The 115,343-nt window shown below is 50.5% G+C and carries 107 protein-coding genes, 1 tRNA gene and 1 other annotated feature (1 of these 109 cut by a window edge); of the genes, 79 read left to right on the top strand and 29 right to left on the bottom strand.

What is annotated here, in order from left to right; genetic code table 11:
- Positions 1 to 58 precede the first annotated feature (58 nt).
- A complete protein-coding gene (locus WFK81_RS01065) occupies positions 59 to 1,156 on the top strand; it encodes a glycosyltransferase family 4 protein (RefSeq protein ID WP_336784614.1) in 1,098 nt (365 codons plus the stop codon).
- A gap of 82 nt (positions 1,157 to 1,238) precedes the next feature.
- Here WFK81_RS01065 and WFK81_RS01060 read toward each other — a convergent pair whose 3' ends face one another.
- On the bottom strand, positions 1,239 to 2,549 hold the full coding sequence (locus tag WFK81_RS01060; protein ID WP_336784613.1) for an amidohydrolase family protein: 1,311 nt from the start codon (positions 2,547 to 2,549) through the stop codon (positions 1,239 to 1,241).
- A gap of 167 nt (positions 2,550 to 2,716) precedes the next feature.
- Here WFK81_RS01060 and WFK81_RS01055 point away from each other — a divergent pair, with 167 nt between their 5' ends.
- Complete coding sequence (locus tag WFK81_RS01055; RefSeq protein WP_336784612.1) at positions 2,717 to 3,145, top strand: MarR family winged helix-turn-helix transcriptional regulator; 429 nt, start codon at positions 2,717 to 2,719, stop codon at positions 3,143 to 3,145.
- A 135-nt stretch (positions 3,146 to 3,280) separates the two neighbouring features.
- Positions 3,281 to 3,565 carry a hypothetical protein gene (locus WFK81_RS01050; RefSeq protein WP_336784611.1) on the top strand — a complete coding sequence of 95 codons (285 nt, stop codon included), beginning with the start codon at positions 3,281 to 3,283 and terminating at the stop codon, positions 3,563 to 3,565.
- Positions 3,566 to 3,654: 89 nt separating this feature from the next.
- Here the strand turns inward: WFK81_RS01050 and map are convergent, their stop codons facing one another.
- On the bottom strand, positions 3,655 to 4,401 hold the full coding sequence (gene map / locus WFK81_RS01045) for a type I methionyl aminopeptidase (protein WP_336784610.1): 747 nt from the start codon (positions 4,399 to 4,401) through the stop codon (positions 3,655 to 3,657).
- 7 nt (positions 4,402 to 4,408) lie between these two features.
- The gene (locus WFK81_RS01040; RefSeq protein WP_336784609.1) at positions 4,409 to 4,990 is read right to left on the bottom strand and encodes a TetR/AcrR family transcriptional regulator; all 582 of its coding nucleotides are present in this window, start codon (positions 4,988 to 4,990) and stop codon (positions 4,409 to 4,411) included.
- A gap of 192 nt (positions 4,991 to 5,182) precedes the next feature.
- On the opposite strand from WFK81_RS01040, the gene WFK81_RS01035 reads away from it, so the two are divergent.
- From WFK81_RS01035 to WFK81_RS01025, 3 genes are all read left to right on the top strand, one after another.
- Positions 5,183 to 5,650: a nucleoside deaminase gene (locus WFK81_RS01035; protein ID WP_336784608.1), complete on the top strand. Its 468-nt coding sequence runs from the start codon at positions 5,183 to 5,185 to the stop codon at positions 5,648 to 5,650.
- Positions 5,651 to 5,737: 87 nt separating this feature from the next.
- Entirely contained in the window at positions 5,738 to 5,914 is a 177-nt protein-coding gene (locus tag WFK81_RS01030; RefSeq protein ID WP_336784607.1) for a hypothetical protein, read from the top strand.
- Positions 5,915 to 6,118: 204 nt separating this feature from the next.
- Positions 6,119 to 7,036: a YusW family protein gene (locus WFK81_RS01025; protein ID WP_336784606.1), complete on the top strand. Its 918-nt coding sequence runs from the start codon at positions 6,119 to 6,121 to the stop codon at positions 7,034 to 7,036.
- A 47-nt stretch (positions 7,037 to 7,083) separates the two neighbouring features.
- Here the strand turns inward: WFK81_RS01025 and WFK81_RS01020 are convergent, their stop codons facing one another.
- Positions 7,084 to 7,956 carry an alkaline phosphatase family protein gene (locus WFK81_RS01020; RefSeq protein ID WP_336784605.1) on the bottom strand — a complete coding sequence of 291 codons (873 nt, stop codon included), beginning with the start codon at positions 7,954 to 7,956 and terminating at the stop codon, positions 7,084 to 7,086.
- Positions 7,957 to 8,213: 257 nt separating this feature from the next.
- Between WFK81_RS01020 and WFK81_RS01015 the strand changes: the two genes are divergently transcribed.
- The 6 genes from WFK81_RS01015 (at position 8,214) to WFK81_RS00990 (ending at position 14,727) form a co-directional block, all read left to right on the top strand.
- Positions 8,214 to 9,416, top strand: a complete 1,203-nt coding sequence (locus WFK81_RS01015; protein ID WP_336784604.1) for a COG4705 family protein — start codon at positions 8,214 to 8,216, stop codon at positions 9,414 to 9,416.
- Between the two features lie 161 nt (positions 9,417 to 9,577).
- The gene (locus WFK81_RS01010; RefSeq protein ID WP_336784603.1) at positions 9,578 to 10,747 is read left to right on the top strand and encodes an MGDG synthase family glycosyltransferase; all 1,170 of its coding nucleotides are present in this window, start codon (positions 9,578 to 9,580) and stop codon (positions 10,745 to 10,747) included.
- A complete protein-coding gene (locus WFK81_RS01005; protein WP_336784602.1) occupies positions 10,740 to 11,918 on the top strand; it encodes an MFS transporter in 1,179 nt (392 codons plus the stop codon). Before WFK81_RS01010 ends, WFK81_RS01005 begins: the two co-directional genes overlap by 8 nt.
- A 37-nt stretch (positions 11,919 to 11,955) precedes the next feature.
- Positions 11,956 to 13,416 (top strand): sensor histidine kinase, encoded by a 1,461-nt coding sequence (locus tag WFK81_RS01000; protein ID WP_336784601.1) that lies wholly within the window; start codon positions 11,956 to 11,958, stop codon positions 13,414 to 13,416.
- Positions 13,417 to 13,452: 36 nt separating this feature from the next.
- Positions 13,453 to 14,304, top strand: a complete 852-nt coding sequence (locus WFK81_RS00995; RefSeq protein ID WP_336784600.1) for a COG4705 family protein — start codon at positions 13,453 to 13,455, stop codon at positions 14,302 to 14,304.
- 120 nt (positions 14,305 to 14,424) lie between these two features.
- Positions 14,425 to 14,727: a hypothetical protein gene (locus tag WFK81_RS00990; RefSeq protein WP_336784599.1), complete on the top strand. Its 303-nt coding sequence runs from the start codon at positions 14,425 to 14,427 to the stop codon at positions 14,725 to 14,727.
- Between the two features lie 21 nt (positions 14,728 to 14,748).
- Here the strand turns inward: WFK81_RS00990 and WFK81_RS00985 are convergent, their stop codons facing one another.
- Entirely contained in the window at positions 14,749 to 15,180 is a 432-nt protein-coding gene (locus WFK81_RS00985; RefSeq protein WP_442956022.1) for a DUF2306 domain-containing protein, read from the bottom strand.
- Positions 15,140 to 15,430 (bottom strand): hypothetical protein, encoded by a 291-nt coding sequence (locus WFK81_RS00980; protein ID WP_442956021.1) that lies wholly within the window; start codon positions 15,428 to 15,430, stop codon positions 15,140 to 15,142. The genes WFK81_RS00985 and WFK81_RS00980 overlap by 41 nt, the downstream gene beginning before the upstream one ends.
- A 132-nt stretch (positions 15,431 to 15,562) precedes the next feature.
- Here WFK81_RS00980 and WFK81_RS00975 point away from each other — a divergent pair, with 132 nt between their 5' ends.
- Both WFK81_RS00975 and WFK81_RS00970 read left to right on the top strand, forming a co-directional pair.
- On the top strand, positions 15,563 to 16,150 hold the full coding sequence (locus tag WFK81_RS00975) for a DUF1349 domain-containing protein (RefSeq protein ID WP_336784597.1): 588 nt from the start codon (positions 15,563 to 15,565) through the stop codon (positions 16,148 to 16,150).
- Between the two features lie 208 nt (positions 16,151 to 16,358).
- Positions 16,359 to 17,234, top strand: a complete 876-nt coding sequence (locus WFK81_RS00970) for a cation diffusion facilitator family transporter (RefSeq protein WP_336784596.1) — start codon at positions 16,359 to 16,361, stop codon at positions 17,232 to 17,234.
- A gap of 92 nt (positions 17,235 to 17,326) precedes the next feature.
- Here the strand turns inward: WFK81_RS00970 and WFK81_RS00965 are convergent, their stop codons facing one another.
- From WFK81_RS00965 to WFK81_RS00955, 3 genes are read right to left on the bottom strand one after another with little or no spacing between them, the layout of a single operon-like run.
- Positions 17,327 to 18,451, bottom strand: a complete 1,125-nt coding sequence (locus WFK81_RS00965; protein WP_336784595.1) for a Ger(x)C family spore germination protein — start codon at positions 18,449 to 18,451, stop codon at positions 17,327 to 17,329.
- Positions 18,448 to 19,551, bottom strand: a complete 1,104-nt coding sequence (locus tag WFK81_RS00960) for a GerAB/ArcD/ProY family transporter (protein ID WP_336784594.1) — start codon at positions 19,549 to 19,551, stop codon at positions 18,448 to 18,450. Before WFK81_RS00960 ends, WFK81_RS00965 begins: the two co-directional genes overlap by 4 nt.
- Positions 19,552 to 19,568: 17 nt before the next feature.
- Positions 19,569 to 21,095, bottom strand: a complete 1,527-nt coding sequence (locus WFK81_RS00955) for a spore germination protein (protein WP_336784593.1) — start codon at positions 21,093 to 21,095, stop codon at positions 19,569 to 19,571.
- Between the two features lie 184 nt (positions 21,096 to 21,279).
- Between WFK81_RS00955 and WFK81_RS00950 the strand changes: the two genes are divergently transcribed.
- The 4 genes from WFK81_RS00950 (at position 21,280) to WFK81_RS00935 (ending at position 24,858) form a co-directional block, all read left to right on the top strand.
- The gene (locus tag WFK81_RS00950; RefSeq protein ID WP_336784592.1) at positions 21,280 to 21,822 is read left to right on the top strand and encodes an RNA polymerase sigma factor; all 543 of its coding nucleotides are present in this window, start codon (positions 21,280 to 21,282) and stop codon (positions 21,820 to 21,822) included.
- Complete coding sequence (locus tag WFK81_RS00945) at positions 21,809 to 23,128, top strand: DUF4179 domain-containing protein (protein WP_336784591.1); 1,320 nt, start codon at positions 21,809 to 21,811, stop codon at positions 23,126 to 23,128. Before WFK81_RS00950 ends, WFK81_RS00945 begins: the two co-directional genes overlap by 14 nt.
- A gap of 29 nt (positions 23,129 to 23,157) precedes the next feature.
- Positions 23,158 to 23,877, top strand: a complete 720-nt coding sequence (locus WFK81_RS00940; RefSeq protein ID WP_336784590.1) for a YwaF family protein — start codon at positions 23,158 to 23,160, stop codon at positions 23,875 to 23,877.
- Positions 23,878 to 23,997: 120 nt separating this feature from the next.
- On the top strand, positions 23,998 to 24,858 hold the full coding sequence (locus WFK81_RS00935) for a PhzF family phenazine biosynthesis protein (protein ID WP_336784589.1): 861 nt from the start codon (positions 23,998 to 24,000) through the stop codon (positions 24,856 to 24,858).
- Between the two features lie 55 nt (positions 24,859 to 24,913).
- Here the strand turns inward: WFK81_RS00935 and WFK81_RS00930 are convergent, their stop codons facing one another.
- Positions 24,914 to 25,474 carry a GbsR/MarR family transcriptional regulator gene (locus WFK81_RS00930; protein WP_336784588.1) on the bottom strand — a complete coding sequence of 187 codons (561 nt, stop codon included), beginning with the start codon at positions 25,472 to 25,474 and terminating at the stop codon, positions 24,914 to 24,916.
- Positions 25,475 to 25,726: 252 nt separating this feature from the next.
- Between WFK81_RS00930 and WFK81_RS00925 the strand changes: the two genes are divergently transcribed.
- The 7 genes from WFK81_RS00925 to WFK81_RS00895 all read left to right on the top strand — a co-directional run bounded on the left by WFK81_RS00925 (position 25,727) and on the right by WFK81_RS00895 (position 33,374).
- Positions 25,727 to 26,926, top strand: a complete 1,200-nt coding sequence (locus WFK81_RS00925) for a quaternary amine ABC transporter ATP-binding protein (RefSeq protein WP_336784587.1) — start codon at positions 25,727 to 25,729, stop codon at positions 26,924 to 26,926.
- Complete coding sequence (locus tag WFK81_RS00920; protein ID WP_336784586.1) at positions 26,923 to 27,759, top strand: ABC transporter permease; 837 nt, start codon at positions 26,923 to 26,925, stop codon at positions 27,757 to 27,759. The genes WFK81_RS00925 and WFK81_RS00920 overlap by 4 nt, the downstream gene beginning before the upstream one ends.
- A gap of 9 nt (positions 27,760 to 27,768) precedes the next feature.
- Positions 27,769 to 28,644 (top strand): glycine betaine ABC transporter substrate-binding protein, encoded by an 876-nt coding sequence (locus tag WFK81_RS00915; RefSeq protein WP_336784585.1) that lies wholly within the window; start codon positions 27,769 to 27,771, stop codon positions 28,642 to 28,644.
- 72 nt (positions 28,645 to 28,716) lie between these two features.
- Entirely contained in the window at positions 28,717 to 29,385 is a 669-nt protein-coding gene (locus WFK81_RS00910) for an HAD hydrolase-like protein (protein ID WP_336784584.1), read from the top strand.
- 201 nt (positions 29,386 to 29,586) lie between these two features.
- On the top strand, positions 29,587 to 31,053 hold the full coding sequence (locus tag WFK81_RS00905) for a sensor histidine kinase (RefSeq protein ID WP_336784583.1): 1,467 nt from the start codon (positions 29,587 to 29,589) through the stop codon (positions 31,051 to 31,053).
- A gap of 20 nt (positions 31,054 to 31,073) precedes the next feature.
- Positions 31,074 to 31,766: a response regulator transcription factor gene (locus WFK81_RS00900; protein ID WP_336784582.1), complete on the top strand. Its 693-nt coding sequence runs from the start codon at positions 31,074 to 31,076 to the stop codon at positions 31,764 to 31,766.
- Between the two features lie 129 nt (positions 31,767 to 31,895).
- Positions 31,896 to 33,374 carry an S-layer homology domain-containing protein gene (locus WFK81_RS00895; protein WP_336784581.1) on the top strand — a complete coding sequence of 493 codons (1,479 nt, stop codon included), beginning with the start codon at positions 31,896 to 31,898 and terminating at the stop codon, positions 33,372 to 33,374.
- A 40-nt stretch (positions 33,375 to 33,414) separates the two neighbouring features.
- Here WFK81_RS00895 and WFK81_RS00890 read toward each other — a convergent pair whose 3' ends face one another.
- The 5 genes from WFK81_RS00890 to WFK81_RS00870 are packed head-to-tail and all read right to left on the bottom strand — an operon-like array spanning position 33,415 to position 39,061.
- The gene (locus WFK81_RS00890) at positions 33,415 to 33,894 is read right to left on the bottom strand and encodes a GNAT family N-acetyltransferase (RefSeq protein WP_336784580.1); all 480 of its coding nucleotides are present in this window, start codon (positions 33,892 to 33,894) and stop codon (positions 33,415 to 33,417) included.
- The gene (locus WFK81_RS00885) at positions 33,895 to 35,058 is read right to left on the bottom strand and encodes a YheC/YheD family endospore coat-associated protein (protein ID WP_336784579.1); all 1,164 of its coding nucleotides are present in this window, start codon (positions 35,056 to 35,058) and stop codon (positions 33,895 to 33,897) included.
- A complete protein-coding gene (locus WFK81_RS00880; RefSeq protein WP_336784578.1) occupies positions 35,058 to 36,434 on the bottom strand; it encodes a YheC/YheD family endospore coat-associated protein in 1,377 nt (458 codons plus the stop codon). The genes WFK81_RS00885 and WFK81_RS00880 overlap by 1 nt, the downstream gene beginning before the upstream one ends.
- Positions 36,431 to 37,672: a YheC/YheD family endospore coat-associated protein gene (locus WFK81_RS00875; RefSeq protein ID WP_336784577.1), complete on the bottom strand. Its 1,242-nt coding sequence runs from the start codon at positions 37,670 to 37,672 to the stop codon at positions 36,431 to 36,433. The genes WFK81_RS00880 and WFK81_RS00875 overlap by 4 nt, the downstream gene beginning before the upstream one ends.
- 12 nt (positions 37,673 to 37,684) lie before the next feature.
- The gene (locus WFK81_RS00870; protein ID WP_336784576.1) at positions 37,685 to 39,061 is read right to left on the bottom strand and encodes a YheC/YheD family endospore coat-associated protein; all 1,377 of its coding nucleotides are present in this window, start codon (positions 39,059 to 39,061) and stop codon (positions 37,685 to 37,687) included.
- Positions 39,062 to 39,265: 204 nt separating this feature from the next.
- On the opposite strand from WFK81_RS00870, the gene WFK81_RS00865 reads away from it, so the two are divergent.
- Positions 39,266 to 39,556 carry a hypothetical protein gene (locus WFK81_RS00865; protein ID WP_336784575.1) on the top strand — a complete coding sequence of 97 codons (291 nt, stop codon included), beginning with the start codon at positions 39,266 to 39,268 and terminating at the stop codon, positions 39,554 to 39,556.
- Positions 39,557 to 39,709: 153 nt separating this feature from the next.
- Here WFK81_RS00865 and WFK81_RS00860 read toward each other — a convergent pair whose 3' ends face one another.
- Complete coding sequence (locus tag WFK81_RS00860; protein WP_336784574.1) at positions 39,710 to 40,057, bottom strand: helix-turn-helix domain-containing protein; 348 nt, start codon at positions 40,055 to 40,057, stop codon at positions 39,710 to 39,712.
- A 174-nt stretch (positions 40,058 to 40,231) separates the two neighbouring features.
- On the opposite strand from WFK81_RS00860, the gene WFK81_RS00855 reads away from it, so the two are divergent.
- Positions 40,232 to 40,726: a hypothetical protein gene (locus WFK81_RS00855; protein ID WP_336784573.1), complete on the top strand. Its 495-nt coding sequence runs from the start codon at positions 40,232 to 40,234 to the stop codon at positions 40,724 to 40,726.
- A 19-nt stretch (positions 40,727 to 40,745) separates the two neighbouring features.
- Positions 40,746 to 42,083 carry a DRTGG domain-containing protein gene (locus tag WFK81_RS00850; RefSeq protein ID WP_336784572.1) on the top strand — a complete coding sequence of 446 codons (1,338 nt, stop codon included), beginning with the start codon at positions 40,746 to 40,748 and terminating at the stop codon, positions 42,081 to 42,083.
- 22 nt (positions 42,084 to 42,105) lie between these two features.
- On the opposite strand, the gene WFK81_RS00845 is transcribed toward WFK81_RS00850, so the two are convergent.
- From WFK81_RS00845 to WFK81_RS00825, 5 genes are all read right to left on the bottom strand, one after another.
- Complete coding sequence (locus WFK81_RS00845; RefSeq protein ID WP_336784571.1) at positions 42,106 to 42,255, bottom strand: hypothetical protein; 150 nt, start codon at positions 42,253 to 42,255, stop codon at positions 42,106 to 42,108.
- 328 nt (positions 42,256 to 42,583) lie between these two features.
- Positions 42,584 to 43,696, bottom strand: coding sequence for a ribosome small subunit-dependent GTPase A (gene rsgA, locus WFK81_RS00840; protein WP_336784570.1), 1,113 nt, complete (start codon positions 43,694 to 43,696; stop codon positions 42,584 to 42,586).
- Positions 43,697 to 44,489: 793 nt separating this feature from the next.
- On the bottom strand, positions 44,490 to 44,786 hold the full coding sequence (locus WFK81_RS00835) for a YtpI family protein (protein WP_132307414.1): 297 nt from the start codon (positions 44,784 to 44,786) through the stop codon (positions 44,490 to 44,492).
- 76 nt (positions 44,787 to 44,862) lie between these two features.
- Positions 44,863 to 45,378 carry a hypothetical protein gene (locus WFK81_RS00830; RefSeq protein ID WP_336784569.1) on the bottom strand — a complete coding sequence of 172 codons (516 nt, stop codon included), beginning with the start codon at positions 45,376 to 45,378 and terminating at the stop codon, positions 44,863 to 44,865.
- A gap of 3 nt (positions 45,379 to 45,381) precedes the next feature.
- Entirely contained in the window at positions 45,382 to 45,708 is a 327-nt protein-coding gene (locus tag WFK81_RS00825) for a YtrH family sporulation protein (RefSeq protein WP_336784568.1), read from the bottom strand.
- A 124-nt stretch (positions 45,709 to 45,832) separates the two neighbouring features.
- Here WFK81_RS00825 and WFK81_RS00820 point away from each other — a divergent pair, with 124 nt between their 5' ends.
- The 8 genes from WFK81_RS00820 (at position 45,833) to WFK81_RS00785 (ending at position 57,003) form a co-directional block, all read left to right on the top strand.
- Positions 45,833 to 49,495, top strand: a complete 3,663-nt coding sequence (locus tag WFK81_RS00820) for a DNA polymerase III subunit alpha (RefSeq protein WP_336784567.1) — start codon at positions 45,833 to 45,835, stop codon at positions 49,493 to 49,495.
- Between the two features lie 127 nt (positions 49,496 to 49,622).
- The gene (locus WFK81_RS00815) at positions 49,623 to 50,117 is read left to right on the top strand and encodes a phosphatidylglycerophosphatase A family protein (RefSeq protein WP_336784566.1); all 495 of its coding nucleotides are present in this window, start codon (positions 49,623 to 49,625) and stop codon (positions 50,115 to 50,117) included.
- A gap of 96 nt (positions 50,118 to 50,213) precedes the next feature.
- Positions 50,214 to 50,402: a hypothetical protein gene (locus WFK81_RS00810; RefSeq protein WP_015846041.1), complete on the top strand. Its 189-nt coding sequence runs from the start codon at positions 50,214 to 50,216 to the stop codon at positions 50,400 to 50,402.
- Positions 50,403 to 50,438: 36 nt separating this feature from the next.
- Positions 50,439 to 51,311 carry an acetyl-CoA carboxylase, carboxyltransferase subunit beta gene (gene accD, locus WFK81_RS00805; protein ID WP_336784565.1) on the top strand — a complete coding sequence of 291 codons (873 nt, stop codon included), beginning with the start codon at positions 50,439 to 50,441 and terminating at the stop codon, positions 51,309 to 51,311.
- Entirely contained in the window at positions 51,301 to 52,338 is a 1,038-nt protein-coding gene (locus tag WFK81_RS00800; RefSeq protein WP_336784564.1) for an acetyl-CoA carboxylase carboxyltransferase subunit alpha, read from the top strand. The genes accD and WFK81_RS00800 overlap by 11 nt, the downstream gene beginning before the upstream one ends.
- Before the next feature lie 91 nt (positions 52,339 to 52,429).
- Positions 52,430 to 54,184, top strand: coding sequence for a pyruvate kinase (pyk, locus tag WFK81_RS00795; protein ID WP_336784563.1), 1,755 nt, complete (start codon positions 52,430 to 52,432; stop codon positions 54,182 to 54,184).
- 162 nt (positions 54,185 to 54,346) lie between these two features.
- A complete protein-coding gene (locus WFK81_RS00790; RefSeq protein WP_336784562.1) occupies positions 54,347 to 54,814 on the top strand; it encodes an acyl-CoA thioesterase in 468 nt (155 codons plus the stop codon).
- Between the two features lie 125 nt (positions 54,815 to 54,939).
- Entirely contained in the window at positions 54,940 to 57,003 is a 2,064-nt protein-coding gene (locus tag WFK81_RS00785) for an RNA degradosome polyphosphate kinase (RefSeq protein ID WP_336784561.1), read from the top strand.
- On the opposite strand, the gene WFK81_RS00780 is transcribed toward WFK81_RS00785, so the two are convergent.
- Positions 56,994 to 58,523, bottom strand: coding sequence for a Ppx/GppA phosphatase family protein (locus WFK81_RS00780; RefSeq protein WP_336784560.1), 1,530 nt, complete (start codon positions 58,521 to 58,523; stop codon positions 56,994 to 56,996). The genes WFK81_RS00785 and WFK81_RS00780 overlap by 10 nt on opposite strands.
- Before the next feature lie 275 nt (positions 58,524 to 58,798).
- Here WFK81_RS00780 and citZ point away from each other — a divergent pair, with 275 nt between their 5' ends.
- From citZ to WFK81_RS00745, 7 genes are all read left to right on the top strand, one after another.
- Entirely contained in the window at positions 58,799 to 59,911 is a 1,113-nt protein-coding gene (gene citZ / locus WFK81_RS00775; protein WP_336784559.1) for a citrate synthase, read from the top strand.
- A gap of 42 nt (positions 59,912 to 59,953) precedes the next feature.
- Entirely contained in the window at positions 59,954 to 61,249 is a 1,296-nt protein-coding gene (gene icd / locus WFK81_RS00770) for an NADP-dependent isocitrate dehydrogenase (protein WP_127495444.1), read from the top strand.
- A 135-nt stretch (positions 61,250 to 61,384) separates the two neighbouring features.
- Positions 61,385 to 62,326 (top strand): malate dehydrogenase, encoded by a 942-nt coding sequence (gene mdh, locus WFK81_RS00765; protein WP_201007590.1) that lies wholly within the window; start codon positions 61,385 to 61,387, stop codon positions 62,324 to 62,326.
- Between the two features lie 93 nt (positions 62,327 to 62,419).
- Entirely contained in the window at positions 62,420 to 64,588 is a 2,169-nt protein-coding gene (recQ, locus tag WFK81_RS00760) for a DNA helicase RecQ (RefSeq protein ID WP_336784558.1), read from the top strand.
- 112 nt (positions 64,589 to 64,700) lie between these two features.
- A complete protein-coding gene (locus WFK81_RS00755) occupies positions 64,701 to 65,129 on the top strand; it encodes a hypothetical protein (RefSeq protein ID WP_336784557.1) in 429 nt (142 codons plus the stop codon).
- 216 nt (positions 65,130 to 65,345) lie between these two features.
- Positions 65,346 to 66,302 (top strand): sugar kinase, encoded by a 957-nt coding sequence (locus WFK81_RS00750; protein ID WP_336784556.1) that lies wholly within the window; start codon positions 65,346 to 65,348, stop codon positions 66,300 to 66,302.
- Positions 66,303 to 66,304: 2 nt separating this feature from the next.
- Positions 66,305 to 67,102 (top strand): DeoR/GlpR family DNA-binding transcription regulator, encoded by a 798-nt coding sequence (locus tag WFK81_RS00745; protein ID WP_336784555.1) that lies wholly within the window; start codon positions 66,305 to 66,307, stop codon positions 67,100 to 67,102.
- Between the two features lie 46 nt (positions 67,103 to 67,148).
- On the opposite strand, the gene nagA is transcribed toward WFK81_RS00745, so the two are convergent.
- Complete coding sequence (gene nagA, locus WFK81_RS00740; protein ID WP_336784554.1) at positions 67,149 to 68,330, bottom strand: N-acetylglucosamine-6-phosphate deacetylase; 1,182 nt, start codon at positions 68,328 to 68,330, stop codon at positions 67,149 to 67,151.
- Complete coding sequence (gene nagB / locus WFK81_RS00735) at positions 68,330 to 69,055, bottom strand: glucosamine-6-phosphate deaminase (RefSeq protein ID WP_336784553.1); 726 nt, start codon at positions 69,053 to 69,055, stop codon at positions 68,330 to 68,332. The genes nagA and nagB overlap by 1 nt, the downstream gene beginning before the upstream one ends.
- A 261-nt stretch (positions 69,056 to 69,316) precedes the next feature.
- Between nagB and fni the strand changes: the two genes are divergently transcribed.
- Together fni and WFK81_RS00725 are read left to right on the top strand one after the other, a co-directional pair.
- Positions 69,317 to 70,387 carry a type 2 isopentenyl-diphosphate Delta-isomerase gene (fni, locus tag WFK81_RS00730; protein ID WP_336784552.1) on the top strand — a complete coding sequence of 357 codons (1,071 nt, stop codon included), beginning with the start codon at positions 69,317 to 69,319 and terminating at the stop codon, positions 70,385 to 70,387.
- 87 nt (positions 70,388 to 70,474) lie between these two features.
- Positions 70,475 to 71,461: an MBL fold metallo-hydrolase gene (locus tag WFK81_RS00725; RefSeq protein ID WP_336784551.1), complete on the top strand. Its 987-nt coding sequence runs from the start codon at positions 70,475 to 70,477 to the stop codon at positions 71,459 to 71,461.
- A 254-nt stretch (positions 71,462 to 71,715) separates the two neighbouring features.
- Here the strand turns inward: WFK81_RS00725 and WFK81_RS00720 are convergent, their stop codons facing one another.
- Positions 71,716 to 72,255 carry a phosphatidylglycerophosphatase A family protein gene (locus WFK81_RS00720; protein WP_336784550.1) on the bottom strand — a complete coding sequence of 180 codons (540 nt, stop codon included), beginning with the start codon at positions 72,253 to 72,255 and terminating at the stop codon, positions 71,716 to 71,718.
- Between the two features lie 132 nt (positions 72,256 to 72,387).
- Here WFK81_RS00720 and WFK81_RS00715 point away from each other — a divergent pair, with 132 nt between their 5' ends.
- The 3 genes from WFK81_RS00715 to rdgB all read left to right on the top strand — a co-directional run bounded on the left by WFK81_RS00715 (position 72,388) and on the right by rdgB (position 74,982).
- Positions 72,388 to 73,452 carry a GerMN domain-containing protein gene (locus WFK81_RS00715; protein WP_336784549.1) on the top strand — a complete coding sequence of 355 codons (1,065 nt, stop codon included), beginning with the start codon at positions 72,388 to 72,390 and terminating at the stop codon, positions 73,450 to 73,452.
- A 158-nt stretch (positions 73,453 to 73,610) separates the two neighbouring features.
- Positions 73,611 to 74,348 (top strand): ribonuclease PH, encoded by a 738-nt coding sequence (gene rph, locus WFK81_RS00710; RefSeq protein ID WP_336784548.1) that lies wholly within the window; start codon positions 73,611 to 73,613, stop codon positions 74,346 to 74,348.
- A gap of 4 nt (positions 74,349 to 74,352) precedes the next feature.
- Positions 74,353 to 74,982 carry an RdgB/HAM1 family non-canonical purine NTP pyrophosphatase gene (rdgB, locus tag WFK81_RS00705; protein WP_336784547.1) on the top strand — a complete coding sequence of 210 codons (630 nt, stop codon included), beginning with the start codon at positions 74,353 to 74,355 and terminating at the stop codon, positions 74,980 to 74,982.
- A gap of 203 nt (positions 74,983 to 75,185) precedes the next feature.
- On the opposite strand, the gene asnB is transcribed toward rdgB, so the two are convergent.
- Complete coding sequence (asnB, locus tag WFK81_RS00700) at positions 75,186 to 77,030, bottom strand: asparagine synthase (glutamine-hydrolyzing) (protein ID WP_336784546.1); 1,845 nt, start codon at positions 77,028 to 77,030, stop codon at positions 75,186 to 75,188.
- A gap of 132 nt (positions 77,031 to 77,162) precedes the next feature.
- On the opposite strand from asnB, the gene WFK81_RS00695 reads away from it, so the two are divergent.
- Both WFK81_RS00695 and WFK81_RS00690 read left to right on the top strand, forming a co-directional pair.
- Positions 77,163 to 77,504 (top strand): hypothetical protein, encoded by a 342-nt coding sequence (locus WFK81_RS00695; protein ID WP_336784545.1) that lies wholly within the window; start codon positions 77,163 to 77,165, stop codon positions 77,502 to 77,504.
- 165 nt (positions 77,505 to 77,669) lie between these two features.
- Positions 77,670 to 78,275, top strand: coding sequence for an AAA family ATPase (locus tag WFK81_RS00690; RefSeq protein WP_336784544.1), 606 nt, complete (start codon positions 77,670 to 77,672; stop codon positions 78,273 to 78,275).
- A gap of 57 nt (positions 78,276 to 78,332) precedes the next feature.
- Here WFK81_RS00690 and WFK81_RS00685 read toward each other — a convergent pair whose 3' ends face one another.
- Complete coding sequence (locus tag WFK81_RS00685; RefSeq protein ID WP_442956020.1) at positions 78,333 to 79,007, bottom strand: NAD(P)H-dependent oxidoreductase; 675 nt, start codon at positions 79,005 to 79,007, stop codon at positions 78,333 to 78,335.
- Positions 79,008 to 79,219: 212 nt separating this feature from the next.
- On the opposite strand from WFK81_RS00685, the gene WFK81_RS00680 reads away from it, so the two are divergent.
- Complete coding sequence (locus tag WFK81_RS00680) at positions 79,220 to 79,621, top strand: winged helix-turn-helix transcriptional regulator (RefSeq protein ID WP_336784543.1); 402 nt, start codon at positions 79,220 to 79,222, stop codon at positions 79,619 to 79,621.
- Between the two features lie 113 nt (positions 79,622 to 79,734).
- On the opposite strand, the gene WFK81_RS00675 is transcribed toward WFK81_RS00680, so the two are convergent.
- Positions 79,735 to 79,811 (bottom strand) — tRNA-Arg (locus tag WFK81_RS00675).
- Positions 79,812 to 80,077: 266 nt separating this feature from the next.
- On the opposite strand from WFK81_RS00675, the gene WFK81_RS00670 reads away from it, so the two are divergent.
- From WFK81_RS00670 to WFK81_RS00580, 19 genes are all read left to right on the top strand, one after another.
- Positions 80,078 to 80,965 carry a hypothetical protein gene (locus WFK81_RS00670; protein WP_336784542.1) on the top strand — a complete coding sequence of 296 codons (888 nt, stop codon included), beginning with the start codon at positions 80,078 to 80,080 and terminating at the stop codon, positions 80,963 to 80,965.
- Positions 80,966 to 81,053: 88 nt separating this feature from the next.
- A complete protein-coding gene (gene tig / locus WFK81_RS00665) occupies positions 81,054 to 82,358 on the top strand; it encodes a trigger factor (protein ID WP_336784541.1) in 1,305 nt (434 codons plus the stop codon).
- 220 nt (positions 82,359 to 82,578) lie between these two features.
- On the top strand, positions 82,579 to 83,166 hold the full coding sequence (gene clpP, locus WFK81_RS00660) for an ATP-dependent Clp endopeptidase proteolytic subunit ClpP (RefSeq protein WP_127494642.1): 588 nt from the start codon (positions 82,579 to 82,581) through the stop codon (positions 83,164 to 83,166).
- A 26-nt stretch (positions 83,167 to 83,192) separates the two neighbouring features.
- Positions 83,193 to 84,449, top strand: coding sequence for an ATP-dependent protease ATP-binding subunit ClpX (gene clpX / locus WFK81_RS00655; RefSeq protein WP_015846009.1), 1,257 nt, complete (start codon positions 83,193 to 83,195; stop codon positions 84,447 to 84,449).
- Positions 84,450 to 84,538: 89 nt separating this feature from the next.
- A complete protein-coding gene (gene ispG, locus WFK81_RS00650) occupies positions 84,539 to 85,648 on the top strand; it encodes a flavodoxin-dependent (E)-4-hydroxy-3-methylbut-2-enyl-diphosphate synthase (RefSeq protein WP_336784540.1) in 1,110 nt (369 codons plus the stop codon).
- Positions 85,649 to 85,819: 171 nt separating this feature from the next.
- Positions 85,820 to 87,523: an ATP-dependent protease LonB gene (gene lonB / locus WFK81_RS00645; protein ID WP_336784539.1), complete on the top strand. Its 1,704-nt coding sequence runs from the start codon at positions 85,820 to 85,822 to the stop codon at positions 87,521 to 87,523.
- A 36-nt stretch (positions 87,524 to 87,559) separates the two neighbouring features.
- Positions 87,560 to 90,067, top strand: a complete 2,508-nt coding sequence (lon, locus tag WFK81_RS00640; RefSeq protein ID WP_336784538.1) for an endopeptidase La — start codon at positions 87,560 to 87,562, stop codon at positions 90,065 to 90,067.
- Positions 90,067 to 90,672: a ribosome biogenesis GTP-binding protein YihA/YsxC gene (gene yihA, locus WFK81_RS00635; RefSeq protein WP_336784537.1), complete on the top strand. Its 606-nt coding sequence runs from the start codon at positions 90,067 to 90,069 to the stop codon at positions 90,670 to 90,672. The genes lon and yihA overlap by 1 nt, the downstream gene beginning before the upstream one ends.
- A 180-nt stretch (positions 90,673 to 90,852) precedes the next feature.
- Positions 90,853 to 91,443: a non-ribosomal peptide synthetase module gene (locus WFK81_RS00630; protein ID WP_336784536.1), complete on the top strand. Its 591-nt coding sequence runs from the start codon at positions 90,853 to 90,855 to the stop codon at positions 91,441 to 91,443.
- Positions 91,444 to 91,798: 355 nt separating this feature from the next.
- Positions 91,799 to 92,197, top strand: coding sequence for an adenosylmethionine decarboxylase (speD, locus tag WFK81_RS00625; RefSeq protein WP_015846002.1), 399 nt, complete (start codon positions 91,799 to 91,801; stop codon positions 92,195 to 92,197).
- Between the two features lie 195 nt (positions 92,198 to 92,392).
- The gene (gene hemA / locus WFK81_RS00620; RefSeq protein WP_336784535.1) at positions 92,393 to 93,763 is read left to right on the top strand and encodes a glutamyl-tRNA reductase; all 1,371 of its coding nucleotides are present in this window, start codon (positions 92,393 to 92,395) and stop codon (positions 93,761 to 93,763) included.
- A gap of 46 nt (positions 93,764 to 93,809) precedes the next feature.
- A complete protein-coding gene (locus tag WFK81_RS00615; RefSeq protein ID WP_336784534.1) occupies positions 93,810 to 94,625 on the top strand; it encodes a cytochrome C assembly family protein in 816 nt (271 codons plus the stop codon).
- 15 nt (positions 94,626 to 94,640) lie between these two features.
- Positions 94,641 to 95,279 (top strand): precorrin-2 dehydrogenase/sirohydrochlorin ferrochelatase family protein, encoded by a 639-nt coding sequence (locus WFK81_RS00610; protein WP_336784533.1) that lies wholly within the window; start codon positions 94,641 to 94,643, stop codon positions 95,277 to 95,279.
- A gap of 19 nt (positions 95,280 to 95,298) precedes the next feature.
- The gene (gene hemC / locus WFK81_RS00605) at positions 95,299 to 96,270 is read left to right on the top strand and encodes a hydroxymethylbilane synthase (RefSeq protein WP_336784532.1); all 972 of its coding nucleotides are present in this window, start codon (positions 95,299 to 95,301) and stop codon (positions 96,268 to 96,270) included.
- Positions 96,271 to 96,274: 4 nt separating this feature from the next.
- Entirely contained in the window at positions 96,275 to 97,828 is a 1,554-nt protein-coding gene (cobA, locus tag WFK81_RS00600) for a uroporphyrinogen-III C-methyltransferase (protein ID WP_336784531.1), read from the top strand.
- A 66-nt stretch (positions 97,829 to 97,894) separates the two neighbouring features.
- Positions 97,895 to 98,890, top strand: coding sequence for a porphobilinogen synthase (gene hemB, locus WFK81_RS00595; RefSeq protein ID WP_336784530.1), 996 nt, complete (start codon positions 97,895 to 97,897; stop codon positions 98,888 to 98,890).
- A gap of 6 nt (positions 98,891 to 98,896) precedes the next feature.
- A complete protein-coding gene (gene hemL, locus WFK81_RS00590; protein ID WP_336784529.1) occupies positions 98,897 to 100,198 on the top strand; it encodes a glutamate-1-semialdehyde 2,1-aminomutase in 1,302 nt (433 codons plus the stop codon).
- Between the two features lie 28 nt (positions 100,199 to 100,226).
- On the top strand, positions 100,227 to 101,225 hold the full coding sequence (locus tag WFK81_RS00585; RefSeq protein ID WP_336784528.1) for an RluA family pseudouridine synthase: 999 nt from the start codon (positions 100,227 to 100,229) through the stop codon (positions 101,223 to 101,225).
- A gap of 107 nt (positions 101,226 to 101,332) precedes the next feature.
- Positions 101,333 to 102,724, top strand: a complete 1,392-nt coding sequence (locus tag WFK81_RS00580; protein WP_336784527.1) for a LysM peptidoglycan-binding domain-containing protein — start codon at positions 101,333 to 101,335, stop codon at positions 102,722 to 102,724.
- 50 nt (positions 102,725 to 102,774) lie between these two features.
- Here the strand turns inward: WFK81_RS00580 and WFK81_RS00575 are convergent, their stop codons facing one another.
- Positions 102,775 to 103,374 (bottom strand): TetR/AcrR family transcriptional regulator, encoded by a 600-nt coding sequence (locus WFK81_RS00575; protein WP_336784526.1) that lies wholly within the window; start codon positions 103,372 to 103,374, stop codon positions 102,775 to 102,777.
- 233 nt (positions 103,375 to 103,607) lie between these two features.
- Here WFK81_RS00575 and WFK81_RS00570 point away from each other — a divergent pair, with 233 nt between their 5' ends.
- From WFK81_RS00570 to WFK81_RS00530, 9 genes are all read left to right on the top strand, one after another.
- Positions 103,608 to 105,110 (top strand): MDR family MFS transporter, encoded by a 1,503-nt coding sequence (locus WFK81_RS00570; protein ID WP_336784525.1) that lies wholly within the window; start codon positions 103,608 to 103,610, stop codon positions 105,108 to 105,110.
- Positions 105,111 to 105,182: 72 nt separating this feature from the next.
- Positions 105,183 to 105,417 (top strand) — a binding site (T-box leader).
- Between the two features lie 91 nt (positions 105,418 to 105,508).
- Entirely contained in the window at positions 105,509 to 108,160 is a 2,652-nt protein-coding gene (locus tag WFK81_RS00565) for a valine--tRNA ligase (protein ID WP_336784524.1), read from the top strand.
- 27 nt (positions 108,161 to 108,187) lie between these two features.
- Positions 108,188 to 109,564: a bifunctional folylpolyglutamate synthase/dihydrofolate synthase gene (locus WFK81_RS00560; RefSeq protein ID WP_336784523.1), complete on the top strand. Its 1,377-nt coding sequence runs from the start codon at positions 108,188 to 108,190 to the stop codon at positions 109,562 to 109,564.
- A gap of 7 nt (positions 109,565 to 109,571) precedes the next feature.
- Positions 109,572 to 110,960 (top strand): UDP-N-acetylmuramate--L-alanine ligase, encoded by a 1,389-nt coding sequence (murC, locus tag WFK81_RS00555; RefSeq protein ID WP_336784522.1) that lies wholly within the window; start codon positions 109,572 to 109,574, stop codon positions 110,958 to 110,960.
- A 152-nt stretch (positions 110,961 to 111,112) separates the two neighbouring features.
- Positions 111,113 to 112,597, top strand: a complete 1,485-nt coding sequence (locus WFK81_RS00550) for an SPOR domain-containing protein (protein WP_336784521.1) — start codon at positions 111,113 to 111,115, stop codon at positions 112,595 to 112,597.
- 61 nt (positions 112,598 to 112,658) lie between these two features.
- Positions 112,659 to 112,901 (top strand): DUF4321 domain-containing protein, encoded by a 243-nt coding sequence (locus WFK81_RS00545; RefSeq protein ID WP_336784520.1) that lies wholly within the window; start codon positions 112,659 to 112,661, stop codon positions 112,899 to 112,901.
- Between the two features lie 40 nt (positions 112,902 to 112,941).
- A complete protein-coding gene (locus WFK81_RS00540) occupies positions 112,942 to 113,568 on the top strand; it encodes a Maf family protein (protein WP_336784519.1) in 627 nt (208 codons plus the stop codon).
- 87 nt (positions 113,569 to 113,655) lie between these two features.
- The gene (radC, locus tag WFK81_RS00535) at positions 113,656 to 114,342 is read left to right on the top strand and encodes a RadC family protein (RefSeq protein ID WP_336784518.1); all 687 of its coding nucleotides are present in this window, start codon (positions 113,656 to 113,658) and stop codon (positions 114,340 to 114,342) included.
- A gap of 41 nt (positions 114,343 to 114,383) precedes the next feature.
- A protein-coding gene (locus tag WFK81_RS00530; RefSeq protein ID WP_127494594.1) for a rod shape-determining protein crosses the window boundary here: on the top strand, positions 114,384 to 115,343 show its 5' portion. Its footprint extends 69 nt past the window's final position; 960 of the gene's 1,029 nt are visible here — the first part of the coding sequence; its start codon is at positions 114,384 to 114,386; its stop codon lies off the right edge, out of view.

The raw sequence follows: 115,343 nt of genomic DNA, 5'->3' as shown, positions 1-115,343 counted from the left end.
TCAACCATCGCCATGTGTAAACATACAATACGGTAGTCATGCTCGATGGAGGGTAAATATGAAGCTGTTGATTATTGCGCCCGAACAAATTCCTGTGCCACCGCCAGTGGGCGGGTCGGTTGAACATTGTATATATCAAATTGCCAAGAGGTTTAGTTCGAATCACCAGATCACGATTGTAAGTCTAAAAAGGAAGCAAATGGCGCGTAAATCGGTAATGGGGAATGTAACGATTCTACGAGTGGACGGAGGTTCGAAACAAACTTACCTTCGAAATGCGCTTGAACGCGTGAAAGGTAATCGTTATGACCTCATCCAAATTGATAATCGGCCAAGTTTTGTTAACAGGGTGAAGAGGGAATTCCCCGATACGCCGATTTCAGTATTTTTGCATTCGATGACGTTTGTTTCTCCCCCGATGACGACAAGCAAGAAGGCGGAAGCAGATTTAAAAAGAGCGAACTTAATTGTAGGAAATAGTAAATCCTTAAAACAGATGTTAAGCAGAGCTTTCCCCGCCTGTAACAACAAAATAAAATATGTTCATCTTGGAGTAGACCTTAATCATTACTTTCCGAATTCTAAAGGTGAGCCGAAATCGTTTCACGTCCTATTTGCAGGAAGACTGATCCCGCGCAAAGGTATTCCGGTCCTTATGAAAGCTGTGAAGATCGCTCGTAAATCAGTACCGATACGCTTAGCGATTGCAGGCGGGACGGGTAAAGCCTCCTATAAAGCTTATTTAAAGCGGAAAGCAAATTCACTTGGCATTCCGGTTTCATTCAAAGGTTATCTTTCGCGCGGACAAATGCCCGGCTTTTACCGGACGGGGAGCTGCTTTGTTTGTCCCTCTCAAAAGCATGAGGCGTTTGGTTTGGTTAATATTGAGGCAATGGCTTCCGGCTTGCCTGTTATAGCCTCGCGTAATGGCGGGATACCTGAAATTGTAAAAGACGGACGAAACGGTCTGCTTGTCAATAACTATCGTAATCCGGAGGCATTTGCAAAACAGATTGTTAAATTAGCATCGCAGCCGATTTTCAGGCGCAAGCTTGCCACTCAAGCCAGACGGGATGCCATGCATCATTTCAGTTGGGGACAAACGGCTAAGAAACTGTCATCGATATATGAGTCATACCTAAGCAAGAAGTTATAACAGGTATCACTTACAAGTCAGGTAAGGCAATATCATATGCCATCTAAGAGGGACTGTAGTCTGCAGTCCCTCTTTCTTGGTTCTAACCTAGTTGCTGCGAACCATTGAACCACACGGATTTGATCGACAAGGTATCCGAAATAGTAGCGGTCGGATCACCGTTTATGAGAATAAGATCAGCGCGCGCCCCTTCGGTAATCCGGCCCCGATCATGAAGACCAAAGCAACGGGCAGGTTTGGCAGTTGCCGATTGAAGAGCTTCGATCGGAGTGAACCCTGCCTTCACCAGCAGCTGCATTTCGTGGTGGACACTGGCCCCATGAGCAAGGCCGCCGAGGTTCGGAACCGGAACAGGCGCGACATCCGTCCCTACAAGAATATCAACTCCGGCGCGGTGAAGATCCATCACATTCTGAAAGCTGTTTTCCATATTGCCTTGTGGGAACGTATTGAAGCTTGAGTTCAAAATATCGATCCAATCCGAGCTTAATTTGGAATGAACCCGCGGATCATTCGCCAATTCCGATGCCGGATTTCCGATAATCGATGAATTCAACACCAAGCACGGTATAACAAAAGCTCCTGAATCCGCTATGGATTGAACTAATTCGGGCGTGTACTCGGGTCTATCGATAAACAAGTGGCCCAAACCGTCGACACCAAAATCGATGGCTGCTTTCGATGAAAGAGCCGTCAGGACGTGGGCGATGACCAACTTATCGAGCTTGTGGGCTTCCGTCACGGCTGTCTTAAGAATCTCATCGCTCAGAACAGGTAAGCCAGGCGCACCCATGACCGTACCTTCTTCAATCATGATCTTAATATAGTCGGCACCATTCTCCACTTGGGTATGCACATGTTTGATCGCTTCTTCAACCGTCGTCACTTGAGGTATTTCTTCGTGATCGTGAGCGTATGCGGCCAACATGGCTTCCCTGTCTTCCTCCGATAACTTCTCTAGTTCCTTTAATACAAATTCCGGTATTTCGTCGTCATCCGGCAGTAATTCATCCGGGTGTCCGCCAGGAGCGGTAATCGCTGTGCCGGCAGAACGGACGTCCGCGATGTCATCCGTATTTTTCAACTGAATTTCGCGGCCTCTTTTCGTAAAATCGCCGTTCATTTCGAGTTCTGTCGTAACGCCGAATTTTAAGGCATCCCGTAATCCGCCGATTGAAGTATGGACATGTGAATCGATCAGACCAGGTATTAGTGTCGCATTTTCTCCATCGATAATCGTTGCATCGGCTGGAATGTCTCCGCCCACTGAAATAATGGATTCCCCTTTAATGACGACATGTCTGGGGGCAATTATTTGATTTCCGTCAAAGATTCGAACATTTGTAATCGCCGTAATTTGTTCTAACGCAGCATGTTGATTTGCTTTCTCCATTTTATGATTCCTCCTAAAGTGTTTGCCATTCAACATTTCGGAGTATAACTGTTAGGAATCTAACTGTCAATAAACTAATATTTATTTGACAAGCCTATAGGATCACTGTATATTTTAACTACTTACAATTAGATCTCTAACAATTTCGAAAGGGACGATGGACGATCATGCATTCCCGCAAAGATACGCCTTTTATGGATTTGTTTCAGATTATCGGTCTTAAGCTAAAGAAAAGAGCGGACGAGAGTATAAAAGAGCTCGGATTAAGTTCCCAACAAGGAAAAGTAATCGATTATATATATGAGAACCAAGATAATCAAATTATTCAAAAGGATCTTGCAGATCGGTTTCATTTACGCGGGGCAAGCATTACGAGCATGCTTCAAGGACTGGAGCAAAAAGGGTTCATCGAGCGCAAAATCCCGGCCAATAATGAACGGCAAAAAAATATATATGTATTGCCGAAAGCAGTTGAATTGATTGAAGGCTTTAATGAATCATTCCAAAAGGTGGAGGATGAAATCGTTCAAGCCCTTAATGACGAGGAGAAGCAAATCTTAAAGAAATTGCTGATCAGAATTAATGAACGCATATAACCGGTACAAATCTCTCGCCATTTAAACCTTGGAAACATTAAAGGCTATGGCCTTCCGGGTCATGTGTACAGGTCGTATTCCCCTTCTGTGAATATAATAAGCTGTAATCCAAAACTGGAAGGGGATAATTATATAGTGAACCGCAACTATTACATGGGCAATGTAGGTAGTATGAATGAAGCTAGCTTTTGTCCCGATTGTCCAACGCAGACCATCTATGATCCTCCAATTACCGTATACGAGGACTACTACCATCCACAGCTTGTGAATGTCATCCAAAATATTGAAACGATAAAGCAACATCATTGTTGTCCTGTCTATCAGCATTATTACACGCATACGGAGAAAAACGTTATGGTTTCGGGCGTAAAGAGCGGGAAGCAAGTTAAAGCATCCTCCAAGAAACGTTCGAAAAAATAGAATCCAAAAAAAAATGAGCAGACCGCCTGGGCGGCACTGCTCATTTTTTTTCATTGAACGAAAGAGGTGAACGGGATAAACGTTTACCTTTATTGCGCGGTCAAAATTTGCGGACCTTCAGCCGTAATGGCAATCGTATGCTCGTATTGGGCGGCGAGCTTATTGTCCATCGTCCGTGCGGTCCAGCCATCCGGATCGATTGTCAAATAGTAGGTGCCTTCGGTGATCATCGGCTCAATCGTGAACACCATGCCTTCCTTGATACGGAGGCCTTTTCCAGGCTTGCCGACATGCATATAAGTCGGCTCCTCGTGCAGGTCCCGGCCTATGCCGTGGGCGAGCAGGTCGCGCACGACGCCGAAACCGTGTGATTCTGCATGCCGCTGAATCGCGCTCGTCACGTCGCCGAGCCGATTGCCGGGCAGCGCCTGCTCGATGCCCAGATCAAGACATTCCTTCGTGACGCGCATCAACTTCTCCGCCGTCTGGGAGATCTGCCCGACTGCGTAACTCCAGGCCGAGTCGCCGAGCCAGCCATCGAGCTCAGCAACCGTGTCGATTGTTACGATATCCCCTTCCTCAAGCGGCTTATTGCTAGGGAAGCCATGCGCGATCACATCGTTGGCGGATGCACAGGTCGCATATGGATAGCCCTTATAGCCTTTCTGGTATGGCTTTGCGCCGTGCTTCAACATAATCTCTTCGAATAAACGGTCAATCTCGTTAGTGGTAATCCCCGGTTTGATAAGCGGGGCGATTGTACGATGGCATTCAGCCACAACTTGGCATGCCTTGCGGATAGCCTCGATTTCATGCTTGTTTTTTAAAATGACCATGTTAGGATCAGGACTCCTTCGTAATAGCTTGCACAGCGAGTTTGGCGATTCGATCGACGTCCAGGTCGGAATTGCCCGCATAGTAGTGCATCCCGCAGCAACCGACCAGAACGGCAAGCATATGGTCAACGCTGTCGTCTTTGCACTGGGCGATCGATTGGAGCGGAACGTACAGCCGTTCCATAAATTTTATTTTGGCGTGTTGTCGATCCCTTTCAGGCAAGCCCGCATAATGTTCCGCCGCCATTTTGTAGACGAGATATGCGCGGGCGTCCGACTGCCATAGCCGGAGCAGCGCTTTACAATACTCCAACAACCGACCGTTATCCGAGAGGTCGCCGATGTTTATCCCATTTGCGATTACTTGCTCGCATCGCTCGAAGCCGCTTCCTAACACGTCTTCAATCAATAAATGCCGGTTCGGGTAATAATGGTATACGGTGCCGTAACCAAGCCCTGCCTCGCGGGCTACGTCGCGAATATCAAAGGTGCCGCCCGTGCGAAAATAAGAGCGCGCGGCGACGTCCAGGATCTGTTCCCTGCGCTGTATGCGTATGAGCTCATTTTGTTCTTTGGTACGAGGGCACATCGCATGTTAACCTCCTTATATAGACCTGCAAATTTGTCGATATAAAAATTGTAACGCATGAGGCGGAGAAATGCAAAAGATTATACCGGAGCCTGACTCGCAAATAATTAAAGACCAAAACTTTAAATGTTGTATAATCATGAAATCAATGTAATAACGATCATGGAAACTAGAAAGAGGGGAAAAAGAACAATGAGTCAAGACGAACTTTTCATGAAAGAAGCAATTAGACTATCTCAGCTTGCTGTTCAGCATGGCAACGAACCGTTTGGTGCCGTGCTCGTGAAAGATGGTGAAATTGTATTTAGTAACGAGAACCAGATTTATTCCGCAACTGATCCAACGTTCCATGCGGAATCGGGTTTGCTGCGGAGATTCTGCGCAGAAACACATATTACTGATTTACAAGAATACACGTTATATTCAAGCTGCGAACCTTGTTTTATGTGCTCCGGCGCGATGGTTTGGACTAAGCTTGGGAGACTCGTTTATGCTGCAAGCGACATTGATCTATGTAAGCTATTAGGCGAGCAGGGAAGTCATGCTTCTCGAATTGTATTTGAGAACTCGCACTATCAACCTAAAGTGACGGAAGGCATATTGCGGGAAGAAAGCCTAAAGATATTGTCCAACTATTTCCCTCATAACAAAAAAGGCTAATTCCTTTTGTCATCTACGCATAAAGAATTAAATTATCGGAATAATAAAGCCGGCAGGTACAAAGATGTCTAAACAAAGGAGTATGAAATGGAGAATAAAGATAAAGAGGCAGTGCATTCCGAGGGTCAAAACGGAATAAACGGGTTTGAATCTACGATCGTTCTGGACGGTGAAGCAACTGCAAAAACTCCGGAAGAGCCAAGTCTAGCGGAACGGGCAAAAAAGGTAATGGAGAACATAGGAACCGAGATAAACGGTATATGAACTAGGTTAGACCAATATTATTTTTATGCAACCGATTAGGCATGAGCCAGGTATTGTACCGGGCTTGTGCCTTTTTTGCAATTCTTCCGTTTTTGATTGTATATGGACGTTTCCGAAATACGGACTTAAAAACAACACTACCTATCGAAAGCTTATATTGGCTGCCAAGAACCAAAACATGCATGTAATCTGAGGAGGAACATTTTGAAGAAGAAAATTTCCTATATGTTAATCGGTGCGCTAAGCACAGTCATACTTTCCTACGGTGTTGTTGCCTACGCGGATTATGATTCTTCCGCAACAAAAGAGGACAAACCGGCAGCAAGTGATTCATACGTTGTCCCGTCAAAGACGGCTGAGGCTGAGGTTAAGGCTGCGACAGCTCAACCAAGCGCCAGTGAGGCTCCAATTCAGCTTGAACAGCTGAAAGCATTGGATTTGAAAATGGAAGGCAATAACGTGAAAATTAGGATCGAGCTCGAAAAGGAAGAATCGAAGACCGAATCCAAGGTAGAAATTAAAATTGGCGAGGATCAGAAGAAATATCTGACAGGCAGTGAAGCGACTCAATTTATCCAGCAGCTTCTTGCAGCACTCAAGCTGCAAGCAAACATGGATAAGCAGCAAGTAATGGATGCGTTGTTTAAGCATTTCGCTGTTGAGCCGGCTAAAGTCGAACTGAATATCGATATCAAAATGAAGGATCGTCCAGCTGAACTGAAATTTAAGGAAGAAAAAGACGACGATGACGACAATGACGACAATGACGATGCGAAGGTTCAAGCCGTACAATCAGCGGTTCAAACCGTACCATCAACCGTTCAAACGGTTCAAGATAATGAGAAGGCACAGCTTGCAACTAATGATCAGCTTGCGAAGCAAGAGCAGAAAAAAACTCTGATTGCGCAGAAAAAAGCGTTGCAGCAAGCTTGGCAGAAGGCTCATAAAGAGGAGCAGGCAAAGAAGAAACAGCAAAAGCAATTGGTTCGCAGCGATCGGGACCACGCTCAGAATAAAAGCCAAAAAGACGACGAAGATGATGATGATCAAGGCGAGGACCACGGCGATGACGGCCATCATGGTGGACATCATGAACATGAAGAGCATAATAAAGAGGACTAATACAAACTCAAATAAAAAAGACCCCAATGTTGGGGCTTTTTTTATTTTTACTTCCATACATTTATAGGCTTCACGTTTTTGCTATTTCCAAGAGCCGGCAATCCATAGAAGTCTTCGATTGTACGCAGCATACTATAGTGATTTGTTTTCATTGTATAGACTTGAGGTTTAATTTTTTGGCCAACCATAGTAGTGGGGATTTTATTCTTGGCGCTCCTATCGTCCTCGTCCCAGGTCAGAATAAAGAGGCTATTATGTTTTTTTGCCCATTCGATATAGCCCGCCATGTTATTTTTTAGCCAATCGTCCGCTTCTTTAATTGTTCCGTCATGAATGTCGTGCTGTAGATTCGGAACAACAAAGGAAACAGTCGGAAGTTTGCCATAGTCTTGTGGGAAAGAGGTAAACGGCATATTTGCTTTTGCGGAAACGTTAGTGAAATCAGCCCAAGGGTTATGCTTTCGGGCATATAAGGTTTTAAGATCGTAGGGTCCGGTAAATCCTACGCTAGGTAATCCTTCGGAATAACCGCCAAAAGTGTAGCCGTGTTTTACAAGCTCATTAGCTAAATTATCCGTTTTAAAAGTATGCGATGGTTTATCATCGGTTACACCTTGATTCGAACCGGAGAAAAGATCAATATAGTTCGGCTGGCTAGGATGTTCAATCGCATAATGATTCGTTAGATTGGCCCCGGTTTTTACAAGCTGATTAATGTAAGGAGCATTTTTATTTCCGATAATCTCCTTGTAGGAGTGGTTCTCTTCGACAACAATGACGATATGATTTGGCGCTAGACTCGTTTGCGTGGTTGAGCTGGAGGCATGAACCGTTTTAAAGCTTTCTTCTAAAAATGGACTCACTGCGGAACACATTAAAACAAGCATAACGCTAACCATTCCTATTTTCTTGATCTTCATGCTACGCCCTCTCTTTTTGTCCTCGATTTTCTGCGAATTTTACTATCATAACTTGTATTATCCCAAAATGATGCACCGAATGATCGAATTAATATTTTTTTAAGATTTGAGAGGCGGACTATTGTCCGGCTCTTTATTTTTTGTTCGGGTTATTTCGATATTAATATCCAGTTAATAAAAAATTTATTATTTTACGCTAATCTACAGAAGCAAAAATAATCGATATTTCCTTGATATCAATTGAAAGGGGTATGAAAATGGCTGCTTCGGCAAGAGATCATAATCAGTTATTAAGCAAGGTTCCGCAAGTAACGATTTTCTTCTGGTTAATTAAAGTATTATGTACCACAGTGGGGGAAACCTTCTCGGATTTTTTAAGCGTTAATGTAGGCTTGGGTTTGCCAGCGACTACCTTAGTGATGGGGATCGCTTTTGCAGTAGTGCTCTTTATTCAGTTTAAAACATCGAAATACAACCCGTTTATTTATTGGCTTACCGTTGTACTCATTAGTGTATTCGGCACACTAGTAACCGATAATATGACGGACGGATGGGGAGTGCCGCTTGAACAAAGCACGATCATCTTCACTCTTTTGTTAGCCTTAACTTTTCTATCCTGGTACGCCAGTGAAAAAACGTTATCCATCCATTCGATCTATACGTTCAAAAGAGAAGTATTCTATTGGCTGACGATTCTTTTTACTTTCGCCTTAGGCACGGCGGTGGGAGATCTTTATTCGGAACAGCTCGGTCTTGGATATTTAAAAACAGGCATCATCGTGCTTGTGATCATTGCATCTGTTTTTATCGCATGGAAATTAAAGCTGAATGAAATTTTAGCCTTTTGGATTGCGTATATTTTGACCAGGCCGCTTGGGGCTTCATTAGGAGATTATTTGTCCCAAACGAAGAAGAATGGCGGCTTGGAGCTCGGCGCTACGGTAACAAGCGTCATTTTTCTCATCGCTATATTGGCGGTTATCCTTTTATTGGCCGTAACAAAGCTCGATTTAATTCCGAGATCCGAGGAAGTTAAGACGGGTGGTCAACAGACGGGTATCAAAAAGGTGTGGATGCAGTCCGTTTCGACAATCGTTGTCTTGTTAGCTGTAGGAATTGGCGGATACAGCTGGTGCAGCAATCATCTTGTACCGCAGGTTGATTCTTCGCAAACAACCTTGAGCGGACAACTGGACGATTTCATACAAATTGAAAGCGGCATTCAGAATAGCATCACCGGCAATGACTGGAAAGCGGCAAAGTCCGGAGCCGATGATCTGGAACATAATTGGGATAAGTCGGAGCCTAAGCTGAGAAAAATAGATCGAAAAACATGGACGCAAATTGATGGTACGATTGACAATGTTCTTGCGGCCGTCCGCAGTAAAAACCCGGATGCCGGGAAGTGTAGTACCGTTCTTACAGATTCATTAAATGTATTAAACTCTTCGAATCAATAAGCCATACGGCCTGAGGGATCTAGCATTCCTTGGGCTTTTTCTTGTTCGCAAACTTAATGAGTGCACGAATAAGAAATATTAATTAAGAAACTGTTAATAAGGCTTTCACAGGGGTTTTAGATTTATTCATTATATTTGATCTAAAAAAAGGAGCCAGAGATATGACACCCAATTCAAAAATTCTGATTGTCTATGCCTCGTTTGGTGATGGCCATATCAAGGCAGCAAAAGCGTTGTTAGAGTCATTTATTGCTTTAGGGTATACCCATATAAAACTGATGGACTTGTTAGAAGTTGCGCATCCCCGTATAAATTTTGCTTCAAAGTGGCTCTACTTGAAGAGCAGCAGCTATGCGCCTAAAGGATATGGATGGTTTTATACGTTAACCAACAGCACCAAGCCAAGTCGAGTTTCCAATCATATTTATCATTCCTTCGGCAAGAAAAAAATGCTGGAAGAATGGGAATCGGAAAAACCTGAAGTAATCATTCATACCTTTCCTTATCTGACAGCAGACGAACTGAAATTTGAGGTTGGTCATGGTATTCCAACTTTGACTGTCATAACGGACTACGTTTTGCATGGTCGCTGGCTGCATGAGAATACAAGTCGTTACTGCGTGGCGAGCGATTCGATAAAAGCTCAAATGATGGAAGCTGGCATTCCTGAATATAAGATTTCCGTTACAGGAATCCCGGTGCATTCGAAGTTTTTTGAGGCTGCGGATAGAGCTTCTGTTTGCGATAAATGGGGATTTGAGGCCGAACGTTCTCGGGTGCTTCTTATGGCAGGGGCATACGGCGTACAGCGATCTTTGAAATTAATGATCAATACGGTTATAGAAGAAACGGCGAGTGACCTTATTGTGGTTTGCGGAAAAAACAAAAAGTTAAGAAGAAGGCTGGAGAGGGAGTATTTTAGCGAGAAACGAATCACGGTTATCGGTTATACGAACAAAATTCATGAGTTGATGACCATTTCCGACTGTTTGATTTCGAAAGCAGGTGGAATTACTTTAACTGAAGCGTTAGTTAAACATTTACCAACCATTGTTTTTCAGCCAATACCTGGACAAGAGGAAGGAAATGCGCAATTTTTATCCACAGAAGGTGTATTGGGTATTGCAAGTGATAAAGATACTTTAGCAAGAGAGCTAAAGAACGCGTTAAGTCTTGATGGGGATAGGATGTTTAAACGAATAGCTGCATCGGTAGGCTTAAAACAATCCTCCATGCGTATTGTAGAGGAAGCTTTGAAGCTAACCGGCTTGGTTGAAAAGGGATCGGAATGGATGGTCAACGAAAGAAAGGCAGCGCAAATACATGCATAAATCCGGTTATTCCCTTATCTCATCGGCATTATTGCTTTTGTTTACGGAATTTCTCAGGGGAGCCTATCTGGTCGCTTTTCTTCCCAATCTGGTCGATGAAAGGTTAAAGATTTCGATTTCCGTGGTAGGAATAGCTGTCTCCATTCATTATTTGCTGGATAGTTTATGCAAAATCTATATCGGGTACATGATTGATCGTTATGGCTCCCGAGTTGTTCTGCATGCTGGTTTTTCTCTTGCTTCAATCGGTATGCTTCTGATTGTTCTCGCAAATTCTGAGCTGCAGATTTTTTTATCTTCCGCGCTGCTTGGAATAGGATTATCGCCGGTTTGGCTAATTTGCATGAAGCAAATAAATGGCGAGAGCAGGGCCAAGCAGGCTGGATTCATTTACGTATTCTGGATGGCGGGGCTGGGATTAGGACCTGTATTATGTAACGTGGCTCTAGACCTGGGATGGAATTATAGCGTTTTAGCGCTTATTACTGCGTTAGTTCTGGGATGGTTATCCGGTGCTTTCAATCACCTGCATACGAGGACCGAGAGAAGGTTAATTTCTTCCCAATCTATAGTCCCTCATCTCAGACATGTAATGGTATACATCAGAATGAATCCTTATATTCTGCCGGCGATTATACTACAGACTACCGGCGCGGGCATGGTTGTTCCCTTTTTGAATATTTTTGCTGCAAACCGTCTTTCCCTATCCCATTCAGAGCTTTCCATTGTTATGGTACTGGGAGCGGCCAGTGTGGTTCTCTTGTTAGTGCCAATGGGAAAATGGTTTGATGCATCCGGAAGTCGTTGGTTCTTAATCGGTGGATTTGGATTGTTTGCCCTATCGCTTGTTGCGCTGACAGGAGTCAACTCCTTTTACATGACGACGGTTGTTGTCATAATCATGGGTTCTTCCTATGCGATGCTGCTGCCTGCTTGGAATGCGCTAATGTCCAGACATGTGCCTATGGATGCTTCGGGTACGGGATGGGGAGTCCTTTCTACCATTGAAGGCCTCGGTGTAGTCGTTGGACCGCTAATAGGCAGTTTTTTGTATGTATACGGAAATTTAAACACGCCGTTTTTAGCTAGTGCCTCATTGTTTGGAGTGATCAGTATTATGTATGGCTTTATGCCTTCGCGGGTGTTCGGATATACTTCTCAAAACGCATGAATGAATAAGATATACCGGACTATAAGGAGAATCGTCCATGTCCATACGTCTAAAATTATTACTTTCGTATTTTATTATGTTAGTTGTCCCCTTGATCACGCTAGTTGTTACTTCGATTCTGCTCGTTATTATTTTTAAAGGTGATTTGCATAATATTCGAATGGTTTATGAAACAAAGATAGAAGGATTTGAAGAGGAGGATTACCATCGCATTATTAAGCAGTCCATCGAACAAAATCCTGATTTACTGCTCGACCGGAAATATGTGAACCAATTGTCTTCTCAGCTTTCTTCTCGACAGACCTATTTATACGTGCGGACAGATGAACATATGGTTTATGTTTCGGACGAAATTCGAACGAAAGATAATCTTTTGTCTGAACTAACGCCCATTCATAACAATGAACATAGATTGGTATCCCGTACAAGATCATACGGAAACAATGATTATTATCATTATGTAGGTTATGCATTCCATAACAAGGATAAAGCGATTGATTTATACATGATCACTAAAGTGGATCCCATCGTTTATTTTTCGAAGAAATATGCCCCTTATCTTCTTGCTACGGCAATTGTAGTGTTGGTTTTAACGAATGTATTACTGACTTTATATATGTCGAGACATATTATCAGACCGATTATGTCACTGCGAAGCTCGGCACTCTCCTTTACCGCAGGGAATCTCAACGACCCTGTCATTGTTCACGGCAAGGATGAAATTGGACAATTAGGAGCGGTCTTCGAGAAATTAAGAACACAGTTATTACAATCATTTAGCATACAAGAACAATTCGAAAATAACCGAAAGGAATTAATAGTTAATATATCTCACGACTTAAAAACTCCGATCACTTCCATTAGAGGGTATGTGGATGGATTAATTGAAGGGGTTGCCTTTTCATTGGAAAAAACGGAAAGATACCTTCGGACAATCTCCACAAAAGCAGCCGAAATGGACCGGTTAATCGATGAGTTGTTTTTATATTCAAAGCTTGATCTTAATCGAATGCCTTTTGTATTTGAAACCGTAAATGTGAAGGCCTTTTTGGGAGACTGGATGGAGGAGCTGGCATTTGAACTGGAAAAAGAGGGGGTCACCCTTCTCTTCACTATTCAAATCATGGATTCCATTGAAATGAATGTAGATCGAAAATCCTTTCGCAGAGTATTAGAGAATATCATACAGAACAGCTTGAAATATTTGAACAAAGCAGAGAAAATCATTCGCTTAGATGCGTTTATCAGCCGTTCGAATTTGAACTTGACGATAGAGGACAATGGAAGCGGAATTCCTGAATCGGCCTTGCCCTACATTTTTGATCGTTTTTACCGAGCCGATCCTTCTCGTAATTCTGAAAAAAAAGGGAACGGATTAGGCTTGGCGATCGCCAAACGAATTGTTCTTGAGCACAGCGGAAGTATTTCCGCTGAGAGCACGGAAGGTGTAGGAACGAAGATGGTGATAACGATCCCGATTTCTCTTCATAATAATTAATAAAAATTTAATCCGGTATTCACTGCTCGTTGAGAATTGAAATTTAAAATGAAAATCGGAGTTTATAAGAAAAAAGCCAAGGAGACCGGTATGTATATGTATCAAGCAAACTTAAAAGCCAGAACGGCAGAAATGTTAGCGAAAGTACCTGAAATCACGTTATACTTCTGGATAACAAAGCTCCTTACTACAGCTTTGGGAGAAGTAGCTTCGGATTATTTATTTGAAAAATTAAATCCGATATTCTCATTGCCCATAAGCGTAGCCGTTTTTATTGCAGCCATGTTTCTTCAATTCAAGGCACAAAAGTATATCGCCAGTCTGTATTGGCTTGTTGTCATCATGGTCAGCATATTCGGAACAACGGCTGCTGATGTTATTCGCGTAGGGCTCGGAATACCGTATATGGCTTCAACCTTCTTTTTTGTTATTATGTTGGCCGCGGTACTTCTAACCTGGTATGTCAAAGAGAAAAGCTTATCCATACACAGCATCAATACCCGGAGGAGAGAAGTTTTTTATTGGTTGACCGTTCTAACCACATTCGCCTTGGGTACTTCTGCAGGGGACCTAACAGCTTCCAGCCTGCATTTAGGATATTTGGCTTCCGGAATTATGTTCTTCGCTTTATTGCTTATACCCGCAGTATGTTATTGGCTGTTTAATATGAAGGAAGTCATGGCTTTCTGGTTTGCCTATATCTTAACTCGTCCCGTTGGCGCTTCGTTTGCCGATTGGTTCTCCGCAGCGCATGCCAATGGAGGAGTGGGATACAGCAAAGGAGCTGTAAGCTTGGTATTGTTTATTGCCATAGTTATTCTGGTCGTCTTTCGAGGCGGTGCTGCCGCGAAGATGCAGGAGAGTCCGCAAGCGGCAGCCAATCATTAATCATTGAATGAATTAACACGACAGTAGCCGATTATTTATCGGCTGCTGTTTTTTTGTTACTTAGAGTTATTGTGAGAAATTAATAGAAGTGGGTTAAGATAATTGGAACAATATAGTAAAATGGTCGGTGAAGCGAGAAACATTAAAGGAGGTAACAAAGCAATTATGGGCAACGACTTTTATCGAAAACTAGGAGCTGCTTTTATAATCTCCGCTGGAGTAATTTATACATTTGAACGTGTGGGCTCCTTGCTGGCCCGCAGCCGCGAGATTGTAGCAATGTATGAAGTAAAGATGTACGATGCCATACCGAAAACGCATATCGCAGGCTTCTTCGATAATATTTTTGTGCCTGTGCTTACGTTTATTGGATTAATACTTTTCGTATATGGGTTCCCGAAAAAAATTAGGAGGAATCTATAATTACCTTGTCATGCGACCTCCTCAAATAGGCTTTTTCTCGATTCGAAAAATCACTTCCGGAACAACAAGAATGCATAGAATTGCCCCGTAAAGTCCAGTCGTATAGCTTGTTACATAGGTAATGCCGATCATTCCGTGCAACACGGAGGTGAATAGATGAATCAGCAAATTTGTAAAGCAGAACGCGTAGCTCCGAATCATCCAACGGCGATGCTGAGAAATCCGTTTTTTCCGGATGTGCACAATCGCTGTTGTTGTGACAGCCAGCCAAATCAGATTAAGCAGATTGAAGCCCATGCTGCTTATTTTTCCTCCTGTGGCATAGGGAGCCATGTAGCCGGAGGTCAGGACTACCAGCAAAACGGACGATACGTAAACGTAGCCGTTCAAGCGATGTAACCGGGGGGACTTCTTATAACTGGCGGCCCAGAAATTGAGAAGCCCCGACGCCAGCCGGCCAGGTCAACCGTTTCGTGCGGTCTTTCTCCTTCTCGTCCTGCTGCTCAATAGTCTGGTCCTCGACCGGAATCGGATCAACGGTGCGTTCACTGGCAAACTTGTCGAACAGACTCTCTTTCTCCGTTGGAACGCCCTCCGGATTATCACGCTTGCCCTGCTGTTTGCGCCGGCGGTCGGCGCTACGTTCGAATGGATTCATCGCAATCACCTCCCATCGTTTATGTTTATTTACCCGGTTTCCCATCGTTCTCAAACTTGTATAGATATCCATCTCTCGATTATACCTCTACTAATCGTTCATATTTTTATAGTGTCTATAATGACGAATTATGTTACTTTTATAAGTAATTTCCATTAGTGAATTGGAGGCAGAACAATGAATTTTGAATGGATGAACGAGAGCGAAATTACGGAAACAAATGGCAGAATAGAAATTCAGGCAACAGAGAAGAGCGACTTTTTCATTAACCATGGAGCAGTAGCAGATGAAGGAATTACGCCGGAATCACTATGTAATGCGCCGTTTTACTATACGCATATATCCGGGGATTTCGTTATGCGAGTGAAGGTATCGCATGATTTTAAAGATACATACGATTCCGCTTCCATCATGGTTATGAAGGATTTGACGCATTGGGCAAAGGCTTGCTTTGAATTAACTGATTTTGATACTCACGCGGTGGTTAGCGTGGTTACGAAGGAAGAATCAGATGATGCTAACGGCTGCAATATTGACGATAACACGGTATGGCTCCAGGTGTGCAGAAGCGGGAATTCCTTTGCCTTCCACTATTCTACGGATGGCGAAAATTTTTATATGATGAGATTTTTCGCCTTGCCTGCGGATGAGACCGTCAAAGTGGGTTTATTGGCACAAGCGCCGTTAGGAAACGGCGGCAAGAGAATTTACGAGAATCTGACCATTGAAAAAACAACAGTCAAAAATATTCGCATGGGTAAATAAGGTTTGAAACACGACAGCAGCCGGGAAATGCCGGCCGCTGTTTTTTTGTCCCTTTTGCCTTGCCGCAATAAATATACCTTCGGTAAAAATAGTTTGTCCCGGTTTACAAAGTTCGCTTATTGAAAAAACGTTTCTCTAGACCCACTCAAACTTTGGCTGGTACGATTGATAAAGTCATTGAGTAGCCGAAGGGAGTTTTTGGAGAAGCATGGAGCAGCAACAACGTTATGAAAATCTTAAACTAGGCGAACGCGGAGCTATTGTTAGTATTGTTGCCTACATCTGTTTATCTGCGCTTAAATTGATTATAGGAAATATCTCGGGATCGGAAGCTTTAAAAGCGGACGGGCTAAACAATGCAACGGATATCGTAGCCTCTATAGCGGTGCTTATTGGTTTAAAACTAGCTCAGAAGCCGGCAGATAAGGATCATCCGTACGGCCACTGGAAATCGGAGACTATCGCCTCCTTAATCGCTTCTTTTATTATGATGGCGGTTGGTATTGAGGTATTAATAAATGCGGTTTCATCCGTATTTAGAGGCAGCGAGCAATCCCCGGACTTCATTGCTGTGTGGACGGGATTATTTTGTGCGGCGGTTATGTACGTTGTTTATCGTTACAACATCAATCTGGCTAGAAAAATTAAAAGCCAAGCGGTCATGGCTGCTGCCAAGGATAATATCTCTGATGCTTTGGTGAGTATAGGCGCAGTGATTGGCATTGTGGGTTCTCAGTTTAATTTGCCTTGGCTCGATCCCGTAACAGCTGTAGCCGTTGGTCTCCTTATTTGCAAAACGGCATGGGATATTTTCCGTGAAGCCTCCCATCACTTATCGGACGGTTTCGATGAGGCAGCTCTGCAAGACTTTAGAGAAAAGGCAAAGCAGGTTGAGGGAGTGGAGGATGTAAAGGATCTGAAGGCAAGGAACTATGGGAGTAACGCTGTGATTGATGTCGTTTTGTCGATCGATAAGAGCCTCGATTTTCATAAAGCGCATGATGTAGCGACAGAGGTAGAAAATGAGTTGAAAAAAACTTCGGATGTACTTGAAGTCCACGTGCATTATGAGCCAGCGAAATAATGATGAATCGACAGCCGGAAAATATGAACTGCATGCTCAAAAGGCTAGATACAATCTTATTATTTGAGATGCAGTTCATAATCAAGCTCAACTTATCTGATGGTACCCATGGAGATGATTTTAACGCGAACGTCGAAATCAACCTCCGCATGCGAGAAGGCTTCTCCCCACGCGTCCTCAAAGGGTTTGAAATGTTGATATTGGTATGCGCGCGCATATATGCCAAACCCAACAGGATCAATTCGATTACGCTGGAATTTATGGATTAATTCCTCCAACTGATCCTTCAGCTGCTGCGATAATTGTCTCTCAAGGGCATTTGCCTGTTGTTGGATATCGTACTTGAACAGCTGCTCCGTCAAAGCCGCCGACACCTTCATTTGAACCCGGAAGCGAAACCGATTATCCGAATAAGAAGATTTGATCTTCGTCTCGATTTTCCGAATCCCAAAGCTTGCCTTGTCCAATTCGAAGACGTCCGCATTTGGCTCCCCCGGAATGGCGAAGGAGAGAGAAACCCCTTTTGTTGCCTTTTTCTTGAGTAGGTTTAGCAGCACGCTCTCTTGATAGCCAAGCGAGGCTGCATATTTTCCCTTATGCGTTAATAAGGCCGTTCCAATTAAACGAAAGCTTTTCTGCTTGGAGTCATAATCTACCTCGCTCAAACTTGGTGTAAGCCCTTCTTCGTAAATTTGCCGGTGCATGTCCTGAGCGGTAGTTAGGACCGTTGTTCCCCGTTTGCTCTTGGAATCGACCATTCCGCGAAGTAGAACTGGCAAGGGGGGCTGCCCTTTCGGTTTAACGGCAAACATTTCTTCCACGGGGCCGTCAAAGGCGACCATTCGGTCGAGAACGGTATTTCGCGCATCCCGGAAAATAACGTCCAAAATTTTAAACCAGTCCTCATGCTGAAGCAGCTTTCGTCCAACGACGTAAACCTGATAATTTCTTCCTTCCAGGGCACCCGAGGTGTAAGCATCTTGTATGCTCCTTGATTCGCGGAGGCTGGATACGGGAATATTGTACTGCTGCACGTCATTGCTCTTATCCCCGAATACCGGGTTGGAGACGTAAAATCGGAGCTTATTATTCTCATCCAGATCAATGCCGGCGGCTAGCGGTACGGCTGCTTCTTCGAGATCAACCTTATCTCCGCACCCGGGAAGAATCAGAACAAACAGGAGAAGAATCATCGTTATTCTCATCGTTTTTCTCATCCTGGCTGACCCTCTTGCCGCAGACGTTCCTGGATTACGAGGTAAATCCAAATCATTATCGGAAGTATATATTCGACAACGATTCCGAATTTGGTCAAATGATGCTCCAGCCAATCGCTTTGGTTAAATGTCGGGATGAAGAAGTAGGTTCCGATGCCGATAAGGATAAGCAGACCAATCAGGTAGCTTCTCTCTCCAGCTCCGTTTCTCGCCCATTTCAGGCAATAGGCCGTAAAGTAAAGGCAGGGTATCCAAATCAGGGAGTAGATCCCGATGTAGAGGGAAATAAAAATGACCTCGATCCGTTCCACAAACTTGAATTGAATCGTTTTAAGTACGGTAATGACGGGTTGATTAATTTCCACCATCTCGTTCGGGCTGAAGTAGACGAAGCAGACGAGCGTAATAAGCAAATTGGTAGCCATCGTAATCGTATTGGCAAGCAGGATCCCAGCTCCGGCATACTTCTTGTTCGTCAAGTGGGGATACAGGAAGTAAGCGACGATAAAGCCTAAATAGGCAAAAAGAACGCCCGGAACAGCTGACAGGATCGGCCCCCATCCTTCCTTTGCTATAGGAATAAGATTTAACCATCGCCCTTGCTTCATTGGCAGTAAATAAATCAAAGGAAGCCAGAATAAAAAATAAAAAATCACCTCGGCAAATCGTCCGAGCAGCTTGGGTCCTTCTTTCGCGACGATGTAAGTCGGAATAAACAACAGCAGCAGAACGACGAAGGGAGACGTATTCTGCAATAACCATACGCGGATGATCAGCAGAGTTCGGAGTAGTCCGATATAAGCCATCGACCCAAGATATACCGCCATAATTAGCGCAAAGAGAACGGCTATCCACCGGCCGAGCCTCCGCCGAAGCAAATCCAGAATGGTGCCCTCTGAACTGCGCTGCATAGTCTTAAAGACGAGCAGGCTTGGAATGATTGTAATCAGCCAACCGATTATTATCGTGATCCAGCCGTCCGTTCCCGCGGAACGGGATACATCCCTCGGCGTTGACAGTACGGCAATGCTGATTTGAACGCCTGCAATGATAAATACGAATTGAAGAAACGACAAGGAGTTCTTCTCTAATCGGTTCATCTGCTCTTGTCCTCTCTCTAATGTCCGGTGTCGCCTTGCCTTTTGTCCTGCTGCGCGTTTGAACTGGTTGGACGCTTCTTCATCAGCCAGAGCGGCAGCCTTACCATCGTATCCTTCCAATCTCTGAATCGTACGGGGCCAAACGGCGTGCTGTAAGGAACGCCAAGAGATTGAAGGGAGAGAAGGTGAGCGATCAATGTCAATAGTCCAACAACGATTCCAACGAAGCCGAACAAGGAAGCGAACAACATCATCGCGAATCGGACAAGCCGAACCGCGGCACCCATATCGTAATTGGGCAGGATGAAGGAAGATATGGCGGTAAAAGCAACAACAACGACCATGATATTACTGATCAAGCCAGCTTGTACGATAGCTTGGCCAATGACGATACCTCCCACGATACCGACCGTTTGACCGACTGGCGCGGGTAGACGGACGCCTGCTTCACGCAGCATCTCCAGAGTCAGTTCCATGAAGACGGCTTCCAAATAAGGAGGGAAGGGAACCTTGGCTCTTGACTGGCCGATCGTCGACAGCAACTTCATCGGAATGACCTCGAAATGAAACGATACGACCGCTATGTAGATTGCGGGCAACAGAATGGCGGCAAAGAAGGCAAGCAGCCGCAAAAACCGAATAAATGTAGCGATGGTCCAGCGAGTACTGTAGTCATCCACGCTTTGGAAGAAGGAGATGAAATTCGCCGGACCAACAAGTACGCTTGGCGATCGATCCACCACTACGACGAATTTTCCTTGAAGAATCTGGGACGAAGCGGCGTCAGGGCGTTCCGTCAATATAAATTGAGGAAAAGGCGACAGAGGAGTATCTTCGATTAGCTCCGCCAATTCCCCCGTATTGATGACGGCATCTACGTCCAGCTTGCGAATTCGATCTTCCAGCAAGCCTAGTGTTTCAACATTTGCTACGTCGGCCAGGTACATGATCGAAAGTCTCGTCTGGCTTCTGGCCCCAATGGTATATTCTTTAATCTTAAGCTCTCTATTCTGGATATAGCGTCGAATCATTGCGATATTGGCGCTTCCCGTCTCTACGAAGCCTTGATGGGCGCCTTTTAGCGACGTCTCCAGCTGGGGATCCTCAATTGCCCGCTGCGGCCAGCCTTGCGTACCGCAGCCGTATGCGATGCTTTCCCCGTCTACAAACAGCATGCTGTATCCGGCGAATAACATGCGCTCGACCTGCCGCCAATCGGTAAGCCTATGGAATTCGCCGATGGTTGCCGGGAAATCATTTTCTTCGCTTAACACCGTAGTCCCTTGTTTAAGCGGGCGAAGAATGTCGCGGTTTATTGCGTTTTTATCCGACAATCCTTCGAGATAAACGAGTAGAGCCTGACGATTGTTAGCCTTCAGGATGAAAGGCCTGTGGATCAGGTCGGGGGTATTCGAGAATATTTGCTTCAGTTTCTCATGATTAAGTCTAAGATCGGCTTCCAACGAATCGGACTCAGCAGGTTGGATGCGGGATTTCGGGCCGCGATACTTCCGAAATCCTCTCGTTAGAGATTTCCCGTACATAATGCCACCGTCTCTTCCGTAATTTCCCTTATTGTTTCCGCTGCGTGAGGGCATATGCATCCTGAAATGATATATTAAGGAAAAGCCGGATTTTAACCTGTACCGGAGTCGCTTCCAAAAATTTTATCGAAAAAATGAACTTCTTAAGCCCAAGCATGCTCTTATCTATGAAAGGGGAGAGAACATGAGGGTAAGACGATTAGTCAGACAAGCCCAGAATGGCAATAAAGAAGCTTTATTGCAGCTAATCATGGCCGACCAAGACGCGTATTATCGCCTTGCCTATACTTACATGGGGAACGAGCACGATGCGATGGATGCGATGGAGGATATGATAGTCACTTTATATGAAAAGATTGATCAGCTCCAAAAGAGAGAAGCCTTTTACAGCTGGAGCAAAACGATTCTGGTAAATCGCTGCAGGGCCATGCTTCGCAAGAACGGGAAGTTCGCGCCGCTAGAGGATGAGCAGGAAGCAGGGGGCTATGGGTTCACGGAAGAAAATCCGTATCGCAGCACGGAAGCCGAGATGGATATGCAGACGCTGCTTTCCCATCTGAATGCCCATCAGCGGGAAGCGATAGAACTTCGTTATGTCCATGACTTTCCTTATCAGACGATTGCCGATATGACAGGGGTACCGCTGGGAACAATCAAATCAAGAATTTCGCAGGGCAAAGAGAAATTGAAGATGATTATCGGAGGTGATCGTTATGAATGCGATTGAGGATAAAATCCATAGGCACAAACAAAATTTGAATCAGATCCAGGCTCCGGCTGAATTGGAGGATCGGTTGCGGCAGGCTCTTCACCGGATTCCCGACAAAAAGCGCAGGAATAACAGGGCTCTCATGTGGAGCATATCGGCAGCAGCGGCTCTGCTGATCATTGTGTCCACGTATCAATACCCCGCGTTTGCATACATTGGAGGTAAGCTGCTTAACAGGGTAGAGCTAAGCTCGCTTAGCTTCTCCGAAGTAGCGGAGCAGGGTTACGGACAAACGGTTAACAAGAGCAAAACGTTTAAGGATGGCTCCGTCATTACGATTAACGGAGTTATTGCTGACGATAACGCCTTCCTTATGTATTACACCATCAAGCTTCCGGAAGGCTTAACCTTTAATAATGATGAATTTATCCGTTACGGCGTAACCAAATTAAAAGGATTTTTGACGAATGCCAAAATGACGGAAGGCTCCGTTGATTACAGCAAGGATAAGGCGCAGTTCCAGGGCGTTTATAAATTTGAGCCCGTAAATCCGTTTTCCCGAACTTTAACAGCGAACTTCAGTGAGCGGCTGGATAGCGGCGAGCAGGAAATACATCCGATCTCCTTCAAATTTGACGCCAATAAGGCGATGAAAAGCATCATTAACGAGCAAATCGGAAGAGCAGTGCCTGTTGATGAAGGAACGATTCATTATGACTCCGTCATAGCTTCTCCGACTTCAACGGTCATCAGAGGGCATTACGAACTGAATAATAATGGAGGGCACCCGATGTTCCCGGGGAAAACAAAGCTTTTTGTCAATGGTACGGAGGTTAAATCCTTTGGCTACCGGTCTGGCGGGTTGGATGGGAAAAACACCCCTACTTTCGAGTTTAGTTATGATGTGCTCCCAACGGATAAGATTGAATCGCTGGAAATTGTACTCGATACATTCAGCGGTTACCGGAAGATAACGGAGCCGATTCCGCTAACGTCGCCTTCCGACCATTCCATCAAAATCAACAACGAGAAGTTATGGATTCGAAGCGTGACGAAAACCGAAAGCGGCTATGATATCGTCATAGCTAGAAAAGAATTTACCATTTTGGACTCCGCCAATTTATTTGTGCAAGCCGGCGGCAAAAAAGTCCCAATCGCTTCGATATCCGCCTCGCGTCCTTGGGATTTGGGGAACGGAAATGTTTTAAGAGAGCAGACTTACTCTGTCCAGACGCAGGACAAACCGGAGTTTCTAGGGTTAGGGGGATTCCATTACATTAAGGAGTATAATACAAAGATAGCCATTCCTATTGCCCAGCATTAAGGCCGTATTCGAGAAGGGAGAGGGAAGATTTGACTTCGTTTTTTGCAAGGTACGTGGAAGAAGAATTTATTCCCTACTCCGCTTCACACATCTTTATGCTTGCCGCATTGGTTGTGCTGGCGCTCCTTCTGTATGGCTTCCGAGCGCAAATTAGGAGCAATACTCCCTTAAAAACCATCATCCGGTACAGCATCATCCTAGGTCTTCTCGCACCTCAAATTCTTCTTTATTATTGGTACGCCATCGTGGGACTTTGGAGCATTAAATATACGCTTCCGCTTGAGCTATGCAGCATATCGCAAATACTTGCGATAATTATGTTGTTTACGCGAAGCAAACTGCTGTATCAGATTGTATTTTTCGCCGGTATCGGCGGTGCGATGCAAGCGATGCTGACGCCGGATTTGGATTATCCGTATCCGTATTTCCGGTTTTTTCACTTCTTTATCGTTCATATCGCCATTATCCTTGCCCCCCTTTATATGACGTGGATCGGGAACTTCCGGCCGACTTGGAAATCCGTCTGGATCACGATGATTTTTCTGAACATTCTTCTCGTTGTAGTCGGAGGTACGGATTACTTGCTGGGTGCCAACTATATGTTCCTTAGGGAAAAGCCTGAAGGCGCGTCTCTATTAGATTTATTGGGGCCGTATCCGTATTATTTGGTAGCGGAAGAAGGTATTGCCCTTGTCTTATTCAGCCTGATGTATCTGCCGTTTATTCCATGGAGAAGACGTCAGGAATAACTTGAATGCAGTTGTTCATCGGATAGAAGAAACCACCGAATACCGAAAAATCCGGCATGATGGTTCTTTATTCCTCTCCTCTCCAATGTCATTATCTATATACGACGAGGAGGAATAGAAATGAACCGCCAAATTCCATTTCAACAAGTGGATGTGTTTACGGATATCCGATTTAAGGGAAACCCCGTTGCCGTAGTTATGGATGGGGATGGATTGTCATCGGAAGAGATGCAGGCTATCGCAAACTGGACGAACCTGTCTGAGACCACTTTTATTTGCACACCTACGAATCCGATAGCCGATTATAGGCTGCGTATTTTTTCCCCGAACAGCGAGCTTCCTTTTGCGGGACATCCTACTATCGGATCGGCCTTTGCCGTGCTAAAAAGCGGCTGCAAACCAATGACGGAGGGACGCTTGGTGCAGGAATGCGGGAGCGGGCTGGTTCCCATAGCTATTGATGAACATAAGCTGTTCCTCACCTTGCCAGAGCCTCATGTACAGAGCGTACAAGCATCTGACTTAGCGGGGCTTTCAAAGGACTTGGGAATTCCAACGCATAGCATACAAGCAAGCGCGAAAATTGATGTTGGGCCCGTCTGGATTACGCTTCAGCTTTCGGATGCAAATGAGGTGCGATGCTTGCGTCCTGACATGGCGAGACTGGCAACCCTTATTCCTTCAGGGGTAACAGGCGTAACCGTATTTGGGCTCGAGACCGAAGGGGCCAATGCCGATCTTGAGGTGAGGTCGTTTGCCCCTAACGAAGGCATTAATGAAGATCCTGTGTGCGGCAGCGGTAACGGGTGCGTGGCAACGCTAGTTAGAAATCTTGAACTGTTAAACGTTCAGAACTATGTTGCGGCTCAGGGCAGCTGCGTAGGTCGAGACGGAAGAGTAGAAGTTCAATTCAAGGATACCGGAGAAATATTAATCGGTGGCTACGCCGTTACCTGTATCGAAGGCGTGATAAATATTTAGTATTACGAAAAATGAACAAGAACCCTTTAGTCCAGTCGCTAAAGGGTTCTCTTATTTAGTCTTCCTTAGGTATAAAATCAAATATTTCTCCTGATTCAAACGAATCGATCAAACGGTGCAGCCAGCGGTAGTACTTAAGAGCTTCATTTATCTTCTGCTCATCGACTGAAGTGATTTCCTGCAAGGTGCTGTTATCGGGATCCGATGCCTGAAGCGCGTGAATCTCTTTTAATGACTTTTGCAGAGAGGCCATATTGCTTTCCACGGCTTTCCGCCATTTTATCGAGAAGAAGTCCGTAAAGTTCTGGTACCAGTCGGGAACAACCTCGTAAAAGTCTTTCCTCGAGCCTTTGCCCCATACCTTATCGATCATCTTCAAATCCATTAACGTCCGCATGCCGGTGCTCATGGATGTTTTGCTCATTCCCATCTGCTGGCTCATTTGATCCAGGGTAATGGGGTCGTTCTGAAAATACATATAACCATAAAGATGACCAATTGATAATGTTATGCCGTAAAGATCCATGTTTTTTCCGATCGAGTCAATCACACGCTGGCGGGATACGTGCAGCGACCGTGATTGCTCGGGCGTTAAGCCGCCTATATTTTCGTCCATAATTGCCTCCTGGGTCACCTTGTCACACTTCATTTGTTATTGTAAGCCGATCTGAAATTAAATGTAAAGCTTTCATTTCCACAAGCATTATGGAGGAAATGGAAGGGATCAGGAGCATTAGCATCGTACAGTTTAAACTGTACGTAAATTACGTACGGATATTAACGTTGACTAATTATGGTCAAAAGGCCTAAACTGTCGTCAGACCAAAAAAAGTGAGCTCATGCTTACGAAGCAATAGGGAGGGAGATTATGTCCATCATCGAAGCCAAACAACTGACTAAAATATTCGGGAGTCACCCGGAGCAAGCGATGCAGTTCCTCAAGCAGGGATGGACGAAAGAACGAATTCTAAAAGAAACAAGAATGACAGTAGGGGTAAACCAGGCTAGCTTCTCGATTGAGGCAGGCCAGATCTTTGTCATCATGGGTTTATCCGGAAGCGGCAAGTCTACCTTAATCCGCTTGTTGAATCGATTGATTGAGCCTACATCCGGTCAACTCTTGTTTGAAGGGCGGGATATCGTTCAGATGAGCGCCAAAGAGCTCAGACAATTCCGTCGCAAAAAAATGGGAATGGTCTTTCAGAAGTTTGCTCTGTTTCCTCACCGGACGGTTCTGCAAAACGTAGAATACGGCCTTGAGATTCAAGGAATCGAGAAGCAGGCGCGCAAGGAGATGGCTGAGCAAGCTTTACAGCTAGTAGGCCTGAGCGGATGGGAGAACAGCTATCCGGATCAATTAAGCGGAGGCATGCAGCAGCGTGTCGGCTTGGCCAGAGGGCTGGCCAACGACCCGGACATTCTGCTTATGGACGAAGCGTTTAGCGCGCTTGATCCGCTGATCCGCAAAGACATGCAGGATGAATTATTGCAGCTGCAGTCCACCATGAAGAAGACGATTATTTTCATTACCCACGATCTTGACGAGGCTTTGCGCATCGGGGACAAGATTGCGTTAATGAAAGACGGCGTTATCGTACAGATTGGTACACCTGACGAGATATTAATAAAGCCGGCTACCCCGTACGTTGAAAAATTTATAGAGGATGTAGATCTCTCCAAAGTATTGACCGCTGCTCATGTCATGCGGAAGCCTGCAACGATTACTTTGGAACGCGGGCCGCGTGTTGCGCTTCAGCTTATGAAGGAGCAAGGGGTATCGAGTCTGTATGTGACCGATAAAGGGAAGAAGCTTCTTGGCGTCATCACGGCAGAGCTTGCTTCCGCGGCACTGAAAGAGAATTTGTCGCTAGGAGATATTCTGATCAAGGAAGTGCCTTCTATAGACTCGGCAACACCGATTAATGAATTGTTTGAACCTATGGCAGCGTCGAGCATTCCGCTCGCGGTAACGGATGACACCAACCGGCTGCTTGGCATCGTCATTCGCGGAGCCGTGTTTGCCGCACTTGCCGGGAACGCCATACCAGAGGCAGGTGGTGCAAAGTGAATAATATTCCGAAACTTCCGTTAGGCAACTGGATTGAATCATTGGAAAGCTGGTTAGAAAATCATTTTACCCCTTTGTTTGACTTCATCCGCCTGATTATAGGCTCCATCGTTGATTTTCTGCATAATGTTCTTCTCTTCAGTCCTTCAATCCTTATGATTCTGATTATTACGGCGTTAGCCTGGTTCCTCGGAAAATGGAAGGTTGCCGCATTTGCGCTTATCGGGCTGCTCTTGATTGACAATCTAGGCTATTGGGAGCATGCCATGGAGACTTTATCGATCGTCCTTACCGCATCGCTGCTCTCCATTATTATTGGCGTGCCAACCGGCATTTTGTGCGCGAGAAGTTCATTCTTGCAAGGTATTATAACTCCTTTGCTTGATTTAATGCAGACGATGCCCGCATTTGTCTACTTGCTGCCGGCCGTATCGTTCTTTTCCCTGGGGGTTGTGCCCGGCGTCATCGCATCGATTATTTTTGCGGTACCGCCAACGATTCGCCTGACGAATCTCGGTATCCGGCAGGTGCCCGCAGAGCTGGTGGAAGCAGCCGATGCATTTGGATCAACGCCTAACCAGAAGCTGTTCAAGCTGCAGCTGCCCATGGCGCTTCCTACCATGATGGCGGGAATTAATCAGACGATTATGCTGTCGCTGTCCATGGTTGTTATTTCTTCCATGATCGGGGCGCAGGGACTAGGGGCCGACGTATACCGCGCGGTTACCCAGACGAAAACCGGAATCGGCTTTGAAGCGGGGATTTCCATTGTCGTATTGGCCATTTTACTTGACCGGATGTCTAACCATATCGTGAAAAAAAATAAACGCTAGAGGTGAAGCATGTTGAAGAAAAAATGGGGCTTGGTATTAACGGCGGCAATCGTACTGGTAGCGGCGCTAGCAGGCTGCTCACAAAAAACGGACTCTAAAAAAATTAAACTGGCATACGTGGCTTGGGATTCGGAGATTGCAAGCACAAATGTCGTCAAATATGTGTTGGAATCAAAATTGGGCTATTCCGTTGAAATGCTGCAAGTCGATGCAGGCCCAATGTGGGCGGGAGTTGCGGACGGCAGTGCCGATGCCATGGTAGCGGCTTGGCTTCCAACCACGCATGCCTCGTATCTGGAGAAATACGGGAGCAGCGTAGAGGATCTTGGTCCAAACCTCGAAGGAACAAAAACAGGGCTTGTTATTCCATCCTATATGAAGGAAAACTCGATAGAAGATCTGAATAACGACGCAACCGGCAAATCGGTTGATTACCAAATCATCGGGATTGAGCCTGGAGCCGGCATTATGCAATCGACTGAAAAAGCGCTGAAGGATTATGGTCTTGACGGTAAATGGAAGCTGATCGAAAGCTCCTCGGCCGCTATGGCGACCGAGCTGCAGAAGGCTTACGAAGCGAAGAAGCCGATTATCGTGACGGGTTGGACGCCGCATTGGATGTTTGCCAACATGGATCTGAAATATTTGGAGGATCCAAAAGGTGTGTACGGCGGTGAAGAAAGCATCCATACCATTGCCAGTAAAGATCTGAAATCGGATAAGTCCGATGCTTATACGCTGCTGGACCAGTTTAACTGGACGGCGGACGATATGGCAGAGGTCATGGTTGCGATCCAGGAAGGGCAGTCCCCGGAAGAAGCGGCGAAAGCCTGGGCCGACAGCCATTCGGAACAGGTCGACAAGTGGCTGGAAGGCACGAAGTAATCTTGGCTGCAAGGTTGCGGCATGATTCCCTATCCATTATGATAATGGCAGACTTCAAAGGGGGAAAATGTCATGGCGATCCAATTTGACCGGCCGGAAGCGGTAATCTTTGATATGGACGGCACCTTGTTTGAAACAGCAACCTTGCTGGAAACGGTACACGAGCGGTTGTTCCGTACCTTGCGCGAGGAAGGACTTTACGACCGTACTCCTCCGCTCGATGATTTGCTTGGCTGCCTCGGCATGCTGCTCGAGGATATCTGGCGGAAGCTGATGCCGGGCAGCTCGGAAGCCGCGCGTCTTCGCGCCGATGAACTTATGGTGCAGTATGAGCTGGAGGAGCTGGAAGCGGGAAGAGGAAGATTGTACCCTCAAACCGCGGAAACGCTGAAGAGCCTGAAGGAGCAGGGTATAAAGCTGTTTGTGGCAAGCAACGGGCTGGAGGCTTACGTCAAAGAAGTGGCGCGTTTCCAAGGCATTGCGGAGCTGTTCGACGGCTTGTACAGCGCAGGCGAATTCCAGACGGCTAGCAAGGTTGACCTCGTCGCCAGGCTGCTCAGCGACCATCAGGTCAAGACCGCCTGGATGGTTGGCGACCGTTCCTCGGATGTGGAAGCGGCAAAAGGCAACGGCCTTGTCGCAATCGGCTGCGCGTATGCCGGATACGGACGCGACTCCGAGCTGGCAGATGCAGACGTATGCATTCAGGCTATGCCGGAGCTGTTAAGCTTACTAAAATAACGAATAAGATGGCGTCACAGAGGATTCGTACTGTGACGCCATTTTTCCGTTCATTGCCGTTTATAAATTGTTTATAGGTTGTTTGCGGAGTTGTTACACCTTTCTGTTATGCTTTAATGGGCACCATTCCTAAAATCGCGTTTAGGTGATGCCGAAATAGCTTACACTTAGCAAAAATAATACAGAGCGCGGTGATGTATATTGTCCTTGCGATTCAGATTGTTGCTTTCGTTTACCTCGGTCGTTATTGTATCGGTTATACTTTTTGTTCTGTCTTCCTATTTGCTGTCCGTTGCCGTAACGGGAGATGTGCGCAGCTTCAATAACTTTTACAAAATCCATTATTCGCTTCATCCGCTCTCCGAAGAAGAAGAGAGTCTCTTTCTTGATCTGAAGTATTTGGCGAAAAACGATCCGGAACAGTTGAAAAATACGAAACTGCTGGAGAAGTACAATACCGATCTGAAGATGCAAAAAGCGGCGCTTGTCGTCCGGGTAAACGATTCGATTCTGTACGCGGCGCCTTCGCTTAGCGGCGTTGATTTCCCGTCAATCCTGCCTGATTACGATATGGGAAACAACGTCATCCGCAATACGCTTAACGCCGGGAGCCGTTTTTTCTCCTATTCCAAATTCGATTTTTATTTCTCGCCGGAATCGAAGGAGAAAGGCAGTATCTTCGTCATTCATGAGAGAAGTCCGTTTGCCCAGGTCATCCGCAGAATGCTTCCGATTCTGATCGGATTGTTTGCGGTTATCTTATTGCTTACCGGCTTTCTGCTGTACCGTTATGTCACCCGGAAAATCATTAAACCGCTGGACCAGCTAAGGCGTTCCGCCGAGCATATCAAGGATGGGGATTTAACGTTTGAGCTTAAAGCGGCTTCGAAGGATGAGGTTGGGCAACTTGTCCAAACCTTTGACCAAATGCGCCAAAGGCTATACGAATCGATTCAGCTGCAGCTCCATTACGAGGAGAACCGCAAGCAGCTGATCTCGAACATCTCGCATGATTTGCGAACGCCAATTACAACGATTAAGGGTTATGCCGAAGGGATCCGGGACGGCGTCACCAACACGGAAGAGAAGCTGAACAAATACGTATCGGCGATTTACACCCGCGCTTCGGACATGGAGCGGCTTGTGAACGAGCTTCTGTATTTCTCCAAGCTGGATTTGAAGAAGGAGCCGTTTTCGTTCCAAAAGCTGGAGCTAAGCCCGTTCCTCTACAATACGGCGGACGATATGTCGATTGAATTCCATAATCAGCATGTGGACGTTAGCTGGGAGAATATTCCGGAAGAGCCGCTGTTCGTGCTTGCGGACCGCGAAAAGCTGAAGCGGGTTCTGATCAATCTGTTTGATAATTGCCTCAAGTATATGAATCAGCCGCCAAAGCGCATTGCGATTGCGGTTAATCAAGAAACGGAAGATGTGGTTATAACAATTACGGATAATGGTCCCGGCATTCCCGAGGAAGCCATTCCTCATATTTTTGAACGCTTCTACAGGGCGGAGCCTTCGCGCAATCAGACGGTCGCCGGAGGGAGCGGGCTTGGCCTTGCCATTGCCCAGCAAATTATAGAAGGACATGGCGGCAAGATCAGGGCAAGCAGCAAGCTTGGCCGGGGGACAAGCATTTCCTTTACGCTCAAACGAGCGCGATAACGATAACAGGCGGTGACGGCATGACGCGCATATTAATTGTGGAAGACGATCCCTATATCGCGGAGCTGCAGAAGGACTATTTTGCGCTGCACGGGTATGAAGCGGAGATTTGCCATGACGGGCAGGACGGACTGAAGCAGGCGTTAAGCGGGGATTACGATTTGATCATACTGGATATTCAGCTTCCGGGCATGAACGGGTTCGAGATTTGCAAGACGATCCGGGAACGGCTGGATGTGCCGATTCTTATTGTGTCCGCCAAAAACGAAGAGCTGGATAAGATCCGCGGCTTTGGCTTTGGCGCGGATGATTTTGTGACAAAGCCCTTCAGTCCTAACGAGCTGGTAGCAAGAGCCAAGGCCCATCTGGCACGATACGAACGGTTCAAGAGCGGGCAGAAGAGTAATCCGGACGACAGCCTGCGCATCCGCGAGCTGACGATTCATCCATCCTCCCATCGCGTATTTGTGCATGATCAGGAGGTATTTCTTACGGCGAAGGAATTTGAAGTTCTCGTCTTTATGGCCACGAATCCGAACCGGGTATTCAGCAAGGATCAGCTGTTCGAGAAGATTTGGGGGCTGAATTCGAACGGGGATATTGCGACGGTGACCGTTCATATATCGCGAATCCGGGAGAAGCTTGAGGCCGACCCTTCCAATCCCCAATTTATCGAGACCGTTTGGGGAGCGGGATACCGTTTTACGGTTTAACGTCATTTTGTAAAAAGTTATCTAACAATTTATAAATTGTTTAGACTTTCTTTTCGGCGAATTTAGAGCGGCGGCCTAAGATAGATTCAGAACAGGCAATCACTTTAAACGGGGAAGGAAAGATGAGTTATGAAGAAGATCCAGCAAAAGGCGGCTATCGCGGCTTTAACGGTTTTAATAGGAGGAGGAGCGCTTCTGCCCGTCCAGGCAAAGGCGGCTGCTGCAGGTCCGGTCGCTAGCGCTTCGGCTTACTTTGATCAATCGGTAGAGCAAGTCATCCAGCAGCTCGTTAGTCAAAAGGTGCTGCAAGGCTATGAAGACGGAACGATGCGCGCGGAGAAAAAGATAACGAATGCCGAGCTTATCAAGATGATTGTGCTTGCGCTTGATCTGGAGACGGTTTCCGATTCCAAGGCTACTAATAATAAGTGGTATACCGCTTATGTTGACGCGGCCGTAGCTGCCGGACTGCTCGAAAGCGCGCAAGGCTTCCAGCCTAATCAGCCGGCATCCAGCGCGGATGCTGCCCAGTATATTGCCAAAGCGCTGCAGCGGGATGCGAAATCGGTCCAATACTGGATGTCGGGCATGAAGATTGACGGCAAGCAATTGAACCGGGGCGATGCGGCGAAGCTTCTCGTCCTGTCGGAACAAGCGATCCGTTCCTCTAATGCGGAGATCGTATCCATCAAGGCCCTTAACAAAATCACATTCGAGGTGACCTTCACGGCTCCCCTTACCATCGCGGACGAAACAACGGATCAGGCCAATGCCAATTTCACCTTTAGCGACGGCATTAAGCTGGTTAACCAGCCTCGCCTGAAGACCGGAGCTATCGCGACTTATATTATTCCCGTGCAGACGATGAAGCCGGGCACAACGTATTCCTTGAACTATAAAGGCAAGCAGGACTTTACGGTTGCGGCAAGCAATGAGTTGATCCAGCTTCAGAATGCACGCCAGGTTGCTTCCGATACGTTTGAAATCGAGTCGTTCCGTACCGGCGGCGTTATTGATTACGGTTATCTCATTTCCGCTTATGCCGGCGGCCGCGGCGCCGATGCCGTTGTATTGGACGAGAACAATAAGCTTAACGGCCGGCAGATGCAAATTATTTCGTTGCTTGCGACAAGACAAGCTGTACTCACATCCGAGACCGGAGAGCAGATGACGGTCAATTATGTAGGCTTTACGCAATCGACGGACGGCAAGCAAGAGCCTAAATTCCGTCTGCCGGCGGGCAAGACTTTGCAGCCGGGCGTAAAATATTCGGTCACTTCGGACTGGTTCGCCGTGAGGAACTGCACGTTTACCGCGCAGAGCATTGCGCCACTTGAGATTGGAGCTGTCGACAAGGTAAGCGACACAACGTTGAACGTTACGCTGACGGCGGATCCCGGCGACGAGTTGTTTGCTTACCGTTCCATTGAGCTTAAAGGCTCTGACGGGACAACCTTGACGGCGCAATACAAAGTGCAGACCCGTAAAGGCGCCGTTGGCGTATTTGAGCTTCAGAATAACGGCAAGCTTGGAGCCGGCGTTCAATATGAGGTTGCTCCTGTGGGCAGCTGGGCAACGGCGAACAACGTGAAGGTAAGCTCGAATTAATGGATGGTTACATCCGAATATCAAAAGGGCTATCCCAACGTCATTTTAGTGACGGCGGGATAGCCCCTTTTGTCGTATCTTGTGACCATTCGAAACGCAGCGTTGGCTTGCCGGTAGGTCCGGTCGACATGGACACCGCCTTCATGCCGAGGCCGAAGAAGAGAGTCAGGCTGGGCACGTTGTCGAGCGCAACCTGACAGGTTAATTTCCCCAGCTTTTTCATAATGGCCTCCATCAACGCGTTCCCCATCCCAAGGCCGCGAGCCTCGGGGTGGGTTACAACGATGCAGCCCTTTTCTCCTGCTTCCTCCGCATAGCCAAGTCCCACTATTCGGCTGCCAAGCCGCGCAACCGCAATAACGGTCCCGCTCTCCTCCTGCGAGAGCAGCTCGGGCTGCAGACGGCGAAGCGAATGGATGGCTGCAACCGTCAGCCGCTTCTCCCCGAAACGGACGGCAAAATCAATCAATCTCTTGCGTTCTTTCGCCCATTGTTCGGGGGTAAGCAGCTGCAGTTCCATTTATCTCATCGCCTCCTGCTTTATTCGTTCATTTCTCATTCTGGCCAGATAGGTGCTGTATTGAAATATCCGTTCAAGCGACTTCTGCCGGATATGCGGCTCGTCAAACTTCATCGGCTTCGAGTTGGCTTCGAAAAACCAGATATGGCCTTGACTGTCAATGCCCAGATCCATGGACATTTCGCCAAGCATAAAGCCGGAGCCTTTTTCAATCTGTCTGGCGATCATAATCGAGGTTTTCTTGGCTTTAATCAGAATCCTTCTTGCCTGGTCGGCGTTGAAGGAGCTTTTCAGCAGCTTTTCGGGATCTTCGATGGAACCGCCTCTTGGGACATGGGTCGTAATGCTGGAGGAGCCGGCAACCCTTGCGCCAATGCCGGTCAAATCCCATTTGCCGCGCTCGTTTTTTTGCACGAGAGCCCTGAGGTCGAATCGGCGGTCATTAAAGGAAGCAAGCTGAATGCCTTGCTGGGCGATATAAGGCTCGCTGCCGCATTCCTTCTTGATGCGGTTCCACAGCTTTTGAAAGTCCGCGCAGCTGAAGGTGGAGCTTTTTTTGTTCTCCTGCACCTTAAGCAGATACGGAAGCGGTTTGTCAGGCTGTACTCGCACGGTCATAATCCCTTTGCCGGCTTTGCCGCTCTCCGGCTTCAGGTAGAGGAAGGGATGCTTCTGCAGCATTCTTTCCAGTCTTGCCGCGGTCAGCAGCTTGCGTGTTGCCGGTATAAAAGGTTTGGTTAACTTGCTGCCGCGCAGCCATTCGAATAAATACCATTTATTGAAGAAGGAAGGATTGAACAATTTGATTCGCGGATCCCTCATGCAAGCGGCAATTTTGTTCCGGACGGCAGGCAGCATCTCGTCCTCGCGCTGCGGAATCCGGTTATAGATAATATCCGGGAAAGGCAGCAAGCGCTGCTGCCATGTATCCTTCTGTTCGATATAGACGAATCCCCGCAGGCTGGAACGGTTAAAGACCAGATTTTTTACGGTGAGCACATAGACAAGAAATCCTTTGTCTTGACCCATTCGGATAATGTCGGCAAAGTTATTCCGGTTGCCCCGGAAAAACTGTTCGTCATTCTCAATCGTCAGTATGGCGAGTACCAGGCGTCCAGCCGGCCGATCATACACCTCTTCTTTCTTCGATGCTTTAAGATCCATTAGCTGTTCCCTCCTTGAAACTTGCTGAGGTACAAGCAATGATCGATGATGCAATCTATAGACGCACGGCCTTCCGCCTCAAGGGAAGGGTGCTTGAAGATGGAGCGTCCCGGCTTTGCGTTGGCTTCAAACATCCAGATATCGTTATCTTTGTCGATGCCGATATCGAGGCCCAGCTCGCCGAGCCGGTGCGGATAATTGCGTTCAATCGCCTCAGCCATCTTGATGGAGACCTTTTTCGCGTTCTCCAGAATCTCTTTTCCTCTTGCGCCAAACGCGCGGTTCAGCGCCTGCTCCGGCGTCATCAGCGAGCCGCCGTTTTTTACATGGGTTGTTACGCTGCCTTTGCCGGCTTTCTTCGCGCCGATGCCTGCAGGTACCCATTCGTTCTGTCCGTTCTTATGCATGTGGAAGCGGAAATCGAGCGGGCAGCCGTCAATCTCCACCAGCCTGATGCCCTGCTGCGCGACGTAGCTGCTAAGAGTGGCCCCATGCCGCGACTGCAGCATTTTATACAGGCTGTTGAAGGAGGAGAAGCGCAGCAGAACGTTTTTTCCGTTCTTCCGGTAGCGGGCGAAGTAGCCGCGCTTCGGATGGTAGGTTAATCGGTAGATCCCGACGCCAAGACTGCCTGCTGTCGGTTTGAAATAGACAAAATGATGCTTCTCAAGCAGCTGCTTCAGCTTCTCGCCCGTTGGAGCGGAAACCGACTCCGGCAAATGCTGCAGAGCTTCGGGATCGTTATCCAGCAGCTTATATACATCCGATTTGTTAAAGAAGCCCCAATTGAAGAAAGGAATCTTCTTCCGGAGAAGCCTTTCGCGAAGCGAACCGATATAATTGGACGTCTCCGCTTTGCGGCTCCGGAGCCGGTTATAGACGACATCCGGAAGCGGAACGGTCTTGCGGTACCAGCCTCCTTGCGAGTTGAGAAAGTGGCCGAGTACCGTCTCCTGCTGCCAGTTGATGTCCTGCGGGGTGAAACCGAACAGGAAGGCTTTCCGGTCGCCCGCACGGATAATCTGCTTGATAAAGCTGGTTCTCATGCCAAACGGCTGGCCACCCGATTCGGAATAGCCCGAATCGCTCAATACGCCGATAAGCGGTCCGATCTGCACCTCGTTTTCGCTGTTTTTGTGGACGAAGATGTTGCCGGTTTTGGGTACCCGAATGTATTGTCTGACCCCGGCGGACAAATAAAGATGATTGCCTTGGCGCCTGACAGGCCTGACGGCAGTTGTGATCACTTCTTTGCCAAGCTTCAGGTGAACGGTTTTTTTGCCGGACAGCTTCAGCTCCTTGAGAAGCGTGTTGGATAAATAAATGACTTTATCCGATTGTTGCGAGAAATGGACGTTACAAGTTGTCAAGCTCATGGGTGAACCTCCTGAACGTTATCAGACCGGATTCTCCTGTCTACCTGACAGTTCTGGATCCGACCTGTTGCGGAGTCATTTATGATCAAAGGTTTGTTAAGCCGCTGCGTGAGCAGACGGGCATATCGGAGCGGCAGCTCAACGGACAGCCGCTCTGCCTGGCCGTCGCCGGCTTGCCGGAAAGAGGAACGCCCCGGCTTGGCATTTGCCTCCAGCAGCCATATCCGTCCGTCCGGCTCTATTCCGAAATCTATGCCCAGCTCGGCTAATCGTCCGTAGTTGTTTTCCAGCTTCTCTGCTGCCCGCAGGCTGGCATCTATTATTTTATTCATGATCCGTTCTGCTTTTTCTTCTCCAAACAGACGGGACAAATACTCTTTAGGCCGGCATGCTTTTCCGCCGCCGTGAAGGTTTGACGTGACGGTTCCGGACTGTCCGGTACGGATCGCCGCGCCGGTTACGCCCCAGCATCCCTTGCCGTTTTTTTGCGCAAGCACCCGAAGGTCGAACGGATTGCCGTCCGGGTCTGTAAGCTGCAGATAGGGCTGTGCGATATAAGTCGCCTGCCCCATGAATCGCCCGATCCATTGTGCCAATGAGGAATAGTGGTCAAACCGGCGGCGAAAGGGGATATTTTTACGGTTTCTCCCTTCCGCAGTCCACTCGCGGGCCAAAAGGGATTGCTTCAAATGAATGGCTCCTTTTCCCTGCATGCCCGCGGATGGCTTCAGAAACAGCTCTTCTTGACAGCTCTTTAGCAGGTGCAAAAGAGTATCCTCGCGTTCGAGCAGGGTCGTCTGCGGAAGCAGCGCTGCCAGACGGGAGTCCTGGCGGAGCGTGCCGTATACTTCCCATTTGCCGGGCAGGCTTCCGTTTAATGTCGGAACGGGCTTCCGTTCCCGGATGGCGCTTAATGCCGCCTTGCATAACATGCGTTCTTCGGCCGTCCGGTAGAAGCAGCGGTCATAGATAATATCCGGCAGCGGACAGGGCTCCTTCACCCAGCTTCCATTGCGAAGCCGGAAGGCTGCCAGCTGTCCGGTTTTTTCCTCGTATTCTGCGGGGGAGAAGACATACAGATCAATGGCGAGCCGGCCGGCCGCTTCGCTGAGCATTCGCGCAAATGCAGGCTCCGGCAGCTTAATGCTGCGGCCTTTGCCCGAAGTACCGTTCTCCGGCTCAACACCGGTGTCTATAGAAGCGACATACAGTCCTACACTCGCAAGCGCAGCCTTCATAATGCCCTCCGGTTAGAATCCCGACAGGAAGCGGGAGTATTGAATGACATTTCGGACCGATGGTCGGATCTTGTTGTCGTTTTCCTGATTGAGAGGCGTATTGTCGCTCTTCGAAGGCTTGGAGTTTACCTCCAGCAGCCAAACGCGACCGCTCGTGTCCAGCGCCAAATCGATTCCCAGTTCGCCGAAATGCGCCGGAATATGCTTATCGATTCCTTCGGCAATCATCAGGGCTGCCGTACGAAGACGTTTGGAGGCCCCTTCCTTGCCGGCAAAAATATTGGAGCGTGCGACAGCATCGTTAACGGTGCTGAGCGTTCCGCCGCGTGCGAGATTGGAGACGAAATGCTGGCTGCTCGCGGTTCGTGCCACAACGGAAGTGAGCGTCCATTTGCCTGATGCGTTCTTCTGGACCACAGCGCGGAAGTCGACCGGCCGCTTCTGAATCTCGATCAGATTGAGTCCTTGCTGGGTTTGATATTTTATGGTTTTCATCTTGGTTGAAATGCTCGAGAACAGCTTCTCAAGGCTCGGGTATACCTGTCGTCTTGTTCCCGTGCCGGTTGTGAAATGCGCTTGATAGCTGTCTCCCTCGAGCCTGGTCACTCGGATAATGCCTTTGCCGAGACTGCCTTTGGAAGGCTTGAGGAATACATTGCTGTAACGGGAGCACATCGATTTCAGCGTAGTATAGTTGCGGAGAATATGCGATTCCGGCAGGTAGCGCCGGACGCTTTCGTCCTTTTTAAGCGCATCGAAGACTTCCAATTTGTCCAGGAACTTTTCGTTAAACAGGCTGGCATGATGGGTGCTCTTTATCTCATTAAAAAACTGCTGTACAACAGACCGGCTTTCCAGCTTGCGGGACGTCAGGCGGTTGTTCACGACATCCGGCAGAGGAAGCTTTGCCCGTTTCCAGCCGTTCGCAAAGGTCCACCCTTCGATTTGCTTGTCGCTGCTTCCCTGGATATGGTTCGGAGTGAAAAAGTAAACATGCGCTCCTTGATTCGCGCAGCCGTCGACCAATTCCTTGCAGAACATCGTAATCGTGCCAAACGGTTTGTCGGGCGCGCTCGGATAATCACGGCTGATCAGAACGCCGATGAGAGGCCCAAGCCTGAGCGTGGAAGATGAGGAATCGTAGGTCAGGCGAAGGGTGGTGCTGCCAAGAATGCCCATCTGTCTGGCAAGCGACTGGTTGATACGCATTCCGTCGTACTTCGGTACCGGGATCACCTTCACCGTTTTCCGGAATGTCCCGAACCTCAATACGATCGACACGCTGTTAGAAATATGCCATTGCTTCAGGTAGGCTTCACCGAGCATAATCGTATCTTCCGGAAGCATGCCGGAGCTGACAAGCTGAACGGCTACTTTCGATTTGTGCATTGTGTAAATCTCCTTCCAAGCAGGAGGATGACGAAAAGCGGATAAAGGCCCATAGGTGTTTTACACGGAATTACTTCATCATATGAGGACATCTACCCCTTGGTGATTGGCCAAAGAAATTAGTGGGGTGTCATATTAGGCGGTTTGTCTTCATAGGATAGTGGTGCGGACAAGCAAAAGCTAAGGAAGCGGGAGTTGAGATGAATGAGGGGAAAAGCCCGGCATATGATTTATCTGGCAGTTGCTTTGGCGATGCTGTTCTACGGAGTGCCTAAACTGGATCTTACGGGTCCATGGAATGCTGTGACGATATTCGGGGTAGTGTGGACGTTGTTTGCGCTGCTCGTCATTGCCGCTCACTTAAATGCGCTCCTCTGGATGAACGAGCAGAAGAAGAAGGAACTGGACCGCATCAAGCGGGTGAAGAGAAATGCCTGGGAGCGCAGGCTGCAGCAGGCGGTGGACAGGGGTTCGAACCGAAGTGCAAGAGGTTAAGGTATACGCAAAGCCCGTGCCCCCGCAAGGGGGCTTTTTATCTTTTAAACACGGTTTTTCCGGATTGAAACGCGAAGCGCCAAGGGTCGGCGTTAGCCGTTTCGCCTTGATTACAGCGCTCTCTTTGAGAGGATGGCGTGCGCATTCGCGCGTTTAATCGATAGCTTTGAACTGAACAAGCTGCTTGACGAATTTGTATACGGCCTCTTGTTCCTTGGCGGTTAGACCTTGAAGCTGAGAAGCGATTTTCTCCGCATAGGTGCTTTCCTCGTGAGGTGTGCCGGGGATATGGACCAGCTGCTCAAGCGGGCATTGGAGAGCATGGGCAATTTTGCTTAAAACATCGACCGTTGGACTCTTCTCGCCGCGTTCCACTTGACCCATATAAGAGCCGTTAATTTCGGCCCGCAAAGCCAGCTGCTCCTGGCTGAAGCCTTTTTGTTTGCGTATTGCCCGTATATTCTCACCGATATTTCGGCTGATTTCGTTCACATTCGTCACCTCAGCCTTAAGATAGAGCTTTCCTATCCCGGCAACAACGTCTTATAGTCCTTATTAAAAATAGTGCCTATAGTCATTGGCCAAAGGTTATGCTTTTTATTATAATTGTGTAAAAAGGTTCTACCTATTAACATCATTTCCTTAACAGGAACTTTTTAACAAGGAGCAACGCTTATGGTTGATGAGTTTGAGTTTTTTCGAAACGTACAAGCTTACTATCAGCATATGCGGTTTCAGGTGCAGTTCACGTACCGCATTTTACATAAGACCAATAAATCGGCGAAAGCGCACGGCAGCTTTAACTGCAGGGTGAATCCGCGCACGCAGCAGGTGGAATATCAGATGAGCCTGCAGTCGGAGCCGATCGCAAGGCCATTCAGCGAGAAGGGATCGTTTTTATTTTCCAGCCAATATCCGGAAATCCCTCCTCAATCCGTCGTTATTGAGAATTATCCGATTCTGAAGCAGAAGTATCCCGTACCTATCAATTATGATTGGTACTCCTTTATATTTAAAGGAACGCAAGAAGCATTTACGGTGCAGTCCCTTCAGCAGGTGTTCGACAAATATCGTTGTACCGGGGCAGAGGGTGAAGAGGTGGATGCAGGACTAAAGGTCGCAGCCGTCTCTATCGACTGGTATAATGGAATGAAACGAACGAAGGTTTAATTGGGGGAGGGCGGTGCCGGTGGCATCCGTTTCCGGAATGGATACAAGCACGAAACGCGAACAAATTTTGCAATATATAGAGACGCTGGATATTGGCGAGAAGATCTCGGTTAGAGCGATCGCGAAGGCGCTTGGCGTCAGCGAGGGAACCGCTTATAAGGCGATTAAGGAAGCGGAAGCTTCAGGACTTGTAAGCACGAAGGAAAGAATCGGGACGGTCCGCATTGACCGGAGAAGACGCGAGGCGCTGGATCAGCTGACCTTCGGCGAGGTGGCGGAGATCGTCGAGGGGCATATATTTGGCGGCATGTCGGGATTGGACAAGTCGCTGCACAAATTTGTTATCGGCGCCATGGAGCTGGATGCGATGCTTCGCTACATAGATGAAGGCAGCCTGCTTATTGTTGGCAACCGGGTTGGCGCGCATCGACTGGCCCTTGAGCAAGGAGCGGGCGTTCTGATTACAGGGGGATTCGAGCCAAGCGAGGAAGTGAAGGCGCTGGCCGACGAGAACGGACTGCCTATTATTTCATCGCGGCACGATACGTTTACCGTTGCCTCGATGATTAACCGGGCGATGTATGACCGGCTGATCAAACGAAAAATTATGCTCATCGAAGATTTGATGACGTTCAGCAGACCGGCAGACGTGCTGCGTTCCGGCAATACGCTGCTCGACTTTCATAAGCTGAGCCGCGAGACCGGCAATTACCGGTTTCCGGTTATTGATGACCGCGGAAGAGTTGTTGGCATGATGACTTCGAAGGACGCAACCGGTTCATCGGATGATAGTTCGATCGACAAGCTGATGACCCGGCATCCGATCACGGCCGCGCCTAATATTGCGGTGACTTCGGCGGCGCATACGATGGCGGCGGAAGGGATTGACCTGCTGCCGATTGTGGACCGTCACCGGAAGCTCCTAGGTGTCGTAACCCGCCAGCAGCTGCTTGACGCGCTCCGTTTTGCCGGCAAGCAGCAGGAGATCGGAGAGACCTTTGACGATCTGATCTGGTCCGGCTTTGATGCGGAGGAAGCGGATGGCGTGCCGATCTACAAAGGGGCCATTACGCCTCAGATGTCCGGTTCCCTTGGCATGGTGTCCGAAGGAATATTGGTCACCTTGATGACCTTGGCCGGACGGCAGATGATCCGGGACGCAGGCAAACGGGACTATCTGATTGACGGGATGACCGCCTTTTTTGTTAAGCCGGTCCAGATTGACAGCCAGATTACGATCGTCCCCCGCGCGCTCGAGATGAGCCGCAAAGCGACCAAGCTCGAGATCGAGCTTATCGATCAGACGGGATTGGCGGCGAAGGCCATGATGACGGCGCAGATGATTGATTCGTATTAGGTAGTTAGGGGAGTGCGAGGGATTACGGGAATGTATCTCCTTCCGCTGCTGTTGTGATCGTGAAATTTTGAATTAACTCGCATTGCGAGATTTCACGATTCACAAAGGCAGGCGCTCCGCTCTTCAGGAGACACATTCCCTCCACCCCTCTCACTTCCCCGTGTTCCTTCATACGAATCAATCATCTTTATAGGGAGAGTTAAAGGGCTGCCTTTTGTTTGGCAGCCCTTTTAATGTTTTTAGTCACTTATCTGGACTTTTCGTTCAAGTTCAAATACGTTGCACGAAATGCACGATAATGGCGCGAACCTGCTCTGTTATCCGAAATATCCTGCACGGAATGCAGCATATTCGAGAGAAGTAGCCGTCATTTGCTCAGTGGGGCACAATATCCTGCATTCCATGCATTATACCGCTTCGGCTGCCCACCCAAATGGCTGATAAACTACATTTCGTGCAATCTATTTTCAACTGATATAGCTAAAGGGAAGAGCGGCAAGTTAATCGTAGTCCCATGCGCCGGCTTTCGTCCTGCGTTCGCTTTTGCGGGAAGAGGAACCGGCTGCTTTTTTTGCCTTTTTCGCAAGGCTGTTTTCTTTCCGCGCAAGATGGGAGAGCTCTTTGGCCGTCTTCCTGTAGTTGTGAAGTCGTTTCGCTTCTAGCGTTCCGTCTTCAATGGCTTGAAGAACCGCGCAGCCAGGGTCGGACTCATGGCGGCAATCCCGGTAACGGCATCCGGCAGCCAGAGCTTCGATATCGGAGAAAGCCTGCTCCAATCCGTCAAACGCATCCCACAGCTGAAGCTCGCGCATGCCCGGTGTATCCATGACAAGCGTTCCGTTCGGCAGAAGGAACAGCTCCCGATGCGTTGTCGTGTGGCGGCCGCGAGAATCGTTTTCGCGGATGCCCTGAGTCTCCATGATATTGTCATCCGCCAGCCAATTCAGGAGAGTAGACTTGCCGACACCGGACGAGCCTGTAACGGCAATGGTTTTGCCTGGCTGCAAATAAGGGAGAAGCTGCTCTTTGCCTTGGTTTTGCAGGGCGCTGATCAGGTGCACCGGTACGCCGGGGGCGGCGCTCTCCATCTGTGCCGCGAAAGCCTCCGGATCGTCGCACAGATCGGCTTTGGTCAGCAGAATAACCGGTGAAGCGCCGCTTTCCCATGCGGCAATCAGGTAACGCTCCATTTTGCGAACGTTAAAATCCTGATTCAGTGCGTTTGTAATAAACAAATAATCCATATTGGCGCCAACGACCTGATCATCCACCGTACTTCCGGCTGCTTTGCGGATCATTGCGCTTTGGCGCGGCAGAAGGTGATGGATAACCGAGCGTGTCTCGCCAGGCAGCTTTTCGGCCATAACCCAGTCGCCAACGGCGGGAAAATCGCTTTTCAGCGCCGCATTAAATTCGTATTTGCCGGTAACGGTAGCCGTATGCTCGCCGCCTGGCGTCATGATCTGATAAGAATGGGAATGCTGGGCGATCACGCGCGCGGGTGCCAGCTGTCGCGCGTTTGCCGGCATTTGCTCCATTTTATTGTACCAATCGGCATTCCAGCCGTAGGCCAAATGTTGTTGATGGTGCTGCAAAGTATCGGTATTTTTCAAATCGAATGCTCCTCGTTAATCGTTTTATTGGACTTTCGAACAACAAAAAAACCGCAGGGATTCCCCTGCGGAAGGCACAAAAAAAACCGCAAGGACTTCTCGGTCCCGCGGCGCGTCTCTAAAGGCTAGAAGGCGTTCCGAATAGGCCGAGATACATGAACAGCGCAAACAATCGATAGGTTCATCATTTTACATCAGCCTCCTGTAGTAAGATGTCCTTAGTATATGCAAAAGAAGACCATATTCTCTAGGCCAACTTTGAGTAAAAGAAAACTTTCCGAGCTATTATGCTGTTAAAGCTGGATATTGACTTGGTGGGCGATGGTTCGGGAGCTTCTTCGGTTGCGGCTACTCGTTGCAAGAGGGCTTTTACAGGTGGGCGGATTTGTTGGCGGAAAAACTCATTAATAGTGAATTTTTTCGCCGACAAGTCTTCACGTAAGACTTCACTAATTATGAGGCTGGCCTCACTATCGCTCCCAACATGACCAAATCAGCGAAATATGCCGCGAAAAGCCTCATTAAATAACGGCCAACAATAAATATTGGCTACCAAAAAAAAGCCAACCCGCGAAATGCCAGGTCGGCTCAATATGCTGCCCCAAAGGACGGGCGGCAGTAGACTTTTGTGAAAATGAGAGCACGGAGTGGGCGAATGTTTCTGAGAAGCGTAGCGCTCGCCTTTGGTTGCCGGATTCCTACCTTGTCCTACGTCTAATGAGAGGAATTCGGAACCAACCGCGATCGAAGAAATATTCGCCCCACGCAGTGCCATCCATTTTCATAACGCGCATTACTGCTGCATCGTCCGAAAAATACTATGGTTACGCAGCCCCGCAAACAAATTGAAAAATCCGATAACGAGGAAAATCGCCCCGATCACGATACGCGCCGTCGAAGTGCCGGAGAGGAACAATTGAACGCCGGCTATAAACATAAGCATAAAGCCCATGCTGATGTTCATCCGCGAAGCATGAAGGCCGCGCGCGCGCATGTCCGTCGAGCGGCGGGATTTAAAGCTGAAAAAGACGGTAAGCGCCAATGTGATCATAATGCCAGGCGCGAACACCCATTGCAGGAGTGAATCCATGTTTGCTACAGCTCCTTTTGTAGTCTCGATGGCGTTATTGTAGCATGAATTCACCCAAAACCGGAAATAAATGCGTTTAAGAAGGCGGTCTCGCGTACAATCTGACTTTGACCCATACCTGCAGCTTATTATCCGCAACCAGGATCGTCGTGATGTCGATAGAATAGTCTTTTTCAAGGACATTGGTATAAATCTTGTTGCTTAATAGTCTCCGGGCAAGCTGGGCGTCCGAATCGATTTCGTAAATGCTCTGCCCGAGGAACACGGAGAGATCCGCTTTGATCCTCTTGATTAGCTCCGCTTCCGTTACTTTATCAAGCTTGGGGCGGTCGGTGTTTTGTCCGGCCTCCTCTTCGATTCGCGGCAGGACGCTCTTGATGACGGTATGCTGATTTTTGAACTTCGTTAAGCTTTTTATATCGGTTTCGTATTGCTCCAGCTTAACCTCCAGATCGCTCTTCAGATTCACTAGCGCCTCGAATTGGGCGTGGTACATGGAATTGTAGATGATTGCGCCAAGCAGCATGCCGAGCAGCAGCACGCCAAGCATCTGCACCCCTTTGACATACCGCTCAAACTGAGGTACGCGCATGCATCAAGCCGCCCCCTTGCAAATGAGCTTGACCAACTCTGTTCCCATATGGGCGCCTAGAAAGGCTATGGCAATATAAGCAATCTGAAGGACGGCCGGCGACAAATGCCCTTCTACGATATTACTTTCGATAACGCGCATCGGATCGATAGATCCTCCGACAGCCGCGACAATCGCCCATATTTTAAGATTCGCGGCAGTACTCAGCATCATGGAAGTAGGCGGCAGCAGCAGAAAAACCGAGCCGATTCCAGCCAGCATGGATCCTCCGACAACAACGCCAAAGGCGATAAAAAAATCAAGCCCGGCCTTTGATAAAATGACGTTCACAACGTACACCTGCCTTTTAGCGCATAGTTCAGCCTGTCCGGCTGCCTCACTACCATTCTATGGGCGGTATGCGGTCTATTATGATAAAATAGAAGGAATAAGAACCGAAAGAGGGTGCCAGCGGATGAACAACATAGATTCCTCGTTTGTGCATTTGCACGTGCATAGCGAATACAGCTTGCTTGACGGAGCAGCCCGGATCCGCGACTTGGCGGCAAGGGCTGCCGGGCTAGGGATGAAGGCGCTTGCCCTTACCGATCACGGTGTCATGTACGGAGCTATTCCTTTTTATAGAGCATGCCTGGCGCAGGGCATCAAGCCGATTATTGGCTGCGAGATGTATTTTACGGCGGGATCCCGTTTCGAGAAGGGAACGCGCAAGGACAATCCGATCTATCATTTAATTCTTCTAGCCAAGAACGAGGCCGGTTATCGCAATCTGATGAAGCTGGTCTCGATTGGCCATCTGGAAGGCTTTCACTATAAGCCGCGGATCGACCCGGAAGCGCTGGAGGCTCATTCTGAAGGACTGGTCTGCCTGAGCTCCTGTCTGCATGGGGAAATCTCGCAGCATCTGCTTCACGACCGCCGGGAGGAGGCGCTGGCTGCCGCTTTGCGGTATAAGCGGATTTTCGGAGACGATTTCTATCTGGAGCTGCAGGATCACGGCATGCTGGATCAGAAAAAAGTAGCGGCCGCCATGATTGAATTGGCCCGGGAAACAGGCATCAAGCTTACGGCTACCAACGATGTTCATTATTTGACGCCGGAGGATGCGGCCGTGCAGGATGTTCTGATTTGCATCGGAACGGGCAAGTCGGTGGACGATACGGACCGGATGAAGATGGGGACGGATCAGCTGTATATGAAAAGCGGGGAAGAGATGGAGCTCTTGTTCCGCCACGTGCCGGAAGCGATTCGCCATACAGCCGAAATTGCGGACAAATGCTCGCTGGAGCTGACGTTTGGGCGGGCAGCGCTGCCGGTCTTCCGTCCGGTGCCGGACGGCATGGCTTCGTCGGCTTATTTGGCCGAGCTTTGCAGAAGCGGATTAGCCGCCCGTTATGCGGGGCTTCCGCAATGGACGGAGGATCCGGCTTTCCGGGAACGGGCGGAGGCAAGGCTTGCCTACGAGCTGTCCGTTATCGAAAATATGGGCTTCAGCGACTATTTTCTGATCGTCTGGGATTTTGTCCGCTTTGCCCATGAACAGGGCATCCGGACCGGTCCGGGACGGGGCTCGTCGGCGGGAAGCCTGGTTGCATACGTGCTTCGCATTACCGACGTGGATCCGCTGAAGTATAAGCTGCTCTTCGAGCGGTTCTTGAATCCGGAACGGATTACGATGCCCGATATTGATATCGACTTTAATGACGAACGGCGCGATGAGGTCATCGCTTACGTCTCGGCCAAATACGGCGACGAGCATGTGGCGCAGATCATTACCTTTGGTACAATGGCCGCCAAAGCCGCTGTCAGGGACGTTGGGCGCGCGATGAATGTGCCGTTCGCGGAGGTGGACCGGGCGGCGAAGATGATTCCGAATCAGCTCCACATTACGCTCGAGGAAGCACTTAAGGTGAGCGAGGGTCTTCGCGAAGCCTGCCAGCGGCAGCCAAGGACCGATGCCATGATCAAGATGGCGCTGAAGGTGGAGGGCATGCCGCGCCACGCCTCTACCCATGCGGCCGGTGTCGTGATCTCAGGCGGACCGTTAACGGATTACGTCCCGCTGCAGGCGGGAAGCGAGCGAACGGCGCTTACGCAATATTCGATGGAGCATCTCGAGGCGGTAGGTCTTTTGAAAATGGACTTCCTCGGCCTGAGAACGTTATCCATCGTGGAGCGTTCGCTTGCTTGGGTGAAAGGATTGTACGGCAAGGAGATTGATTTCCGCAAAGTGCCGGATAATGATCCGGCCACCTACGCGATGCTTGGCCGGGGCGAGACGATGGGCATTTTCCAGCTGGAGTCGTCCGGAGTCAGACGCGTTCTGAAGGAGATGAAGCCTAGCGAATTTGAAGACATCGTATCGGTGCTGGCTTTGTACCGTCCCGGTCCGATGGAATTTATTCCGAATTACATTCAGGGCAAGCATGGGCTTGCGCCCGTCAAATATCCGCATCCCTCCCTCGAGCCGATTCTATCGGATACGTACGGCATTATCGTCTACCAGGAGCAGATCATGCAGATTGCGTCTGCTATGGCCGGCTTCTCGCTTGGCGAGGCGGATTTGCTGCGGCGCGCCGTATCGAAGAAGAAGCGGGAGGTGCTGGACGAGCAGCGCGCGCATTTCGTAAAAGGCAGCGTAAGCGAAGGCTATACCAGCCAAGATGCCAATCTGGTCTACGATATGATCGTCCGGTTTGCCGATTACGGCTTCCCGCGCGCCCATGCCGCAGCTTACGGCGTGCTTGCCTTCCAGACGGCATGGCTAAAGGCGCATTATCCGATTCCTTTTATGGCGTCGATGCTTGCGTCCGTAACGGGCAACCAGCGGAAAACGGCCGAATACGTGGACGAATGCAGGAGGATGGGCATCGAGGTGCTGCCTCCGGATGTGAACGAAAGCGGCGTTACGTTTACGCCGGTCGAAGGCGCCGTCCGGTTTGGACTTGCCGCGGTCAAAAATGTCGGGACGCAGGCCATTGAAGCTTTAGAGAAGGAGCGCCGCGAGCGGCCGTTCGACAGTCTTCTTGACCTGTGCCGGCGCGTCGACCTGCGCGTCGTCAACAAACGGGTGCTGGAGTCGCTTATCCAGGCCGGCGCAATGGAATCGCTGCCCGGCCACCGCGCGCAGCAGCTTGCCGTGCTCGAAGAGACCGTAGAAGCCGCGCTGAAATGGCGCAAGGAACGCGAGGAGCTGCAGATCGAGCTGTTTGGCTTCGACGAAGTGCAGAACTGGGATGTCGAGCTGCCGGATGTCAGGCCTTATTCGATGGGCGAGCAGCTGGAGCTGGAAAGGGAGCTGCTTGGTCTGTACTTGTCCGGCCACCCGCTGGACGCGGTGGAGGAACAGCTTGAACCGCTTGGCCTTGACCGTCTTGTAGAGCTTGGGGAAGCAGCGGAAGGGGCATCTGCCGTTATCGGAGCAAGAGTAGTTTCGCTTAAACCGTTTACGAATAAAAAAGGAAATGCAATGGGCTTTATTGAAGTAGAGGACAGGGTTATGCGCGCTGAGGGAGTTGTTTTCCCGGCTGTATGGAAGCGCTGCGGGGATCGTCTCGTGAAAGGCGGGCTTGCCATTATCCACGCAACCGTCCAGCATCAGGACGAAGACTTTAAGCTGATCATCGAGGATGTTGTTCCGATTCACGAAGGGACAGCGACGGCGGAGCAGCTGAACGAGCATGTCAGGCGGATGCGGAAGCATGCGAGCTCCCGCGCTGCAAGGGTGCCGGGAGGCGGCTATCAGCCGCAAGCGCAGCCTTCGCCGCAAGGGCAAGCTTCTACAGTTCGGCAGGCTTCAGCCGCACAGGCGGCATCTGCCGCCCGGAAGCCGCAGCCTGCCAGGCCGGCGGAGCCTTCCGACCGCGGTACCCACCATGCTGAAAGGAAGCGTCAGCGAGTCTATATCAAGATTATCGCTTCGCGCGAGCATCCCGACGTGCTGGAGCAGTTGAAGAAGCTGCTCGCCGACCATCACGGCCAGCTGGATACGGTGCTGTTCTATGAACGGGAGCAGCGTTCGCTTGCTCTAAGCGAAACGTACCGCACCAAGCCTTCTCCGCAATTATTCAGCGCCATTGAGCAGCTTCTGGGGCAAGGAGCCGTAATTGTCAGATAATTTATGCACAACTCTATCACCTCCCGCATACATTTAATGTTACAAGTGGGATTAAGCGGCTGCTGCCGCTGCTTTTTCCCGGCTTACGTTGCATGAAAACGTACAAGCATATGCGGGAGGGATGGACATGACGTCCGGAATCGAAAAGTGGTTGCAAAAGCGTGGAGTAACAGTGGATGATATTGCAGAAATTGTATATACCTTGCAGCGTCCTTACAATGCGGATTTGACCGTGGCCGAATGCGAAGAGAGCGTAAGAGCCGTTTTGGAAAAGCGCGAGGTGCAGTATGTGCTGTATACTGGAATCGCTCTAGACGAGCTCGCCGAACGCCGTTTGCTGCCGGAGCCGCTGCAGGCCATCATGGAAACCGACGAGTCTCTGTATGGCGTAGACGAGACTTTAGCACTAGGAATAACGAATGTTTATGGGATGATTGGCTTGACGAGTTTCGGATATTTGGATAAAGTAAAGCCCGGCATTATTCGTCAGCTGAATCTGAAAGGCGAGAAAATTCACGTGTTTCTCGACGATCTTGTCGCAGGACTGGCGGCGGCGGCATCAGCAAGGATCGCGCATCAGGACCCAAAAGCCATCCGATACCATTTGCCCGATTCGCCATGACTGTGGTATCATTATGACATCATATGGCCTTTAACGGGATTGACTTGTTAGAAGATGCGAACTTTGCTGCGGGCAAAGTTTTCAGGAGGTACCATAATGTGGACGGTCATTTACATCGCTCCAACCGCTAGAATCGCGGACAACATCAAGAAGCGGCTTACGGAAGAAGGCTTTCTCGTAAAAGTCCGTCCAGTTAATCTGTCTAAACAGCAATATGAGATTTTGGTTCCTTCGGGTGAATTGGAGGAAGTACAGGAAGTATTCAACTCCATTATGCAGCCGTAAAACCTTACACTATTGCGCCTTGAGAGGTGTCACACATTGCAAATTAAGGACTTATTTTCAAAGAAGAAGTATGCGACCATCCCTTCTGAGCGGCCTAAACGCGACATACCGGAAGGTCTAATGAATAAGTGCTCCAAATGCGGCACCATTCAGTACAGCAAAGAATTGGATAAGAACTTGAAGGTATGCTCGTCATGCGGGCATCATTACCGTCTGAGCGCTTGGGAACGGATTGGAATGACGCTCGATGACGGGCGTTTGTATGAATACGATGCGAATATGGAATCTGTCGATCCGCTTGAATTCCCCGGGTACAAAGGGAAGCTCGAGCAGCAGCGGCAGAAGAATCCGAATCTGCGGGAAGCCGTTGTAACGGGCGAAGGCACCATTAACGGCCATCCGGTTGTTGTTGCGGTCATGAGCTTTGACTTTTTCAGCGGAAGCATGGGATCTGTCGTTGGCGAGAAAATAACAAGAGCAATCGAAGCGGCGCATGAGAAGAAGCTGCCCCTTCTTATCTTCTCGACATCGGGCGGCGCCCGCATGCAGGAAAGTATACTCAGCTTAATGCAAATGGCGAAGACAAGCGCCGCTCTTTCCATGTTTCAAGGGGCTGGAGGCTTGTTCATTTCGGTGTTTACGGATCCGACGATGGGCGGGGTTTCCGCCAGCTTTGCGAGTCTTGGCGACTACAATTTGGCCGAGCCCGGCGCGCTTGTCGGCTTTGCGGGCCGCATCGTAATCGAGCAGACGATCCGCCAAAAGCTGCCGGACAACTTCCAGACAGCAGAGTTCAACATGCAGCATGGACAGCTTGACCTGGTTGTTCACCGCAAGGATATGAAGACAACGCTTGGCAAGCTGCTGGATATGCATACCGTAAGGGAGGGATTATCCCATGGCGGCTGAACAGATGCTTCCGTTCGAGAAGCCGATCAGCGATTTGCGGGAGAAAATCGCAACGCTGAAGACGCTGGCTGAGAGCAACGGCATGGACTTTTCCGAAGAGATTGCGCGTCTTGAAGAGAAGTGCAAGCAGATGGAAGAGGAATTGTATAACGAAATGACTCCGGCGCAGAAGATGCATATCGCGCGTCTTCACCAGCGTCCGACTTCGCTTGATTTCATTCAGGCGGTCTTCACCGACTTTATTGAGCTGCATGGCGACCGTTTGTTTGCCGATGATCTTGCGATTGTCGGCGGTTTGGCCAAGCTGAACGGCCTGCCGGTAACGGTTATCGGCCATCAGCGCGGCAAGGATACGAAGGATAATATTGCCCGTTTCTTCGGAAGTCCTCACCCGGAAGGATTCCGGAAAGCGCTGCGTCTTATGCAGCAAGCTAACAAATTTAAACGCCCGATCATTACTTTTATCGATACAAAGGGCGCTTATCCAGGCAACACGGCCGAGGAGCGTGGCCAATCGGAAGCGATTGCCCGCAACTTAAGAGAGATGGCCGGATTTGGCGTGCCAATCGTCTGCATCGTGATCGGTGAAGGCGGCAGCGGCGGGGCGCTTGCCCTGGGCGTAGGCAACCGGGTATTGATGCTGGAGAATGCAATTTACTCTGCGATTTCCCCTAACGGCGCGGCCTCCATTCTGTGGAAGGACGCTTCCAAAGCGGATATTGCGGCTGAAGCGATGAAAATTACGGCGAAAGATTTGCTCGAGTTCGAAGTGATCGAGGACATCATAGAAGAGCCGCAAGGCGGCGCGCATCGCGATTTGGCGTTCACGGCGGAACGGCTGAAGGAGAAATTGTGGAAGCATTTGGTGGAACTTCTGCCTATGACACCCGAGCAACTCATTGAAGACCGTTACCATAAATTCCGCAAGATTGGCGAATTCCAAGTAGCGGAAGCTGCGGCGCAGGAAGCTGCGCAAGCCTCGCAAGAGGCGCAAGCTCCCGAAATGACGGAATCGGCAAAGGTATAAAATCGTTAAAAATGTAGTACAAGCCGCGGCTCAACCATTTGATTATTGACTATAATGACTATAGCAGGCACTAAACGGAGGATACTTAAACATGCGCAAAGCGAAAATTGTATGTACGATCGGCCCTTCCAGCGAATCGCTGGAAAACACAACGAAACTGATTAAAGCGGGTATGAACGTTGCCCGTCTGAACTTCTCCCACGGCGATTTTGAAGAGCATGGCAACCGTATCAAAAACATCAAAATCGCAAACAAAGAGCTGGGTACTTCGGTAGCTATCCTGCTCGACACGAAAGGACCTGAGATTCGTCTTGGCAAACTGAAGGAAGAGCCAATCGAACTCGTGGCTGGCGAGCGCGTAGCGCTGACTACGGAAGAAATTCTGGGCGACATTAACCGCGTGCCTATTACTTACAACAACCTGCCAAACGACGTTACCGTTGGTTCGACTATTCTGATCGACGACGGCTTGATCGGCCTGACGGTTGAAGAAGTACAAGGCACTGAGATTATTTGCCGCATCAACAACAGCGGTCAAATCAAGAGCAAAAAGGGCGTAAACGTTCCAGGCGTAGCGATCTCCCTGCCAGGCATCACGGAAAAAGACGCTAACGATATCGTCTTCGGCATCGAGCAAGGCATCGACTTCATCGCGGCTTCGTTTGTTCGTAAAGCAAGCGACGTGCTTGAAATCCGCGAGCTGCTTGAACGCCACAATGCCAGCCACATCCAAATCATCTCCAAAATCGAGAACCAGCAAGGCGTGGACAACCTCGACGAGATTCTTGAAGTATCCGACGGCCTGATGGTAGCCCGCGGCGACCTGGGCGTTGAGATCCCGGCTGAAGAAGTACCGTTGGTACAAAAAATGATGATCGAAAAATGCAACCGCGCAGGCAAGCCGGTTATTACAGCTACTCAAATGCTGGATTCGATGCAGCGCAACCCGCGTCCTACCCGCGCGGAAGCAAGCGACGTAGCTAACGCGATCTTTGACGGCACTGACGCTATCATGCTCTCCGGCGAAACAGCCGCAGGCAAATACCCGCTTGAAGCGGTAATGACGATGTCCCGCATTGCGGAGCGCGCGGAAGCGGCTTTGGAATATCGCGAGATTTTCACAAAGCAAGCTAACGCTCAACAAACATCCGTAACGGAAGCGATCAGCCAAGCGGTTGCCGTATCCGCGCTTGACCTGAACGCAGCGGCTATCGTGACTTCGACGCAAAGCGGCTTCACGGCACGCATGGTATCCAAATACCGTCCGAAAGCGCCAATCATCGCTGTAACGAACGACGAGAAGGTTATGCGCCGTCTTGCTCTGATCTGGGGCGTTAAGCCGGTTCTTGGCGAATCCGCTGAAACAACGGACGCGATGTTCGAGAATGCCGTTGCAGGCGCTAGAAGCACTGGCCTGATCAGCCTTGGCGACACCATCGTTATTACCGCAGGCGTTCCGGTTGGCCGCGCAGGTACAACAAACCTGATCAAGATCCACCATGTCGGCGAGCTTCTGGCACAAGGCCAAGGCATCGGCAGCCAAACCGCTACAGGCCGCATCGTTGTTGCACGCACGCCTGAAGAAGCGAACGCACGCGTAACTTCCGGTTCGATCCTGGTTACGGTATCGACGGATAAAGAATATATGCCTGCTTTCGAAAAAGCGGCAGCTGTTATCACGGAGCAAGGCGGTATTACAAGCCATGCAGCGGTATGCGGCATTAACCTGGGTATTCCGGTTATTCTCGGCATCTCGAATGCAACGGAATTGCTGATGGACGGTACGGAAGTAACGGTCTACGGCGAGACTGGCGTTGTATACTCCGGACAAGCTAAAGTGCTGTAATAGCTAATTTCATATTTCTCTCAAGCAGAGAAGAACAGAAGCGAGGGTGAGCCATTCACCGTCGCTTTTGTTTCACATATAAGCAATTCCTTGTTTACGAATTGCAAACAAATTTAATTTTTTTGGCACTAAGTTCGTAATAATATAGGGGGTAGCTTCAGCATGGCGTCACAACAATGGTTTCTGCATCCTCTGCGCGTTCGTTATCAGGAAACGGATCAAATGGGGGTTGTTTTTCATGGCAATTACATAACCTGGTTTGAAATTGGCCGAACGGAGCTGATCCGTTCAGCGGGGTATGATTACAAAACCATCGAGCAGCAAGGCCTGCTCCTTCCTGTGGTGGATCTTGAGTGCCGGTATGAGCTTCCGGCCCGGTATGATGATACGGTACTGATCTGTACGCGTGTAGCGGATTTTTCGCCTGTGCGTCTTTCCTTTGAATCCGAAATCCGCAAAGTAAGTCTGGATCAATTCCATCCCGCTATTGTTAATCATTATGAGGATCTTCCGGGTGAACGGCTGGTAGCCGGCGGAACGAAGCATGTCTGGGTAAACGAAAAATGGCGGCCGGCAAGACTAGATAAGGGCCTGCCGGAATTATATGCTTTGCTCCAGTCGATGGCATAGTGCTTCTCAATATCTTATTCTTTGCTTACGCTGTAAGCGGAGCATTAACCTGATCTTTACAAATCGTTAATATTCCTATAATAGTCATCAGTCATAATAGGGGCATAATTGGGGAGGCGTGAGGAATGACAAGACAATTGTCCCACTATGTGAACCGGGATTTGAGCTGGATTGAGTTTAATCGCAGAGTGCTCCAGGAAGCACAGGAATCGAATAATCCTCTGCTTGAACGCGCCAAATTTTTATCCATTGTATCCAGTAATCTGGATGAATTTATGAGTGTTAGGGTAGCCGGCATTCAGGACCAGATCCGCGCGGGCTATACGAAGATGGATTTTACGGGTTATACGCCCGCAGGGCTCTGGAAAAGGCTGATCAAACGGACGACTCAGATGGTCTATGATCAATACAAAACATACCGGGAGGTGTTCCGCTGCCTCGGTCGGGAAGGCATCATCATTACATCCGTTGACGAACTGAATGCAAGCCAGTCCAAAGCGGTGGCGCAATATTTCCAGGAAATTGTTTTCCCCGTGTTAACGCCGATGGCCGTTGATCAGAGCCGCCCGTTCCCGCTTGTACATACGAAGGAGCTGTACTTGGCGGTGTTATTGCAGCGGGAGGATTCGGACAAGGACGATGAGCCGTTGTTTGCGATTGTCCAGGTTCCTTCCATCCTGCAGCGTTTCGTACCGGTTCCGGGCCGGACAAACAGCAAGAAGATGGAGTTTGTGCTGCTGGAGGATCTTATTCAAAATCATATTACTACCTTGTTTAACGGCTACATTCCGTTTGCCGTGCATGCGTTCCGCATTACGCGCAATGCCGATCTTACGTTAAACGAAGACGGGGCGGAAGACCTTCTCGAGGAGATTGAGAAGGAGCTGCGCAGGAGACGCTGGGGCATCCCGGTGCGGCTGGAAGTTGCAAGAGGCATGCATCCGATGGCGCTTGAGATTTTGAAGGAAGAGCTGGAGATTGAAGATAACCTGATTGAAATCGACGGTCCTCTTGACCTCAGCTTCCTGATGAAATTCGTTAACTCGCTGCCCGGCTACGATAACCTTCGCTACAGCCGTCTTGAGCCGGTATACCCTCATGAATTCGACGAGACGGATGATATGTTCGAAGTGATCCGCCAGCGCGATGTGCTAATGTATCACCCGTACGAATCGTTTGAAGCGGTAAATGATTTTATTGATCTGGCAGCGGAAGATCCTGACGTACTCGCCATCAAGATGACTTTATACCGTGTCAGCGGCCAATCCGCGCTTGTCCAGGCTTTGTCCAAGGCAGCGGAAGCCGGCAAGCAGGTAACGGTGGTGGTGGAGCTTAAAGCCAGGTTTGACGAGGAACGGAATATCGCCTGGGCACGCCAGCTGGAGAAATCGGGCTGCCATGTCGTGTACGGCCTAGTCGGCCTGAAGACGCATGCCAAGATTTGTCTTGTTGTCCGAAGGGAAATGGGCACGCTGCGCCGTTATGTCCATGTCGGAACAGGCAATTATAACGACAGTACGGCAACCTTATATACGGATATCGGATTATTTACTTCCCATCCGATTATCGGCAGCGATGCTTCGGCCTTGTTTAACGAAGTGACCGGCTATTCTTCGCCGTATGAATGGAAGGCATTTGGCGTCGCTCCCACAGACTTGAAGGAGAAGCTGTTTCGGCTCATTGACCGTGAGATTGCGAACGCCGAGCAGGGCAAAGGAGCGCATGTTATTGCGAAGATGAACTCCTTGTCCAATCAGGAAATGATCGACAAGCTGTACGATGCTTCGCAAGCCGGAGTGAAAATTGACCTGATCGTCCGCGGAGTATGCTGCTTGAGACCGGGCGTAGCCGGACGCAGCGATAATATTCGCGTAATCAGTATCGTGGACCGGTTCCTGGAGCATGCGAGGGTGATGTACTTCTATAACGGCGGGGAAGAAGAGGTCTACTTGTCGAGCGCGGACTGGATGACGCGGAATCTGACGCGCCGGATCGAACTGATGTGTCCGGTATTTGACGATAACCTTCGCAAAACCTTGATCAATATGCTGCAGCTTAATTTGGACGATAACGTGAAAGCCCGCGAGCTGCAGGCAAACGGCACCTACGTTCACGTGAAGAACGATATGATGCCGTTCCGTAGCCAATTTGAAGCCAGATCGATTCCACAGTGGAAAAATTACGTGTAGTCGGGCAGGGCGAGTACGGGAGTTAGTCCCCATAGCTTTTTGAAATCGGAGGACAGCTCTTCGACTTCCCGGGCTTCCACAGCTAATGTTCCCTCTGAACGCACCGGATTAAGCAGAAGCTGGCTGCCGGATTGGACCGCTTCCAAACGGCCGATTGCTTGCGTCTCGCTGCGGTCAAGCGCTGCCGCGAGCTGAAGCAGAATGCCAAGCTTATGAATGGTATCGAAATCGGATTCGCTCAGCAGCTCCTTGTACTCAAGAAGCTGCTGGCGGGTCCGGTTTTTGCTTTTATAAGAGGCTATAGCCGCAATCATAAGAATTTCCCTATGGGCAAGCCCGTTCAGATGGGAGTTCACAATAAGATAGAACGTATGTTTCGTAAATTCATAATAATCAATGGAAGCGCCGATTCGGAACAAGGTCGAGGCCGCATCAAGCAGCACCTTCGCCCGATTGGGAAACAGATGAACAGGTCTTAGCACATCGTAGAGCTGAAGCGCCAGGCGGTTTACCTGCATGACATGCTGTTTGGGCGCAGCCGGATGCAAAGCGCTTACGTTTTGCAGGCTGAACGCGAGCACGTCCTGATGAAGGGAGCGCCCGGGGAAACGGGTCGCATGGAACAGACCGTCGCGAAGACCGGAGCCGCAGATTCGGTAATGGCTGGTCTTCAGCAGGCGGAACAAGGCGCGCAGCACCGCAATGCCGGGCACGATGACGTCTACGCGGTCCTTGGACAGACCCGGGAATTTCTTGCGCTTGTCTAGCGGCGTCTGGAACAGCTCCTGGAAAAGGGCATCCGCTTCGGGTCCCGTCATCGGATAGTTATGGGTTTGGGTAAAAGGGTACTTCGTCACGGCCTGATGGATTTTGCCCATTGCGCGTGCGGTTCCGCCTACTCCGATCAGGGGCAGAGAGGGAGATTTCGTCAGCCAAGGCTCGTTTTTGACGGCTTCGGCGACCAGCGCCTCAATGCTTTTTAGACCTTCTTCGTTCAACATCCCTTTCAACGCGTACTTCCGGTTCAGGCTGACGCAGCCAAACGGGAAGGAGACCGATTGGACGAGCTGGCGGCCTCGGAAAAGAGACACCTCCGTGCTTCCTCCGCCGATATCTACAAGAAATCCGTCCTGTACATCCATGGCGTTAATCATGCCGAGAAAGCCGAAGGAAGCCTCTTCTTCGCCGCTTAGCATTTCTATGGTAAGGCCTGTTTCGGTTTTAATCGTTTCCAAAATCTCCGCTTGGTTTGCCGCATTGCGGATAGCGGCTGTAGCTACCGCGCGAATATGGCCGGTCCGGTTATGAGCGCAGATCATCGTGAAATGGTTTAACGTGCCGAGCAGCTCGGTAATGGCGTCCGTCGCCAGAATGCCGTTGTCATCAACCCGCTCTGCGAGGCGGGCAGGACGCTTGCCTCCGTCAATGACACGATGCGCACCGTTTGCGGTCCGCTCATAGACGACAAGGCGGACTGAGTTCGAGCCGATATCAATGATGCCGATTCGTTGTTCTGTCATCGCTGTTCCTCCGTGCTAGTTATTTCTTCTATTCTATCACATTGAAATATGATTACGGAAAGCGAGTATTTTTGCGCGGAATAGGGAAAAATGCGTCTGGAGCAATTCGTTCGAAATTTGTGGAAGAAAGGGAATGAAAAAAAACTTTATAGCGCTGATAAAGCATTTCTATGTCCGGTTTTGTTCACTTCGCTGATAAAATCATTTATGATTAATAGCGACGAGAGGTTTACTATTTTTGGCGAATAACTTTTCAAGTTAGAGGAGAGAGAACGATGACAGCAACTAAAGGTCTTGAAGGAATTGTGGCCGCTTCTTCGTCGATCAGCTCCATTATCGATGGAGTCTTGACATATCGCGGTATTAATATTGATGATCTTGCAGAAAATGCGACATTTGAAGAGGTTGCCTACCTGCTGTGGTACGGTAAGCTGCCGAATCGTTCAGAGCTCGACGGCTTGCAGCAAAAGCTGGATCAATACGCGGCTATCCCTGCTCAAGTAATCGAACAAATTAAATTGTATCCGCAAGGCACCAACTCGATGGCAGCGCTTCGCACAGCGGTATCGAGCCTTGCTTTGTACGACGAATCCGCAAACGACATGTCCCCAGAGGCGAATCAGCTGAAAGCGATTAAGCTGCAAGCCCAGCTTCCGGCAGTCGTAGCCGCTTTCGCGCGTATCCGCGACGGCAAAGAGCCTGTTGCTCCTAAGAAAGGCGTATCGATCGCCTACAACTTCCTCTACATGCTGACTGGCGAAGAGCCGGCTGAAGTAGCGGTTAAAGCGCTGGATCAAGCACTCGTACTGCATGCCGACCACGAGCTTAACGCTTCGACATTTGCAGCCCGCGTAACCGTTGCGACATTGTCGGATATCTATTCCGGCGTAACCTCCGCAATCGGCGCTTTGAAAGGCCCTCTGCATGGCGGCGCTAACGAAGCGGTAATGGTGATGCTCGAAGAAATCGGTTCGATGGAGAACGTTGAAAGCTACATCAACAACGCGCTTGCGAACAAACAAAAAATCATGGGCTTTGGCCACCGCGTATACAAAGACGGCGACCCGCGCGCGAAGCACCTGCAAAAAATGTCCCGCGAGCTGGGCAAATTGACAGGCAACATGGAACTGTACGAGATGTCCATCAAGATCGAAGACATGGTTACCGGCCAAAAAGGTCTGAAACCAAATGTTGATTTCTACTCGGCATCGGTTTACACTACATTGGGTATTCCTCGCGACCTGTTCACGCCGATCTTTGCAATCAGCCGCGTTTCGGGATGGAGCGCGCATATCCTTGAGCAATACGAAAACAACCGTCTGATTCGCCCTCGCGCTGATTATGTCGGCCCGGTTAACGCGAAATATATTCCAATCGAGCAGCGCTAATTACAAGGCGCGGCTTACATACCTTAAGGAGGATTTATTCTAATGGCACAATTCGAGAAATACGCCCTTCCAACAGAAGGCGAGCAAATTACAATTGATAACGGTACTCTCCAAGTACCTAACAACCCAATCATTCCTTTCATCGAAGGCGACGGCACGGGCCGCGACATCTGGCGCGCATCGAAACGCGTTCTTGACGCAGCTGTAGAGAAAGCATACGGCGGCAGCAAAAAAATCGCTTGGTACGAAGTATTCGCAGGCGAAAAAGCATTCAACGAATTCGGCGAATGGCTGCCAGCTGACACGCTGACTGCAATCCGCGAATACATCGTTGCAATCAAAGGTCCTTTGACAACTCCAATCGGCGGCGGTATCCGTTCCCTGAACGTAGCGCTTCGCCAAGAGCTTGACCTGTACACTTGCCTTCGTCCTGTTCGTTACTTCGCTGGCGTACCATCCCCGGTTAAACGTCCTGAGCTGGTTGATATGGTTATCTTCCGCGAGAACACGGAAGACATCTATGCTGGTATCGAGTACCAAGAAGGCTCCGAGCAAGTGAAGAAAGTGATCGCGTTCCTGCAAAACGAAATGGGCGTTAACAAAATCCGTTTCCCTGAAACTTCCGGTATCGGCATTAAGCCAGTATCCAAAGAGGGCTCCCAACGTCTTGCTCGCGCTGCGATCGAATACGCGATCAAGCATGGCAAGAAATCCGTTACTCTGGTTCACAAAGGCAACATCATGAAATATACAGAAGGCGCGTTCAAGAACTGGGGCTACGAAGTGGCTGAGCAAGAGTTCGCGGACAAAACTTTCACTTGGGGTCAATATGACCGCATCAAAGAAGCAGAAGGCACAGACGCTGCTAACAAAGCACAAGCGGAAGCGGAAGCTGCTGGCAAAATCGTCGTAAAAGACGCCATTGCCGACATCGCTCTGCAACAAGTTCTGACTCGTCCTACTGACTTCGACGTAATCGCTACATTGAACCTGAACGGCGACTACTTGTCCGACGCTCTGGCTGCTCAAGTTGGCGGTATCGGTATCGCTCCAGGCGCTAACATCAACTACCTGACTGGCCATGCGATCTTCGAAGCAACTCATGGTACAGCTCCTAAATACGCAGACAAAGACGTAGTTAACCCAGGTTCCGTTATTCTGTCCGGCGTTATGATGCTTGAGCATCTGGGCTGGCAAGAAGCGGCTGACCTTATTTACAAAGGTATGGAAACTTCGATCAACAACAAAACCGTTACTTATGACTTCGCACGCCTGATGGAAGGCGCTACTGAAGTGAAATGCTCGGCATTTGCTGACGAAGTAATTAAAAACATGTAGTTTACACAAAGCGGGGGCATTTTTGCCCCCTCTTTTTTTGCCATAAAACCAGCCTTTTACGCTTATCTTCTATCTTATTTGGATGACTTTTGGCAATAATGCAGATGTTAATACAAGTATAGGAGGGTTACATTAATGGCTATTAAACGCAGAAAAATTACAGTTGTAGGCGCAGGCTTTACAGGCGCAACCACGGCTCTGATGGCCGCTCAGAAGGAACTTGGCGATATTGTGCTGGTCGATATTCCGCAACTTGAGAATCCGACAAAAGGCAAAGCGCTTGATATGCTGGAATCCACGCCCGTTCAAGGCCTGGATGCCAACATTACGGGTACATCCAATTACGACGACACGAAGGACTCCGACGTTGTTATTATCACGGCCGGCGTTGCCCGCAAGCCCGGCATGAGCCGCGATGACCTGGTTAACACCAATGCCGGAATCGTCCGCTCGGTATGCGAAAGCGTAAAGGCGACAAGTCCAAATGCTTATGTCATTATCCTCTCTAACCCGGTAGACGCCATGACTTACGTGGCTTACCAGACGCTTGGTTTTCCTAAAAACCGCGTGATCGGCCAATCCGGCGTTCTGGATACCGCCCGTTACTGCACCTTTATCGCGCAGGAGCTGAACGTCTCCGTAGAGGATGTACGCGGATTTGTGCTTGGCGGACACGGTGACGATATGGTACCTCTCGTTCGTTACTCGAATGTCGGCGGTATTCCGATCGAGAAGCTGATCCCGGCTGACCGCATTGAAGCGATTGTACAGCGTTCCCGAGTGGGCGGCGGCGAGATTGTTAACCTGCTCGGCAACGGTTCGGCCTACTATGCGCCTGCGGCATCGCTCGTTCAAATGACGGAGGCGATCCTGAAGGATAAGAAACGCATTCTGCCGGTTATCGCCCTGCTGGAGGGCGAGTACGGCTATAACAATCTGTTTATGGGCGTGCCTACGATTATCGGCGGAGACGGTATCGAGAAGGTTATCGAGCTTGAACTGACCGCGGAGGAAAAAGCGGCTCTGGACAAATCGGCCGAATCCGTTCAAAATGTAATTAAAGTAGTGACGGGCTAACCGATAGGCCACACACTCATAAAGTTTCGTTTGGGAGGACCCTGACACATTGCTGCCAGGGTCCTTATTGTGATTACGGAAGGGGGAATCGACGTGCTACAGCAGGCACGGAGCGAGCTGAAAAGGGTCTACGGGTACGATACGTTTCGTCCAGGCCAAGAGGATATTATCGAAGGGATATTGGAGGGACGCGATACACTTGCCATACTGCCAACGGGCGGAGGGAAGTCGATCTGTTATCAGATTCCGTCCTTGCTAATGCCAGGGACTTCTATCGTTATTTCACCACTTATATCGCTTATGAAGGATCAGGTTGACGCTTTAAACCGGCTTGGCGTGCCGGCGGCGTTTCTGAACAGCTCCCTTGGAGCGGAGGAATACCGGACCGTCCTGCGAAATGCGCTTAGAGGCGAATACAAGATGCTGTATGTAGCTCCGGAGCGGCTGGATGCGCCTATGTTTACCACCTTGTCCGAGCAGCTCCATATCCCGATGATTGCTATCGACGAAGCCCACTGCGTGTCGCAGTGGGGACATGATTTCCGCCCAAGCTACCGGCAGCTGGCAGGCTGGATCGGCAAGATGCCTAATCGTCCGCTTGTTGCGGCTTTTACGGCTACAGCGACGCAGGAGGTCGCCGCAGACATTACGGCGATGCTTGGTTTGCGTGAACCGAATGTGTTTGTGACCGGCTTTGCAAGGCCCAACCTGTCTCTCTCGGTTGTAAGCGGAGGGGACAAGAAAAACTTCCTGCAGCAGTTTTTGCGAGAGCGGGAGGATCAATCCGGCATTATCTATACGGCTACGAGGAAAGAAGCGGAGCAGGTGCAGGAGCTGTTGGTTCGAAAAGGGATTGCGGCGGGTAAATATCATGGCGGGCTGTCCGATACGGAGCGGGCGGAGACGCAGGAGCGCTTCCGGTTTGACGAGCTCCGCATTATGGTAGCAACCAACGCTTTCGGCATGGGGATCGACAAGCCCAACGTCCGTTACGTGATTCACTGGCAGATGCCGGGCGATATCGAGTCCTACTATCAGGAAGCGGGACGTGCCGGCCGGGACGGCGAGGAGAGCGAATGCGTGCTGCTGTTCGAACCGCAGGATGTCCAGGTACAGCGTTTCCTGATTGAACAAGGCATGGGCGATGAATACCGGAAATCGGTCCAGCTGTCCAAGCTTCATAACATGATGAACTACAGCCGCACGCAGCGCTGCCTTCAGCAATACATCGTTGATTATTTCGGCGAAAAGGGCGTTGAGCCTTGCGGAAAATGCAGCAACTGCCTGGATAAAAGCGAGCTGGTTGACCGGACGGCCGAAGCCCAGAAAGCCTTATCCTGCGTAGGCCGGATGAAAGGGCGGTTTGGCGTTACGATGGCGGCCAAGGTGCTCAAAGGCTCGAGGGATAAACGTCTGCTCGAGTTCGGTCTAGACCGACTGACCACTTACGGGCTCTTCAGCAATTGGCCGGAGAAGGAGATTGCCGATTGGCTGTATTGGCTGGTAGCGGAAGGGTATCTCCGGATGAGCGAAGGGCAGTATCCGACCGTATCGCTTACGGCAAGCGCACTGCCTATACTGGAGGGCAAAGAGACCGTGATGCAGCGTCTGCGTACCAGCGTTCGCCGAAGCGCCTCGGGAGACGGCGGAGCAGCTTCTTCGCCTCTGTTCGACGCTCTCAAGCAATGGCGCAAGGAAGCGGCGGCAAGAGAGAATGTGCCTCCGTTTATGCTGTTCTTTGATGCGACGCTGAAAGAGCTGGCCGATGTCCGGCCCGTTACGGAAGAGCAGCTGATGCAGACAAAAGGGATTGGCGCAGCCAAGGCAAGCAAATATGGTGAGGAAGTGCTGGCGATCATCCAGGCGCATGCCGGAAGCGAGGGTGGTGCCGGTATCGCTAACATCAGTGCCGCGCCAAGCCGGCAGCCGGCAGCGCGTCCTCCGGCATCCTCGGAGGAAACGCCAAGCCATGTTCAGACGCTGGAGCGGTTTAATGCCGGTCTGGAGACGGCAGCCATTGCGGAGGAGCGTGGACTAAGCCGGGTAACGATAGAAGGCCATCTGATCCGCTGTGCGGAAGAAGGGCATGAGCTCGATTGGAGCCGTATTATTCCGGAGCAGTACGAGGACCGAATTGTGCAGGTCATCGGGGAGCTGGGCTGGGACAAGCTAAGGCCACTTAAAGATGCTCTGCCGGAGGAAGTCGACTATTTCGCCATCCATGGAGTAATCGCCAAACACGGCTTTAAGACGAAATCTTGAACATTGCCGAAAATGCCGGGGAAATGCCGTATTCCTTGAGGCGCGGCTTTGTGTTTCAGACAGGCATTTAGTATACTTATTGGTAGATTACGCATATGCAGGAGGGTATTTCATGAATGATGTGTTTTTCTTTTTACACTTGCTAGGGGCAGTCGGAATGGGCTTCTATATCGTTCTTCCGATCATGATCGGCAAAGCGACAAAGCTTGCAGGCCTTGGACAAGGCGGATTGGCCGACGGCCTTGTATCGGCAAACCGGATTGTGCAATATGCGCTTATTATTCAGCTGCTGACGGGCGGCTACTTGATGTCGCAGGCGGATTATTCCGTTGCCTGGATGATCATTGTTACCATCCTGTTCCTTGCCATCGCAGCGATCTCCGGCATTATGTCGAAGCCGCTTAAGCGTATCGTGTCTTCGATTCAGGACGGACAAAGCGCGACTGGCCATATCGCGAAAGCACGCACGTTCAGCTTGATCGTATTGGTTCTTTACGTGGTGGTCATTTATTTCATGGCTTTCCCTATGTACAAGCAATAAACGCTTACGAAGTAAGAATTACTACAATAGTCATTATCATGACTATCTGTGTAGTAATTCTTTAAGTTAACGCTTACGAAGTAAGAATTACTACAATAGTCATTATAATGACTATTTGTGTAGTAATTCTTTAAGTTAATGCTTACGAAGTAAGAATTACTACAATAGTCATTATCATGACTATTTGTGTAGTAATTCTTTTTAGGAGGAGAAATCGTGCAACAGTCATCACCAGACGTAGTAACCTTTGGGGAATCGATGGCATTGTTTATGCCGCAAGAGCATAAAGCCCTGGAACGGGCAACAACGCTGGAGCAAGGCTTCGGCGGCGCGGAAAGCAACGTGGCAATCGGACTTGCAAGACTAGGCTGCTCCGTAGGCTGGTTTGGGGCGCTTGGAAATGATCCTTTCGCACGCATGATTGTGAAAACGCTTCGCGGAGAAGGCGTTGATGTATCGCGCGTTAAATTCAGCGACGAGGCTCCGACCGGCATGATGTTCCGCGAGCAGGTGGCGGGCCGCCTTGCCGTTCATTACTACCGCAAGCATTCCGCGGCGAGCCGGATGACTCCAGAGGAGCTGGATGCCGATTATATCCGCGGAGCCAAGCTGCTGCATATTACGGGCATTACAACGGCTCTCAGCGAGAGCGCCAAGCAAACGGTGCATCGCGCTGTAGAGATTGCCAAAGAGGCCGGTATCAAGATTTGCTTCGACCCGAACCTTCGTCTCAAGCTTTGGTCGATTGAAGAAGCGCGAGAAGTGCTGCTCCCGCTTGCAGAAGCAGCGGACTACTTCCTGCCGGGCTGGGATGAGCTGAAGCTTCTATACCAGACGGAAGACTTTGAAGAAGTGAAGGCTAAGCTGAAGCAGCTTAACGCTGTTACGGTTATCAAAGGACTTGGCGACACAACGGTTGTCCTCGATAATGGAGAGGAAGCAAGCGTTCCGTTCTATCCTGCGGAGAAGGTAGTCGATACGGTCGGAGCAGGGGACGGCTTCTGCGCGGGCTTCCTGGCCGGCCTGATGAAAGGCATGACGCCGGTGGAAGCGGTTGGCCTTGCCAGCATCAACGGATCGCTTGTCGTGCAAATGCGCGGTGACTGGGAGGCTCTTCCGGAATGGAGCGCCGTTGAACAGCGCATGTCCTCTAAAGCCTGGGTGGAGCGATAACAATGGTTGATTCGAACGTTTCCGGATCCAAGGGGCAGCGCCGCCGCGAAGCGATATTGCAGCTGCTCAAGCAGCAAGGACGCATTACGATTCAAGAGCTGGTGGAACGCTTTGATTGCTCGGAGGCGACGGCAAGACGCGATCTGGAGCAAATGGAAGTGGCCTATCCGATCATTCGAACCATCGGCGGTGCGATGTATGACGGCATGAATACGGTCCGCGACACGGCGTTTGCAGAACGGGAAGGGCTGTCGTATCTGGAGAAGGAGCGTATCGCTGCCAAAGCAGCATCGCTTATTGAAGAGGGCGATGTTATCGGCTTATCGGGCGGAACAACGAATTATCTGATTGCCAAGCTGCTTAAGCTGAGAAGCGGGATTACCGTTGTTACCAACGCCGTGAATATCGCGATGGAGCTTGCGGGCAGCAGCGTCCAGGTTGTCGTAACCGGAGGAATTATGCGGCATAACAGCTTTGAGCTATGCGGTCCGCTTGGCGAAGGTATGGTCGCGCATCTGAATATCGGCAAAATGTTTATCGGCGTGGACGGCATATCCGCTGCCGGCGGCATTACGACTTATTCCGAACAGGAAGCCCAGATTGCAAAGGCTCTCATCAAGCGTTCCCATACCACGTATGCGGTATTTGATCAGACTAAGGTAGGCAAAACCTCGTTGTTCTCGATCGCTGCGCTTCCCGAGCTGCAGGCTTTTATTACCGATGTTCCCTTAACGGGAGATCTTGCGGATAGAGCGGGACAGTATCAAATTGTTGTCCATGTGGCGACTGAGCAGGAATAACAAAGAGCGGTTGAAGGGAAAACATTCCCTTTCAACCGCTCTTTTATTATTGCTCTGCCGAATATACCTGTCTGCCTTTTACCCAGGTCGATCGCACTTTGCCGAAATCGGGTTCGGCAAGGACCAGGTCTGCTTGTTTGCCAACCGAGATGGAACCGGTCCGCTCGAACAAGCCAAGCTGTCTTGCCGGGTTGGCGCTGGCATAACGGCTGATCTCATTGACGGACAGCCCGGAGTTGTCCAGCATATAACGGAAAGCGTTTATCATCGTCAAGCTGCTGCCGGCCAGATTGCCTTCCTGCAGCCTCGCTACGCCATCCTGCACGATAACGGGCAATCCTCCAAGGTCGTATAAGCCATCCGGTCTTCCGGCTGCGGAGATCGCATCGGTAATAAGAATAAGCTTATCTTCCGGCTTGGAGGAAGCAAGCAGCCTGATCGCTCCCGGATGAACGTGATGGCCGTCAGCGATAAGCTCCGCGTAAATCCGGTCATCGGTCAGCACGGCGCCTACGGTACCCGGCTCGCGATGATGAAGCGGGCGCATCGCGTTATAAGTATGAACGGCATGCGTCAGTCCGGCTTCCGCCGCTTGCGTCATCACTTCAAAGGTTGCGTCGGTATGGCCGCAGGCGACAACCACGTTATGATCGGACAGCCATTTGATTGCATCGATGGCGCCTTCATTCTCGGGAGCGAGCGTCAGAAGCTTGAGAATGCCCGGATAACGCGCCGTCCAATCCTCCAGCCAGTCGAGACGCGGCGGCGACAGGAATGCCGGATTTTGGGCTCCAATCCACTTGAGGCTGATAAAAGGTCCTTCCAGATGGACGCCAAGCAGCGGAGCGTACGGCATCTCTTTTTTCATATAAGCGCTGGTTGCTTGGAATACCGCTTCAATCGCTTCTTGCGAGGCCGTTACGGTTGTAGCCAGCATCCCGGTCGTGCCTTGGGAAGCATGGAATTTCGTAATCGTGTCATAGCTTTCTTCATTGGCATCCATGAAATCTCCGCCGAATCCGCCGTGTACGTGGACATCGATAAAGCCCGGAAGCAGCCAAGCGCCTTGTCCGTCCAGAACTTGATCATAGCGCGTTGTCTCTAGCTTGCCTTCATTAACGCTAGCAATAATGCCGTCCTTGATGCTTACACTTCCTTCGGCTACCCGGTCTTCCAGAACGATTCGTACATTATGAATGAGCAGCGATTCGCCGCCTTGTTGTGTCATTACCCCAACATCCTTCCCGCCTCGCGGTCAAGCAGCACGGTTACGCGCGGATGCGTCTGCAGCAAGGATGCCGGCACCTCCGTCGTAATCGGTCCGGTCAATGCTTGCTTGACAATTTCCGCTTTATCCGCGCCGCGCACCACGAGAACAATCGAATTTGCTTTCAAGATCGAACCAACGCCCATCGTAATCGCGTATTCCGGAACTTCGTCCATGCTGGCGAAAAATCTTGCATTCGCTACCCGCGTTTCTTCCTTCAGCTTCACAACATGCGTTTCTCCCGATAAAGCATGATCCGGCTCGTTAAAGCCGATATGGCCGTTATGGCCGATTCCGAGAAGCTGCACATCAATCTGCCGTTCCAGCAGCATGCGGTCATACTGCGCGCATTCCGCATCAAGATCCTCCGCCATACCGTTTGGAAGAAAAGTCTGCGTATCCGGAATATCGATATGGGCGAATAAATGCTTGTTCATGTAATAAGCGTAGCTTTGATCGTTATAAGGCTTCAGCCCGACATATTCGTCAAGGTTAAACGTCGTAACATCGGCGAAGGATACGTCGCCTTTACGGTATTTCTCTACCATTTTGGCATAAATGCCTACGGGTGTCGATCCTGTTGCGAGTCCTAGTACCGCGTTTGGCTTCGATTTAACGATATCGATAAATAGCTCGGCCGCAAAGGCGTCAAGCTCTAATTGCGTGTCAAAAATCCGTACGTCCATGGAAGATGCCCCCTCAATCTCATTTGATTCTATTCTAAATTATATTATTCATTTTAACAACAAAATTGATTGTAAATTTCATTTTAATGATTGTAAACGTCAAAAATGAAGTCGTGTCTTGTCCTATCCTTGCTCCGCTCCCGATCGCTGAGTTATGATGAACAAAAGTATTCTCGCAAAGCTTAAAGCTTATGCTTAAATGCCTGTGGCCATTTAGGCATACGGCGGAGGTTGGCTATACAAATAGGAGGATTGCCCTATATGACAGTAGAGCAAATATCGGGGGCAAGCGCTTCCACATCGAAACGCAAAAGCGAGCATATCCGCATTTGCCTGCAGGAGAACGTAGCGGGCGAAGGGATTGAGACGGGATTTGACCATTTTCGTTTCCGTCATAATGCCCTTCCCGAAATCGCGTTTGACGATATCAGGCTGGATACGGAATGGCTTGGGCGCCGCATGCGAACGCCCATGCTGGTCAGTTCGATGACTGGAGGCACAAACGAAGCAGGAGCGATTAACCGGCGCCTGGCCGAAGCGGCGGAAACAAGAGGCTGGGCGATTGGCCTGGGATCAATGAGGGCCGCAATCGAACAAGAGGAATTGGCGGCTTCCTTTTATATAAGAGATATCGCGCCTTCCGTACCCGTGATCGCCAATCTGGGCGCCGTCCAGCTCAATTACGGTTATGGCGTCGATGCCTGCCGCAGGGCGGTGGAAATCGCGGAGGCCGATGCGCTTGTCCTTCATCTGAACAGCATGCAGGAAGTGTTTCAGCCTGAGGGGGATACGAACTTCCGCTCGTTGCTGCCCCGGATTGAGGAGGTGTGCCGCGCTTTATCCGTGCCTGTGGGAGTTAAGGAAGTAGGCTGGGGAATTGACGCCGATACCGCTGCGGCTCTTGCTTCGGCAGGCGCAGCCTTTATAGATGTAGCGGGAGCGGGCGGAACGTCTTGGAGCCAGGTGGAAAAATACCGCCAGAATGATCCGATGCGCAGGCTCGCGGCCGATGCATTCGCCGGCTGGGGAATTCCGACCGCCGAGAGCATCCGGGAAGTAAAAAACCGGCTGCCGAATACGACGGTAATTGCAAGCGGCGGTCTTCAGCATGGCGTAGACGCAGCGAAATCGATTGCGCTTGGTGCCGACATTGCGGGCTTTGGACGGGCTCTTCTTCCGCGAGCGGCAAACGGGGAGACGCGGGTATCGGTCGAGCAGCTTATAGAGCAGTTCGAGCGTATTGAATTTGAACTGCGCGCAGCCATGTTCGGAATCGGCGCCGCGTCGATTACCGATCTTCAGCGTACAACCCGGCTTATTCCAGCGCGGTAAGCAATTAAGTACGGGAAGTTAGGCGAATACTAGACTGTCGGTTGGGTATACGATGGTTGAATGGCGTATAGGGAGGGCACAGCATCCATGACGGTGGAGACAAAGGTGTGGGATGGCGGATGGATTCAAGTGAAAATTCCGCTTCCTTTTTCATTAAAATGGGTTAACAGCTATTTGATTCCCGAGGAAGGCGGGGCATATACCGTTATTGATCCCGGTCTGCATACGGATGACGCGCTTGCGGCCTGGGAGGAGGTATTCCTTAACCATGGTTTAAGCATGGAGCAAATCAAACGCATTGTGCTTACGCACCAGCATCCGGACCATTACGGTCTTGCCGGGTATTTCCAAGAGAGGACGGGCGCGCCCGTGTATATATCGGAACGTTCCCACGGATATACGCGTCGTTTGTGGGGAGAGAGCAGTACGTACGCGGAGGAGCTCCGCGCGCATTTCGCCATCCACGGGATGCCGGATGAGCTGACGCTCGACATTAAGAACAATCTGGACGGATTTGTCCGCCAAGTATCGCCGCAGCCTGAAGTGACTTACCTGAAAGCGGGCGGAACGATTCGGCTTGGCGGAACGGAATGGCAAATGATTGATGCCCCGGGACATGCTTTCGGGCAGCTGTGCTTCTACGAGCCCAATAAGGAAATCATGATATGCGGAGATCAAGTATTGCCCCATATCACGCCAAATATTGCGTTTAATCCGGGTGAGGAAGAGGATCCGCTCGGCTGTTTCCTAAACAGTCTGGACGAGTTGTTAGGCTATAAGGTGAAGCTGGCTTTCCCCGGCCATCGGGAGCCGTTTGACGATTTTATCAACCGAATCTTTGAAATAAAAGAGCATCATAAACGTCGGCTGAGTAAAATGTGGGATATGCTTAGGGAGCCAAGCAGTGCTTTTGAAGTATGCGAGCATCAATTTGGCGGTCATTTGAGGACGAATCCCCATAATTTGCGCTTTGCCATGTCGGAGACGATTGCCCATCTCCATTATTTGGAGAAGCGGGGGAAGGTGATTCGGACAGGTACGCCGGATACGGTCATGTTCCGGACTGCCGAATAAAGGAATAGGAGAAGGCTTCACGGTTGTGAGGCCTTTTTATTTTAACTTCTGGCCGCTCTTAAATAGGCTTTGAGCTGATTCGTTTGTTCAGCCATGCAATATGTCTCTCATTCTCCTCTTTCATCCTGCCTGTTCACTCCTCTCGCATTTTGCTTTTACTATTAAACTATTCCAAATTATAGAAAAGGTTCAGATAGGAGCCGGATCATAGAAAAAGCTGTCCCGCAAATGCAGGACAGCTTTTTCGCCAGTTTCTATTCCTTTAATCTTTCCGCTTCTTCTTCGCGTCCGGCTTGCTTGCGGTGAGCCAGACGGCTTGCGGCTGCAGCGGCAATTGCTCCAACGATATCATCCAGGAAAGTATGGATTTGACCGTCGTTCTTGTCATTCAGCTTTTTCAGAATACCCGGCTTCAACTTGTCGATATAGCCAAAATTGGTAAACCCGATGCTGCCGTATACATTAACGATGGAAAGAGCCAATATTTCATCGCATCCGTACAGGCCTTCGTCATTTCGGACCATCTCTTGCAGCGGAGCCATCAGCTTTCCTTCTTCTGCCAGAAGATCAAGCTGGATGCCGGTTAATACGGCATTCTGCACTTCTCTTTTGGACAGAACGGCTTCCACGTTGCTGATGCACTCGTCCAGCGTCAGTTCGGGATAATAATCCTTCTGAAGAAAATGCACGAGCTGTGCAATGGATGTTTTGGATACGCCGCGTTTATCGAGCCATTGGTTAGTGGCTTCCGCGACCTCGCGGCTGTTTAAGCTGTAAGTGACTTGTTTGAACAATTTTGTTTACCCCCTCAGATTTTGTGGACAAAACTGGTCTAAAAAAGGGAAGGGCTCGTATACATAGTACTACAAATCAACAAATGTACAAAGTCGCCGAGCAGGCAATAACTTATTTGGGAGGAAAGGTCAATGACTCAAACAAGATGGATTCGCCGTGCAGCAATTTGCGGTGTGCTGGTATTTCCCATCCTTGCATCGGGATGCGGCTTGATTTCTCAGAATACAAAAGGAGAGATCGACCCGCCGCAGCAAACCGCGTCAACGGGTAATGTAGACGGCACCAAAACCGGACAGGCTGTTATGCCAGGACAAGATGATGATTCCAGCCTTACCGTGTATCTGGAGGACCGCAACGGTTACCTCGCACCGGTATCGCTGAAAGCATCGCTTACGCAGAATGCGGTAGAGGAAGCCGGCAAGAAGGCGCTCGAAATTATGGTCGACGGCGGAAGCTACGCGAATCAGCTGCCGGAAGATTTCCGTGCGGTACTGCCAAAAGGCACGGAAGTGAAGTCGCTTCACATTGATCAAAAAACACAACTCGCTACGGTTGAATTTGGCGGAACGTTTACGGATTATCCTGCAAAGGACGAGCGTACAATCGTTGAAGCCATTACTTGGACACTGACGGCTATGGGAGCAAAAGGCGTTGAGCTGTGGTATGACGGCGCCAAGCTGCCGGAAATGCCGCAGGGCGGATTCCCGCTTGACGAGCCGCTTACGCGTTCTGTAGGGATCAACCTTGAGGCTGCTGACGGAGTCAACTATTTGAACTCTACGCCTGTGACTCTTTACTTCTCGTCGCAAACCACCAATGACGAACAATATTATGTACCGGTTACACGTTTGATAAACCGTTCCGACGAGTCGTCTGCGCAAGCAGCCATGGAGCAGCTTATTACGGGTCCGTTGAACGCTAAAAATCTGACAGCGGTTCTGACTAACGATGTGGAAGTCAACAGCATCAAGCAAAAGGACGATACGGTAACGGTCGATCTGAAGGATCAGGCGTTTGAAACAGGTCTCCCTGCTCCGGCCGAGATGCTTGAAGCCATCGTCTTGTCGATTACGGAGAACACCGGCGCTACCCAAGTCCAAATCACGCTGAACGGCCAGAAGGTAACCGACGAAAATAATGTGGATTACAGCAAGCCGGTAAGCCGTCCGCATCACGTCAATGCGATTAAAAGCTAAGAAAGCATTAAAAAGAAAAGCAGTCCCGTATTGGTCGCTAAGACCGGTCGGGACTGTTTTTTTTCGAAAAGATGCTTTTCGCATGCCGCTTTGGTAAAATAGGAAAGATTGCATAGCAGTACATAAGCGAAAGCGAATGATTCAGGAGGAACAAAAGAATGCGGACAGACGGTCGGCAACCGAACCAGCTTCGGCCCGTTACGATAACGACAGGCGTTAATAAATATGCGGAAGGCTCCGTTCTGATTGAGGTTGGCGAGACAAAGGTTATTTGCACCGCCAGCGTTGAGGAGCGGGTACCGCCTTTCATGAAAGGACAAGGCAAGGGCTGGATTACGGCCGAATATTCGATGCTGCCGCGCGCCACCCATTCCCGCAACCATCGGGAGTCGGCAAAAGGCAAGCTGTCGGGCCGTACGATGGAAATTCAGCGTCTGATCGGACGCGCGCTGCGCTCCATTGTTGATCTGCAGGCGCTGGGCGAACGGACGATTACCCTTGACTGCGATGTTATCCAGGCGGACGGGGGCACGCGCACAACGTCGATTACGGGCGCTTTTGTGGCGCTGTGCCTCGCCGTTAACAAGCTGTCGAAAACAACGCCGTTTGCTAAATATCCGATTACCGCTTTTCTCGCTTCGGTCAGCGTTGGCGTTATTCAGGAACGCGAGCTGCTGGATCTGAACTACGAAGAGGATTCCAAAGCGAAGGTCGACATGAATGTGGTCATGACCGGAGAAGGCAAATTCGTCGAGCTGCAAGGTACGGGGGAAGACTCGCCTTTCTCGCGCGAAGAGCTGAACAAGCTGCTGGAGCTTGCAGAAGGCGGGATCGAGGAATTGATCGAGAAACAGCGTGCGGTATTAGGAGAGATAGCGGACCGGATCGGAGGGTAACGAAGTGGCACAGCCTATTTTGATCGCGACAAAAAATGAGGGCAAGGTGAAGGAATTCGCCCATGCCTTCGCGAAGCTTGGCCGGACGGTTGTCAGCCTGAACGAATATCCGGATTTCCCGGATATCGTGGAAGACGGCGATACGTTCTCCGCCAATGCCCGGATTAAAGCGAAAGCGGCAGGGGATGCTTTCAACGTGCCGGTGCTCGCCGACGATTCCGGCTTGCGGGTAAAGGCGCTGGGCGGTGCTCCGGGCGTTTATTCGGCCCGTTATTCGGGTCAAGGCGCCACGGATGCTTCGAATAACGCCAAGCTGCTGGAAGAGCTGAGGCACCTGGATGCGCCGGACGCAGCCGCCCCTCTTGCGGATGGCACCCGGCTGCTAAGCCCCGCGCAGTTCGTCTGCGTACTTGCTTTATACGATCCGGCAACGGGAGAGTTTGTCGAGACGGAAGGCACGGTGGACGGTTATATTGCCGAGCGCCCTCGTGGCGAAGGCGGATTCGGCTACGATCCGCTATTCTGGCTTCCGCAGCTTAACCGCTCGATGGCGGAGCTGTCCAAGGAAGAGAAGCAGGCGATCAGCCATCGCGGCAATGCACTCGCTAAGCTGATCGAAAAGCTTTCCAACTAAATAATGCTTACACACAAAACGTCACCGGATTAATCCGGTGACGTTTTTTCTCTTTTTTAGGTTTGGTGAGCGGAGCGATCGAATGATTCTGGAGGAGTGTAACGTTCGCCTTTGTTCTCCCGATTCCAACCTTCTCCTATACGTTCGAGGAATCGGGGAACAACAGCGACCGGAAGAACATTCGAATGCGCAGCGATTATCACTCACTTCACGCTAACTCCATACTCCTTCAGCCAAGTATTAACCTGATACAAATAAGCAAACAGCTGCGGTCCGGACATCAGCTGGCCAAACCACGGTATATTCGACTTCGCCGAATCCGATTCCGCCAGTTCTCTGATCTTGCTCACGTTAATGAGCGGAAGCAGCGGAGAGGAAGGATCGTTTAATATATCTAGCACAAGGCCCTTAACGGCCGAAAGGTAATTCGGATTATGCGTTTTTGGATAAGGGCTTTTTTTGCGCGTAAGCACGTCGTCGGGCAGCACGCCGCGTAAAGCCCGTCGAAGGATACCCTTCTCGCGGTCGCCGGCCGTTTTGATTTCCCACGGGATATTCCAGACATACTGCACAAGCCGATGATCGCAGAACGGTACCCGAACCTCCAGTCCGGCAGCCATGCTCATCCGGTCCTTGCGGTCGAGCAGGGTCGGCATGAAACGGGTAATGTTCAGGTAAGACATTTTGCGCATTTTGCGCACCGTCTCGGATTCCCCTTCCAGGTAAGGCACTTCGGCAATAGCTTGCGCATAACGGTCGTTAATATAATCAATCGGCTTGATCCATGCTGCAACATCCGGCGCAAGAAGTTCGGCCCGCATGGACGAGGCTAGGGACCACGGGAACGTATTGGCGCTTAGCGCTTCCTCGCGGTGGAACCAAGGATAACCGCCGAAGATCTCATCCGCCGCTTCACCGGAGATCGCTACGGTAGCGCCCTTTTTAATCTCGCGGCAGAACAGCAGGAGGGAGGCGTCTACGTCTGCCATGCCCGGCAAATCTCGTGCCAGCGTTGCATCGCGAAGCGCGCCAACCAGCTCCGGCGTATCGAACTGGATCGGATGATGAATCGTATCCAGATGGGAAACCATGCGCTCGATCCATGGAGCGTCGCTGTTAGGCTGGAAGGCATGCGCTTTGAAATGCTTGTCGTTATCTCGGTAGTCGACGGAATAAGTGTTTACATTGCCCTGGCCTGTTTGCTCGTAGTAACGCACGGCCAGCGCCGTTAATGCGCTGGAGTCGAGGCCTCCGGAGAGTAGAGTCCCAACCGGCACGTCCGATACAAGCTGGCGTTCGGTTGTATCCTTCAAGAGCTCGCGGACATGCTCGGCGGTCGCCTCCACATCTTCTTCATGAGGGATGGTCTCAAGACCCCAATACTTTGTCTTGCGGACGCCGGAGCGATTGACGGTCATGCATTGACCCGGCAGCAGCTCCGTTATATCTTTATAAACCCCTTGGCCCGGCGTGCGGGCCGGACCGATAATAAAGATTTCCGCTAAGCCTTCAGCCCCTACCTCCGCTTTGACAGCCGGATGGGCCAGAATGGCTTTTGGCTCGGAGCCGAAAATAAAAAGTCCATCCGCAAAGCTGATGAACAACGGTTTTACTCCTAGTCGGTCGCGGGCCAGAAACATCTCCTGTTCGGTAACATCCCAAATCGCAAAGGCAAAGATGCCGTTGAAACGCTCGACGCAGGCTTTGCCCCATTCCATATAAGACACCAGAAGCACTTCCGTATCGCAGTGGGTCGTAAAGGTTCTGCCGCGGTCCTCCAGTTCTTTCCTCAATTCAAGCGCGTTGTAAAGCTCGCCGTTGTAGACAACGACATATGTGTCATCGCCCGAGCGCCGAATCATCGGCTGAGCGCCATTCTCGGGATCAATAACGCTAAGCCTGCGGTGGCCAAGCGCGCAATGGGATGAAATCCATGTACCCGATGCATCAGGACCGCGCAGCGCTAACGTCTCGGTCATTTTGATCAGACTGCTGCTGTCCTGGGTCAAATCCCGGGTCCAATCGATCCAGCCGGTTATTCCACACATAATCTCATTCCTCTCTTCTGCTGGACTCCAGTAGCGATAATATCCGTTATATGCGGAAAAAAGGGATAAAATGTCTGTCCGCCGGGGGATGCTAAGAGCGCATGTTTGTAAAAAGGAGCTGAGTATTCACCTATGTCAGGCGATGAGCGTAAAAAATATTATGTCTCGGTCCAGGCCGGGCAAATTTTGCGGGATCAGGGAGCGGCCTCCTACGAGCTGGAGATTTTGGCAAACGATGAGGAATTTAATCAGCTGCAGGTGATGTTCGAGGATTTATCGAGCATGGACGAGGCGATAACGGGACATTACAATTATTCGGTGGGAACTTTGCAAGACGAGCCTTCCGACAAGAGGATGAATGCGGGATACGATGCCATTCTCCGCGATATTTATCTGTTTATACACGAGCACGGAACCGAGACGACCAGAGAGCATGTGGAGGCAATGGGAATATTGGATCCGGGGCGTCTATAGGATAGACCAATAAGGATAATGGACACTCTTAGGTGGACATTATCCTTTTTTTGTAAGACGAATGTCCGAAACTGACGGATTTTGTTACCTTTGTGATAGCCTTTATTGGGCAAGGAGTGGTACAATGGGAGGATAAAACAAGTTTTAAAGTGGAGGCATCAAGCATTGCAAAAGTTAGTGTTTTTCGTAGGTGTAGCAGGTACGGGCAAGACAACCGTTGCCAGAAAAATTTCGGAGCGCATTCCGGCTGCTTTTCTGGATCGTGATACGGTAGGGGGACGGTTTGTTGAAGCCATGCTGGAGCGCAACGGGCTCGACAAGAACGACCGCGATTCGGATTTCTACAAACAAAACCTTCGCGACTTGGAATATGACACGACCAAAGATATTTGCATCGAGAATCTGGCTGCTGGCCAAAACGTATTTATGATCTCTCCTTTTACGGCAGAGCTTAAAAATAATGCTTGGATCGAGGAAGTCATCTCGGGTGCGGGTTTGACAAGAGGGCAAGTGGACGTAAAAGTAATCGTGGTTACTCTGGAGAACATCGAGCTGCAGAAAAACCGCATTATCGGGCGCCAGACCGAACGCGATCAATGGAAGCTGGATAATTGGTCGCAATTCGAGAAGCGCGTAGCCTTTGTACCGGATATTCATTGGGATATCCCGCAATCTTCCATCCTTGTGTATGACAACAGCGGCGAAATGACGGACGAGCAGGTAGAGAAGCTGTACCAATTTGTAGCGGACAAATCCGCAGCTACCGTATAAAACAACCGGAGACCCGCAGGCGCCTTGCAGAATAAGGCGCGCCTGCGGGTCTCTTTCTCAATGCACCCACTCGACAACTTCATCTAAAGGACGCCGGGTCTGCGGATGTTTCGGCTCAGCAGCGCGGTATCCGAAAGTTACCATGACCGACAGATCATAAACTTCCTCGTCCAGGATGCCCGCATCCTTCAAAATAGCCGTAACTTTTTCTTTGTTGTATCCTTCCATCGGGCATGAATCGATGCCGATTTGCGCAGCGGCCGTCATCATGTTGGCGAGCGGAATATATGTTTGCTTGGATGCCCAGTCAATTAGCGTTCTTTCGTTATCAAGGATGCGAATATCATTCTCCTGGAAGTTCTTGTACGCCGCGGGAATGGACTTGAATGCCTCATCCGACAAGCCTTTGATATTCTTGTAAATGTACTCGACGTATTTGGAATCGTATCTTACATCCTTGCGGGCAAGAAGAATGACAAAGTGGCTTGCGGTAGGGAGCTGTCCTTGTCCGCCAAAAGAAACATCGCGGATCTTCATCCGGAGCTCTTCGTTCTGAACGACGAGGAATTTCCATCCCTCAAACCCGACGGAGCTCGGAGATAGTCTTCCCGTTTCCAAAATAAACCGAAAATCCTCGTCGGAGATTTTCCGGTCGGGATCAAATTGCTTGGTGGCATGCCGGAATGCGTATGCATCCAAAATTTCTTTCTTTTTTTGTGCGTTATTCATTATTTGTACGTTATTCATTATTAGTGCCTTCCTTCCATGTATCCGGTTATTGATCAACGCGTTGATAAATTAGATCTTACATTCCCGTATGCATGGCAACAAGTACGCACATTTTTGTAGGATAATATCAATATTGTGTGATAGTATTAAAAAAGATACTAAAGGACTGGTAAGGAAAATCCAGCTTCAAGTTTCAAAGCAAAGGGGTTTTAATTATGGATAATAAAACGGACATCATCAATTTCGGATGCCCGGTGACGGTTACTGTAGATGTCATCGGAGGGAAATGGAAAGGCGTTATTTTGTATCATTTAACGGAGGGGCCAAAACGCTTTAACGAGCTGCGCAGACTGTTTCCGCGGATCACGCAGCGCATGCTTACGCTGCAATTGAGGGAGTTGGAAAGCGACGGCGTCATCCACCGGGAAATCTATAAGGAGATCCCGCCAAGAGTGGAATACTCGCTAACCGAGTTTGGCGAATCGTTAAGGCCGCTTATCGTACTGATGAGGGACTGGGGCGTGACCCATGAGAAAACCGTTCTGGCCAATCGCGAAACCAACAACGTAATGGCAAAGAATAACGCATCTATTAGCAGCTGTGTGGTTGAAGCGTAACGGAAGATATAGCTTGACGGGGATTTCCTATTGGGATGTGTCCGAAAAACAACGCAAAAAACCCGCAACCCCTTGTTGAACAAGGTATTGCGGGTTTGTTTTTAGTTATGAAATGGCGTCCCAGGAGGGATTCGAACCCCCGACCGCACGCTTAGAAGGCGTGTGCTCTATCCGGCTGAGCTACTGGGACACGTAAGAATGAGTATAGCATGCGGTTGCTTGACTTGGCAAGAGGAAATTTCAAAAAAAATCTTAAGCTACACCCGCGAATCAAATTCGCTTGGTAAATATAGCATAGGCTCGAACAGAAAATCAAGACTAAAGCGAAGTAAGTTTTTATATTTAAAGGTTCCGTGATATAATCGAACGCAAGCAATAGGCAGACGAATGATGCGGTTTGACCGATAAGGCGGTGATACCATAACTACACCAGACAACGTATATTTATTTCCGAAGATGCTGGATCATTATCAAATTCAGCTCACCCGCATGCTGGAATCCGAGCAATACGGCGAAGCCAAGAATCTTCTCCGCTTCCTGCTGCAGTGCCGCGGTGAGGATGAACGGCATTATGAGGAATGGGGCAGCCTCCTTACCTGGCTGGAAATGGCATTTCCGGGCTCCGAAGACGCCGGTTCGCCGACCGGCGCGGACGAAGAAGAGGGAGAGAGCGAAGAGAGCTTCCGGGAGCAGCTCTTAAACCCGCCCGAACAGGATGAAGCTTATATCAAGCAAGTGCTCTATATTATGGAGCACCATCCGATGATTGATCAGCAGATTCTGGCGCTGGAACGCGCGGCATACATACACTCGCCGGAAGTGGACCAGGTCATGCTGGACTGGCTCTCGAGCGACAAGACCATTCACCCGGTCGTGCAATTCAAGGCTTTGCAATGCCTCAAGAAGCGGGAGATATCGGGAATTGTCATGCTTGACCGGATGGGCGAGAAGGTGGAGCTTGATATAGACGCGACGCCGCTGGCGCTGGATGATTTTCCGCAGCCCGTCATCCGGATTTTGGAGCGGGTGGAGGCCGTAACGGAAGCAGACGACCCGACTCTGCCTCATTTTGCAAGAGAGCTGTGGAAGGAAAGTCTCCAATTTCTGTATGGAACTTCGGCTTACCAGTGGATGCAGAGAGAGGACGACGAAACGGTCGACAGCTATGCGGCTGCGCTCCATCTTACCTTGCTGCTTACGGTTTACGGCTCCGCGAACGATGACGATATCCGCGAGGCGTACGGCATAACCGAACCATTGAGGTTCCGTTACGAGCAGGCATGCAGGACTCTTCGGCAGGTAGCCGCGATGCAGCAATCTACCGAAGATGATCATCAGCCTTGAAATGATGGCCAAGGTTGATTATAATAGAGTGGTTTATGAAGCGAATACTAATTGGCGTGATGCGTAATTTTGGAGGGGAAAGCATAAAATGAAAGCAACTTGGGAAAAAATAGACAAGAACCTCGTGTCGATCGACGTTGAGGTTGATGCTGAGAAAGTCGCTGCAGCACTTGATCAAGCATTTAAGAAAGTCGTTCAAAAGGTAAACGTACCTGGCTTCCGCAAAGGTAAAGTGCCTCGTGGAATGTTCGAATCCCGTTTCGGCGTGGAAAGCCTGTACCAGGATGCAATCGACATCCTGCTGCCGCAAGCTTACGAAGAAGCAGTGAAAGTGACGGAACAACGTCCAGTTGACCGTCCGGAAATCGACGTTGAACAATTCGCCAAAGGCCAATCGTTCAAATTCAAAGCTAAAGTTATCGTTCGCCCTGAAGTAACTCTCGGCGAATACAAAGGTCTGGAAGTTCCATCCTTTGAGGCGACGGTTAGCGACGAAGAAGTTAACGCTGAACTGGAGCGCCTGCAACAACGCCATGCTGAGCTGACTGTTGTTGAAGAAGGTGCTGCTCAAAGCGGCGACATCGCTGTAATCGACTTCGACGGTTATGTAGACGGCGAAGCATTCGACGGCGGCAAAGCGGAAAACTATTCCCTGGAACTGGGTTCCAACTCTTTCATCCCAGGCTTCGAAGATCAAGTTGTTGGCATGCAAACAGGCGACTTCAAGGATGTTGAAGTAACATTCCCTGAAGGCTACCATGCGGAGAACCTGGCTGGCAAACCAGCCGTGTTCAAAGTGAAATTGCATGAAATCAAACGCAAAAATCTGCCGGCTCTTGACGATGAGTTCGCGAAAGACATCAGCGAATTCGACACTCTTGAAGAGTACAAGCAGGATCTTGTCTCCAAGCTGAAAGAAAACAAAGAGGGCGAAGCGGAACGCAACCTGCAAAACGCTGTAATCGAAAAAGCGGCTGAAGCTGCTGAAGTAGAAGTGCCGGAACCAATGATTAACACTGAAGTTGACTTTATGCTCCGCGATTTCGAGAACCGTCTTCGCATGCAAGGCATGAACATCGACCTGTACTATCAGTTCTCCGGCCAAAGCGAGCAAGTTCTGCGCGATCAAATGAAAGAAGACGCACAGAAACGCGTTCGCAACAACCTGGTTCTGAACGCGATCGCTAAAGCGGAAAACATTCAGGTTTCCGAAGAAGACGTAAACGAAGAACTCGAATCCCTGTCGAAAGCTTACAACCGTCCTGCGGCTGAGCTTCGCGACATCTTCGAGAAAAACGGTCAATTCGACAGCTTGAAAGAAGACATCGAGCTTCGCAAAACGATTGAATTCCTCGTTGAAAACAGCAAAACAGCTGAAGTTGCTGGAGCGTAATAGTTCAATTGAATAAATAGGAAGGAAAGGCACGTCATCGTCAGATACGTGCCTTCTTTTCACCCTACATAATGAAAGTGCCTTACCTGAAGAATGATCTTCAGTACATATCGAGCGATGCTCACCGTATACTGTATTATGGAAAAATGACATTGATCATTTGACGTGATACAATAGAAAACATGAACCAAAAAGCCATAATAGAAAAGAGGTTGGTCGCATGAATCTGGTACCTATCGTAGTAGAACAAACGAATCGCGGAGAACGGTCTTACGATATTTACTCGCGCTTGCTCAAGGACAGAATCATTTTTCTCGGGAGCGCTATCGATGATGATGTAGCAAACTCTGTTATCGCACAGCTGCTTTTTCTGGCGGCCGACGACCCGGAGAAAGACATCCACTTGTACATTAATTCGCCTGGCGGCTCGGTAACGGCCGGAATGGCGATTTATGATACAATGCAATATATTAAGCCTGACGTATCTACGATTTGCATGGGCATGGCGGCAAGCATGGGCTCGCTCCTCCTTACAGCCGGCGCGAAAGGCAAGCGTTTCGCCCTTCCGAATGCGGAAGTTATGATTCATCAGCCGCTTGGCGGCGTTCGCGGCCAGGCATCGGATATTAAAATCCATGCGGACTGGATCCTGAAGACGAAGCAAAAGCTGAATCAAATCTATGTGGAGCGTACCGGTCAGCCTTACGAGAAGATCGACCGCGATACGGACCGCGATAATTTCATGAGCGCGGAAGACGCTCTGAATTACGGTTTGATTGACAAAGTAATAACAACTCCGGTATCCTAAGGATTTAATCGAAGGGGTGAAAAGGCATGTTTAAATTCAATGATGAGAAGGGCCAGCTGAAATGCTCGTTCTGCGGAAAATCCCAGGAGCAAGTACGTAAACTGGTAGCCGGTCCCGGCGTTTATATATGCGACGAATGCATCGAGCTCTGCACGGAAATCGTGGAAGAGGAGCTTGGACATGAGGAAGAGCTTGATCTGAAGGACATTCCGAAACCAAAGGATATCCGCGCTATTCTTGATTCGTATGTAATCGGACAGGAATTTGCGAAAAAGTCTCTTTCCGTTGCGGTATACAACCATTACAAACGGATCAATTCGCAAAGCAAAATTGAAGACGTTGAGCTTCAAAAGTCCAACATCCTGCTTGTAGGTCCTACAGGCTCGGGTAAAACTTTGCTTGCTCAAACGATGGCGAAAATTCTGAACGTGCCGTTTGCGATTGCGGATGCAACCTCGCTGACGGAAGCCGGCTATGTCGGCGAAGACGTTGAGAACATTTTGCTGAAGCTCATTCAAGCTGCGGATTACGATGTGGAGAAGGCTGAACGCGGCATTATCTATATCGATGAGATTGATAAAGTAGCCCGCAAATCCGAGAATCCGTCGATTACGCGCGATGTATCCGGTGAAGGCGTGCAGCAAGCATTGCTCAAAATCCTCGAAGGCACGGTTGCATCCGTACCGCCGCAAGGCGGACGCAAGCACCCGCACCAAGAGTTTATTCAAATCGATACAACAAACATCCTGTTCATTTGCGGCGGTGCATTTGACGGTCTGGAATCGCTGATCAAACGCCGTATCGGCAAAAAAGTGATCGGTTTCAGCTCGACCGGCGAGGTTCAAAAGGACCTGAAGCCGGGCGAATACCTGTCGATGGTTCTGCCGGAAGACTTGCTTAAATTTGGCTTGATCCCAGAGTTCGTAGGCCGTTTGCCGGTTATCTCGACTTTGGAGCCGCTTGATGAAGCAGCCCTGATGCGTATTTTGTCCGAGCCGAAGAATGCTTTGGTGAAGCAATACCAGAAGCTGCTTGAGATGGATAACGTGAAGCTGGACTTTGAGCCTGCCGCTCTGGAAGCAATCGCTAAAGAAGCGATCAAGCGGAACACGGGTGCCCGCGGCCTGCGTGCCATTATCGAAGGCATTATGCTTGAAGTGATGTACGAAGTTCCTTCTCGCGACGACGTGAGCACTTGTCTCATTACGGAGAAAAACGTAAAAGACAAAATCATGCCGGAGCTGACTGCGAAGAAGGGCAAGAAGAAGGAAGAAAGCGCCTAAGTTCATTACCGTCATCGCCTCCACCCTTTGGCCGCGAATTTATCGCACGTCAAAGGGTGGACTTTGACGTTCATGGGAGAGATCATTTTATGTATTTGCGCAAGGATACTGTGCCGGTCAAAGTCGGCAACCTGACGATTGGCGGCAGCAATGAAGTCATCATTCAGAGTATGTGTACAACAAAGACGGCTGATGTAGAGGCTACAGTAGCCGAGATTTTGCGTCTGGAGGAAGCAGGCTGCCAGATTGTGCGGGTTACGGTCAACAATAAGGAAGCTGCTGATGCGATCAAGGAAATTAAGAAGCGGATTCATATCCCGCTTGTTGCCGATATTCATTTCGACTACCGTCTCGCCCTTCAGGCGATCGAGAACGGCATTGATAAAGTCCGGATTAACCCGGGCAATATCGGCCGTCGCGAGAAGATTGAAGCTGTCGTGAAGGCCTGCAAGGAACGGGGCATTCCAATTCGGATTGGCGTTAATGCCGGGTCGCTCGAGAATCATCTGCTGGAGAAATACGGCTACCCTACGCCGGAAGCGATGGTGGAGAGCGCGCTCTTCCATATCGGCATTCTGGAGGAGCTGGATTTTCATGATATTATCGTATCGCTGAAGGCGTCCGACGTTCCGATGGCGATTACGGCATACAGCATGGCTGCGGAGAAGATCAAGTACCCGCTGCATCTTGGCATTACCGAAGCAGGCACGCTTCATTCGGGTACCATCAAGAGCTCTGCGGGTATCGGCGCCTTGCTGGCGATGGGCATCGGCAACACGGTGCGCATCAGCTTGAGCGCGGATCCGGTGGAAGAAGTTAAGGTAGCCCGCGAGCTGCTCAAGACCTTTGGCCTGATTACCAACGCGGCAACCCTTATTTCCTGTCCGACATGCGGACGCCTGGATATCGATCTCTTCTCGATCGCGAACGAAGTGGAAGAGTATATCTCCAAGGTTAAGGTGCCGATTAAGGTATCCGTGCTTGGCTGCGCCGTGAACGGTCCCGGCGAGGCCCGCGAGGCGGATATCGGCATTGCCGGCGCCCGCGGCGAAGGCATGCTGTTCCGTTACGGAGAGATGATCCGCAAAGTGCCGGAAGCTGAACTCCTGAACGAGCTTAAGAAAGAAATCGACGAGATCGTACGCGTATTCGAAGCGACTGGCGAAATTCCAGGACGCAAAAATCACGCGCATGCATAACGAACTCTCTGCCATCTGATAAAAGAGGCATTCTGAAGCAACCCCAAACGGAGGTTGACAAGGAATGCCTCTTTTTTCTTCCGGAAGCGATTATTCCCTGCAGCAAGGGGCAATACTACCAATTACGTACTCTTTTGCCGGAATAGTTCGCTTTGAGAGGAGAAGATATTAATGAGTTTAAGTATGGTTTTGATGCTGATCCAAGTCTTTTTTGCTGTGGTTATTGGTTTATATTTCTGGAATTTGCTGCGCAATCAGAAGACGAACCGCTCAGCGGTCGATCGGGAATCGCGCAAGGAGATGGATAAGCTGCGCAAGCTGCGTTCCGTTTCGTTGACCAAGCCGCTCGCGGAGAAAACGCGTCCGCAGGCGATGCAGGACATCGTCGGGCAGACGGACGGTCTTCGCGCGCTCAAGGCGGCACTTTGCAGCGCGAATCCGCAGCATGTCATTATTTACGGACCGCCGGGCGTCGGAAAGACGGCGGCTGCCCGCGTTGTACTGGAGGAAGCGAAGAAAAATCCTTCCTCCCCGTTTCTGAATGAGGCGAAGTTTACCGAGATTGACGCCACGACGGCCCGGTTCGACGAGCGGGGGATTGCCGATCCGCTGATCGGCTCCGTTCATGACCCGATATATCAAGGAGCGGGGGCGATGGGCGTGGCCGGTATCCCTCAGCCTAAGCCGGGTGCGGTGACCAAGGCGCACGGCGGGATCCTGTTTATCGACGAAATCGGTGAATTGCATCCTATCCAGATGAATAAGCTGTTAAAAGTACTGGAAGACCGCAAGGTGTTCCTGGAGAGTGCTTATTACAATTCGGAGGATGCGAATATCCCGCTTTATATCCACGATATTTTCCAGAACGGTCTGCCTGCCGATTTCCGTCTTGTGGGGGCGACAACACGTTCGCCGCAGGATCTGCCTCCGGCCATCCGCTCGCGCTGCATGGAAATTTATTTCCGTCCGCTTCTCGCAAGCGAGATTGCTTCGATTGCCGAGAATGCCGTTAAAAAAATCGGCTTTGGTCCATGCCCGGATGCCGTGGACGTGGTGAAGAAATATGCGACGAACGGACGCGAAGCGGTTAACGTCATTCAGCTTGCCGCCGGCATTGCATTGTCCGAGAAACGGGATGCCATCACGGCAGCCGACGTGGAATGGGTTGTAAACAGCAGCCAAATTCCTCCTCGTCCCGATCGCAAGGTGCCGGAAGCGCCTCAGATCGGTTTCGTTAACGGTTTAGCGGTGTATGGACCTAATATGGGAACCTTGCTTGAAATCGAAGTCAGTGCTATTCCGGCGGCTGCCGGCAAAGGCCAATATACGATCACCGGCGTAGTCGACGAAGAAGAGCTGGGCGGCGGCTCCCGGACGCTTAGACGGAAAAGCATGGCGAAGGGCTCGGTCGAGAACGTGCTGACGATGCTCCGCCGTTACGGGCTGAACCCGCATGACTTCGACCTGCATATCAACTTCCCCGGCGGTACGCCGATCGACGGACCATCCGCCGGCATTGCCATGGCAACGGCAATCGCCTCGGCAATCAAGGAGGTGCCGATTGACAACAAGCTGGCGATGACCGGCGAGGTTGGCATTCACGGAAACGTGAAGCCGGTCGGCGGCGTGCTCGCGAAGGTAGAAGCCGCGTTCCAGGCCGGTGCGGAGACGGTCATTATTCCGCGCGAGAACTGGCAGGCGATTTTTGCTAATCTGGAAGGGCTGAAGGTCATACCGGTAGACCGGGTTGACGAGGTGTTCAGACATGTCTTCCCGATTGGCGATACCGTCGTCGCAGAGGTTGAAAATCATGTCGGTTCCGATCTTTTTATCGCTTCGGGGGTTCCCTATTTGCAGGCGGATTCCGTGGAATGATAAAATAGGGTATTCGAAACAATTGGAGGTGCTGGTGTGGGATCCGGAAAAACGAAAGGCCGTCGGCTTCCCCTGCTTCCTTTAAGGGGGCTGCTTGTATATCCCAGCATGGTGCTCCACCTTGATGTGGGAAGGGACAAATCGGTGCGGGCGCTGGAGAAATCCATGATCGACGATCATATGATTCTTCTGTGCTCGCAATCCGAAGTCAATATTGAAGAGCCTACTGAAGACGATATTTACCGCGTCGGCACCATTGCGAAAGTCAGACAGATGTTAAAGCTGCCAAACGGTACAATCCGAGTGCTGGTTGAGGGCGTCGTAAGAGCCGAGATTATGGACTATGTGCCGAATGACCAATTCTACGAAGTGACGGTGCTCGAGCTCCCCGAGCCGGAGACCGATGACCCGGAAGTAGATGCTCTTATGCGGTCGGTACTCAGCCAGTTCGAGCATTATATTTCGCTTTCGAAGAAGGTAACGCCGGAGACGCTTGCGGCAGTGTCGGATATTGACGAGCCGGGCAGGCTCGCCGATGTCATCACGAGTCACTTATCGCTGAAGATTAAGGATAAGCAGGATATTCTCGAGACCATTGATGTCCGGGAGCGCCTTGAGCGTCTGCTTGATATCCTGAATAACGAACGTGAGGTGCTTGAACTCGAACGCAAAATTAACCAGCGCGTCAAAAAGCAGATGGAGAAGACGCAGAAGGAATATTATTTGCGCGAGCAGATGAAAGCGATCCAGAAGGAGCTGGGCGAGAAGGAAGGACGCGCCGGCGAGGTCGAGGAGCTCCGCAATCAGCTGGCTGAAGCGGGAGTTCCTGACAATGTGCGGGAGAAAGTCGAGAAGGAAATCGACCGTCTGGAAAAAATGCCCGCAACCTCCGCCGAGGGCGGCGTTATCCGCAATTATATCGATTGGTTATTGGCATTGCCTTGGAGCAAGCATACGGAAGACGATTTATCCCTAAGCAAGGCGGAAGAGATCCTGAACAACGATCACTACGGCCTGGAGAAGCCGAAGGAGCGCGTGCTTGAATATTTGGCGGTACAGCAGCTGGTGAAGAAGATGAAAGGGCCGATCCTTTGCCTTGTAGGGCCTCCCGGTGTCGGCAAAACCTCTCTTGCCCGTTCGATCGCCAAATCGCTTGACCGCAAATTCGTTCGAATCTCGCTGGGCGGCGTTCGCGACGAAGCGGAAATCCGCGGTCACCGCCGTACGTACGTAGGCGCTATGCCTGGACGGATCATTCAAGGCATGAAGACGGCAGGATCCTATAATCCGGTCTTCCTGCTTGACGAGATCGACAAGATGGCAAGCGATTTCCGCGGAGATCCTTCGTCAGCCCTGCTTGAGGTGCTTGATCCGGAGCAGAATAATACGTTTAGCGACCACTTCATCGAAGTGCCTTTCGATTTGTCCAACGTCATGTTTGTCACAACGGCCAACTCGCTGCACAACATTCCGCGTCCATTGTTAGACCGGATGGAAGTGCTTTACATCCCGGGCTATACGGAGCTCGAGAAGCAGCAGATTGCGGAGCGCTATCTTCTGCCGAAGCAGCGCAGGGAGCATGGTTTGGCGGAAGGCCAGCTTGTCGTTGAGGACGAGGTTGTGCTTCAGCTGATCCGCGAATATACGCGCGAATCCGGCGTGCGGAACCTCGAGCAGCAAATTGCCGCTCTATGCAGGAAAGCTGCGAAGCATATCGTAGCGGAGGGATCCAAGTCCCAGGCTGGGGCGAAGGAGCGGAGCGAAGTCGATTTGGCCGGGCAGCCTTATGAAGCTCCCGAGCTGAATACGCTTCAAGCTGCTTTTGGCGCAGACGATGATGCGGAAAGAGCCGAGGAGAAGCGAGTACAAGCGGAGGTTTCGGCAGTGACTTTGACGGTTACGCCGGAGCTGCTGAAGGAATGGTTAGGACCTGCGAAGTTCCGCCATGGCACAGCTGAGGCCGAGAACCAGATCGGTGCCGTAACGGGCCTCGCATGGACTGAGGTTGGCGGCGATACGCTGGTGATCGAGGTAACGGTTATGCCGGGCAGCGGCAAGCTTACTTTGACAGGCAAGCTTGGCGACGTGATGAAAGAATCGGCTCAAGCCGCATTCAGTTATACGCGGTCCAAGGCTATTGAGCTTGGTATCGACCCCGAGTTCCATGTGAACAAGGATATCCATATTCATATTCCGGAGGGCGCAATTCCTAAGGACGGACCGTCTGCAGGCATTACGATGGCAACCGCTTTGATCTCCGCCCTGACGAATCGTTATGTATCCAAGGAAGTAGCAATGACCGGCGAGATTACGCTTCGCGGCCGCGTGCTTCCGATTGGCGGCTTGAAGGAAAAATCGCTCGCCGCTCACCGGGCAGGCATCCGAAAGGTGCTTCTGCCGAAGGACAATGAACGCGACATAAGCGATATTCCGGACAGCGTACGCAGTGAAATGACTTTTGTTCCTGTCAGCCATATGGACGAAGTTCTGCAGCATGCGCTGCTGCCGGCTAACACCGAAGAGAAAGCAGGAACAGTAATCTGATGAAAATTACCCAATCAGAATTTATCATAAGTGCAGTAAGACCTTCGCAATATCCAGTTGACGCCTTGCCAGAGATTGCTCTGGCAGGGCGTTCCAATGTCGGCAAATCGTCGCTCATTAACAAATTGATCTTGCGTAAAAACCTGGCAAGAACAAGCTCGCAGCCCGGCAAGACGCAGCAGCTTAACTATTATCGCGTGAATGACATGGTCTATTTCGTCGATTTTCCCGGCTATGGATATGCCAAAGTGTCAAAAACGCAGCGAGAGCTGTTCGGGCAAATGATCGAGACTTATATCCGCGACCGTAAGGAGCTGAAGCTTCAGCTTCTTGTTATCGACATGCGGCATGCTCCATCAAAGGACGATGTGCTCATGTATCATTGGCTGAAGCATTATAACGTGCCGACCTGCATCGTATGCACGAAAGCGGACAAAATCCCGAAAGGCAAGTGGGACAAGCATGTAAAGGTTATCAAGGAGACGCTTGAGGCAGATCCGCGCGATCCGCTGGTCATGTTTTCCTCGGAGACGGGACTTGGCCGCGATAAGCTGTGGGAGGTCATTAACGGAGCGATTGGGCATATAACGGAGATAGATCAATAACTTCCTCTATAATGCAGAGGATACAGCAAGAAATACAGCGTTCCTCGTGAAATCTACGGGATTTTTCAGAAATATGCGAGAATATCGAGGCTGAACGGCAGGAATAAAAAGCTCTGATCACGTATAATATACTTAGACATTAAGAACAAAGCGCAAGTTTAAAGAATTGAGGAGATTTTTATGGCTCAGCGGCTAGCCACAGAGTATGTAAGTGCCAAACTGCAATTGACGAGCGATGAGATGAAGCAATTTATTCGGTTTTTCGATGACCAGCAAGTATGCATGAACGTGAAGGTCCTCGATAACGGAAACCAGGAGCTGGTTCTCGAAGACGTAGCAGGGAAGGAAGAAGTCACACTGACGTTTGAACGTCAGCAAGACCACTATGTATGTGAACTCTCTTGCCGCCTGATTCACCCTAAGCTGACCAACGCCATGCGCAAAGCCGTAACGGCTTTCCGTGGAGACGCAGTTGTTAATCGTATCTACAGCCATTATACGATGATCTACCATTATACAAATGGCAGCGTCCGCAAAATCGTTGAAAGCACATCGTCGGGCACACGGGTCGTATTCGAATATAAGGATACGGTCGGGCAACTGGAGCGTGTGTTCAAGAGCCGCTTGATCGAACGAGAAATCGAGCTAGTCAACAACGCGATTAACGAGTTGCTTGACCTGCGCAATCAAACGAAGGACCGTCTGCAAATTGCCGGCATCGACGAAAGACTTGGGATGCTGACCAAGAAATTGTTTGTGTTAGAAGCTTAACCGATAAGCCTTGAACTTTAGGGAGCCGCCGAAGTGCGGCTTCTTTTTTTGCGAAAAAATGATATCGCAATGGACGCTTCGCAAGGTACCGAAACTGCTTCAGCTACATACCTTGTATACGGGATTAAAGCGGAAAAAAGTTTTCGTTTCTTCCCGAAAAAAAGAGTTGCAATTCTGCCCAATAGATGTTATTTTTAATCTCGTTGAAAACATTGGTCTAAACAAAATAGGAACCAGGATTCACTCAGGACATGGTTATGTTGCGAGAGATTATTCCCTCGGGAAGTGAATGACGTAGGTCCTAGCGGATGAAATTTTTTTAAACATTTTATTCCTAGGAAGGGGGAACCGGAAGATGGAATATTCAACTTTCGGAAGACACGTTGCTGTTGATACTTGGGGAGTAGACTTTGATCTGCTGAACAACGCTGAATTTTTGCAAGCCCAAATGGTGGAGGCTGCCGAAGCATGCGGCGCTACTGTATTATCGGTGCAATCGAAACAATTTGAGCCTCAAGGAGCAACAGTACTTGTATTGCTGTCGGAGAGTCATCTCTCGATTCATACGTATCCTGAGAAAGGATTCGCCGCTCTCGACTGTTACACATGCGGTGAAACTGTGGATCCACAGCTTGCGATTGACTACATGATCGCTGTACTGAAGCCAACGACTACTCATGCGAAGAAGCTTGTTCGCGGCATGGGCGAGTTGAAAGTAGAAGAACCAAAAATGCAACAAGTTGAGCTTGTTTAAGCTTTTAAATTGAAACGATATAGAGATAACCATAGACCTCGGTCCATGGTTATTTTCTTTGTATAAACAGGGAATAATGGCAATGAGGGTTTTCAAACATTATTCATAAATGAAGCCAATATGAAGCCATACGGCTTGTCGAACTATGTTATAATCATTCTAAAGTTAAATTTGAAGAAAGGCAGGTGAACGCGCATGCACATTATCGTAGTCGGTTTGAACTACCGGACGGCTCCCGTTGAAGTAAGAGAACGGTTTGCGATTGCCGAGAAAGAATTGCCGGAAGCATTGAAACAGCTGACGAACACAAGCAGCATTATGGAATGTGTCATTGTTGCGACCTGCAATCGTACCGAGCTGTATGCGGTAGTGGACAGACACCATTTGTGCGGACATTATATCCGCAGCTTTATGGAGCAGTGGTTCAAGCTGCCTAGAGAGCAGTTCACTAGCCATTTATATATGCATGAGGATGATAAAGCAATTGAGCATCTGTTCCGGGTAACAAGCGGACTTGATTCGATGGTTATCGGCGAGACGCAGATTCTGGGTCAAGTAAAGGATGCCTTTGCGCTTGCTCAGCAGCAGAAGACGACAGGCACCCTGTTCAATATGCTGTTCAAACAAGCGGTTACGATGGCGAAGCGTGCTCATTCGGAAACAACGATTGGAGAATCGGCGGTGTCGGTCAGCTATGCGGCCGTTGAGCTTGGCAAGCGGATTTTCGGCCAGTTCAGCAAGAAGACGGTTATGGTGATTGGCGCCGGCGAGACAGGCGAGCTGACGGCGAAGCATCTATACGCGAATGGGGCCGACCGCGTTATTGTCGTGAACCGGACGTATGAACGAGCGGCTCAGCTGGCTGAGAAGTTTAACGGCATTGCCTGCTCGATGGAAGACGCGGCAAGCAAGCTTCATGAAGCGGACATCGTGATCAGCTCTACGGGAGCGGATGGTTATGTGCTGGAACGCCAGGCCGTAGCCGAGGCGATGAAGCGGCGGAAGTCGAAGCCTTTGTTCATGATTGATATCGCCGTACCACGCGACCTTGATCCTGGGATTGCCGCGGTCGAGAACGTGTTCCTGTACGACATTGACGATTTGGAAGGTATTGTAGCGAGCAATATCGAGCAGCGCCGGAAGGAAGCGGAGAAGATCGAAACGATGATTGAACAAGAGTCGGAGCAGTTCGAGCAATGGTACAAGACGCTTGGCGTTGTGCCTTTGATCCGTGCCCTGCAGACAAAGGCTGCCCACATTCACGAAGAGACGCTTAACAGCCTGACGAATAAGCTGCCTGATCTGGATGAACACGAACTGAAAGTGATCCGCAAGCTGACGAAGAGCATCGTGAACCAGATGATGCAAGATCCGATCCTGCGGATTAAGGAAATGGCCGGGGAGAAGCATTCCGAGGAAGCAATGGATATGTTCGTTAAGTTGTTTGCGCTTGAAGATGAGCTGGCCCAGTCGAAACAAGCTGAAGCAGACACGGCGTCTGCGGCGAAAAAGAAAACGATGCCTGCACGTCCGGCAGCTTCGGCACTGGCGTCGATCCTTCGATAATAGCGCGCTACCCGAATAATCGCGAAGGGCGGCAAGGTGAAAGCTTATGTTTTTTACGCAAAAGTGGCTTTACGACGCGATACTTTATATATACGCCCTGAGCCTTCTGTTTTACTTCTCCGATTTCATGGATGCGAACCGGAGAGCGAAGCGGATTGGAACAGGGCTCCTTATTTTTGTATGGATATTGCAAACCGTCATTCTGGTGAGCCGGCTAGTGACCCATTTCGAGGTAACGGCAATCTCGTCCTTTGAATATTGGCTTGGCTTCTCGTGGCTCCTTGTTACAATATCGCTGGTCATCAGCCAGTTTTTCAAAATCGAGTTTCTCGTCTTTCTGGTCAATATCATCAGCTTCTCCGTGCTGGCTCTCAACTTGTACAGCAGGCCGGGAATGGATGATCAATTTGGGGTTTCGCAGGCGATGCGCGATTTGCTCCTTGTACATATTAGTTTGGTATTATGCGCGTATGCATCGCTTACGATTGGCTCCATCTTTGCGGGGATGTATCTGTTCCTGCATAAGCAGCTGAAAGGGAAACGATGGACTCCTTTCACGAGGAGGCTGCCAAGCCTCGATACGATCGAACGTTTCTCGGACAGGGCCATTATTATCGGGGTGCCGCTGCTTGCGATGTCCTTGTCGGTTGCGGTTACCGTGCTGCTTGCGGAGGGACGCCCGCAGCTGCTGTTTGACTGGAAGGTGTTGACCTCGTTCGCGACTTTGATCTTTTACGTGAATTATATTATTCAAAGGGCGATGCTGAGACGTCCCGGCACGCAGCTTGCAAGACTCCATCTGATCGCATTTGTTATGTTGATTATTAATCTGTTATCCAGTTATTTGTCGACGTTTCACTAAGAGAAGGGGATGCGCATGAACGGCTACTACCCGGTAATGCTTCAGCTTCGCGGCGAACGCTGCGTCATCATTGGCGGCGGACGGGTTGCCGAACGCAAGGCATTAGGCCTCATGGAGGCGGGAGCGGATACGGTTATACTTATCAGTCCGCAGATTACCTCCCGGCTGCAGGAGCTTGTTTCAAGCGGATCCCTTCGGTGGCATTGTCGAGCCTACGAGCCGGAAGATGCCACAGATGCCCGCCTGCTGTTTGCCGCAACGGACGATTCCGAGCTTAACCGCCGGATCGCGGATGACGGCAGGCGGGCAGGCGCTTTGGTCAATACGGTTGACGAGTCCGCAGGAAGAGGGTTTCTGAACCCTTCGGTTATACGCCGCGGAGATCTGCTTATTGCCGTATCAGCCACTGGTGCAAGTCCGGCACTTTCCGCCAGGCTGAAGCTGGAGCTGGAACGGCAATACGGCCAAGAGTACGAATATAGCGTAAAACAGCTCAGAAGGCTGCGAGAATATGTGAAGGCGGCTGTCTCTGAGCCTGGCGAGCGGGAAACGCTGCTTAGGCTGGCTGCCGAAGAGGTGCCGCTCCATAATAAGACGGACATCGAATTGAATGCTTGGGTAGAACGACTTCGGGCAAAGAAGCCCTTGGATTGACGACGGGAGGAAGACAATAATGGGAGCTCATAATAACGGACCGCGTACAATCGTGGTCGGGACACGCCAGAGCGCGCTTGCATTGACGCAGACGGGGCAAGTTATTGACGAGTTGAAACGAATCAGCGATAAACACGGGTTTGGTTACCAATTCGAAATTCGGAAAATCGTGACGAAGGGTGACCGTATTCTGGATGTCACATTGTCCAAGGTTGGCGGCAAAGGCTTGTTTGTAAAAGAAATCGAACAAGCACTGCTTGACGGCGAGATCGACATGGCTGTCCACAGCATGAAGGATATGCCATATGAGCTGCCGGAAGGACTGATGAACGGCGCGACTCCGAGACGGGTTGATCCCCGCGACTGCCTGATAATGAAGCAGGGGAGCTCGCTTGATGATTTGCCGGCCGGCGCGCGTGTCGGAACAAGCAGTCTGCGCCGCTCCAGCCAGCTTAAAAATATCCGTCCGGATCTTGAGCTTGACTCCATTCGCGGCAATATCGATTCGAGGATTCGCAAGCTGGAGACGGAAGGCTTCGATGCGGTTGTGCTGGCTGCCGCAGGTCTTACCCGCATGGGCTGGCAGGACAGAATTTCGGCGTTTCTCCCGGTTGATCTGTCCATCCCTGCGGTAGGACAGGGAGCTCTTGGCATTGAGTGCCGTACGGCCGATGCCGGCGTGCGCGAGCTGCTTGATTTGTTGAATGATACCGAAACCTCGCTGTCCGTCCGTGCGGAAAGAAGCTTCCTCGGCGCGCTGAACGGCGGCTGCCAGGTTCCGATCGGCGCTTTTGCGGTGGTACACAAGAAGTCTGGTGACAGCTTCGATAACGCTGAGCTGGAGCTGACGGGCATGGTTGGTTCTCCTGACGGATCGGTGATGCTGAAGGAAATCCGGAAGGGAACCGATCCGGAACAGCTTGGGCGTGATGTAGCGGCGGCATTGACAGCAAGAGGCGCTGATCGCATTTTGGCGGAATTCGGGGGATAACGTGATGAATAAAGGAGTTGTCTATCTCGTAGGAGCCGGGCCGGGAGATCCTAAGCTTATTACGGTTCGCGGACTGGAATGTCTGAGACGAAGCGACGTTGTCGTCTATGACCGCCTGGCGAGCCCGAGACTGCTGAGATATATGAAGGAAGGCGCCCGTAAAATTTACGTCGGCAAGCTGCCGGACCGCCACACGATGAAGCAGGAAGAGATCAACCAGCTGCTCGTTGATCTGGCTTTGGAAGGCCATACGGTAACAAGGCTGAAAGGCGGGGATCCAACCATCTTCGGCCGTGTCGGCGAAGAAGCGGAATTGCTCCAGGAGCACGGCGTTACGTTCGAGATTGTACCGGGTATTACTTCCGCAATCGCCGTTCCCGCTTATGCCGGCATTCCGGTAACCCACCGCGATCTGGCATCTTCCTTATCCATCGTTACGGGACATGAGAGTCCGGAAAAGCTTGACCGCTCCATTCATTGGGATAAAGTAACCAACGCGACCGGCACCCTGATTTTCCTGATGGGCGTAGCCAAGATCGGTTATATTGCGGAGCAGCTTATCCGTCACGGCAAGCCGGCAACAACGCCGGTTGCTCTGATCCGTTGGGGAACCCGCGTGGAGCAGCAGACGATTGTCGGCACGTTGGAGTCGATCGAACGGATCGTGAAAGAGGCGAACTTCCAGCCGCCGGCGGTCATTGTTGTTGGCGATGTGGTTCTGCAGCGGGACAAGCTGAAATGGTACGAGCAAAAGCCGCTCTTTGGCGTGCGCGTGCTTGTCACGCGGGCTAGAGCGCAGGCAAGCGACCTGGCTGACCGGATCGAAGAACTTGGCGGCGAGCCTTGCGAGCTGCCTGTGATTGAGACCCGCGAGCCTCGGGATGAGGCTGCTGTCGAAGCGATCCGTACTGCTCTTGCAGATGCAGATTCGTATAACTGGATGATGTTTACGAGCGTGAACGGGGTGGAGTATTTCTTCAACTGGCTGGATCGTTTTAACGTAGACATACGGCGTTTCCATGCAGCCCGCATTGCGGCAGTTGGTCCCCGGACCGCTGAAGCCTTGCGCAAGCGCGGCCTGATTGCGGAACAGCTGCCGGCCAAGTTTCAGGCGGAAGGCCTGCTTGAGCAGCTGGAAGGCGAGCTGAAGCCGGGAGAGAGGGTTCTTCTTCCGCGAGGAGATCTCGCGCGCGAGATTTTACCGCGTGAGCTGAAGGCTAAGGGACTTGTCCCGGTTGAGCTGGACGTTTACGAGACGGTGATTGCGGATTCGCAGGATGAGCAGGCGTTTGAATGGATCCGCAACCGGGAGATTCATGCGATTACGTTCACCAGCTCTTCGACAGTAACGAATTTGCTTGAGGTGCTTCGCAGGAACGGATTCGAGGATCCGGCCGCACAGCTGGCCGGCATTGATGTAGCCAGCATTGGCCCCGTAACCTCGAAAACGGCTTCCGAAGCCGGGCTTTCCGTTACGATTGAACCGGAGGATGCTACAATCGAAGCACTCGTTGAAGCGCTTGTCCAGCATCGGATGACTAAACGTATAATGGCTTGACCATCCTTAATACCAGAAATTATTGCGTATTTATTGAAAGCAAGCAAGACAAAGGAGGAACTCAAAATGGCATTTCCTATCGTAAGACACCGCAGATTGCGCCAATCGGCCGCGATGCGCAACATCGTACGCGAAACCGTGCTGACCGCAAATGATTTTATTTATCCGATCTACGTGAAATACGGGACGAACATCAAGGAAGAAATCAGCTCGATGCCGGGCGTATACCGCTTCTCTCTTGATCTTTTGGAAGCGGAGATCCGCGAGATCACTTCGCTGGGCATACAGGCGATTATGCTGTTTGGTCTGCCGGATCATAAGGATGCGGAAGGAACTTCCGCTTACGATCCAAACGGCATTGTTCAGGAAGCAACGCGTCTGATCAAAAAATGGGCGCCTGAGCTGATTGTTATGGCGGATACTTGTCTGTGCCAATTTACCGATCACGGACATTGCGGCATGGTGCATCTTGATGAAGCAACGGGAACGGCGGTCGTGGATAATGATCCTTCGTTGTCGCTGCTTGTTCGCACCGCCGTTTCCCAAGCGGAAGCGGGGGCAGACGTGATTGCTCCATCGAACATGATGGACGGTTTTGTCGCTGCTATTCGCGAAGGATTGGATGAAGCAGGCTTTAGCCATGTGCCGATTTTGTCATACTCCGTCAAATATGCTTCCGCTTTCTACGGGCCTTTCCGTGATGCGGCGAAGTCCGCGCCGCAGTTCGGCGACCGCAAAACGTACCAGATGGACCCGGCTAACGCCCGCGAAGCTTTGCGCGAAGCGGATTCCGATGTGCTGGAAGGCGCGGATATGCTGATGGTCAAGCCTGCTCTTTCCTACCTCGATATCGTACGCCAGCTTCGCGACAGCTTTGATCTGCCGATCGTCACTTACAACGTGAGCGGTGAATACGCGATGGTGAAAGCCGCTGCGGCAAACGGCTGGATTGACGAAAAGGCGATCGTGCTGGAGAAGCTGATCAGCATGAAGCGCGCCGGTGCGGATCTGATCATTACTTACCATGCGAAGGATGCTTCGCGCTGGTTGAGAGGAGAGTAACGAGGGATGAGCAAATCGATTGGCAACAGACGGGATAACCGTTCGAGAGAGGCTTTCGCCCGTGCGAAGCAGGTGCTTCCCGGCGGTGTGAACAGCCCGGTGCGCGCATTCAAATCCGTAGGTCTAAACCCGGTTTATATGGATCATGGCAAAGGCAGCCGCGTATATGATATCGATGGCAACAGTTACATTGATTACGTGGGATCTTGGGGACCGCTCATCATGGGTCATGCCCATCCTGAAGTTATCGAAGCGATCAAGAAAACCGCGGAAAAAGGAACAAGCTTTGGTGCGCCAACCGAGCTGGAGACCTTAATGGCCGAGCTGGTCGTTGAACGCGTTCCGTCCGTTGATATCGTCCGTATGGTAAACTCCGGTACGGAAGCGACGATGAGTGCGCTTCGTCTTGCGCGCGGCTATACGAAACGAAGCAAAATTTTGAAATTCGAAGGCTCCTATCACGGACATGCCGACAGCCTGCTTATTAAAGCCGGTTCCGGCGTAGCTACGCTTGGCCTGCCGGACAGTCCCGGCGTACCGGAAGGCGTAGCCTCCCAAACGATTACCGTTCCATATAACGATCTGGAATCGGCCAAGCTTGCTTTCGAAAAGTTTGGCGAAGAAATTGCCTGCGTTATTGTCGAGCCTGTAGCGGGCAATATGGGGGTAGTCCCGCCGCTGCCGGGCTTCCTGCAGGGTCTCCGCGAACTTACGGAGCAATACGGAAGCCTGCTTATCTTTGACGAGGTCATGACCGGCTTCCGCGTCCATTACAACTGTGCGCAGGGACTGTATGGCGTTACGCCTGACTTAACATGCTTCGGCAAAGTCATCGGCGGCGGCCTGCCTGTCGGCGCCTACGGCGGCAAACGCGAGATCATGGAAATGATCGCGCCAAGCGGTCCAATCTATCAAGCCGGCACCTTGTCCGGCAACCCGCTTGCAATGGCAGCCGGCTATACAACGCTGAAGCTGCTGACGAAAGAAACTTACGAGCTGCTGGAACGTCAAGCCGTACGGCTTCAGCTCGGCTTTGAGAAAAATGCCGCTAAACATGGCATTGCAACAACGATTAACCGGGTCGGCTCGATGGTATGCCCGTTCTTCACCGATACGCATGTCATTAACTTCGAGACCGCCAAGACCTCTAATCTTGAACAATTCAGAGCGTACTTCTCTGCTATGCTTGATCTGGGCGTTAGCATTGCTCCTTCGCAGTTTGAAGGCATGTTTGTATCTGCCGTCCATTCGAACGAAGATATCGACGCGACGATTGCCGTCCATGATCAGGCGCTTGCAAGCTTATAAAATGCAGAACAGGAAGGTTTCGATATCCATGCATAAACGTCCTTATCGACGCGAGGGGCAATGGCTGTCGCTTCTGCCGGCGGATTTGGCCGGGGAGGCGGCAGGCAAGGATACGGCTTCCGGGCAGCAAACGGAGCAGCTTTCCATTCCGGAGGCCGGCAGTCACCCGCATCTTGTGCGGCAGTGGCTGCTGGCCTGTTCTTTATTTCCGGCCAAATGGATTAACCGTTTGTTCTCGGTAGGCGGTATCGGTTGGGAGGGAGAACGGATTCGCCTCCTAGCCTTCCCGCCGGTTGACCCTGTCTCGGATCCGCTATACCGCAAAGCTAAGAATAGCGGCCATTCCTTGACTGAATCCGCAGCGGAGGTCCTCTACGAGGATGATTTCTGCCTTGTCTTAAATAAGCCCGCGGGCATGCCGGTCCATGAATCCCATGCCGGACAGACCGGTACGCTGGATGAAGCGGCAGCGCGATGGCTGCTTAAGCAAGGCGATCCGCTGCCCGTGAGGCATATTCACCGACTGGATGACGATACTTCCGGTCCGGTGCTGTATTCGAAAAACGATCTTGCCCAATGGGTTCTGGATGAAGCCATGCGCGAGAAGCGGATTGACCGGCGTTATCTTGCCCTCGTTCAGGGAAGGGTGAAGAAGCCTTCCGGCACGGTTAATGCCCCAATCGGCAAAGACCGCCATCATTCTTCAAGACGACGCGTAACGCCTGGCGGCGATCCGGCTATCACTCACTATGAAACCGTTCGAACGTTTTCAGATGCTACGCTTGTCCGTTTGCAGCTGGAAACCGGCAGAACCCATCAAATTCGCGTGCATATGAGCCATCTCGGCCATCCGCTGATCGGCGACAAGCTGTACGGAGGAGATACGAGGCTGCTGCAGCATCAGGCGCTCCATGGCGAGCGGCTGCTTTTTCCTCATCCATGGAAGGGTGATCAAGTAGAAGCCGCCGCAGCCAAGCCCGAATGGCTTGCGAATCTTCTTGACAAGCTGGACGGACGGACAAATTGATAGTCATGCTCCTTATTTCCGCGCCATATAGATAGTAGTGAATGTAACTTTAGCCCAAGCTTTAGGCATTTGCTTTTCATTTATGGTATTGGGAGGGAGGATATCGCGTGACAGATCAATCCAAAGGCTTGCGATTTGATTTGTATGAGCGTATTCATTTGCCGGACGAGGTAGCGGCGATTGACGAACTGGAGGAAATTGAGCTAACCCCGCGTATTCAGGTGATTGAGCAGGGTGATCATGCGGTGCTGAAAGGGCAGCTGCTCTTGAACGGCGTATATCGCGGTCAATCGGACGGAGGCAGTCTGCAGACGCTGGAGCATTGGATTCCGGTCGAAATTACGCTGCCGCTTAACCGGGTATCCCGGCTCGACGACATATCGGTAGAAATTGATAATTTTGATGTGGATTTATTGTCCGCGCGGACGCTTAATGTGACCGGGGTATTATCGCTTAGAGGTATTCTGGTTGAACCGCTTCCGGATGCGGAAGAGGCATGGCGCGAGGAGCCGATAACAGTCGTCCATGAGCGCGAAGCTTCGAATGAAGAATCCGAATTCGAGGCATCGGCTCAATCGGACATTGAAGCCCAGCCTCAGGAAACCTGGCAGTCCGTAAGCCAGCAGCCTTATTTTACAGGCTTTGCAGGCCAGCTGCCTGGAACGAAAAGAGCTCAGGAAGATGAGTTTGAGGAAGAGGAAGAAAGCTTCGAAGCATTTGAGGAAGAGGAGCAGGAAGCAGAGATAGACGAAGCCGATGAAGCGGATGCTTCCGTTACGATCTCGGCTTCGCCGAGGGACAGCGGCTGGTCTGCTTCGCAGTGGTTCCAATCGAGCCAGCCGGCAAATCAACCGGTGAATCAGCCGGTGAATCAGCCGGTGAATCAACCGGAGGCCTCATTCTATCAGCCAACGGTTCCTCCTCAAGCGCCTCCTCCATCGCAGAGGGAGGATACTTACGTTTACGAGCAGGAGAGCGAAGAGGACTGGCAGGAAGAGTCGTTAGCCGAGCAGGCGGATGAACCAAACGAGGAGGCTTTTGCTTCCTTTGGCGGTGAGTCGGCCGTCGAAGCGGAATGGCAGGCTCAACCGGAGGCTCCTCGCGTGCCGGACAACGAGAAGCAGGAGATCCGGATAGGCGTCGGCAGCAAGCAGCCGGACAACAATCCGGAGCAGGCGCCAAATGTTGGTCTGATGACGCTGCTGCAGACGAGCAAGCGGGAGCAGGCTGCCCGCCAAGCGGCGGAAGAGGTTGCGGCCAAGCAGGCGGAACAGGCAAAAACCCGTTCATCCGGCGACGATATCGAGTGGAAGACCTTATTCCTCGGCAAGCAATCGGAGGAGAACGAATTCCGCAAAATCCGTGTCTGCATCGTTCAAAGAGATGAGACCCTGGAGTCGATTGCGGTCAGATACAGCTTGAATCCGCGCGAGATTCTGCTGTATAACGGCTTGAACGAATCTTCCGTTGCGGAAGGACAGCTGCTCTATATTCCATAATCAAAAAAAGCTCCTCTCTCAGCCTTCTCTTGGCTGACGGAGGAGCTTTTTTAAGCTTTGAACAGCGGATTCAGCATGGTCATGCAGAAATTGTCCGCAATCTGTTCGATCGAATAACCCAGCACCTTCGAATAATAGAGAAGAGATTCGGGAGCCATGGCACTGATCAGCATATGGGCCGTAAATTCGGGAACAAGCGCGATAACTTCGTCTTTGCGCTGCGCTTCCTGAAGGAGAGATAGAAATAGATTGTTTAATTTCAGGTAGTTTGGACTTTTATAAAAATCGATTTCATCCGGTTTGCACGTCTTGTTGACCTTGATCACGTTCAACCATTCCAGCTGATCATTCGAGAATACGATCAGGCGACGGAGAACGGCTGTCAATCTGTCCCGGACAGGTTTATCGGCGAGCGGCTCAAGCAGCCGGCGGATGTCCTCCATCAGATCCTCGAAGGTGTCATTCATCAGGTCCATGCATAGGTCGGATTTATTCGCATAACGTCTGTACAGCGTGCCTTGTCCAATTTGAATGGATTTAGCAATCTGGTGCATGCTGACGGCTTCAACGCCGTGTTCGGCAAAAAGGGACCTTGCGGCTTGCAAAATCATCTTGCTCACCTCTTGCGAGTCCTTCTTTTTATCGGTCATGCGCGCACCCTCCATTTCATGAAAAAATAATAAAGCGTGACTGTATTGACAAAGCGGACAATTGTCCGGTATCATACGTTAGCGGACAATTGTCCGCAGTCGTCTTACGCCTTACTCATTTTACTGCTGGATAGTTAACAGGTCAAGGCGTCGGCGGATTTGCAAATAGAGAGAGAGTAACTTGCTGCCAAGCAAGAATTACTTCAATATTTTTTAGGAGGAGAAAGAAATTCATGACTGAAGCAACAAACAACAGCTCCATGCCTATCAAATCCATTATGGTGCCGCTGCTTGCGATCATTGTGGGGATGTTCATGGTTATTCTTGACGGCACGGCGATGAATGTCGCGATTCCTAAGCTGCGTGAAGATTTCGGGGGAGCGAGCCTGTCGCTTATTCAGTGGACGGTAACCGGCTATGCCCTTGCGCAGGCTGCCGTTATTCCGCTTGCCGGATGGTTATCCGACCGTTTCGGCGCGAAGCAAATCTATCTGACCTCCATCGTTCTGTTTACAGTTGGTTCCGCGCTTTGCGCATTTGCGACAACCGCTGAACAATTGATTATTTTCCGTATTATTCAAGGCCTGGGCGGCGGTATGGTTGCCCCGATTGCAATGGCCTTTACTTACCGTTTAAGTCCTCCCGGCAAACAAGGTGCCGTTATGGGCATGATCGGTATTCCGATGCTTCTGGCGCCTGCTCTTGGACCCGTTCTTGCCGGCTGGCTGGTTGACTATGTAACGTGGCACTGGATCTTTATCATTAACATCCCCGTTGGCGTTGTGGCGGTTGTTCTTGGCCTTCGCACCTTGCCGGCTTTGGCCCGCCAAACGGTTCCGCAGCTTGACGTGCTTGGCATGATCTTCGCTCCGCTGGCTTTCGCCGGTCTTGCTTACGGCGTTAGCGAAGGCGGTACGGACTGGGGCTCCACGAAAACATTGACCGGCCTTATCGTAGGCGGCGTCTCGCTTATCATCTTTATTATCGTGGAATTGAACCGCAAACAGCCGCTTCTTGAGCTTCGCGTGTTCAAATCGTCGGATTTCTCCAAAGGGATTGTCGTTCAGTGGGTATCCCAAATTGCTCTCTTCGGCACATTGTTCCTGTTCCCGCTGTTCCTGCAGACAGCCAAAGGCTACTCTGCGCTTGATACCGGCTTGATCCTGCTTCCGCAGGCTTTGGCCGCAGCGGTCTTTATGCCGATTGGCGGCAAGCTGTTTGACAAGATTGGCGCTCGCCCGCTTGTCATGAGCGGTCTGGCCATCGTAACGATCGGAGCGTTCCTCTTGTCGAACATCTCGTCGGACGCAACGGTAGGCTCGTATATCTTGCCGCTGATTCTGCTTGGAGCGGGTATGGGTCTTTCGATGATGCCGCTGAATACGCATATTATTCAATCGGCTCCTCCCGAGCTGGTCAGCCGCGTAACATCGCTTACGAGCGCAGCCCAGCAGGTTATGACATCCTTTGCGGTAGCGGGACTTGCAACGATTCTGGCTAGACGCACCGAGCATTACATGGCTTCCGAAATGGCGGCTGGAGGCATTGCGAATCCTGCCGATATCACGCCTGTGATTGCTTCCCATGTGGCGTCTTCCTCTTACGGGGATACGTTCCTGATTCTTGCGATTATCGGTGTCGTTGGCACGCTGGTCGGGTTCCTGCTCTCGAAGCCGAAGCGCGCGGAAGGCGCAAACGCGGAAAAAGCCGAAATGCCAATGATGATGGGTCACTAATTAGGCGTAGACGCAAGTTGACTTTCGGGGACATCTTGGATAAAATATGCTATATCTGATTTTTTTCAACATATATTGACGTTGAAGGGGAAGAGTAAGCAGCCAAGCCTTCAGAGAGCGGGACTGTAACGCTGAAAGGTACCGCAGGAATTTACTGCTTCGCTTGTCGCCCCGGAGTTGCTTGAATGAAGCGGGTTCATCCGTTATTTCAGGCCGGCCGCAGCCGTTATCTGTTTGAGTGCCGTGCTTGCTTTTCTGGGGTGCGGAACAAAGGTGGTACCACGGAAGATAACCTTTCGTCCTTTGCTATAAGGGCGGAAGGTTTTTTTGTATTTCTATCCATGCAATGACAGGAATGGCAATGCTTGCGAAGTAAAATTTTTTAGGAGGATGTAAAGATGTCAGACAAGACAACGATGCCGACGACTTACGATCCGAAGGCAGCTGAGCAGAAATGGTACGACTTCTGGCAGCAGGGTCAATTTTTCAAGGCGGGCCAGCGCCCGGAAGCAAAGCCTTTTACGATCGTAATCCCGCCGCCAAACGTTACGGGGATGCTTCATATCGGGCATGCGCTCGATTTCACCCTTCAAGATATTATTATCCGCACCAAACGGATGCAGGGCTTTGACACGCTGTGGCTGCCTGGCACCGACCATGCGGGTATCGCTACTCAAACCAAGGTGGAACAGAAGCTGCGCGAGCAGGGGCTGAGCCGTTACGACCTTGGCCGCGAGAAATTCCTGGAGCAGGTTTGGGACTGGAAAGAGCTTTATGCGAACACCATTCGCGAGCAATGGGGCAAAATGGGACTGTCTCTGGACTATTCCCGCGAACGTTTTACATTGGACGAAGGTTTGTCCAAGGCGGTACGCGAAGTATTCGTCCGTTTGCACGAGAAGGGCCTTATCTACCGCGGCAAAAAGATTATCAACTGGGATCCGGCTGCCCGCACGGCTTTGTCCGATATTGAAGTAGAGTACAAAGAGCTGAACGGCCACCTGTACCATCTCCAGTATCCGCTCAAGAACGGTAGCGGTTATATTACCGTTGCTACAACGCGTCCGGAGACGATGCTTGGCGATACGGCCGTAGCGGTTCATCCGGAAGACGAGCGTTACAAGCATCTGATTGGACAGCTGATCGTACTGCCGGTCGTTGGACGCGAGATTCCGATTATTGCCGATGAATACGTTGAGAAGGATTTTGGATCCGGCGCGGTAAAAATTACGCCTGCGCATGACCCGAACGACTTCGAGGTTGGCCTGCGCCATGACCTGCCGCAAATCATCGTCATGGATGAGACGGGCACCATGAACGAGCATGCGGGTCCTTATCAAGGTCTCGACCGTGCGGACTGCCGCAAGAAGCTGGTCAAGGATCTGCAGGAGCAAGGCGTTTGCATCCGCATCGAGGACCACGTGCATCAGGTCGGTCACAGCGAGCGCAGCGGCGCGGTTGTTGAGCCGTACTTGTCGACGCAATGGTTCGTTGCGATGAAGCCGCTGGCTGAACGCGCAATCGAAGCGCAGAAATCCGGCAATGGCGTTAACTTCGTGCCGGACCGCTTCGAGAAAATTTATTTGAACTGGATCGAGAATGTCCGCGACTGGTGTATTTCACGCCAGCTGTGGTGGGGCCACCGCATTCCGGCATGGTACTGCGAATCCTGCGGCGAGATGCATGTTGCCCGCGAGGACGTAACCGCCTGCGCGGCTTGCAGCAGCACATCGCTCCGTCAAGATGAAGACGTTCTGGATACTTGGTTCAGCTCCGGGCTTTGGCCGTTCTCCACGCTCGGCTGGCCGGAGGAAACGGAAGACTTCAAACGTTACTACCCGACGGATGTTCTTGTAACGGGTTATGACATCGTTTATTTCTGGGTTGCGCGCATGATCTTTACGGCGCTTGAGTTCACGGATCAAATTCCGTTCAAGGACGTGCTGATGCACGGTCTCGTCCGCGACGCGGAAGGACGCAAAATGTCCAAATCGCTTGGCAACGGCGTTGACCCGCTTGACGTCATCGAGAACTACGGTGCCGATGCGATGCGTTACATGATCTCGACGGGCAGCACGCCGGGTCAGGATCTGCGCTTCCGGATCGAGAAGGTCGAGCAGGCCCGCAACTTCGCGAACAAGATTTGGAACGCATCCCGTTTCGCTCTGATGAACCTTGAAGGCTTCACGGCTTCCGATATCGATATCAAGAGCAATCTCGGTACAGCTGAGCGCTGGATTCTGCATCGCCTGAACGAAACGGTGCGCGAAGCTACCCGTCTGATCGACAGCTACGAGTTCGGCGAAACCGGCCGTATTTTGTACAACTTCATCTGGGATGATCTGTGCGACTGGTACATCGAATTTGCCAAGCTTAACCTGTACGGCACTGACGAGCAGGCAAAACGCGCGACGCAGTCGGTACTGGCTTACGTGCTTGACCGTACGCAGCGTCTGATTCATCCGTTTATGCCTTATATCAGCGAAGAAATCTGGCAGCATCTGCCGCATGAAGGCGAATCGATTACCGTAGCCGCTTGGCCGGTATACGACGAGGCTCTTGAAGCGCCGGAAGCGGTAAAAGAGATGGAGCTTCTCATGGACATTATCCGTGCGGTACGCAACGTTCGCGCGGAAGTGAATGTGCCGATGAGCAAGAAGGTTGAGCTGATGATCAAGCCTTCCGGCGAAGCCGAGGCGGCGATTGTCAGCCGCAACGAGGAATTTATCAGACGTTTCTGCGGCACTTCGTCGTTTGAGACCGGTCTTGGCCTGACCGCTCCGGATAAAGCCATGACGGCAATCGTAACCGGTGCGGAGCTTTACCTGCCTCTTGCGGGACTGATCGATATTTCGCAGGAGATCGCGCGTCTCGAGAAAGAGCTGGCAACGCTCAACTCCGAAGTGGAGCGCGTTGAGAAAAAGCTTGGCAACGAAGGCTTTGTTGCGAAGGCACCGGCCAAAGTCATTGAAGAAGAACGCGCCAAAATGGCAGACTACGCAAGCAAACGCGATAAGGTTCTTGCGCGCATCGAAGAGCTGCGCAGCTAATGATCTGATGGAAGAAGGACGTTTACGATGATCGAAAACGGAACAGAAACGGAACGAAGCGGCATGCTTCGTTCCTATAAGGAAGCGGTCGATTGGATCAACGGGCTTATTCCGTTTGGAATCCGCCCGGGTCTTGACCGCATTGAGCAGCTGCTGGAGCGCCTTAACAACCCGCACCGCAGGCTCAAATTTATTCACATTGCGGGTACGAACGGCAAAGGTTCGACCTGCGCGTACTTAACAAGCGTATTGATGAAATGCGGATACGATGTAGGGACGTTTACTTCGCCATATATTACGAAGTTCACGAACCGGTTTCAATATAACGGCAAGGATATTGAAGAAGAAACTCTTCTTCGTCTGGCCAATGTGCTTAAGCCGCATGTAGAAGAACTAGCAGAGACCGAGCTCGGCTCGCCTACGATGTTCGAAGTGTCTACGGCTCTTGCGATTTTGTTCTATGCGACCGTTACTTATCCGGATTACGTCGTTTGGGAAACGGGGCTCGGCGGCAGAATGGACGTTACGAATATCGTTACTCCCGTCATCTCCGTTATTACGAATGTCGGCCATGACCATATGGACCGGCTCGGCAACACGCTTGAGGCCGTAGCCTTCGAGAAAGCAGGCATCATTAAAGCCGGCGTTCCGGTAGTAAGCGCCGTGGATCAACCCGAAGTCGTTGAGGTTGTGAAGCGGACGGCCGCGGAAAAGAAGAGCACGCTGTATCTGTTAGGCGAGCAGTTCAACATTAAGGAACTGTCTAGCGAAGAGGATGAGCAAACCTTCCGTTTCGAAGGCATGTTCCGTGCTATAGAACCGCTCACGATTACGCTTAACGGCGCGCATCAGCGGACGAATGCCGCCGTTGCGGTTATGACGCTTGAAGTGCTTCGCCAATATTACGCTTTGATCGTAGAAGACGATGCGCTCGCAGAAGGGCTTCGCGAGGCGAAATGGCCGGGACGTCTCGAGATGGTATCCCGTTCTCCCCGCATTCTGATTGACGGCGCGCATAATCCGGAAGGCGCCGAATCGCTTGTGCAGGCGCTTCGCTCGACTTACCGGTACGACCGTCTTCATGTCATGATGGCGATGGTAGAGAATAAGAATCATCGGGATGTTCTAAAGCATATACTACCAATAGTGGATACGCTTATCGTGACCGAGCCTGATTTCCGCAGCAAGTATGACGCGGAACTTCTCGCCGATCTTGTCCGCGAAGTGAAGCCTGCGGAGTCTTCGTTTGAGCTTATCGTGGAGAAGGATTGGCGCGAAGGCCTCCGCAAATTGCAACAATTAACCGGGGAAACAGACCTTGGGGTTGTGACTGGTACGCTTTATTTGATAGGTGACGTTCGCTCCCGCATATTGTACAACTCGGATTCTGAAAAAGGTTGGTGAACCGTCTTTGAATACGGCAGAACATGTTCATTTCATCGGAATCGGCGGTTACGGCATGAGCGCAATCGCCCGCGTTATGCTCGAAATGGGATATAAAATTACCGGTTCCGATGTAGCCCGTCAGGAATTGACGGAGAAGCTTGCGGCGAAAGGCGCGCAAATCTATATCGGCCATGAGGCGGGGCATGTCAAGGGCGCAGACCTTGTCGTTTATTCGACTGCGCTCTCGAAAGACAATGTGGAACGGAAGGCGGCGGAGGAGCTTAATATTCCGGTGCTGCACCGTGCTCAAATGCTTGCGCGGCTCATGAATGCCGGCAAAGGCGTTGCCGTAGCCGGAGCGCATGGGAAGACGACTACTTCCTCCATGATCGCACTCGTTATGGAAAAGTGCGATGCCGATCCAACTTATATAATCGGCGGCGAGATCGTCAATGTGGGAACGAACGCAAAAGCTGGCAAAGGCGAATACGTCGTTGCGGAAGCGGATGAAAGCGATGGTTCATTCTTGCAGTATCACCCAAGCATTGCTATCGTAACGAATATTGAGCCTGACCATCTGGAGAACTACGACGGCGATTTCGGCAAGCTGAAAGCAGCTTATGTCAAATTCCTGTCCCAGGTGAAGACAGACGGCAAGGCAATTGTATGCGGGGACGACGAGACGATTACCGAGCTGCTTCCGAAGCTTGACGCGGACACAGCCGCGAAGCTGATTACTTACGGTATCGACAGCGATGCCGAGTATAAAGCGGAAAAAATCAGCCTCGGCGACCGCAAGGTATCGTTCGAAATGACGCATCGCGGGACATCGCTTGGCACCATCGAACTGTCCGTACCTGGCCGCCACAATGTGTACAATGCGATGGCAACGGTCATTACCTGCCTCGAAGCAGGACTGTCATTTGACAAAATTGCGGAAGCCATTCACGAATTCATCGGCGCAAAACGCCGGTTCCAGGTGCTTGGCGAAGTGAATGACATTCTGGTCATTGACGACTACGCGCATCATCCGACGGAAATTCAGGCAACGATAAGCGCAGCAAAAGCAACGGGCAAGCGTATTATTGCGGTATTCCAGCCTCAGCGCTACACGCGCACCTTCTTCCTGCTGGAGCAGTTCAGCCGGGCATTCCCGGAGGCGGATGAGGTTATCATTACGGATATCTATTCGCCGGCAGGCGAACAGCAGATTGAAGGGGTTCATTCCCGGAAGCTGGTTGAGATGATCAAGACCAACAGCAATGCCAACACGTTTTATATGCCGACAAAAGAAGAGGTGCTGGAGCATTTGACCGCTAAGGTTGTTCCGGGCGATCTTGTTATTACGATGGGTGCAGGCGATATTTGGAAAACGGCGGATGCGCTTGCGAGGACGCTGAAAGCGAAAGCATAAACCATAAATCAAGGATGGCGAAGAACGCCCTGAATACCTCGCGCGAGGTTTTTCGGGGCGTTTTTTTAGTGAGCGAGTCCGGCAAATCTATCATAATTCTCTATCGAATCTCATAGAGTAGCATTAGAAGAACGGGACAAGGAGAGAATGTCATGAACAAGAATAACCGGATCACTTACCGATTTGACCGCACTGGCCAGACGATAGAAGATAAAGGCCGTAAGGAAATTAGCGCTAAGCCTCAGCCAGCCCCGGAACGGGAACAGGGCAAGCCTTCGAATATTGTGCCTCTCTATGCCAAATCCGAATACGAGACTGCAGAAAGCCCATTTAGCCCCTGGATGAGTCCGTTTCAGGAGGATGTCGGCGCGTTAGAGGATCTGATTCGCGAGACGGAACCAAAGCCGGCTTCAGCCGCGGAGAAGAGGCCGGCAGCTGCCGCCGATGTGCCGGTAACAAAGCCAAGGCTTGTTCAGGAACCGGATGTTCCCGATTCGCAACCGGAGCCCGGACCATCAGCCAAGCAGCCGCAGCGTACCGCGCAGTGGCATCCCCGCCAAAAGGTACAGCCTTCCGTGTCATTGCCGGAGTCGATGACGCAGTCTGAACCAAAGTATGTTCAGGGGGAGCTGCATGGCGTACCTAAGCAGGCGGAATCCAATTCATGGGGCGAGCCGCAGCATTATCCGGAGCTGGAAGTGGATCTGGATTACGGCGTTCAGAAGGCCAATCGATGGTCAGGTCCGGTTTATAATTATTCCGCGCCTCCATCCTGGATTAAAGTATTTCTATCGGTAGCCGGAGCGCTCGCAACGGGTGCGTTGTTCGGCTATCTGCTGCTCTCCCTGTTTACCAATACGCCGGATCAGTCCGATTCCAATAATAAGCTGGCGAATCCCGTTAACGGATCCGTAACTAATCCCAGCGCATCGCCGGGAGGGGGAAAAACAAATACGAACGGCGGCACGTCCAGCCCGGCAACGAATCATTCGGCCGCCGGCCGCGTGAAGCTGGATATTCCGCTTCAATCGTATCAGCTGCTCCAATACGGAGTATTCAGCAATACGGAAGGCAGGGATGCTGCCATCAAGGAGCTGACGGATAAGGGGCTGGCTGCGGCGGAGCTGCGGACGGCTAACGATTACCGGGTATATGCCGGAATGGCGATAGACCGGGGACAGGCGCTCGCCCTCAGCAACGATCTCGGGGAAGATATTCCGGTCTATATCAAGCAGGTCGACGTTCAGGTGCCTCAGCAGTTCCCATTTGCCGGAGATGCCAAAGCGGCAACGGTATTTTTGAACAATACGATAGGCCTGATCAGCATGCTCGACGAGCTGGTATTAACGCAGCTGGAGCAGCCAAGCTTGTCGCCGCTCAGCTCTGCCGCAGCCGAGTCTTGGCAGACAGAGCATCAGAAGTGGACGGAAAGCGTCAAGGCGATGCAGGCAGGCGTAACGGATGAGTCCGGAAAGGCATTTCTCATAAAATTAATTCGATCTATGAATACGGCGGCCAAGTCGCTAGAGGAATACGATAAAAAGCCGTCGCAATCGCATTTGTGGGCTGTCCAGGATGCGCTGATGGATGCGGTATTGACGCAAAAAGAGTGGTATGAGTCCATCAACGCATTGTAAACGAAATCGAACCTAAGTATAATAGGGACAGGTGTCAATTAATGGCGAGAGGCGTTGAATAATGAAGAAAAACGGCTGGATTTTATTGCTTTTCCTCGTGCTGGGCTTAGTGGCCGGCGCACTCGTTGCGCGATGGCTGGAGCCGGTATCCGGAATCTCCTTTTTGACCAAAACAATCGATACAACCTGGTCTCCCGCCGTTGATCTGTATGTGCTCAGCCTGGATCTGAATGTACATGTTCAAATTAGTTTATTCAGCATTATTGGCGCTTTAGCCGCTATTTGGTTATATCGTAAACTGTAAACCGGCTTATCTGCCGGAAATGAAGGAGCAAGTGGTACTTTTGAGCAAGTATGAATCGACTAAACCGATCAGCCAGCTCGTGCTGGCATCGTCGTCACCGCGCCGGAAGGAACTGGTCGCATCGCTGGGCCTTTCCTTGCCGGTTTATATTTTGTCCTCGGATGCGGATGAATCGGTTCCTTCCGATTGGGCGCCTGCGCATATTGTCGAGCAGCTGGCTCTTCGCAAAGCGCATGCGACCGCAGCAATTCTGAAGGAACGCCGGGAAGAGAACCATTCTCTTGTAGTAGGAGCGGATACGATTGTTGTTGTGGACGGCCGGGTGCTCGGCAAGCCGAAGGACCGTGAAGATGCATTGTCCATGCTAAGAAGCCTTCAAGGGCGCGAGCATGAAGTTTATACCGGAGTGGCATGCGTGGTTGCGGAGACCGGTGCCGAGACTTCCGCGCATCGGATGACGAAGGTTTATATGAAGCCGATGCAAGATGAAGTGCTGAAGCGATATATCGCAACGGGCGAACCCGATGATAAAGCAGGTGCTTACGGAATTCAAGGACTTGGCGCAACGCTCGTCGAGAAGATTGACGGCTGTTATTTTAATGTCGTTGGCCTGCCGGTGTCCCTGTTGTCGGACATGCTTGCTCATTATGAAATTCAGGTTTTCTAGATTAACTTTTCATGAAGTGACCTTGATTTGGACATAACACCAAGTAATGCCATATCATTTCAACCGGAAGAAAAGGCAGGGACGGACATGGAGCAAGGCAATCTGTTACGAAATGTCCCCCATGAAGAGCGACCAAGAGAACGCATGATGCAATATGGGGCCGAAGCGCTTAGCCATACCGAATTGCTTGCGATTCTGCTGCGTACGGGTACGAAGCGGGAATCGGCCGTGCATTTGGCTGGTAAAATATTGAAGGAATGCGGAAGCTTGCGAAATTTGCTCGATATGAGCATGAGCGAGCTGACGGCAATAAAAGGCATCGGACCGGCAAAAGCCGTCCAGCTGCGGGCCGGAATCGAGCTTGGACGCCGTATCGTACGGAGCGGACAAGGCGAGATCGTGACGGTACGTAAACCGCAGGATGCTGCGAACTATGTGATGGAAGAGATGCGCTACCTGAAGAAGGAGCACTTCGTCTGCCTGTTTCTGAATACGAAGAACCATATTATTGCCCGGGAAACGTTATCGGTTGGTACGCTTAACGCGTCTCTTGTTCATCCAAGGGAAGTTTTTCGAGCGGCCGTAAAAGCCGGCAGTGCTTCAATTATTTGCGTTCATAATCATCCGAGCGGAGACCCTATGCCAAGCCCGGAAGACATCGCGTTAACGAAGCGGCTCGTGGAAGCCGGTGAACTAATGGGGATTGAAGTGCTGGACCATCTGGTCATCGGGGATGGAAGGTTTATCAGTTTGAAGGAACATGGCTACATGTAATATAATAAGTAGGATTGTCGCAATTAGAAGGGAGCATTAACATGTTTGGTGGTTTTTCGAAAGATTTGGGAATTGATTTGGGTACTGCAAACACGCTCGTATTTGTAAAAGGAAAAGGTATTGTTGTAAGAGAGCCATCTGTTGTAGCTCTGCGTACCGACACAAAAACGATTGAAGCGGTTGGCGAACAAGCGAAAAAAATGATCGGGAGAACACCTGGCAACATTCGTGCCGTTCGTCCGATGAAAGACGGCGTTATCGCCGATTTCGAAACAACCGCAACAATGATCAAATATTTTATTCGTTCCGCGCAAAAACAAAAATCGCTGTTTCCTAAACATCCTAACGTGATGGTATGCGTACCGTCCGGTATTACCGCGGTAGAAAAACGCGCTGTCGAAGATGCGGCCAAGCAGGCGGGCGCTCGCGAAGCGTATACGATCGAAGAACCGTTTGCAGCTGCAATCGGCGCCGATCTTCCGGTATGGGAGCCAACAGGCAGCATGGTTGTTGATATCGGCGGAGGCACGACGGAAGTTGCCGTTATTTCGCTTGGCGGTATCGTTACAAGCCGTTCGATCCGCGTTGCGGGCGACGAGATGGACGAAGCGATTATCCAATATATCAAACGTTTCTATAATCTTATGATTGGCGAAAGAACAGCCGAGCAGCTGAAGATGGAGATTGGTACGGCACTTCCGTTTGATGTTTCCGAATCGATCGAAATCCGCGGCCGCGACCTCGTAACGGGCCTGCCTAAGACGCTGCCTATTACATCGGAAGAGGTTACGGAAGCGCTGATGGACACGGTGAATTCGATTGTAGACGCGGTAAAAATTACGCTGGAAAAATGCCCGCCTGAACTGTCTGCCGACATCATGGACCGCGGTATTGTGCTGACTGGCGGCGGAGCGTTGCTTCGCAACCTGGACAAGCTCTTGGCACGCGAAACAGGAATGCCTGTCATAGTAGCGGATAATCCGCTTGATTGCGTAGCTATT

The organism is Paenibacillus sp. MMO-177, assembly GCF_037147795.1.
In the GTDB taxonomy this organism is placed as follows: domain Bacteria; phylum Bacillota; class Bacilli; order Paenibacillales; family Paenibacillaceae; genus Pristimantibacillus.
The sequence above is the reverse complement of the archived record's forward strand: the minus strand, read 5'-3'. Positions and strand labels throughout refer to the sequence as shown.

Bases quoted from the DNA above. Each gene is read 5' to 3' on its own strand.
- nagB (WP_336784553.1), bottom strand. From the start codon at position 69,055: ATGGACGTACGGATTTTTGACACGCAATTAGAGCTTGACGCCTTTGCG.
- WFK81_RS00695 (WP_336784545.1), top strand. From the start codon at position 77,163: ATGTCAGGCGATGAGCGTAAAAAATATTATGTCTCGGTCCAGGCCGGG.
- WFK81_RS00830 (WP_336784569.1), bottom strand. From the start codon at position 45,378: ATGCGCGTACCTCAGTTTGAGCGGTATGTCAAAGGGGTGCAGATGCTT.
- WFK81_RS00885 (WP_336784579.1), bottom strand. From the start codon at position 35,058: ATGGATCTTAAAGCATCGAAGAAAGAAGAGGTGTATGATCGGCCGGCT.
- WFK81_RS00565 (WP_336784524.1), top strand. From the start codon at position 105,509: ATGTCAGACAAGACAACGATGCCGACGACTTACGATCCGAAGGCAGCT.
- WFK81_RS00980 (WP_442956021.1), bottom strand. From the start codon at position 15,430: ATGGGAAACCGGGTAAATAAACATAAACGATGGGAGGTGATTGCGATG.
- WFK81_RS00785 (WP_336784561.1), top strand. From the start codon at position 54,940: ATGACAAGACAATTGTCCCACTATGTGAACCGGGATTTGAGCTGGATT.
- WFK81_RS00550 (WP_336784521.1), top strand. From the start codon at position 111,113: ATGAACAAGAATAACCGGATCACTTACCGATTTGACCGCACTGGCCAG.
- WFK81_RS01040 (WP_336784609.1), bottom strand. From the start codon at position 4,990: ATGTGCCCTCGTACCAAAGAACAAAATGAGCTCATACGCATACAGCGC.
- radC (WP_336784518.1), top strand. From the start codon at position 113,656: ATGGAGCAAGGCAATCTGTTACGAAATGTCCCCCATGAAGAGCGACCA.
- icd (WP_127495444.1), top strand. From the start codon at position 59,954: ATGGCACAATTCGAGAAATACGCCCTTCCAACAGAAGGCGAGCAAATT.
- WFK81_RS00895 (WP_336784581.1), top strand. From the start codon at position 31,896: ATGAAGAAGATCCAGCAAAAGGCGGCTATCGCGGCTTTAACGGTTTTA.
- WFK81_RS00960 (WP_336784594.1), bottom strand. From the start codon at position 19,551: ATGAACCGATTAGAGAAGAACTCCTTGTCGTTTCTTCAATTCGTATTT.
- WFK81_RS00545 (WP_336784520.1), top strand. From the start codon at position 112,659: ATGAAGAAAAACGGCTGGATTTTATTGCTTTTCCTCGTGCTGGGCTTA.
- WFK81_RS00815 (WP_336784566.1), top strand. From the start codon at position 49,623: ATGACGTCCGGAATCGAAAAGTGGTTGCAAAAGCGTGGAGTAACAGTG.
- hemA (WP_336784535.1), top strand. From the start codon at position 92,393: ATGCACATTATCGTAGTCGGTTTGAACTACCGGACGGCTCCCGTTGAA.
- hemL (WP_336784529.1), top strand. From the start codon at position 98,897: ATGAGCAAATCGATTGGCAACAGACGGGATAACCGTTCGAGAGAGGCT.
- WFK81_RS00900 (WP_336784582.1), top strand. From the start codon at position 31,074: ATGACGCGCATATTAATTGTGGAAGACGATCCCTATATCGCGGAGCTG.
- ispG (WP_336784540.1), top strand. From the start codon at position 84,539: ATGTATTTGCGCAAGGATACTGTGCCGGTCAAAGTCGGCAACCTGACG.
- mdh (WP_201007590.1), top strand. From the start codon at position 61,385: ATGGCTATTAAACGCAGAAAAATTACAGTTGTAGGCGCAGGCTTTACA.
- map (WP_336784610.1), bottom strand. From the start codon at position 4,401: ATGGTCATTTTAAAAAACAAGCATGAAATCGAGGCTATCCGCAAGGCA.
- WFK81_RS00855 (WP_336784573.1), top strand. From the start codon at position 40,232: ATGGTTGATGAGTTTGAGTTTTTTCGAAACGTACAAGCTTACTATCAG.
- lonB (WP_336784539.1), top strand. From the start codon at position 85,820: ATGAGTTTAAGTATGGTTTTGATGCTGATCCAAGTCTTTTTTGCTGTG.
- yihA (WP_336784537.1), top strand. From the start codon at position 90,067: ATGAAAATTACCCAATCAGAATTTATCATAAGTGCAGTAAGACCTTCG.
- WFK81_RS01015 (WP_336784604.1), top strand. From the start codon at position 8,214: ATGGCTGCTTCGGCAAGAGATCATAATCAGTTATTAAGCAAGGTTCCG.
- WFK81_RS00910 (WP_336784584.1), top strand. From the start codon at position 28,717: ATGGCGATCCAATTTGACCGGCCGGAAGCGGTAATCTTTGATATGGAC.
- clpP (WP_127494642.1), top strand. From the start codon at position 82,579: ATGAATCTGGTACCTATCGTAGTAGAACAAACGAATCGCGGAGAACGG.
- WFK81_RS01030 (WP_336784607.1), top strand. From the start codon at position 5,738: ATGGAGAATAAAGATAAAGAGGCAGTGCATTCCGAGGGTCAAAACGGA.
- WFK81_RS00990 (WP_336784599.1), top strand. From the start codon at position 14,425: ATGGTCGGTGAAGCGAGAAACATTAAAGGAGGTAACAAAGCAATTATG.
- WFK81_RS00930 (WP_336784588.1), bottom strand. From the start codon at position 25,474: ATGGACGAAAATATAGGCGGCTTAACGCCCGAGCAATCACGGTCGCTG.
- hemB (WP_336784530.1), top strand. From the start codon at position 97,895: ATGGCATTTCCTATCGTAAGACACCGCAGATTGCGCCAATCGGCCGCG.
- WFK81_RS00630 (WP_336784536.1), top strand. From the start codon at position 90,853: ATGGCTCAGCGGCTAGCCACAGAGTATGTAAGTGCCAAACTGCAATTG.
- WFK81_RS00935 (WP_336784589.1), top strand. From the start codon at position 23,998: ATGAACCGCCAAATTCCATTTCAACAAGTGGATGTGTTTACGGATATC.
- WFK81_RS00950 (WP_336784592.1), top strand. From the start codon at position 21,280: ATGAGGGTAAGACGATTAGTCAGACAAGCCCAGAATGGCAATAAAGAA.
- WFK81_RS01065 (WP_336784614.1), top strand. From the start codon at position 59: ATGAAGCTGTTGATTATTGCGCCCGAACAAATTCCTGTGCCACCGCCA.
- fni (WP_336784552.1), top strand. From the start codon at position 69,317: ATGACAGTAGAGCAAATATCGGGGGCAAGCGCTTCCACATCGAAACGC.
- WFK81_RS00880 (WP_336784578.1), bottom strand. From the start codon at position 36,434: ATGAGCTTGACAACTTGTAACGTCCATTTCTCGCAACAATCGGATAAA.
- WFK81_RS01060 (WP_336784613.1), bottom strand. From the start codon at position 2,549: ATGGAGAAAGCAAATCAACATGCTGCGTTAGAACAAATTACGGCGATT.
- pyk (WP_336784563.1), top strand. From the start codon at position 52,430: ATGCGCAAAGCGAAAATTGTATGTACGATCGGCCCTTCCAGCGAATCG.
- hemC (WP_336784532.1), top strand. From the start codon at position 95,299: ATGGGAGCTCATAATAACGGACCGCGTACAATCGTGGTCGGGACACGC.
- WFK81_RS00670 (WP_336784542.1), top strand. From the start codon at position 80,078: ATGCTGGATCATTATCAAATTCAGCTCACCCGCATGCTGGAATCCGAG.
- WFK81_RS01020 (WP_336784605.1), bottom strand. From the start codon at position 7,956: ATGAAGATCAAGAAAATAGGAATGGTTAGCGTTATGCTTGTTTTAATG.
- WFK81_RS00560 (WP_336784523.1), top strand. From the start codon at position 108,188: ATGATCGAAAACGGAACAGAAACGGAACGAAGCGGCATGCTTCGTTCC.
- WFK81_RS00865 (WP_336784575.1), top strand. From the start codon at position 39,266: ATGAGGGGAAAAGCCCGGCATATGATTTATCTGGCAGTTGCTTTGGCG.
- WFK81_RS00610 (WP_336784533.1), top strand. From the start codon at position 94,641: ATGAACGGCTACTACCCGGTAATGCTTCAGCTTCGCGGCGAACGCTGC.
- WFK81_RS00800 (WP_336784564.1), top strand. From the start codon at position 51,301: ATGGCGGCTGAACAGATGCTTCCGTTCGAGAAGCCGATCAGCGATTTG.
- WFK81_RS00970 (WP_336784596.1), top strand. From the start codon at position 16,359: ATGGAGCAGCAACAACGTTATGAAAATCTTAAACTAGGCGAACGCGGA.
- WFK81_RS00955 (WP_336784593.1), bottom strand. From the start codon at position 21,095: ATGTACGGGAAATCTCTAACGAGAGGATTTCGGAAGTATCGCGGCCCG.
- tig (WP_336784541.1), top strand. From the start codon at position 81,054: ATGAAAGCAACTTGGGAAAAAATAGACAAGAACCTCGTGTCGATCGAC.
- WFK81_RS00755 (WP_336784557.1), top strand. From the start codon at position 64,701: ATGAATGATGTGTTTTTCTTTTTACACTTGCTAGGGGCAGTCGGAATG.
- WFK81_RS01035 (WP_336784608.1), top strand. From the start codon at position 5,183: ATGAGTCAAGACGAACTTTTCATGAAAGAAGCAATTAGACTATCTCAG.
- WFK81_RS00615 (WP_336784534.1), top strand. From the start codon at position 93,810: ATGTTTTTTACGCAAAAGTGGCTTTACGACGCGATACTTTATATATAC.
- WFK81_RS00835 (WP_132307414.1), bottom strand. From the start codon at position 44,786: ATGGATTCACTCCTGCAATGGGTGTTCGCGCCTGGCATTATGATCACA.
- asnB (WP_336784546.1), bottom strand. From the start codon at position 77,030: ATGTGTGGAATAACCGGCTGGATCGATTGGACCCGGGATTTGACCCAG.
- WFK81_RS00870 (WP_336784576.1), bottom strand. From the start codon at position 39,061: ATGCACAAATCGAAAGTAGCCGTTCAGCTTGTCAGCTCCGGCATGCTT.
- WFK81_RS00890 (WP_336784580.1), bottom strand. From the start codon at position 33,894: ATGGAACTGCAGCTGCTTACCCCCGAACAATGGGCGAAAGAACGCAAG.
- WFK81_RS00965 (WP_336784595.1), bottom strand. From the start codon at position 18,451: ATGAGAAAAACGATGAGAATAACGATGATTCTTCTCCTGTTTGTTCTG.
- rph (WP_336784548.1), top strand. From the start codon at position 73,611: ATGCGGACAGACGGTCGGCAACCGAACCAGCTTCGGCCCGTTACGATA.
- WFK81_RS00975 (WP_336784597.1), top strand. From the start codon at position 15,563: ATGAATTTTGAATGGATGAACGAGAGCGAAATTACGGAAACAAATGGC.
- WFK81_RS00945 (WP_336784591.1), top strand. From the start codon at position 21,809: ATGAATGCGATTGAGGATAAAATCCATAGGCACAAACAAAATTTGAAT.
- nagA (WP_336784554.1), bottom strand. From the start codon at position 68,330: ATGACACAACAAGGCGGCGAATCGCTGCTCATTCATAATGTACGAATC.
- WFK81_RS00925 (WP_336784587.1), top strand. From the start codon at position 25,727: ATGTCCATCATCGAAGCCAAACAACTGACTAAAATATTCGGGAGTCAC.
- WFK81_RS00780 (WP_336784560.1), bottom strand. From the start codon at position 58,523: ATGACAGAACAACGAATCGGCATCATTGATATCGGCTCGAACTCAGTC.
- WFK81_RS00745 (WP_336784555.1), top strand. From the start codon at position 66,305: ATGGTTGATTCGAACGTTTCCGGATCCAAGGGGCAGCGCCGCCGCGAA.
- WFK81_RS00915 (WP_336784585.1), top strand. From the start codon at position 27,769: ATGTTGAAGAAAAAATGGGGCTTGGTATTAACGGCGGCAATCGTACTG.
- speD (WP_015846002.1), top strand. From the start codon at position 91,799: ATGGAATATTCAACTTTCGGAAGACACGTTGCTGTTGATACTTGGGGA.
- WFK81_RS00845 (WP_336784571.1), bottom strand. From the start codon at position 42,255: ATGAAGGAACACGGGGAAGTGAGAGGGGTGGAGGGAATGTGTCTCCTG.
- cobA (WP_336784531.1), top strand. From the start codon at position 96,275: ATGAATAAAGGAGTTGTCTATCTCGTAGGAGCCGGGCCGGGAGATCCT.
- WFK81_RS00585 (WP_336784528.1), top strand. From the start codon at position 100,227: ATGCATAAACGTCCTTATCGACGCGAGGGGCAATGGCTGTCGCTTCTG.
- clpX (WP_015846009.1), top strand. From the start codon at position 83,193: ATGTTTAAATTCAATGATGAGAAGGGCCAGCTGAAATGCTCGTTCTGC.
- WFK81_RS01010 (WP_336784603.1), top strand. From the start codon at position 9,578: ATGACACCCAATTCAAAAATTCTGATTGTCTATGCCTCGTTTGGTGAT.
- WFK81_RS00875 (WP_336784577.1), bottom strand. From the start codon at position 37,672: ATGAAGGCTGCGCTTGCGAGTGTAGGACTGTATGTCGCTTCTATAGAC.
- WFK81_RS00725 (WP_336784551.1), top strand. From the start codon at position 70,475: ATGACGGTGGAGACAAAGGTGTGGGATGGCGGATGGATTCAAGTGAAA.
- WFK81_RS01055 (WP_336784612.1), top strand. From the start codon at position 2,717: ATGCATTCCCGCAAAGATACGCCTTTTATGGATTTGTTTCAGATTATC.
- WFK81_RS00820 (WP_336784567.1), top strand. From the start codon at position 45,833: ATGAACAACATAGATTCCTCGTTTGTGCATTTGCACGTGCATAGCGAA.
- WFK81_RS00810 (WP_015846041.1), top strand. From the start codon at position 50,214: ATGTGGACGGTCATTTACATCGCTCCAACCGCTAGAATCGCGGACAAC.
- WFK81_RS01005 (WP_336784602.1), top strand. From the start codon at position 10,740: ATGCATAAATCCGGTTATTCCCTTATCTCATCGGCATTATTGCTTTTG.
- WFK81_RS00680 (WP_336784543.1), top strand. From the start codon at position 79,220: ATGGATAATAAAACGGACATCATCAATTTCGGATGCCCGGTGACGGTT.
- WFK81_RS00715 (WP_336784549.1), top strand. From the start codon at position 72,388: ATGACTCAAACAAGATGGATTCGCCGTGCAGCAATTTGCGGTGTGCTG.
- WFK81_RS00790 (WP_336784562.1), top strand. From the start codon at position 54,347: ATGGCGTCACAACAATGGTTTCTGCATCCTCTGCGCGTTCGTTATCAG.
- WFK81_RS00570 (WP_336784525.1), top strand. From the start codon at position 103,608: ATGACTGAAGCAACAAACAACAGCTCCATGCCTATCAAATCCATTATG.
- WFK81_RS01000 (WP_336784601.1), top strand. From the start codon at position 11,956: ATGTCCATACGTCTAAAATTATTACTTTCGTATTTTATTATGTTAGTT.
- WFK81_RS00575 (WP_336784526.1), bottom strand. From the start codon at position 103,374: ATGACCGATAAAAAGAAGGACTCGCAAGAGGTGAGCAAGATGATTTTG.
- citZ (WP_336784559.1), top strand. From the start codon at position 58,799: ATGACAGCAACTAAAGGTCTTGAAGGAATTGTGGCCGCTTCTTCGTCG.